Annotated in this window: 95 protein-coding genes (1 of these 95 running past the window's edge); 48 read left to right on the top strand and 47 right to left on the bottom strand. The window is 49.7% G+C overall.

Going from position 1 to position 115,343, the window contains the following annotated elements:
- From lpxK to ACO6UY_RS01565, 4 genes are all read right to left on the bottom strand, one after another.
- Nucleotides 1–203, bottom strand: partial view of a tetraacyldisaccharide 4'-kinase gene (lpxK, locus tag ACO6UY_RS01580; RefSeq protein WP_422465652.1) — the 5' portion only. It extends 856 nt beyond the left edge of the window; 203 of the gene's 1,059 nt are visible here — the first part of the coding sequence; its start codon is at nucleotides 201–203; its stop codon lies beyond the left edge, outside the window.
- The gene (locus tag ACO6UY_RS01575) at nucleotides 200–628 is read right to left on the bottom strand and encodes an ExbD/TolR family protein (RefSeq protein ID WP_422448817.1); all 429 of its coding nucleotides are present in this window, start codon (nucleotides 626–628) and stop codon (nucleotides 200–202) included. The genes lpxK and ACO6UY_RS01575 overlap by 4 nt, the downstream gene beginning before the upstream one ends.
- Entirely contained in the window at nucleotides 625–1,272 is a 648-nt protein-coding gene (locus tag ACO6UY_RS01570; protein WP_422448819.1) for a MotA/TolQ/ExbB proton channel family protein, read from the bottom strand. Before ACO6UY_RS01570 ends, ACO6UY_RS01575 begins: the two co-directional genes overlap by 4 nt.
- 134 nt (nucleotides 1,273–1,406) lie before the next feature.
- Entirely contained in the window at nucleotides 1,407–3,701 is a 2,295-nt protein-coding gene (locus tag ACO6UY_RS01565; RefSeq protein ID WP_422488860.1) for a DNA internalization-related competence protein ComEC/Rec2, read from the bottom strand.
- 317 nt (nucleotides 3,702–4,018) lie between these two features.
- Here ACO6UY_RS01565 and ACO6UY_RS01560 point away from each other — a divergent pair, with 317 nt between their 5' ends.
- The 3 genes from ACO6UY_RS01560 to ACO6UY_RS01550 all read left to right on the top strand — a co-directional run bounded on the left by ACO6UY_RS01560 (nucleotide 4,019) and on the right by ACO6UY_RS01550 (nucleotide 6,846).
- Nucleotides 4,019–4,552 (top strand): DUF2062 domain-containing protein, encoded by a 534-nt coding sequence (locus ACO6UY_RS01560; RefSeq protein WP_209200847.1) that lies wholly within the window; start codon nucleotides 4,019–4,021, stop codon nucleotides 4,550–4,552.
- Between the two features lie 34 nt (nucleotides 4,553–4,586).
- Nucleotides 4,587–4,892 carry a hypothetical protein gene (locus ACO6UY_RS01555; RefSeq protein ID WP_101745623.1) on the top strand — a complete coding sequence of 102 codons (306 nt, stop codon included), beginning with the start codon at nucleotides 4,587–4,589 and terminating at the stop codon, nucleotides 4,890–4,892.
- 346 nt (nucleotides 4,893–5,238) lie between these two features.
- Nucleotides 5,239–6,846 carry a hypothetical protein gene (locus ACO6UY_RS01550; protein ID WP_422459891.1) on the top strand — a complete coding sequence of 536 codons (1,608 nt, stop codon included), beginning with the start codon at nucleotides 5,239–5,241 and terminating at the stop codon, nucleotides 6,844–6,846.
- Between the two features lie 21 nt (nucleotides 6,847–6,867).
- Here the strand turns inward: ACO6UY_RS01550 and ACO6UY_RS01545 are convergent, their stop codons facing one another.
- Nucleotides 6,868–11,715, bottom strand: coding sequence for an NAD-glutamate dehydrogenase (locus ACO6UY_RS01545; protein WP_422488859.1), 4,848 nt, complete (start codon nucleotides 11,713–11,715; stop codon nucleotides 6,868–6,870).
- A gap of 244 nt (nucleotides 11,716–11,959) precedes the next feature.
- Here ACO6UY_RS01545 and ACO6UY_RS01540 point away from each other — a divergent pair, with 244 nt between their 5' ends.
- From ACO6UY_RS01540 to ACO6UY_RS01505, 8 genes are all read left to right on the top strand, one after another.
- On the top strand, nucleotides 11,960–12,925 hold the full coding sequence (locus ACO6UY_RS01540) for an AAA family ATPase (protein ID WP_422488858.1): 966 nt from the start codon (nucleotides 11,960–11,962) through the stop codon (nucleotides 12,923–12,925).
- 37 nt (nucleotides 12,926–12,962) lie between these two features.
- Complete coding sequence (locus tag ACO6UY_RS01535) at nucleotides 12,963–13,901, top strand: DUF58 domain-containing protein (RefSeq protein WP_422488857.1); 939 nt, start codon at nucleotides 12,963–12,965, stop codon at nucleotides 13,899–13,901.
- Between the two features lie 58 nt (nucleotides 13,902–13,959).
- Entirely contained in the window at nucleotides 13,960–14,457 is a 498-nt protein-coding gene (locus ACO6UY_RS01530) for a DUF4381 domain-containing protein (protein WP_422488856.1), read from the top strand.
- The gene (locus ACO6UY_RS01525) at nucleotides 14,450–15,487 is read left to right on the top strand and encodes a vWA domain-containing protein (protein WP_422488855.1); all 1,038 of its coding nucleotides are present in this window, start codon (nucleotides 14,450–14,452) and stop codon (nucleotides 15,485–15,487) included. Before ACO6UY_RS01530 ends, ACO6UY_RS01525 begins: the two co-directional genes overlap by 8 nt.
- Nucleotides 15,480–17,414 (top strand): VWA domain-containing protein, encoded by a 1,935-nt coding sequence (locus tag ACO6UY_RS01520; protein WP_422488854.1) that lies wholly within the window; start codon nucleotides 15,480–15,482, stop codon nucleotides 17,412–17,414. The genes ACO6UY_RS01525 and ACO6UY_RS01520 overlap by 8 nt, the downstream gene beginning before the upstream one ends.
- Nucleotides 17,408–19,201 carry a BatD family protein gene (locus tag ACO6UY_RS01515; protein WP_422448839.1) on the top strand — a complete coding sequence of 598 codons (1,794 nt, stop codon included), beginning with the start codon at nucleotides 17,408–17,410 and terminating at the stop codon, nucleotides 19,199–19,201. The genes ACO6UY_RS01520 and ACO6UY_RS01515 overlap by 7 nt, the downstream gene beginning before the upstream one ends.
- 562 nt (nucleotides 19,202–19,763) lie before the next feature.
- Nucleotides 19,764–22,826 carry a hypothetical protein gene (locus ACO6UY_RS01510; RefSeq protein WP_422488853.1) on the top strand — a complete coding sequence of 1,021 codons (3,063 nt, stop codon included), beginning with the start codon at nucleotides 19,764–19,766 and terminating at the stop codon, nucleotides 22,824–22,826.
- Nucleotides 22,827–23,275: 449 nt separating this feature from the next.
- Nucleotides 23,276–23,908 carry a hypothetical protein gene (locus ACO6UY_RS01505; protein ID WP_422448843.1) on the top strand — a complete coding sequence of 211 codons (633 nt, stop codon included), beginning with the start codon at nucleotides 23,276–23,278 and terminating at the stop codon, nucleotides 23,906–23,908.
- Nucleotides 23,909–23,970: 62 nt separating this feature from the next.
- Here the strand turns inward: ACO6UY_RS01505 and ACO6UY_RS01500 are convergent, their stop codons facing one another.
- From ACO6UY_RS01500 to ACO6UY_RS01490, 3 genes are all read right to left on the bottom strand, one after another.
- A complete protein-coding gene (locus ACO6UY_RS01500) occupies nucleotides 23,971–24,321 on the bottom strand; it encodes a hypothetical protein (protein WP_422448845.1) in 351 nt (116 codons plus the stop codon).
- A 13-nt stretch (nucleotides 24,322–24,334) separates the two neighbouring features.
- Entirely contained in the window at nucleotides 24,335–24,991 is a 657-nt protein-coding gene (locus ACO6UY_RS01495) for a hypothetical protein (protein WP_422448847.1), read from the bottom strand.
- 118 nt (nucleotides 24,992–25,109) lie between these two features.
- Complete coding sequence (locus ACO6UY_RS01490; RefSeq protein ID WP_422448849.1) at nucleotides 25,110–25,904, bottom strand: lytic transglycosylase domain-containing protein; 795 nt, start codon at nucleotides 25,902–25,904, stop codon at nucleotides 25,110–25,112.
- Nucleotides 25,905–25,941: 37 nt separating this feature from the next.
- Between ACO6UY_RS01490 and ACO6UY_RS01485 the strand changes: the two genes are divergently transcribed.
- From ACO6UY_RS01485 to ACO6UY_RS01475, 3 genes are all read left to right on the top strand, one after another.
- Nucleotides 25,942–26,064, top strand: a complete 123-nt coding sequence (locus tag ACO6UY_RS01485; RefSeq protein WP_422448851.1) for a hypothetical protein — start codon at nucleotides 25,942–25,944, stop codon at nucleotides 26,062–26,064.
- Between the two features lie 544 nt (nucleotides 26,065–26,608).
- Nucleotides 26,609–27,355 (top strand): FKBP-type peptidyl-prolyl cis-trans isomerase, encoded by a 747-nt coding sequence (gene fkpA / locus ACO6UY_RS01480; protein ID WP_422488851.1) that lies wholly within the window; start codon nucleotides 26,609–26,611, stop codon nucleotides 27,353–27,355.
- Nucleotides 27,356–27,427: 72 nt separating this feature from the next.
- The gene (locus ACO6UY_RS01475) at nucleotides 27,428–27,601 is read left to right on the top strand and encodes a hypothetical protein (protein WP_209203657.1); all 174 of its coding nucleotides are present in this window, start codon (nucleotides 27,428–27,430) and stop codon (nucleotides 27,599–27,601) included.
- On the opposite strand, the gene ACO6UY_RS01470 is transcribed toward ACO6UY_RS01475, so the two are convergent.
- The gene (locus ACO6UY_RS01470) at nucleotides 27,602–28,945 is read right to left on the bottom strand and encodes a sodium-dependent transporter (RefSeq protein WP_422448855.1); all 1,344 of its coding nucleotides are present in this window, start codon (nucleotides 28,943–28,945) and stop codon (nucleotides 27,602–27,604) included.
- 202 nt (nucleotides 28,946–29,147) lie between these two features.
- Here ACO6UY_RS01470 and udp point away from each other — a divergent pair, with 202 nt between their 5' ends.
- On the top strand, nucleotides 29,148–29,921 hold the full coding sequence (gene udp, locus ACO6UY_RS01465) for a uridine phosphorylase (protein ID WP_422448857.1): 774 nt from the start codon (nucleotides 29,148–29,150) through the stop codon (nucleotides 29,919–29,921).
- Between the two features lie 19 nt (nucleotides 29,922–29,940).
- The gene (locus ACO6UY_RS01460) at nucleotides 29,941–31,005 is read left to right on the top strand and encodes a hypothetical protein (protein WP_422488850.1); all 1,065 of its coding nucleotides are present in this window, start codon (nucleotides 29,941–29,943) and stop codon (nucleotides 31,003–31,005) included.
- On the opposite strand, the gene ACO6UY_RS01455 is transcribed toward ACO6UY_RS01460, so the two are convergent.
- The 4 genes from ACO6UY_RS01455 to ACO6UY_RS01440 form a co-directional block, all read right to left on the bottom strand.
- Nucleotides 30,940–31,536, bottom strand: coding sequence for a PqiC family protein (locus ACO6UY_RS01455; RefSeq protein ID WP_422488848.1), 597 nt, complete (start codon nucleotides 31,534–31,536; stop codon nucleotides 30,940–30,942). The genes ACO6UY_RS01460 and ACO6UY_RS01455 overlap by 66 nt on opposite strands.
- A 29-nt stretch (nucleotides 31,537–31,565) precedes the next feature.
- Nucleotides 31,566–32,516 carry an MlaD family protein gene (locus ACO6UY_RS01450; RefSeq protein ID WP_422459914.1) on the bottom strand — a complete coding sequence of 317 codons (951 nt, stop codon included), beginning with the start codon at nucleotides 32,514–32,516 and terminating at the stop codon, nucleotides 31,566–31,568.
- Between the two features lie 66 nt (nucleotides 32,517–32,582).
- A complete protein-coding gene (locus ACO6UY_RS01445) occupies nucleotides 32,583–33,353 on the bottom strand; it encodes an ABC transporter ATP-binding protein (RefSeq protein WP_422448865.1) in 771 nt (256 codons plus the stop codon).
- A 2-nt stretch (nucleotides 33,354–33,355) separates the two neighbouring features.
- Entirely contained in the window at nucleotides 33,356–34,474 is a 1,119-nt protein-coding gene (locus ACO6UY_RS01440) for an ABC transporter permease (RefSeq protein WP_422448867.1), read from the bottom strand.
- 500 nt (nucleotides 34,475–34,974) lie between these two features.
- On the opposite strand from ACO6UY_RS01440, the gene ACO6UY_RS01435 reads away from it, so the two are divergent.
- Entirely contained in the window at nucleotides 34,975–36,105 is a 1,131-nt protein-coding gene (locus tag ACO6UY_RS01435; RefSeq protein ID WP_422488846.1) for a hypothetical protein, read from the top strand.
- A gap of 264 nt (nucleotides 36,106–36,369) precedes the next feature.
- Here ACO6UY_RS01435 and argR read toward each other — a convergent pair whose 3' ends face one another.
- Nucleotides 36,370–36,840, bottom strand: a complete 471-nt coding sequence (argR, locus tag ACO6UY_RS01430) for a transcriptional regulator ArgR (protein ID WP_422448871.1) — start codon at nucleotides 36,838–36,840, stop codon at nucleotides 36,370–36,372.
- Between the two features lie 285 nt (nucleotides 36,841–37,125).
- On the opposite strand from argR, the gene ACO6UY_RS01425 reads away from it, so the two are divergent.
- The 5 genes from ACO6UY_RS01425 (at nucleotide 37,126) to ACO6UY_RS01405 (ending at nucleotide 41,648) form a co-directional block, all read left to right on the top strand.
- Nucleotides 37,126–37,875, top strand: coding sequence for an ATP-binding cassette domain-containing protein (locus tag ACO6UY_RS01425; RefSeq protein ID WP_422459920.1), 750 nt, complete (start codon nucleotides 37,126–37,128; stop codon nucleotides 37,873–37,875).
- Nucleotides 37,876–37,934: 59 nt separating this feature from the next.
- Nucleotides 37,935–38,711 carry a transporter substrate-binding domain-containing protein gene (locus ACO6UY_RS01420; protein ID WP_422448875.1) on the top strand — a complete coding sequence of 259 codons (777 nt, stop codon included), beginning with the start codon at nucleotides 37,935–37,937 and terminating at the stop codon, nucleotides 38,709–38,711.
- Nucleotides 38,712–38,713: 2 nt separating this feature from the next.
- Entirely contained in the window at nucleotides 38,714–39,433 is a 720-nt protein-coding gene (artQ, locus tag ACO6UY_RS01415) for an arginine ABC transporter permease ArtQ (protein WP_422459922.1), read from the top strand.
- Between the two features lie 2 nt (nucleotides 39,434–39,435).
- Nucleotides 39,436–40,098, top strand: coding sequence for an arginine ABC transporter permease ArtM (gene artM, locus ACO6UY_RS01410; protein WP_422488845.1), 663 nt, complete (start codon nucleotides 39,436–39,438; stop codon nucleotides 40,096–40,098).
- Nucleotides 40,099–40,484: 386 nt separating this feature from the next.
- Nucleotides 40,485–41,648 carry a hypothetical protein gene (locus ACO6UY_RS01405; RefSeq protein ID WP_422488844.1) on the top strand — a complete coding sequence of 388 codons (1,164 nt, stop codon included), beginning with the start codon at nucleotides 40,485–40,487 and terminating at the stop codon, nucleotides 41,646–41,648.
- Nucleotides 41,649–41,670: 22 nt separating this feature from the next.
- Here ACO6UY_RS01405 and ACO6UY_RS01400 read toward each other — a convergent pair whose 3' ends face one another.
- Nucleotides 41,671–43,179, bottom strand: coding sequence for an NTP/NDP exchange transporter (locus ACO6UY_RS01400; protein WP_422448883.1), 1,509 nt, complete (start codon nucleotides 43,177–43,179; stop codon nucleotides 41,671–41,673).
- 448 nt (nucleotides 43,180–43,627) lie between these two features.
- On the opposite strand from ACO6UY_RS01400, the gene ACO6UY_RS01395 reads away from it, so the two are divergent.
- Together ACO6UY_RS01395 and ACO6UY_RS01390 are read left to right on the top strand one after the other, a co-directional pair.
- On the top strand, nucleotides 43,628–46,765 hold the full coding sequence (locus ACO6UY_RS01395) for a hypothetical protein (RefSeq protein ID WP_422488842.1): 3,138 nt from the start codon (nucleotides 43,628–43,630) through the stop codon (nucleotides 46,763–46,765).
- A 141-nt stretch (nucleotides 46,766–46,906) separates the two neighbouring features.
- On the top strand, nucleotides 46,907–47,800 hold the full coding sequence (locus ACO6UY_RS01390) for a D-hexose-6-phosphate mutarotase (RefSeq protein WP_422488841.1): 894 nt from the start codon (nucleotides 46,907–46,909) through the stop codon (nucleotides 47,798–47,800).
- Between the two features lie 92 nt (nucleotides 47,801–47,892).
- Here the strand turns inward: ACO6UY_RS01390 and ACO6UY_RS01385 are convergent, their stop codons facing one another.
- Nucleotides 47,893–49,053 carry a hypothetical protein gene (locus tag ACO6UY_RS01385; RefSeq protein WP_422488840.1) on the bottom strand — a complete coding sequence of 387 codons (1,161 nt, stop codon included), beginning with the start codon at nucleotides 49,051–49,053 and terminating at the stop codon, nucleotides 47,893–47,895.
- Between the two features lie 172 nt (nucleotides 49,054–49,225).
- Between ACO6UY_RS01385 and ACO6UY_RS01380 the strand changes: the two genes are divergently transcribed.
- Nucleotides 49,226–49,843, top strand: a complete 618-nt coding sequence (locus ACO6UY_RS01380) for a GNAT family N-acetyltransferase (RefSeq protein ID WP_422488839.1) — start codon at nucleotides 49,226–49,228, stop codon at nucleotides 49,841–49,843.
- Nucleotides 49,844–49,985: 142 nt separating this feature from the next.
- On the opposite strand, the gene ACO6UY_RS01375 is transcribed toward ACO6UY_RS01380, so the two are convergent.
- On the bottom strand, nucleotides 49,986–50,591 hold the full coding sequence (locus ACO6UY_RS01375; RefSeq protein WP_422459936.1) for a TetR/AcrR family transcriptional regulator: 606 nt from the start codon (nucleotides 50,589–50,591) through the stop codon (nucleotides 49,986–49,988).
- Nucleotides 50,592–50,896: 305 nt separating this feature from the next.
- On the opposite strand from ACO6UY_RS01375, the gene ACO6UY_RS01370 reads away from it, so the two are divergent.
- Complete coding sequence (locus tag ACO6UY_RS01370; protein ID WP_422488838.1) at nucleotides 50,897–52,915, top strand: FAD-dependent oxidoreductase; 2,019 nt, start codon at nucleotides 50,897–50,899, stop codon at nucleotides 52,913–52,915.
- A 424-nt stretch (nucleotides 52,916–53,339) separates the two neighbouring features.
- Nucleotides 53,340–53,834 (top strand): hypothetical protein, encoded by a 495-nt coding sequence (locus ACO6UY_RS01365; protein ID WP_422459940.1) that lies wholly within the window; start codon nucleotides 53,340–53,342, stop codon nucleotides 53,832–53,834.
- Nucleotides 53,835–54,098: 264 nt separating this feature from the next.
- Here the strand turns inward: ACO6UY_RS01365 and ACO6UY_RS01360 are convergent, their stop codons facing one another.
- The 11 genes from ACO6UY_RS01360 to ACO6UY_RS01310 all read right to left on the bottom strand — a co-directional run bounded on the left by ACO6UY_RS01360 (nucleotide 54,099) and on the right by ACO6UY_RS01310 (nucleotide 65,418).
- Nucleotides 54,099–55,286, bottom strand: coding sequence for a transposase (locus tag ACO6UY_RS01360; protein ID WP_422459942.1), 1,188 nt, complete (start codon nucleotides 55,284–55,286; stop codon nucleotides 54,099–54,101).
- Between the two features lie 307 nt (nucleotides 55,287–55,593).
- Nucleotides 55,594–55,920 carry a hypothetical protein gene (locus ACO6UY_RS01355; protein ID WP_422459944.1) on the bottom strand — a complete coding sequence of 109 codons (327 nt, stop codon included), beginning with the start codon at nucleotides 55,918–55,920 and terminating at the stop codon, nucleotides 55,594–55,596.
- Between the two features lie 97 nt (nucleotides 55,921–56,017).
- Nucleotides 56,018–56,413 carry a basic helix-loop-helix domain-containing protein gene (locus tag ACO6UY_RS01350; protein ID WP_422488836.1) on the bottom strand — a complete coding sequence of 132 codons (396 nt, stop codon included), beginning with the start codon at nucleotides 56,411–56,413 and terminating at the stop codon, nucleotides 56,018–56,020.
- Nucleotides 56,403–60,836 (bottom strand): LamG-like jellyroll fold domain-containing protein, encoded by a 4,434-nt coding sequence (locus ACO6UY_RS01345; RefSeq protein WP_422488835.1) that lies wholly within the window; start codon nucleotides 60,834–60,836, stop codon nucleotides 56,403–56,405. Before ACO6UY_RS01345 ends, ACO6UY_RS01350 begins: the two co-directional genes overlap by 11 nt.
- 246 nt (nucleotides 60,837–61,082) lie before the next feature.
- On the bottom strand, nucleotides 61,083–62,477 hold the full coding sequence (sthA, locus tag ACO6UY_RS01340; RefSeq protein ID WP_422448911.1) for a Si-specific NAD(P)(+) transhydrogenase: 1,395 nt from the start codon (nucleotides 62,475–62,477) through the stop codon (nucleotides 61,083–61,085).
- Nucleotides 62,478–62,617: 140 nt separating this feature from the next.
- Nucleotides 62,618–62,851, bottom strand: a complete 234-nt coding sequence (gene nqrM, locus ACO6UY_RS01335; RefSeq protein ID WP_422459950.1) for a (Na+)-NQR maturation NqrM — start codon at nucleotides 62,849–62,851, stop codon at nucleotides 62,618–62,620.
- A gap of 86 nt (nucleotides 62,852–62,937) precedes the next feature.
- Complete coding sequence (locus ACO6UY_RS01330) at nucleotides 62,938–64,059, bottom strand: FAD:protein FMN transferase (RefSeq protein ID WP_422459952.1); 1,122 nt, start codon at nucleotides 64,057–64,059, stop codon at nucleotides 62,938–62,940.
- Between the two features lie 268 nt (nucleotides 64,060–64,327).
- Nucleotides 64,328–64,537 (bottom strand): BrnA antitoxin family protein, encoded by a 210-nt coding sequence (locus ACO6UY_RS01325; RefSeq protein WP_209201584.1) that lies wholly within the window; start codon nucleotides 64,535–64,537, stop codon nucleotides 64,328–64,330.
- Nucleotides 64,534–64,827, bottom strand: a complete 294-nt coding sequence (locus ACO6UY_RS01320) for a BrnT family toxin (RefSeq protein WP_422448917.1) — start codon at nucleotides 64,825–64,827, stop codon at nucleotides 64,534–64,536. Before ACO6UY_RS01320 ends, ACO6UY_RS01325 begins: the two co-directional genes overlap by 4 nt.
- A gap of 44 nt (nucleotides 64,828–64,871) precedes the next feature.
- Nucleotides 64,872–65,159 (bottom strand): hypothetical protein, encoded by a 288-nt coding sequence (locus ACO6UY_RS01315; RefSeq protein WP_422459953.1) that lies wholly within the window; start codon nucleotides 65,157–65,159, stop codon nucleotides 64,872–64,874.
- On the bottom strand, nucleotides 65,152–65,418 hold the full coding sequence (locus ACO6UY_RS01310; RefSeq protein ID WP_209202371.1) for a type II toxin-antitoxin system ParD family antitoxin: 267 nt from the start codon (nucleotides 65,416–65,418) through the stop codon (nucleotides 65,152–65,154). Before ACO6UY_RS01310 ends, ACO6UY_RS01315 begins: the two co-directional genes overlap by 8 nt.
- A 346-nt stretch (nucleotides 65,419–65,764) precedes the next feature.
- Here ACO6UY_RS01310 and ACO6UY_RS01305 point away from each other — a divergent pair, with 346 nt between their 5' ends.
- The 4 genes from ACO6UY_RS01305 to ACO6UY_RS01290 all read left to right on the top strand — a co-directional run bounded on the left by ACO6UY_RS01305 (nucleotide 65,765) and on the right by ACO6UY_RS01290 (nucleotide 73,089).
- Complete coding sequence (locus tag ACO6UY_RS01305) at nucleotides 65,765–67,138, top strand: L-serine ammonia-lyase (protein WP_422448921.1); 1,374 nt, start codon at nucleotides 65,765–65,767, stop codon at nucleotides 67,136–67,138.
- A 123-nt stretch (nucleotides 67,139–67,261) separates the two neighbouring features.
- Nucleotides 67,262–70,198 carry an aminomethyl-transferring glycine dehydrogenase gene (gcvP, locus tag ACO6UY_RS01300; RefSeq protein ID WP_422488833.1) on the top strand — a complete coding sequence of 979 codons (2,937 nt, stop codon included), beginning with the start codon at nucleotides 67,262–67,264 and terminating at the stop codon, nucleotides 70,196–70,198.
- Between the two features lie 13 nt (nucleotides 70,199–70,211).
- The gene (gene gcvT / locus ACO6UY_RS01295; protein WP_422459959.1) at nucleotides 70,212–71,342 is read left to right on the top strand and encodes a glycine cleavage system aminomethyltransferase GcvT; all 1,131 of its coding nucleotides are present in this window, start codon (nucleotides 70,212–70,214) and stop codon (nucleotides 71,340–71,342) included.
- Nucleotides 71,343–71,718: 376 nt separating this feature from the next.
- The gene (locus tag ACO6UY_RS01290; protein ID WP_422448927.1) at nucleotides 71,719–73,089 is read left to right on the top strand and encodes a YjiH family protein; all 1,371 of its coding nucleotides are present in this window, start codon (nucleotides 71,719–71,721) and stop codon (nucleotides 73,087–73,089) included.
- A gap of 79 nt (nucleotides 73,090–73,168) precedes the next feature.
- On the opposite strand, the gene ACO6UY_RS01285 is transcribed toward ACO6UY_RS01290, so the two are convergent.
- From ACO6UY_RS01285 to ACO6UY_RS01275, 3 genes are all read right to left on the bottom strand, one after another.
- Nucleotides 73,169–73,708 (bottom strand): hydrolase, encoded by a 540-nt coding sequence (locus ACO6UY_RS01285; RefSeq protein WP_422448929.1) that lies wholly within the window; start codon nucleotides 73,706–73,708, stop codon nucleotides 73,169–73,171.
- Nucleotides 73,709–73,919: 211 nt separating this feature from the next.
- Nucleotides 73,920–75,218 carry an anaerobic C4-dicarboxylate transporter gene (locus ACO6UY_RS01280; RefSeq protein ID WP_422448931.1) on the bottom strand — a complete coding sequence of 433 codons (1,299 nt, stop codon included), beginning with the start codon at nucleotides 75,216–75,218 and terminating at the stop codon, nucleotides 73,920–73,922.
- Between the two features lie 131 nt (nucleotides 75,219–75,349).
- Entirely contained in the window at nucleotides 75,350–76,891 is a 1,542-nt protein-coding gene (locus ACO6UY_RS01275; protein WP_422488831.1) for a hypothetical protein, read from the bottom strand.
- A gap of 353 nt (nucleotides 76,892–77,244) precedes the next feature.
- On the opposite strand from ACO6UY_RS01275, the gene ACO6UY_RS01270 reads away from it, so the two are divergent.
- Nucleotides 77,245–77,709: an RDD family protein gene (locus ACO6UY_RS01270; RefSeq protein ID WP_422448935.1), complete on the top strand. Its 465-nt coding sequence runs from the start codon at nucleotides 77,245–77,247 to the stop codon at nucleotides 77,707–77,709.
- A gap of 267 nt (nucleotides 77,710–77,976) precedes the next feature.
- On the top strand, nucleotides 77,977–78,159 hold the full coding sequence (locus ACO6UY_RS01265; protein ID WP_422448937.1) for a hypothetical protein: 183 nt from the start codon (nucleotides 77,977–77,979) through the stop codon (nucleotides 78,157–78,159).
- A gap of 147 nt (nucleotides 78,160–78,306) precedes the next feature.
- Here ACO6UY_RS01265 and lptG read toward each other — a convergent pair whose 3' ends face one another.
- Nucleotides 78,307–79,365, bottom strand: a complete 1,059-nt coding sequence (lptG, locus tag ACO6UY_RS01260) for an LPS export ABC transporter permease LptG (RefSeq protein ID WP_422448939.1) — start codon at nucleotides 79,363–79,365, stop codon at nucleotides 78,307–78,309.
- On the bottom strand, nucleotides 79,358–80,470 hold the full coding sequence (gene lptF, locus ACO6UY_RS01255; protein WP_422448941.1) for an LPS export ABC transporter permease LptF: 1,113 nt from the start codon (nucleotides 80,468–80,470) through the stop codon (nucleotides 79,358–79,360). Before lptF ends, lptG begins: the two co-directional genes overlap by 8 nt.
- Nucleotides 80,471–80,715: 245 nt before the next feature.
- Between lptF and ACO6UY_RS01250 the strand changes: the two genes are divergently transcribed.
- The 4 genes from ACO6UY_RS01250 to rapA all read left to right on the top strand — a co-directional run bounded on the left by ACO6UY_RS01250 (nucleotide 80,716) and on the right by rapA (nucleotide 86,908).
- Nucleotides 80,716–82,209, top strand: coding sequence for a leucyl aminopeptidase (locus ACO6UY_RS01250; RefSeq protein WP_422448943.1), 1,494 nt, complete (start codon nucleotides 80,716–80,718; stop codon nucleotides 82,207–82,209).
- 75 nt (nucleotides 82,210–82,284) lie between these two features.
- Nucleotides 82,285–82,746, top strand: coding sequence for a DNA polymerase III subunit chi (locus ACO6UY_RS01245; RefSeq protein WP_422448945.1), 462 nt, complete (start codon nucleotides 82,285–82,287; stop codon nucleotides 82,744–82,746).
- A 119-nt stretch (nucleotides 82,747–82,865) separates the two neighbouring features.
- Nucleotides 82,866–83,630 carry an outer membrane protein gene (locus ACO6UY_RS01240; protein ID WP_422448947.1) on the top strand — a complete coding sequence of 255 codons (765 nt, stop codon included), beginning with the start codon at nucleotides 82,866–82,868 and terminating at the stop codon, nucleotides 83,628–83,630.
- A gap of 401 nt (nucleotides 83,631–84,031) precedes the next feature.
- The gene (gene rapA, locus ACO6UY_RS01235; protein ID WP_422448949.1) at nucleotides 84,032–86,908 is read left to right on the top strand and encodes an RNA polymerase-associated protein RapA; all 2,877 of its coding nucleotides are present in this window, start codon (nucleotides 84,032–84,034) and stop codon (nucleotides 86,906–86,908) included.
- 137 nt (nucleotides 86,909–87,045) lie between these two features.
- Here rapA and ACO6UY_RS01230 read toward each other — a convergent pair whose 3' ends face one another.
- The 3 genes from ACO6UY_RS01230 to ACO6UY_RS01220 all read right to left on the bottom strand — a co-directional run bounded on the left by ACO6UY_RS01230 (nucleotide 87,046) and on the right by ACO6UY_RS01220 (nucleotide 91,845).
- The gene (locus ACO6UY_RS01230; RefSeq protein ID WP_422488829.1) at nucleotides 87,046–88,020 is read right to left on the bottom strand and encodes a hypothetical protein; all 975 of its coding nucleotides are present in this window, start codon (nucleotides 88,018–88,020) and stop codon (nucleotides 87,046–87,048) included.
- 467 nt (nucleotides 88,021–88,487) lie between these two features.
- The gene (locus ACO6UY_RS01225) at nucleotides 88,488–89,453 is read right to left on the bottom strand and encodes a hypothetical protein (RefSeq protein ID WP_422448953.1); all 966 of its coding nucleotides are present in this window, start codon (nucleotides 89,451–89,453) and stop codon (nucleotides 88,488–88,490) included.
- A 442-nt stretch (nucleotides 89,454–89,895) separates the two neighbouring features.
- Nucleotides 89,896–91,845, bottom strand: a complete 1,950-nt coding sequence (locus ACO6UY_RS01220) for a BCCT family transporter (protein WP_422488828.1) — start codon at nucleotides 91,843–91,845, stop codon at nucleotides 89,896–89,898.
- 406 nt (nucleotides 91,846–92,251) lie between these two features.
- Between ACO6UY_RS01220 and ACO6UY_RS01215 the strand changes: the two genes are divergently transcribed.
- The gene (locus ACO6UY_RS01215; protein ID WP_422459981.1) at nucleotides 92,252–92,941 is read left to right on the top strand and encodes a hypothetical protein; all 690 of its coding nucleotides are present in this window, start codon (nucleotides 92,252–92,254) and stop codon (nucleotides 92,939–92,941) included.
- Between the two features lie 193 nt (nucleotides 92,942–93,134).
- Here ACO6UY_RS01215 and lpxL read toward each other — a convergent pair whose 3' ends face one another.
- Nucleotides 93,135–94,088, bottom strand: coding sequence for an LpxL/LpxP family Kdo(2)-lipid IV(A) lauroyl/palmitoleoyl acyltransferase (lpxL, locus tag ACO6UY_RS01210; protein WP_422448959.1), 954 nt, complete (start codon nucleotides 94,086–94,088; stop codon nucleotides 93,135–93,137).
- Nucleotides 94,089–94,218: 130 nt separating this feature from the next.
- On the opposite strand from lpxL, the gene minC reads away from it, so the two are divergent.
- Genes minC through minE form a run of 3 tightly spaced genes read left to right on the top strand, consistent with a single transcriptional unit; the run spans nucleotide 94,219 to nucleotide 96,131 of the window.
- Nucleotides 94,219–95,019 (top strand): septum site-determining protein MinC, encoded by an 801-nt coding sequence (gene minC / locus ACO6UY_RS01205; RefSeq protein ID WP_422448961.1) that lies wholly within the window; start codon nucleotides 94,219–94,221, stop codon nucleotides 95,017–95,019.
- Nucleotides 95,020–95,067: 48 nt separating this feature from the next.
- Nucleotides 95,068–95,883, top strand: a complete 816-nt coding sequence (gene minD, locus ACO6UY_RS01200; protein WP_422448963.1) for a septum site-determining protein MinD — start codon at nucleotides 95,068–95,070, stop codon at nucleotides 95,881–95,883.
- Nucleotides 95,880–96,131: a cell division topological specificity factor MinE gene (gene minE / locus ACO6UY_RS01195; protein WP_209202447.1), complete on the top strand. Its 252-nt coding sequence runs from the start codon at nucleotides 95,880–95,882 to the stop codon at nucleotides 96,129–96,131. Before minD ends, minE begins: the two co-directional genes overlap by 4 nt.
- 241 nt (nucleotides 96,132–96,372) lie before the next feature.
- Here the strand turns inward: minE and ACO6UY_RS01190 are convergent, their stop codons facing one another.
- Nucleotides 96,373–97,002, bottom strand: a complete 630-nt coding sequence (locus ACO6UY_RS01190) for an RING finger domain-containing protein (protein ID WP_422459983.1) — start codon at nucleotides 97,000–97,002, stop codon at nucleotides 96,373–96,375.
- An 87-nt stretch (nucleotides 97,003–97,089) separates the two neighbouring features.
- Here ACO6UY_RS01190 and ACO6UY_RS01185 point away from each other — a divergent pair, with 87 nt between their 5' ends.
- The 3 genes from ACO6UY_RS01185 to ACO6UY_RS01175 all read left to right on the top strand — a co-directional run bounded on the left by ACO6UY_RS01185 (nucleotide 97,090) and on the right by ACO6UY_RS01175 (nucleotide 101,256).
- Complete coding sequence (locus ACO6UY_RS01185; RefSeq protein ID WP_422459985.1) at nucleotides 97,090–98,388, top strand: M18 family aminopeptidase; 1,299 nt, start codon at nucleotides 97,090–97,092, stop codon at nucleotides 98,386–98,388.
- 173 nt (nucleotides 98,389–98,561) lie between these two features.
- Nucleotides 98,562–98,738 (top strand): hypothetical protein, encoded by a 177-nt coding sequence (locus ACO6UY_RS01180; protein ID WP_422448969.1) that lies wholly within the window; start codon nucleotides 98,562–98,564, stop codon nucleotides 98,736–98,738.
- Between the two features lie 394 nt (nucleotides 98,739–99,132).
- Complete coding sequence (locus ACO6UY_RS01175) at nucleotides 99,133–101,256, top strand: carboxy terminal-processing peptidase (RefSeq protein WP_422448971.1); 2,124 nt, start codon at nucleotides 99,133–99,135, stop codon at nucleotides 101,254–101,256.
- A gap of 84 nt (nucleotides 101,257–101,340) precedes the next feature.
- On the opposite strand, the gene ACO6UY_RS01170 is transcribed toward ACO6UY_RS01175, so the two are convergent.
- The 4 genes from ACO6UY_RS01170 to ACO6UY_RS01155 form a co-directional block, all read right to left on the bottom strand.
- A complete protein-coding gene (locus tag ACO6UY_RS01170) occupies nucleotides 101,341–102,549 on the bottom strand; it encodes a quaternary amine ABC transporter ATP-binding protein (protein WP_422448973.1) in 1,209 nt (402 codons plus the stop codon).
- Nucleotides 102,542–103,441: an ABC transporter permease gene (locus ACO6UY_RS01165; protein WP_422459987.1), complete on the bottom strand. Its 900-nt coding sequence runs from the start codon at nucleotides 103,439–103,441 to the stop codon at nucleotides 102,542–102,544. Before ACO6UY_RS01165 ends, ACO6UY_RS01170 begins: the two co-directional genes overlap by 8 nt.
- 135 nt (nucleotides 103,442–103,576) lie before the next feature.
- Entirely contained in the window at nucleotides 103,577–104,587 is a 1,011-nt protein-coding gene (locus tag ACO6UY_RS01160) for an ABC transporter substrate-binding protein (RefSeq protein WP_422459989.1), read from the bottom strand.
- 263 nt (nucleotides 104,588–104,850) lie between these two features.
- Entirely contained in the window at nucleotides 104,851–105,330 is a 480-nt protein-coding gene (locus ACO6UY_RS01155; RefSeq protein WP_422448977.1) for a MarR family winged helix-turn-helix transcriptional regulator, read from the bottom strand.
- A gap of 245 nt (nucleotides 105,331–105,575) precedes the next feature.
- Between ACO6UY_RS01155 and ACO6UY_RS01150 the strand changes: the two genes are divergently transcribed.
- Entirely contained in the window at nucleotides 105,576–107,552 is a 1,977-nt protein-coding gene (locus ACO6UY_RS01150; RefSeq protein ID WP_422448979.1) for a BCCT family transporter, read from the top strand.
- Between the two features lie 53 nt (nucleotides 107,553–107,605).
- Here the strand turns inward: ACO6UY_RS01150 and ACO6UY_RS01145 are convergent, their stop codons facing one another.
- From ACO6UY_RS01145 to yghU, 3 genes are all read right to left on the bottom strand, one after another.
- Nucleotides 107,606–108,256, bottom strand: a complete 651-nt coding sequence (locus ACO6UY_RS01145) for a hypothetical protein (RefSeq protein WP_422488826.1) — start codon at nucleotides 108,254–108,256, stop codon at nucleotides 107,606–107,608.
- Between the two features lie 338 nt (nucleotides 108,257–108,594).
- Nucleotides 108,595–110,268 carry a hypothetical protein gene (locus tag ACO6UY_RS01140; RefSeq protein ID WP_422488825.1) on the bottom strand — a complete coding sequence of 558 codons (1,674 nt, stop codon included), beginning with the start codon at nucleotides 110,266–110,268 and terminating at the stop codon, nucleotides 108,595–108,597.
- A 244-nt stretch (nucleotides 110,269–110,512) separates the two neighbouring features.
- Nucleotides 110,513–111,385: a glutathione-dependent disulfide-bond oxidoreductase gene (gene yghU / locus ACO6UY_RS01135; protein ID WP_422448985.1), complete on the bottom strand. Its 873-nt coding sequence runs from the start codon at nucleotides 111,383–111,385 to the stop codon at nucleotides 110,513–110,515.
- A gap of 228 nt (nucleotides 111,386–111,613) precedes the next feature.
- Here yghU and ACO6UY_RS01130 point away from each other — a divergent pair, with 228 nt between their 5' ends.
- Nucleotides 111,614–111,817, top strand: a complete 204-nt coding sequence (locus ACO6UY_RS01130; RefSeq protein WP_422448987.1) for a hypothetical protein — start codon at nucleotides 111,614–111,616, stop codon at nucleotides 111,815–111,817.
- 61 nt (nucleotides 111,818–111,878) lie between these two features.
- Nucleotides 111,879–112,433: a hypothetical protein gene (locus ACO6UY_RS01125; protein WP_422448989.1), complete on the top strand. Its 555-nt coding sequence runs from the start codon at nucleotides 111,879–111,881 to the stop codon at nucleotides 112,431–112,433.
- Nucleotide 112,434: 1 nt separating this feature from the next.
- Here ACO6UY_RS01125 and ACO6UY_RS01120 read toward each other — a convergent pair whose 3' ends face one another.
- Together ACO6UY_RS01120 and ACO6UY_RS01115 are read right to left on the bottom strand one after the other, a co-directional pair.
- Nucleotides 112,435–113,712 carry a Y-family DNA polymerase gene (locus tag ACO6UY_RS01120; protein WP_422448991.1) on the bottom strand — a complete coding sequence of 426 codons (1,278 nt, stop codon included), beginning with the start codon at nucleotides 113,710–113,712 and terminating at the stop codon, nucleotides 112,435–112,437.
- Nucleotides 113,709–114,131, bottom strand: coding sequence for a LexA family protein (locus tag ACO6UY_RS01115; RefSeq protein WP_101746738.1), 423 nt, complete (start codon nucleotides 114,129–114,131; stop codon nucleotides 113,709–113,711). Before ACO6UY_RS01115 ends, ACO6UY_RS01120 begins: the two co-directional genes overlap by 4 nt.
- 401 nt (nucleotides 114,132–114,532) lie before the next feature.
- On the opposite strand from ACO6UY_RS01115, the gene ACO6UY_RS01110 reads away from it, so the two are divergent.
- Nucleotides 114,533–115,343 (top strand): hypothetical protein (locus ACO6UY_RS01110; RefSeq protein ID WP_422459993.1); only part of this gene is annotated, 811 nt, incomplete at its 3' end.

The following is a 115,343-nucleotide window of genomic DNA, read 5'->3' as shown; positions in this document are numbered from 1 at the left end:
CCGGTTCCCCCTACCGAAATATTACCCACCACAATGACCGGCACAGGCGAAGACCATCGCGCTGCCTGCAGTAAACGTTGCTTTCTTCTCGCAGCCAGAAAGGAAAATAACCAGCTAAGTGGCTTGAGACAGCGGGTCCAGCCACCGGCAGGAGCATACCAGGAGTCTGTGACCGACTGGCTGAAACGGGGCCAGAGCTTCACTGATCAGACTCGGTATCTTTTCGGGTGGTCATGCTCAGGTTGGTAAAACCCAGCTGCCCGGCAGCATCCATTGCCGTAACAACCGCCTGATAAGGCGTATTGGCGTCAGCGGTAATAATCAGGGGTATCTTGCTGTCTCCCTGGCTTACTTTACCCAGTGCCCGCTTGAGTGTATCCAGCTGACCATTGACCAGTCCCTGACCATCAACGGCAAAATCTCCGGACTTGCTGATGATGATCTCAATCTGCTTTGGCTGCTGCTGCAACACCTCGCCGGAGGATTCCGGCAAGTCAATGACCAGATGCGTCTCCTTGGTGAAGGTGGTTGAGACCATAAAGAAAATCAGCAGCAGGAATACCACATCAATCAGGGGCGTCAGGTTGATCGACACCTCTTCCTGATTTATCTGTCGTCGGAAGTTCATTTTTTCCTGGCCTCACTGCCCGGAGCGGATGAAGAGCCCTTGCGATCACCCTGCAGCACTTCCACCAGCTTGATGGCATCCTGCTCCATGGCAACCACCAGCTCATCAATGCGCCGGGTAAAATAGCGATGGAAAATCAGGGCCGGGATAGCTACGGTAAGACCGGCTGCTGTGGTAATGAGAGCCTTGGAAATCCCGCCAGCAAGAACACCGGCATTACCGGTGCCTTCAACCATCAGCACAGTAAAGACATCAATCATACCGATCACGGTTCCCAGCAAACCCAGCAGCGGAGTAATCGCGGCAATGGTCCCCAGGGTATTGAGATAACGTTCAAGGTCATGGATCACCTTGCCCGCCTGCTCTTCAATACTTTCCTTCATGATTTCCCGGCCGCTGCGGGCATTGGTCAGACCAGCGGCCAGAATCTCTCCCAGGGGCGACCCGGCTTTCAGCTGGTCAAGCTTGCGATTGTCCAATCCATTACTTTTGATCCACCTCCATACTTGAGACAGGGTATTTTTCGGTGCAATGCGTGAGGGTCTCAACGTCCAGAGCCGCTCGAAGATGATTGCCATGGCAATGACTGAAGACAACAGGATAGGCACCATCAGCCAACCACCGGATTTCACCAGTTCGAACACAATAATCTTCCCTTATAATGACAAATTCATGATATCTGGCCCGGTTAATGTCAGGCATATCAGTTCCCGGCCAGTATGACTGTATCACAGAGATTAGCGCCATTTAAGCAGTAACTGATCGCTTTGGCAGAGCGTCAGCGCCACCAATAGCGGGTGTGTGTTTTGCGGTAGGCTGAAACGGTCATATCACCGCTACCGAGCGTAAAGGAAAGTGAGCCGTCCGCAGCGGTATTAAAAATTTTCGCCCCCGAGCTTTGCGCACGGGCTAATGTTTCAGCGGCCGGATGACCGAAGCGATTGGCAAAGCCGGAGGAAAAAATAACCGCCCCGGGCTGAACCGCAGAGAGAAAGTCAGAACTACTGGAAAACCGGCTACCATGGTGAGCGGCCACCAGCACACTGGATTCGAGCTCAGCGCCCTGCTCAATTAACCGTTTCTCAACCCGTCCACTAATGTCTCCGGGCAGTAAAAGACTGTCTGACCCTGCTGTCACTTTCAGGACACAGGATGCATCATTGCTGCGCCGATATTCACCACCGGCCAGCACCTGAAAATAAACCCCATCCCACTCCCAATGATCTCCGGATTGGCATTTCACCCACTCTTGCTCAAAACCGGGCAGCCTGGTACCACTGATAACCGGTACATTCGGGTATCTGGACAACAGTGATGGCAAACCACCTGAATGATCCTGATCACCATGAGAAATGATAATGCGATCAATTTGGGTCACGCCGGATTTGGACAGCGCCGGAAGAATCACGCTTTCTGCCGCTGACAATTTTTCCGAGAACCGGTCACCAGTGTCGTATACCAGAAGGTGCTGACGTGTTCTGATAAACACAGACAACCCTTGCCCTACATCCAAAACAGTGACCTCAGCCTGACCTGCCGGTATCTCAGGTGTTTTCGGGAACAACGAAGGCATCAGCATCACCGGGGCAAGCCAGCGCAAACGCAGAGTTGCCGGAGCAATCAGCAGCAACATGCCGACCACAGCGAACAACAGGTCAAGCCAGGTCAGAGACTGCTGTGGTGGAATAAGCACTATCAAACCGGACACCCACTGCAGTACCCATTGAAACCCTGTCACCAGATAATCCAGCCCGGCCATAATGAAACCGGCAGCCTCAGGCAACACAAACTGCACAATTGCGCTGAACAGCAGCAAGGGAACGACGGCAATGCCAATTAATGGAATGGCGAGAAGATTCACCAGCGGAGACAGTGGTGATACCGGCTGACCATTAAACAGCAGCAAAGGCGTCAACAGGGCAAACACCAGCCATTGCGGCTTAAACAGGGTTACCGGCCAGCCAGTCCTCTCCTTTCTGCCAACCATACCGAACAGCAGTGCACCTGCGGCAATAAACGAGTACCAGAATCCATTGCTGGTTATGGCCAGAGGGTCAATGGCCAGCACTGCCGCCAAAGCCAACAACCAAAGTGTGGCGGGAGAGGCTCTGATACCCAGCAAGGGTGCCAGTAATGCAGCAAATGTCATCACCAGGGCCCGCTGCACCGGCACACTGAACCCGGCCAACAGGGCATAGAACAACGCAAACAGCATGCCTGTCAGCGCCTTGACCACGGGTAAGGGTACACTCCGAAGTGGAATTCCCCCCAATCGCCCAACAATGGTGGCAAGGGAAAAGCCCAACCAGGCCATAAGACCGATATGCAGGCCGGAAATCACCATCAAATGGGTGGTTCCCGTCTCATTCAGCATCTGCCATTGCTGAGTATTGATTGCGGTTTTATCACCCAGCAGCAGTGCCGAGAAGATTCCTCTGTTGTTATCCGATACCGTGGAGTACAACCACTCTCTTAAAAGCGCCCTTACCTGATGAAGGCGATATATCCCGCTAACACTATTGTCGAGCAGTGATCCGGACTTCACATACCCCGTGGCCTGTATCCCCTGACGCAGCGCCCAGGCTTCATAATCGAACGCACCCGGGCTTGAAAAACCATGGGGCTGTCGCAACCTGACCGTTAACTGCCAAGTCTCTCCAGCCTGCAAATCCGGCGGTTCATACCAGCTGAGCCTGACCTTTTTGGCATACAGAACAGCCCCTGCATGACTGACTGCGAAATCAAAGCGCGCTGCCATGCCGTTTATCACCGGCAGACTGGCAATCTTTCCTTCGATATTGATATCCCGCCCATGTATATAGCCATCAAGGCGAGTGACAGCGTAATGCGATGCATACCATGAGCTGACAAGAGTACCCGCCAGCAGAGGCAGCAGCCACCAGCGGACCCGGGAAGCTCCGGCTGACGATAATCCCCACAGAAACAGAATGAACAGCGGCAGGCTGATCGACAGCAGTACTGACATGCCAAATGTCAATGAAACAAAACCACTGGCAAGTACGAAGATAAGTAATCCCCTTGCCGGTTTTATGGTCGTGTGCGTGTTATCCACGTAGTCTTGCCTACCATTTCAGTGCATAATCCAAGGCTTTACCTCATTCAAGGCACTGTTCTGCCCTGCCTTGAATGACCGCAATTGTGCTGTGGCATAATCAACCATTCTTTATTTGAAAAGTGGCATGCTATGGCCGATGAAAATCAGCAAGCATAGATGAATTTCAGTCTGGAAAAGCCAATCCCGAATCGATTGAAGGCAACTGGCAAGACTTCCATACTGGAAAACTGGCAACCTCTGCAAACCATGAACTAAAGTCATAGCTCAGAGCATAATGAGTTGATGTCATGATAGCGGTAAGATAGTGAAAGGATATGGCGAAAAAACTGATTAAAAGGTATTTGCCGGAACCAAAAACCATCAAGGAACATCGCCACCTGCGGTTTCTGGGTTCTGCATTATATGATGCAAACCTGTGGCAACTGAATCGCCGCTCCGCTGCTGCCGCATTTTTTGTCGGCATATTTGTTGCGTTTATTCCCATGCCTTTCCAAATGATTCTGGCGGCATGTCTGGCCATTGTTTTCCGATGCAATCTGCCTCTTTCTGTGGCACTGGTCTGGATAACCAACCCATTGACCATGCCTGCCATATTCTATTTTACATACAAAATTGGCTGTTTTATCCTTCAGACACCGGTAAGTGAAGCTTCCTTTGAACTCACCGTACAAGGTCTGGGTGCCGGACTTGCCCGTGTGTGGAAGCCTCTTTATCTGGGATCGCTGGTATCAGGCGTTGTGCTCGGCTTTATCAGTTACCTGCTGATTCGGGCGGCCTGGCGCTGGAATGTTGTCATCCACTGGCGCCAGAGAAACAAACGTCGCTCCCGACCCGATCCTTTCAACTAACCGCTATTCAAAAGTCTCTAGAGATAACAGCCCCATGCAAAGAAGTTTTCAAAAACGCCAGCCAAAACTGGAAGGTCGTGGTCTGCTTGAAGCTATCAGCACCGATGGCCCTCACAGCGACTGGCTGGGGATGCCGGATTACTATATCCATACCCTGACGGTTGCTGGTGAGGATTACAAATACCTGTCGGCCGACAAGCAACTGGATGTCAACGTTGGTGATACGGTGGTCTTCAGATATCAGGAAGTCGGCAAGACTGAAAACAAGGAAAAGCGCATTGATAAGCGCTCCCTTGGTCTCTACATTGACCCAAGCCAATACCTTCAGGAAACGCCCTGAAGCCTGCCTGCCGCGCCGTCTGACCGGGTAAACCCTGCGTCCGGACGGCTGGTAACTGCCAGCAAAATCACTCTGAATTTGAATATCACCTCTGGCACATCAAGCCCTTGGCTTCCAGACTAAAAACCACTTTTGAATGGTTGACTGAAACCAATTTAAGCAACACGCGGAACTATATGACTCAAAAAGCAGACTAAGTGTTTATTGACGGTGTTTTATGAGTACCTGACAGCAGCAAATCTCTGACAATATACAATTTCGAAATATCAATTTGAAAAAATAAAAATTCATAACATTTAAATCAATCTGTGGTTGACCAGATTTCCGGTAAAAGTGACCATTAACCATGTTATTTAACAGAAAACACACAGGCAGCCATAAGCAAAAGCATACAGGCCCTCGTTATATTAAGCTGATTGCCGGGCTCGCCATTACCATTGCCGTTTTAGCCACAAAAATGGCCTACTGTGACATTGAGCATCCGCAAAACAAAAGCCTGAGATATTCCGTCGCCAGGCATGCAGTCCCCATATTAACCGAAACACTGTTTTCAATTGAGAGGCTTCATGAACAATCACCGATGCTGTCATGGGTGTTTAAAAGCAGTCTGCTACAGGCATTTCAGGCAGCATCTCGAATCAACAATTTGTATATCATCTCTTACCGGGATATCAAGGCACTTAACGATTATGCCAAAACCACTAAACACGGTTATTACGAGTTATCCTTCAAAGGCAAAAGAATTTATTTCATCGCTAATGCAGATATCGCCAATCAGATCATCGCTCTTGAAGGACAAGAGCACAACGTTCATACCCACAGAAGACTGTTGAGTGCACAAAACTGGTTTCTGCTGGAAAACAATCCTGTAGCTGCAAGGGATATGCATCACCATAGCTATGGAAGCAAGCAGGCAGCACTCTTTCAGCAGGCGTTTGAAAGGCTGCAACAGCTGCCCGATACTTCTGTGTTATTAACAAACCAGCAAACCTCGGACTTCGTATATGGCGAGAAAGCTGCCGATCTGATCAGCAATCTGCTAACCCAGATATATTTTCAAATACTGTTTTCCAATGTCTCTCCACAATACCCCGTTAACAGAAACATTCAGCAGCAGGTTAATCAACATTATTACCCGATAAAGCGGCTTTACGACCAGCTTGAAGTGCATACCGGAAAATACGATTTAAAAGCCAATCATTTCATTCATGGCAACAGCTCATTTGTAAAAGATCACCCGTACACCAATATTCAAACATTAGAACAGTTTTACAAAGTGCTCTGTTATTTATATGACGAGCCCCTGATGCCGAGCATTCACTCTGGCAACCACCAGTCCACCAGAGAAACTGTGGCAACAAGAACAGTCGAGCTATTAAGAAAAAATAATGCAGCCGTGCTACCCGTATTTGCCCCCTCCCTGACTCTGGACCTTGAAGAGGTGTCACCAGAGGAAGCCATCAACATTATTTTCAATTTATTATCCTGGATTGATAATTCATTGAACATCAGCAATACAGCGACAAATTTTGTTATTCACATCGCTGAACATCATCAAAACCAGCACCTTATTGATATGCATCAGCTATTTGCTGATGAAGTCCACAACCTGCGCGCCCTGGCAACGCTGTTTCCCAGAAAAGTGAACCGCCCCTTCCGGGTAACAACCAGATCAGAAACAGAAAGCCACCAGATACATTTTCAACCGGATGATATGATACTGATAACCAACGCCATCAAAGGGCACGCCTTTGGCTATGAGCCCAGAAAATGCCCATCAAAGCCCTACAGTGTTTATATTCTTCCTGAGTTTCTCCAGTATTTTTTTGCGAATTATCACGCCCGATATGCTGCCCGCTCAAAACTGATTCCAAACAGTACAAGCTGGTTCTGGAATAAACTGGATGTTGCTCCATTAGTTCTGGAACCAGCGTTTAATGTAACTGAGCAGTAATTTATCAGGCTGTCTCAGTTACTATCCATGCAAACTAACCTGAGCCAGATCCATTAACTCACGATTGGCAACGGCAAACATGGCCAGGTCGGCCTGTGGCGCACTGCGTATTTCGGCCAGCATGCTCTGCCAGCGGGCTACCAGGGCATGGTTATCCATAATCCATTTATCGATGGTTTGCTCAATGGGTACGCCATCCTGCGCCATGGTGATGAGCCCTTCGGATAATTTACGCTGTTGCCAGCTCAACTCGTCCCTGGCGCTGTCCCGTGCCAGAGACTGCCAGTGATTAGTCACCTCCAGTTGCGACAGGGCATTACCATACCAGGTCAGCTCCAGGCGAGAACCTATGGTAAAGAAAGTCCTGATGGCCACCTCCAGGGGAACACCGGTTTCGTCGGCTACCCTGATCACGGGCAACACACTCAATAGATAACGCTGCCCGGCAACCACCAGAGCCAGCGCCTGTGGAACGCCTTGTGCAACCATACTGTCAACGGCCTTGTCCAACTCTGCCTTTTCTTCTTCACCGAGGGATTCGGTAAAACAGGAGAGGAATTTCTCCACCCTGGGCCCATAATGTTCAACACACTCGGTCGGTATCAGGTCCTGACGCTTCAGGCGGATAAACCATCGGGTAGTCCGCCTCGCCAGCTTGATCAATGCGCCCATCATCCGGTACTGCAATGCACTGGAAACTTTATGGTCCAATTGCTCAATCATCATCCAGTAACGGGAAACATTAAACACATCACGACTGGCACTGAAGGCACGGGCGATCTCGGCCGATGACGCACCCGTGGTCATTTGCAGCCGATAAACAAAGGTAATCCCCATCATATCAATCAGATGATTGGCAATCTGGGTAGAGATAATCTCCTTGCGCAGACGATGTTTTCTGATCTCCTCCGGAAAGCGGTCCACCAGAATCCGGGGAAAGGCACTGTATAATTCCCGGGTAAGATATCGATCATCAATCACTGTCGAGTTCAGTAACGCTTCTTTCAGGTCAGCTTTACTGTATGAAATCAACAGGGACAATTCCGGCCGGGTTAACCCCTGCCCATTAGCGGCCCGTTCGGCCATCGCTTCATTATCTGGCAAAAACTCAATGGTTCTGTCCAGCTTACCCTGCTCCTCAAGGTGCTGCATAAAACGACGATACTCGCCCATTCTTGAGGCAACGTCCGATTCAACCACAGAAATCGCCTGGGTCTGACGGTAGTTATTGGTCAATACCAGGGCGGCCACTTCATCGGTCATGCTTTCCAGCAGCTGGTTTCGCTGTTTAATGGTCATATCGCCATTGGCGACCATATCATTCAGCAGAATCTTGATATTGACCTCGTGATCAGAACAGTCAACGCCACCGGAATTATCGATAAAGTCGGTATTCAAGCCACCGCCCTGCAGCGCATATTCCATACGCCCCAGTTGACTCAGCCCAAGATTCCCCCCTTCCCCGACCACACTGGCCTGAACTTCACAACCATTAATTCTCAGTGGATCATTGGCCTTATCCCCCACGTCGCTGTGGGTTTCGTTCATTGACTTGATGTAGGTACCGATACCGCCATTCCATAACAGATCAACCGGGGCCCGTAACATACAGCGAATCAACTCATTGGGTGGCAGATGACTGGCGGTAATACCAAAGCGTTCCTTCATTTCAGGACTGATGGCGATTGACTTTGCCTGGCGGGAAAAAACGCCCCCGCCCTTAGAAATAAGACTGGTGTCGTAGTCTGCCCAGCTGGAACGAGGCAAATCAAACAGACGACGGCGCTCGGCAAAACTCTGATAAACATCCGGATTGGGATCAACAAAAATATGCAGATGATTGAATGCACCAATTAAAGCAATGGTTTCGGAGCACAACATACCATTGCCAAAAACATCTCCGCCCATATCGCCAATACCAATGGTAGAGATCACATCCTGCTGGACATGTATCCCTTTTTCCCGGAAGTGTCTCTGCACCGAAACCCAGGCACCTCTGGCGGTAATCCCCATCTTCTTGTGGTCATAACCCACACTGCCCCCGGAAGCAAAGGCATCCCCCAGCCAGAAGTTGTAATCCTGTGCAATGCCGTTGGCGATATCGGAAAACGTTGCCGTGCCTTTATCCGCGGCCACCACCAGATAACTGTCACTGTCGTCATACATCACCACGCCATCCGGATGAACCACGTCACCTTCCACCAGGTTATCGGTGATATCCAACAGTCCTCTGATAAAGGTTTTATAACAGCGAATCCCCTCTGCCATTATCGCTTCCCGGCTGCCATCAACCGGTAACTGTTTGGGCACAAAACCGCCTTTGGCACCAACGGGGACAATAAGCGCATTTTTCACCTGCTGGGCCTTGACCAGTCCAAGAATTTCCGTTCTGAAATCTTCCACCCGGTCAGACCAGCGCAAACCGCCTCGGGCCACTTTGCCCCCTCTCAGGTGAACACCTTCGACAATGGGCGAGTAGACAAAAATTTCATACAGTGGCACCGGTTTGGGAATGTCCGGTATCTCCCTTGCCGCCATTTTCAGGGAGATATACCACTTGGCACTGCCTTCGTCATCCTGCTGATAAAAGTTGGTTCGCTGTGTTGCCTTGATCACATCCTGATAACACCGGATAAGCTTGTCTTCACTCAACACTTCCACCTGATCAAGCCCATGGAGAATTTGCTGCTGAATATGCTGCTGGCGAGCAAGCCGCTGGGTTATGGACAGCTTCAGCATGGGGTTGAAGCGAACCTCAAACAACGCCACCAACAACCGGGCAATCTCAATGTTATTGCACAACGTTTCGGCAATATAAGTCTGACTGAAACCGACACGAATCTGCTTCATATAACGGGCATAAGCCCGCAGCATGGCAACCTGCCGCCAACTCAGGCCAGCAGATAATACCAGCCGGTTGAACCGGTCATTTTCCGCCTCCCCGAACCAGATTTTTTCAAACGCTTCCCGGAAGGTAGGACCCACTTTTTGCAGATCAATGGTAATTCGTGAATCGAAACTTAACTGAAAGTCATGGATCCAGATGGTGTCACCGGAAGCGGTGTTAATCAGATAGGGATACTCACCGAGCACACGCAGACCCAGGTTTTCAATAATTGGAATCTGGTCAGCTAACGGCAGAGGCTCGATAAAATGGTACAGCTTCAGGTGAACCAGCCCGGCAGCATCGTCCAGTGACTGGTAAAACCCCATGGCCAGCGGCCGGTCATTGTCCATTTTTTCAAAATGGCGAATATCCGTCACCGCAGACTGGGGCTTGAACGCTTCCTGATAGGCGGCACTGAACCCATCGGAGAACCTTGCCAGCAGTTTATTCCCCCGCACCTCCCCAAAAGTTTCCAGCACCTCTGTCCGGAGGTCATCATTCCAGGATGATCCCGCGAGCATAATCTCCCGGGTAATCACATCCAGATTGTAATCAATCCGCCCTTTCAACTTGAACACGAAATGAACCCTGGCCAGGATCGACTCAGAAAAATAGGTGGTAAACTCGCTGTCTTCTGCCTCCAGTCGGTGACAGAGAATGTTTTCCACCCGCCGACGGAAGCGGGTACTGTAGATATCCCTTGGCACATAGACCAGCGCTGAACAGAATGGCCCGTAGGGATCCTGGCGGATAAAGACTTTTATCTGTTTCCGCTCCTGCATTCGCAGGATTGACATGGCGGTCTGAAAAAGTTCGTCCTGACTGGTCTGAAACAGTTCATCCCTGGGGAAAATCTCCAGTATCTGCACCAGGTCTTTGCCATGATGGCTTTTGGGGTCCAGACCAGAGCGTTGCAGGATTGCCGACACCTTATTACGGATATAGGGAATGGCGTAGGGCGTCTTGCGATACACCGGAGAGGTGTAGAGACCAACAATACGCGCCTCACCCACAATGCGCCCCTGCTCATCAAAGCGTCGCACAGTAATAAAGTCAGGATAGGCTGGCCGGTGAACACTGGAACGGACAGAAGCTTTGGAGAACGAGAGCCGTTCGGTCAGCTCAAACAGATCATGTTCAATAAAGGGTTCCAGTGACAGCTGACCGGGCTGACCTTCATTGACAGGTTTCAACAACCCAAACAGTGACTCCGACGGTCTTCTCAGACGACGACTGCCTTCATGTTCTGTGACAATCAGTTCTTCGTAACCCAGGAAGGTGAAATTATCATCCAGCAGCCATTCCAGAAAGGCCTGAACCTCATCGTCTTTTTTCAGCAAGCCTCCCGGCATAGCCCCCGGCTCTCCGGCCATAGCCGCCAGCCTTTTCACCCGTCCGGTCATTTCACCGAAGTCATCGACAACACGACTGACATCTCTCAGCACCGCATTTAATTGGCTTTCCAGCTGGTCCAGTTGACTCTGGTCTTCACAACGGTCGATTTCGAGATAAACAAAGGCCTCCTGGCAAACAAATTCACCCTCACCCCGTTCATCCCCAAACTGCAGGGTCATGTCTGCGGCACGCCGGGAATAGAAGACGCCATTGCGCAATAAATGAATGGTCGAGCCATAATCGTTCAGCTTCATCCTGAGCGAGTCCACCACAAAAGGCATATCCCGATGGAGGATTCGGATGACGGTATGGGTTGAGTGCCAGCCGTGCATGTTATATTCCGGATTGATCACCTCAATGCGCGGCTGGCCCGGATTATGGTATTGAATAAACTTCCAGAATGAGTGAGTAGCGCCCAGCAGTTCCTGCCAGTTGCCGGATACCAGATCCTCATGGGTATCCAGTGAGTAATACCGGTAGACAAACTCATGAAAGCTATCCAGCTGCTCTACCGGAATATGGGCAGCCAGATCACTGATCAGTTTATCCAGAGTTTCTTCACGCTCCTGACTATTTAACTGCCCCATCCCTGGCCTCTCCATTTTGAATAGATATCTGTTTTAAAATCCATGTACTAGACCATCGGCCCTGGCAAACCTATATTGAAGGGCACTGTCGAAAATAAGGTCTTTAGTTAGTTAACCGTAAAGCATTCGACAAGACAAAGGGGTGGGGCTTATCAATAGCGCAAATGACTTGTAGAATTTCCAGACTGAAAAGTGGTGCCATGCACTCTTTTTAAAGACGCAGACAGATTGCCAGGTTGAAAAAATGTCATCAAGCCACTGTTTTACCCAATTCAGTCAGCTGAAAAACTACCTTTCCAGCACCATCATTGGCCAGGAGCATCTGGTTAACCGCCTGTTAATCACCCTGCTGGCTGACGGACACCTGCTGGTTGAAGGTGCGCCCGGCCTGGCCAAGACCAGGGCGGTTAAAGCACTGTCCGATGGCCTGGATGCCGACTTCCACAGAATCCAGTTTACCCCTGACCTGCTGCCTGCCGATGTCACCGGCACCGACATCTATCTGCCGGAAGATGGCAGCTTCCGGTTTCAGCCCGGCCCGATTTTTCACAACCTGATTCTGGCGGACGAGATCAACCGCGCACCGGCCAAAGTTCAGTCTTCATTATTGGAAGCCATGGCCGAGCGGCAGGTCAGTGTTGGCCAGAAAACCTACCCATTGCCTGAGGTCTTTATGGTGATGGCCACCCAGAACCCCATTGAGCAGGAAGGCACTTACCCATTGCCGGAAGCCCAGCTGGATCGCTTTATCATGCATGTCCGGGTGGGCTATCCCGATGTGGCAGCAGAGCGGGCGATTCTGAAACTGGCCGAAGCCATGCAGACACCGGTTGAGCGCCCCCAATCCCCGCTTACCCAGGAAGAAATTCTGCAGGCCCGCCAGGCAGTGCTGACCGTGCACATGGAACCATCGGTTGAGGAATACATTGTCCAGTTAATTAATGCCAGCCGCCACCCGGAACGTTACAGCGATCAACTCTCAGGATGGCTGGATTACGGTGCCAGCCCCAGGGGTACCATTGCTCTTGATCGCTGCGCCCGCGCTTATGCCTGGCTGGATGGCCGTGATTATGTCACCCCTGATGATGTCCAGTCGATCGCCCACGACGTGCTGCGCCATCGCCTGCTGCTGACTTTTGAAGCTGAAGCCGAAGGTAAAGATGCAGACCAGATCATCAACCAGCTATTAGACGTAGTTCCCATCGCCTGAACTGATTCACACCTGCATTTAAAGGGCTATTCAAGCCATGAGTGGAGCCTACTGTACATTACAGAGCCTGGTTAATCTGCGGTTGTCGGCCAGGGACCTGCCTTTGTTTCGCCAGGGACGCAGCCTGCGACAGATGCTGGGTAACTCCCGCTCCCCGTTCAAGGGCCGTGGTATCGACTTTGAAGAAGTCAGGGCCTATCAGTTCGGGGATGATATCCGTTCCATCGACTGGCGGGTCACGGCCCGGAGAATGAAGCCGCACACCAAAGTCTTTCAGGAAGAGCGGGAGCGGCCGGTGATGATTTTGCTCGACCAGAGCCATGCCATGTTCTTTGGCAGTCAATTGAACTTCAAATCCGTCACTGCGGCGGAAATCTCCGCCCTGATTGCCTGGGCCACCCTTAACCATGGTGACCGGATTGGCGGTGTTATTTTCAATGAACATGAGCTGAATGAAACACGACCAAAGCGTTCCAGAAAAACGCTGATGCACTGGCTTAATCAGATGGAACGGATGAACCGAAAACTCCGCCTTGCCTCCATAGCCAGTATGGATGCAGAACATGGGCTGGCCAGAACCCTCAGGCATACCCGGCGAGTGGCACACCCCGGCACCCAGATATTTCTGATCAGCGATTTCAGTCATGTTAATAAAGAGTCCGAACAGCATCTGGCTCAGCTGGCCCGGCACAATGAACTGATGGCGATTAAAGTGAACGACCCTCTGGAACAGCATCTGCCAGCTCCGGATCAATACCGGATAACCGATGGCATGCACAACCTGTCAGTGAACACCGGCCACCCTCAGCTGCGCCAGCAGTTCCATCAGCAGTATCTGGTGCACCATGAACAGCTGAAGCAGATGCTGGCACGGTATCGTATCCCGCTGCTGGAGATTAATTGCGCCACACCCTCCGCGCAGCAGTTGTTGGGGCTGTATGGTGTCAGGACGAACAACAGGGAGCTGGCTCAGTGAAGAGATATTTGGTGGTTAACGCCTGTTTTGAGCTTACGGCACCTCAGGGGACTTAGTTATGGACCTGCAAAATCCTCTGGACCAACTCCGGCCGAACCATCTCCCGGACCCTGTTGGATTATGGCCACCCGCCATTGGCTGGTGGCTTCTGGCGTTGATTGGTATTGCCCTGATGGTTCTGGTCACCGTCTATGGCTGGCGTCGCTGGCAGAAAAACCGTTATCGCTCAGAGGCACTGCTGCAAGCCAGGAAAATTCACGCTGACTATCAGGTTCATCAGTCGCTGCACAGACTGGCCAATGAATCCAATGAACTGTTAAAACGGGTAGCCCTGCACGCGTTTCCTGCAAACAAGGTTGCCGGGCTGAGCGGGGCTTCCTGGTGCCAGTTTCTGGCGGATACCGGCGACATGCCCGACTTCCTCAACCACAGCGCCTTCAATAACCACCGCTATAACCCGCAGACACCGCTAACGCCAACCCACGGCACTCCTGACGAGATGCCAGCAAACGTGTATAAACTCACCCGGCAATGGATAAAGAAACACCATGCTTGAGCTTGAATGGCCCTGGATACTGATTGCCCTGCCCTTACCTCTGCTGGTTTATCGATGGGTCAAACCAGCCAGCAGTAATAATGATGCCGCGCTGTATACCCCTTTTTATGGCAAGCTGTCGTCCATAGTGGGAGAGCAACGGGCAGAACAGGAAACGCCTTCTGGCAAACGAACCATTCTACCCGGTGTGATCTGGCTACTGCTGCTTGTTGCTGCCAGCAAACCGGTCTGGCTGGGAGACCCCGTTGAGATACAAGACAGTGGTCGTGACCTGGTGATGGCCGTTGACCTCTCAGGCAGCATGGAGATCAAGGATATGGTGCTCAATGGCCGTCAGGTTGATCGGCTGAGCGCCACCAAAGCGGTGATGAATGACTTTATCCAGCGCCGCCGTGGCGACCGGCTTGGGCTTATCCTGTTTGGTACCCAGGCCTATCTGCAAACTCCGCTGACCTTTGACCGGGAAACGGTCAGAACACTGATGAATGAGTCGGCTATCGGGATGGCGGGCAACAAGACAGCGATCGGAGATGCCCTGGGTCTTACCGTTAAACATCTTCGTAAGCGCCCTGAAGACAGTCGGGTGCTTATCTTACTGACCGATGGTGCCAACACCGCCGGAGAAATCTCGCCGCTGCAGGCTGCCCAGATTGCCAGAGAAGAAGGCATCAAAATCTACGCCATTGGCCTCGGGGCTGAAGAGATGGTGGAGCGCAGTTTCTTTGGCTCCCGCCGGGTTAATCCATCGGCGGACCTGGATGAGCAAACCTTACAGGAAATGGCAGAACTGACAGGCGGTCAGTATTTCCGGGCCCGCAACATTGAGGAACTGAATAAGATTTATGCGCTGCTGGATCAGCTTGAACCTGTCGTTCAGGAAGAAGAGGTGTTTCGCCCCAGCAAGAATCTGTTTTTCTGGCCACTGGGGCTGGCGCTGCTGCTAAGCCTGATCCCGGCAATGATAAAGATCAATTTCCCCAGCGCTTTTAACCACTGGAAAGCTGACAAAGGGAAGGCTCACCATGATTGAATTTTTCTCTTTGTTTATGGATCAATTCCATTTTCTCAGACCACTCTGGCTGCTGATGCTACTGCCCTGCATCACCCTGGTATTCGTGCTCTGGCGACAACATCGGGATCGGGGCAGCTGGTCTAAAGTCATTGCCGCTGCTCTCCTGCCCTGGTTATTGGAAGGAGAGCAGCAGAAACCGGCTCGCTGGCCGCTGATGCTGGTATGGACTGGCTGGGTAATCGCCTCTCTGGCCCTTGCCGGGCCTGCCTGGCAGAAGGAGCCGGTACCCGTCAGTAAACATCAACAGCCCTGGGTGGTTGCCGTTGATCTCTCCTATCACATGTACGCGGCGGATCTTTCCCCCAACCGCCTGACCCGGGTGCGTTTCAAGCTGCAGGATTTGTTCAACCAGCGCAGTGAAGGGCTCTCTGCCCTGGTCGCCTACGCTGGCTCTGCCCATACCGTAGCGCCACTGACAGACGATAGTCGTACATTAAACAACCTGACCAAAGCCCTTGGCCCTGACATTATGCCCGTACAGGGTAACGACCCTGTAGCAGCAGTGCGCCTGGCAAAACAGCTCCTGACTCAGGGCAGCAGTGAGTCCGGCGATATTTTGCTAGTTACCGGCTCCATGACCGCAACACAGGCGGAGCAGATTTCCAGTCTGCTGCAGAACAGCGGTATCCGTTTATCCATTCTTGGTACCGGAACGGAACAGGGGGCACCGATTCCATTGCCTGATGGCGGTTATCTGAAAAATCAACAGGGAGCCATTGTCGTCCCTCAGCTGGAGCAATCCCGTCTGCAGTCACTGACCCGGGCCAATGGCGGTGGATACCAGACCATGACCGTTGCAGCTTCAGACCTGCAAGCCCTACTGCCAACCGATAACATCAATCCACTATTCAGCGGACAGATATCAACTGAGCGTGAGTTTGATCAGTGGTATGACGCCGGTTACTGGCTGGTATGGCTGCTATTACCGGCTGCCCTGCTGGGCTTTCGCCGTGGATGGTTAGTACTGATCATGGTCTCTCTGCTGCCGGTCCCTCAGGATGCCATGGCATTGAGCTGGAATGACCTTTGGCAGACACGGGATCAGCAGGGGCAAAAAGCGCTTCAGGAGGGGAATACGGAGCTGGCAGCCAGCCTGTTCAATGATCAGGCCTGGAAAGCGGAAGCCTTGTTCCGGAATCAGCAGTTTGAGGAATCTGCATCAACCCTGAACTCTCCTGATGATCAGACGATTGAGCCCAAATCGGCTTACAACCGGGGCAATGCACTGGCCAGGGCAGGCAAACTTCAGGAAGCCATTGACGCTTATGACCAGGCATTATCCCAACAACACGATATGGAGGTTGCCAGGTTCAATCGCCATCTGGTTGAACAGTTATTGCAGCAGCAGTCCGATCAATCGCAGCAAAATCAGGGAAACGACAGTCAGCAAAATAGCACCCGACAAGAAAGTGGCCAGGGTGAAAATAGCCAACAGCAGTCCCGGAGCGATAATAACCAATCCAGAAACAACAACCGGGATGATGCTGCTGAAAATGACCAGGCCGGTGAAAACACCAGTGCGCAGGAATCTTCATCGCAACAGCGCCCGCAGAACAACCCGCCAGTTGATCAGAACCAGCAGCAAGATCAACAACACGCCCAATCTGAACCGTCTGAAGATAAGGACAGTACCAGTCCATCGCAACAGACCGATCAGGCCGAAAAAAATAAAGTTAATGATAAAGCTCCGGACACAACGGCCAGTGCTTCGGATGAAGGAGTAGATGAACAGCCACTTTCAGCCGAACAGCAGGCTATTGAAAGCTGGTTGAGAACCATTCCGGATGACCCGGGTGGTTTATTACGCAGAAAGTTTCTGCATCAGCAACAGTCTCAACAACTATTTCAACAACAGCAAAACAGAACGAAGGAGGCATCATGGTAAATCGAAAGTCATTTTATTTGATGTTGACCGCATTGATCAGTCTTTCGGTTTCCATGATGGCCAATGCCGCATTTACCGCCAGTGTTAACAGAACATCACTGGCCAGCCATGAAACCCTGGAACTCACCCTGCGCACGGATGAAAGTTCCAGTGACGCTCCGGACCTGAAACCCCTGGAGTGGAGTTTTGACATACTGGGCACCCGGCAACAGAACAAGACCAGCATCATTAACGGCAAAAGGGAGTTTACCCGCGACTGGGTGGTTACCTTGGCTCCGAAACAGCAGGGAACGCTGGTGATTCCACCCATCCAACTGGGTGACCGGCAATCTGAAGCGGTTACCATCACCGTCCGCGATAACCGACCCGATGACCCGACAACGGATACCGGCCCAATCCTGATGAACGCCGAGGTCAGCAGTGACAGTATTTATGTCCAGCAGGAGCTGATCTTCACCCTGACCATTCTCTCCAGAGTCCAGCTGTATGATGATAACCGGCTGAGCGCCCTGGATATCAGCGATGCGCTGATTCAGCAGCTGGGGGAAACACGGAAACTGGATACCATTATTGAGGGTATTCGCTACCGGGGATTTGAGTTGAAGTACTCGATTCATCCCCAATCGGTGGGCGAAATAATCATACCATCACTGACCTTTACCGGTGTGGCGGCCGAGCCCCGGGATCCATTTGGCAGTTTCTTTTCCAGTGGTGGCAAACCCGTACTTGCCCGCTCCAGGGAGATACAAATTGAAGTAAAACCCAGACCTGAAAACTACCCTGCGGGTGACACCTGGTTACCCGCGCGAAAGGTAACGATTCAGGAGCAATGGAGTCAGCCACTGGACAGTTTGCAGGTGGGGGATGCCATTACCCGAACCATTACCGTCAATGCCGACGGTCTCAGTGCCGCACAACTGCCACCTATTCTGATGACTCAGCCAAAGGGAGTGAACAGCTACCCGGATAAATCCGGGACAGCAGACCGGGAAACAGCCAATGGCGTTCAAGGGCAGCGCACAGATTCCATAGCCATGATTCCTACCCGCCCCGGAAAAATCACATTGCCCGCGATTGAATACACCTGGTTTGATACAGCAAGTGGCGAGACTAAAACCTCCAGACTGCCTGCAACAGAGATAGAGGTATCCGCCGATCCAAACGCTAATGCCTTAACCGTGACCTCCCCGACCACATTGCCAACAGACAAGCCTGCTGAATGTCCGGATCCTGCGAGAGTCAGCGATACAACACCGCTGGAGCCTGCCAGCATCTGGCAGACACCTGTCTTCTGGCAGTGGTTAACCGCTTTTTTTGCACTGTTATGGCTGGTGACCCTGGGGCTCTGGCGGTTCAAATCCGGTGCCGCAACAAAGTCAGATCAACCCATCACTAACATGGGTGGTCGTCATCAATCCGGGAAACACGCCTCTGAAGCAGAAGCATTCCGGCAACTGGAAGCTGCCTGCCTGCAGAACGATGTTCGGTTGACGTTGAGTGAACTGAAAAACTGGTGTCGCATATATCTTAACAACAACCTTAACAACAACCTTAACAACGAGAACCGGACTTCATTGACCGACTGTCTCAACCAGCTTGGCTCAGAGGAACTGAGCGATATCTGCAACCAACTGACCGCCAGTCTTTATCAAACTCAGGCAGGAGGGGCTGCCACAGCTGCTCAAGAAGAGCAGTTGACAGCATTGCTGGCAGTGTGCAAAAAGCTCAAAGGTACAAAGTCTGGTCGGAAAAAAGATCAGCAGCTCGGTGAGCTGTATCCCGAATAGATCCGCTTAACTTGCTGGGAGCATCCTCTCAGCAAATTCATTTTATGTCATTTTGCCCCTGGCCCAATACGTTCTGCCTAACCGTCTAACAATAAATTGCAATCAGGTATATTTAACAAAAGCCGTCACTCCCGCCTGACCAACTGAAACTGAAACTGAAACTGAAACTGATCGCATTTAAAATGGAAAATTTTTCTATAATACAGTTTAAAAAAATCAGGATAAATTAATTAAGAGAACTTTTAGAATGCCATTGCCTCCTATGAACATTGATGAACGGGTACATTATCCAGAGCCAGAAGTTTCAGGATTGCCTGTCACTCCTCATGTCAAAAGCGGCTATGTACAAAACCCGGCTCCATTAAATTGCGAAGCATTGATGCCCTGTTGTCCTAATTCATATCCTTTTCAAACTACAGATATTTCTTCAAGGGGCATCCTTCCCGTTTCAACAGTTCCAGTTCAATTTCTGGCAACAACCCAAATGACCGGTCAGCCGGTTGCTGCCGTATATTGTGGAAATCAACCTGTCATTCCATTTCCGCAACAACAACCAATCAGTATGAACACACTGCCATTGGCAATAGAGCCAGACACTTACGATGCAACATTCCGTCCATTTCCCGGGCAGGATTTTGTGGCAGTAACTTCTGATCAAGTGTCAGGCTGGCCACCTTCTTGCCCGGTTGAGAGCCTTACGCATGATAAAGCGCTTCGCCAGGGATTTGAGAGCAAGACTGCTCAGCCTGAGGCAACCATGGTGAAAGCGGATAGACAAATAGCAATAACGACAAAGGTTAATCTGGATCCGGAAGCAAACGAGTTCGTGCCAAAAACACTGCAATGTTCTAAGGAACAGGTATCCCGGAGGGATGACAGACAACCGGCAAACGCTTTTGCCAGCAACAATGAAAAAGCATGCCCATCCCAACAGCTGCAGGCAGAGGATGAAGTACCAGTGGGAGCTATACCACTCCCGCAGGTTACAGGTACGAAATCTAATGAGGCCGGTGCTGAGTTAACGCCTTCATCAGCCCCGGATTACGCGAATAGTCCCGGGACATATTTTTCAGTCCAACAAGTCCTGCAACTCAGGCACCCCGGGGCTGCCAGAAAAACACCCTGGGCACTCAGGCTGCTTTACCTCGAATGCTTCGATTTTCATCAGAAAATGCGCACCGATAATAGCTTTGATAAACAGGGGAACAGGATAAAGCTTTCCAGGAGCGAGTTAAAAAAACAGCACAAGACACTACAAAACCAGCTGAGGGAAAATAACAGCACGGTAAAACTACCTCCGTTACATAAAATAAAAAAACTGCCATCGACTGATATACTTTTGGTCAGACCAACAACCCATGCAAATATTCACCCACTGAGCAGTCAATTAAACCATACTGCTGCTTCATTAGACCCGGATAAGTTTACTCAGAGGGAAAAAGTAAGAAACAGTCTGGCCGCGCATTTGGCATTTTATAAGTGTTCTGGCAAAGAGATGAACCAGCTGAAAGAAATGGCCAAAACCGAAGAGGTAAGAGGATACGTGGAAAAAATAGAAACAGATGATCTATGGAATCTGGATTTTACCAGCATGTACTACTACCCCTATTTTGACCAAAAGGTTTTTACACTCAAAGCCCCATTCATCAGGTCGGCAGAGACGATTTACTGCCATCCACGTTTGTCCAGTCAACCATTGTTACAATATGGAAAAAAACTTTTTGCTATCAGTGAAACACAGCAAGCCATTAATGAAAGCCATGATAAACAATCAGCGGACATTATCAATACCATCACGTCATTAGCAAAAACCCTGAGTATCAAGCTGAACCAGCAGGCGGATAACAATACACCTGCCAAGGTGCCAGAAACTTTTTCCAGGCAGTGCATTCAGTGGCATATACAATTTACCTCTGATCTTGTTTACAAAATGATTAAATTGGGTGAGGAAAATACACAGGAAATTGGAGATGCTACTGCCTACTCAATGGATGCTCTTCTTGTGAGTATTAACACACTGTCTGACTATTCTTCAATATTTACCGAAGAGTTCATAATGCTTACTGAATCACTGTGCCTCTTGCTGCAAAGTCGCCCGCTTCAGCATTTACTGGTGCAACAGGTAGCACAAGTACCCGGCAACGTTAAAAGCGCTTGGCTTAAATCTATAGAACAACTGGAAAGTACGACCCTGATGATTCTGGTAAAATCATTGCAGCACCCGGGGCTGTTAAACACCACCATGTGCCTCCTTAAAACGCTATCTGACCATGAAATATTTCGAACGGGACAAGCTGGCAATAACAAAATATCCATGATTCGATTAGCCAGAGTAGCAACAGAGATTACTAATAGTTTATTAACAACACTGACTAATAATTTCCTGGATGACCTTTCGACACATAATCAATTTATACAACAACTGAACAGTTGCTGCTCGATACTCAATCAAGTGCATCAAAAAGTCATTCAGAAATCCAACCTTGTTCACACTGAGTCACAAAATCTGGAAGCTTGTATAAAGACTCTCCATGAAGCGTGTAAAATTCGACTCACTGAAATTGACAGGGTACGTCAGGATTATCTTAATGAATTTGAGAGTGAGAAAAAAAGCAATCATGACATATTACGAGAAAATATGAAAAAAAGGGAGCGGGCAAAACAGAAACAGGAAATAAGAAACAAAAGAAAACAGCAGCTTCAACAGGAGATTACCAGAGTAAAATCTGAGCCACAGGAGAAAGAACAACCGGAATCAGATCATGCAAAGCTGGTTAATAGCATGAGTAAGCGACTGCAACTGTTTAATAAAAATCTTGAGTACGGTGAAAACTATGTTAACGAACTGACGACAGTCGATTCTGTATTTCCTGAAATACAGCAATCCCCCGTATTGGCTGTCTGGGTTTATGGTGATCTTGCCTACAACCTATGCAATAAGTGTACGGATAAATTTAACCGGGCCACACTTTTTGTCGAGAAGTTCGACAAAATGAGAGCCTTCTGTGATGATGCTCTTAAGGAAGCTGCTCAACATCCATGGCAGTATGACGCCCAGTGGCTATATGATAGAAATCCAAATCAGCCAATCAGCATCAGCAGCATCAATTTCCTTACGCGGTTATCTGATCCAGAGCAGATTCAGGTCCTGATCAAACGTGCATTCACCAGCGCTTCCCTGTATCAGTCAGCCCTTGATCGAGGCAGAGATGCCGCCCATCAACTGACTCAGGATATGATGGTCGGCCTGGCAAGTGAGGAAAATGATCTGCAAATGTATCACCTGCAGCAAAGGGTAGCGTTTATCATTGAAGAAATGAACGATGTAAAGCAGTACCTGAAAGACCTGCAACCGGTGCCTGACATATCTCATCTTTTAGCTACAAGAAAGCAGCTTTTTAAAACACTTAAAACAAAAGAGGTTACCAGTGTGCCAGACGTCGGTAAAGCAGATCAGGGCAAAGAAGCAAAGGACGCCGTTTATAAAGCACTGCTGGAGAAATCAAAAAGGGAGTGGAAAGTTGACAGCTCAGTTTGTGATATGCGCAATTCTGCCGAACAGCAGCTTGAGCAAGTCATTAAAGGTTTTACAGAACTTAAAACACAGCTGGGAGTCGTACAATAGTCTTTTTCAACTAACCAATATCCGGATTAATAGCCTTAGCCAATCTTTATAATTGGCTGACGTAAATATCAAATGGGCTGTATCAGAGTTGAACTTTCATAATGAAGGAGTGGTCTCAGGGTGTAATTCAATAGTTCAGTAATGTAATGTACAGGTTTAGCCCGGACTCAACTGTCTTTTATGGATCTCCTTGTTTACAGGAGTTGCAAAAAAATCCCTTGCTATTACTGGCGGAGGTTTCAAGCTCACAACTCAGCGGGTTCGGTTATCCTGTACAGATACTTAGGCAGTCCCATTCTGGATATTTAAAACAACAATTACCGAATCAGGATACACCCGGTTCTTCACGTGCTCTGAGTATTTTTTCAACGTTCCATTTACCTCCCTCTGTACATTCAACAGTTACTTTTTCCCAGCCACCACTACGCTCCATTGCGGCAGTCAGTCCGTTGATCAGGTACACTCAACAGCAGGCTCCTGCCAACACTGTTGAGTTTAAAGCAACTGAATCTTCCGGTTACGGCGAACTTCTGCCCCCCACTCCTGATCTGCCCCAGGCACTTAAGACACTGAAAGAGGTGAGTGAGTCCGATAAACGCAACGCGACCAGAGCCAGATATGCTGCATCCGAAAAAGGCAGGAAGGCCATAGCCAGGGCCAAAGCTAAATATCAGGCATCCAATAAAGGCAAAGAGATCATGGCCAGGGCCAGGGCTAAATACATGGCATCCGATAAAGGCAAAGAGACCATAGCCAAATACACCGCATCTGATAAACGCAAGACGTCAAGGGCCAAATATGCTGCATCCGAAAAAGGCAGGAAGGCCATAGCCAGGGCCAGGGCTAAATACATGGCATCCGATAAATGCAAAGAGGCCAGCGCCAGAAGGTGGGCCAAATTCGCTGCATCTGATAAAGGTAAGGCAGACCAGCCCATAAGGTATACAAGGACAACAACCTATCGATTGGCTATAAAACAAGGCTTGAGTGAAGAGTTGGCGAGGGAAAAAGCAGAGCTGGCAGCTGAGGCAAAAAAAGCAGAATTAACATCAGTCCCCCCCACTTTTCAGTCAACAGACTGAAGGAGCATTACCAATCCGGAAGCAAAGTGCATCTGATGTAACGCCCTGTTCGTTATGTGAGTTTATTTACTCAACCAAATCTGTGAGATGGTTGGATTGGAATGCAGGCATGTTTCCCTAACCTTCAATTGCACATCAGAATTGGTGGCAAATGCTGAAAGCACCATAGATCGGACGATATTGTTTGAAATCACCTCAGCCTGTGAATCATAATCATTGTATAAATCCACTTTTACCAAATCGCTTCGGCAACCATACGGACCAATAGTACGGTCAACTTTGAAGTAAAAAGTTCTGCTTCCCTGGGCATGGGCACCAACACTGATTATCTTCAATCCGGTTTCCGTACCGGCCACAACAGTCGTTGATATAATTGATAACAATAGTCCAAGTATGCTAATGAATATGCGCATTTTTTTCCCCTTTTCAGTCAACCTTCCGGCCGCTATTCAGTACCTGTGTAGTTGTCCCCATGATTTTACGTCCGAGTAAAATAGAAGGTCTGTATGGATGCAGTACCGCAGACAAGCCTGAAGGGTTATAGTCATCATCCGCAGGTTTCTGGTGACCTGTGCCTCCGGCATCGCCACAACTGTGATAACAGCAGGGGGTATGTATCCATACGTGGCTGTTGCCATCTCCTGCCACGATTGCCACGATTGCCAGGACAGTTACCGCAGCGACAGCTACACCGGAGAAGATCAATTCAGATCCATGTCTTGGCAGCTCATAGTACAGGCGTGAAATACAGTTGAAAGTCTCTCGGGCGGGTTTGATGGTATATTCCAGCAGGCTTTTGTGTGGTTTTCCACGGATCGCATCTGTGGCCATTTTCCCAATACCATAGACAGCACCTCCGGTGGCAGCGAGCCCGGTAACAGCCACAGCGGTAACGTAATAGGCAGCAAAAACACCGCCATTTACCACCGTTGAGGCAATGCGAAATGGCATGACACAAGCCTTTGCAGCAGCTTTGCCGATACTTGACCATACGGAACGACGACCGCTTCCCTCCATGGCAGGAGCATGAAATTGGGTCTGACTGACATTAGTCGAAACTGGAGCAACACCTGGATAGCTCATAAAACCACCTCCCTGTTGATATAAAAATTAAGGTAATGCTTTATCAGACCCGGAATTTACCAGGGTATTCAGTTTGATTGACTAACAAGATGGTTAGGAATAGTGTCATTCAGCCTGATTAAAGTGCCTGAAAGTAAATGTAAAGCACCATAAGCACCAGTTGGCGACAAAAGAGACAACCAGCGCTGGGAATAACACACTCTGGAGAGTGATAGCCCGATTTGACTCTGGAAAAACCATCACCCTCGACAACAGAAAGGGCTGGTAACCTGATGCCATGCTTACCCGGCAGAAGAACCACATGGCTGAGGGCCAGAAACTTGGCCACATGTTTTCGGGTTTCAGCTGGCAAATCAAGGCTCCAGAAACCCGCATCTGAATATTCTCCCGACGCTTCAGCCTGAGCAATGCTTTGTTTCACCCGGTAAAGGCCTGCGTTATAAGCAGCAATGGTTAACATCCAGTCACTGGTTCTTTTATAGAGGTACTCAATATAGGTCAATGCGGCATCAGTGGCTTTTTCCAGGTCAGTTCTTTCATCACACTTTTTCGATACCTTAAGTCCGTAAGCCCTGGCTGTTCGGGGCATCAACTGCCACAGCCCCATCGCCCTTGCCGATGAACGTGCTTTGAGGTCAAGCTCGCTTTCAATCAGCGGTAGCAGGGCCAGCTCTGCCGGCAGACCTTTTTCCTGAATCTTCCTGTTCAAATAAAATTGATACACCAGGATTCGTTCGGACAGACGGTTAAAATAATATTGGGGAAATGCTTTCAGCTGCTCTTTGACCTTCGCATTGTGATAGTAGGCCATTAACCGAAAACCATGGCGTAACGACTGCCAGCCATCTTTTGGGTCATGAATGCAGACCGGCCGGTAGGGCTTATCCATTTGACGCTTTTCCGTCTCTGCCATGTCCCCCTGTCCATGGCATGGCACAGGAGAAAAGCCCATGAAGACAACAACAGCTGCCAACGCCAGAAAATACCAGCCCGTCCGACAACCCGCCAAAAGTGGCCCGTCTTTTACTGCACTTTTATTGCACAAGGGTGTCTCAGGCTGCTTTCCGGACTGAATAAAAACGGTAGTGCTAACAGCAGACTCCAAGCGACGGCTCCAAAGCAAACAATGGCGACGAAAAACTCTATAAATTGAAACTAGAGATTTAAACTGGGACAAAAAGACAAAGATCATAAAAATATAGCGTATTTTACACCGGAAATTCGAGGCATGCTGTTAAAGACCGACTGACAGAATCCCCCCAGACAACCTTTTATCCCCGGTAAATAGTTGGTCAAATGGAATTGAATCGTGATTCGTGGAATTGATATCTTCACGCTCCTGTAATAATTGATGGCTCTTTCTATCAACGCCTCAATTGATAGCTTAAGCAGACCAGCATAACGTCGCCCCATTAAATTCAGAGAGAATTGATTTTGTATAAACCGGTAATGATATACCGTAAGGTAATAATGTGATTTTTTTGAAAAATTATTGTTATTTGGTTCAACTGACTTAAAGGCTGTGCCATTATTAATAGGTTTTTTTACTTTAATCCTGATACAGGCAAGATCGTCCTGGCCAATACGGTATTTCTGGCCAAAACAACGGAAACTGATATGAAGAAGGTTATTAAAATATCTGCTCTGGCAACTGCTGTACTCTTGGCAGCAGGCTGTCAGGAAAAGACCATCCAGGCTCCTGAAGTTGAGTTAAACACGGATGATCAGAAAGCCGCCTATGCCATTGGTGCCTCTGTTGGTAACTTTGCCAGTCAGACACTGAAGCAGCAGGATGAGCTTGGTGTTGTGCTTGACCGTGCGCTGGTTCAGCAGGGCTTGCTGGACGCCCTTGCCGATCAGGTCAAAATGAACGAGGAGGAGATGGGTGCAGCACTTAGGGCTCATGAGCAGAAGATGAACACCGTCGTTCAGGAGAACGCTACCAAAAAGCGTGAGGAGACCCGTAAAACCGGTGCCAAATACCTGGAAGATAACGCCGTGAAAGAAGGAGTTTCCGTGACTGAGTCCGGTCTGCAATATGAAGTTATCAAGCAGGGAGACGGCCCAAAACCAACCGCAGCGGATACTGTTACCGTTCATTATACCGGTACGCTGACTGACGGCACTGTTTTCGACAGCAGCAAGCAGAGAGGCCAGCCAGCGACTTTCCCCCTGGCAAACGTGATCAAGGGCTGGACTGAGGGTGTTGCCCTGATGTCTGTTGGCTCTGAATATCGCCTGACGATTCCCGCTGAGCTGGCTTACGGCGACCAGGAAGTTGGTTCCATTCCAGCAGGCTCCGTGCTGGTATTTGAGGTTGAGCTGATCAGCATTGAAGGCAAAGAAGAAGCCGCCAGCGAATAAACCACGAAATAAATCCTCAGGCTGGGTACAATAACGGGCAGTACGACGACTGCCCGTTATTTTTGGTGAAATATGAACCTGATCTCTATTTTAGTACTTTTGTTCATCACCCTGTTTGTTGTGGTTAAGCTGACGGAGCGCCATGGCAAACCGCTGACTAATGAACAGCAGGGCAAGCTTGCCAAAATCGCCATGGTATTAATTTTTGTTATGTTAGTGGCAGCTCTGATCAAATCTCTGATGTGATCAAAATTGAAACAGCTCACCGATGATGACCATCAACAGCAATGCAGGGCTGACCCAGCGGATCAGGAGCTGCCAGGTTTTCAGGGATTTACCCTGCATTCCCAACTGTTCAATCAGCACTTTTCTTTCCATGATATAACCGCAAAAATAAAGTACCAGAAGCCCAACGGCTGGCAGCATAACCTGGGTAGCAAAGGCGGTATAAAGGTCAAACAACGTTTTACCATCAACAGCAACCTGCTTCCAGACACTGAAAGAGAGCCCGGGTATTAACCCGACCAGAAATATCATAACACCGGCTATGGTGGCTCCTGTTGCGCGGAAGCCTGAACACAGGCGACTCATCATCACCACCAGCGGCTCCGCCAGATTGACTGCCGATGTCCAAACCGCCATGACCAGAAGAAGAAAGAATAAGGGTAAAACCAGCGAGCCAAAGGGCATTTGAGCCAGGGCAACCGGCAGGGTGATAAACATCAGCCCGGGACCTTCCGCCACCGACAGCCCTTCACTGAATACCACGGCAAAGGTGGCAATACCGACCATTACCGCCACCAGCACATCAAGCAAGGCGACCACCAATACCGCCTTAACCACCGACTGCCTCTCCGGCATATAAGCCCCATAGGCCATCAGACAACAGGCACCAATGGCCAGGGTGAAAAAGGCATGGCCCATTGCCTCCAGCACCACACCGCCGCTGACCGCCTCAAACCGGAAAGCAAACAGGTAATCAAGGGCTGGCGCAAAACCACTGAACTGACTGGCATATATCAGTAGAACCACCAGAATCAGGTACATCAGGGGCATCAGCCAGTTATTCAGCTGTTCAATGCCTTTGGAAACGGCTCGACCACTGATGGCCACGGTCATAACAATAAACAGACCGTGGTATAAAACCACCTGCCAGGGTGATTCCAGCAGCTGTTGAAAATGTATCGAAGTCGCTTGAATGCTGTTGGCTGGAAGCCCCCCCGAGAGCGACTGGAAGAAAAAGTGCAGCACCCAGCCGGACACCACACTGTAGAATGAGAGAATCATTGTGGCCGCCAGCGTTCCCATCCAGGCCAGCTTACTCCAGTGCCTGGTATGGCCAGCACTCACCGCCAGCTGCCGCAGACTGCTGGCAGGTGAAGCCCGCCCTGCCCGGCCAACCACAATCTCGGCAACCATGACTGGCAACCCCAGCAACCCCACAAAAATAATATAAAGAAGGAAAAACAGGCTTCCTCCGTTTTCACCGGCTACATAAGGGAAACGCCAGATATTTCCCAAACCGATGGCAGCCCCGGCAATAGCGAAAATAAACGCGCGATTGGAAGTGATTCTGTTTTCAGGTGGCATGGACTGTCCATTTTCTACTGGTATGTACTGACCAACAGGTCATTATCAGCATAGACGCAAACGCATACTTATATCATCGGACGGGCTCGATTTCAGTGGATCAAATATTGATCCAGATCGATAAACACTCCCCATGGATGCGTCTATGATGGATGCTAAGAGGTAAAGTTCAATGATCCAGGGGACGTTCCCAGAGGCATATATGAGCAGTAGCGAAGTTTTTCATCTCGGCCTGAGCCAGAAGGTTCTGAATGGTGCCACACTGGCCATTGTCCCTGGCGATCCGGAGCGGGTCGAACGTATTGCTGAACTGATGGATAACCCGATCAAGCTGGCCAGCCTCCGGGAGTTCACCTCATGGCGAGGGGAGCTGGAGGGTCAGTCTGTCGTGGTTTGTTCAACCGGTATCGGTGGACCCTCCACATCTATTGCCGTAGAAGAGCTGGCACAACTGGGCATCCGGACTTTTCTGAGAGTTGGCACCACAGGTGCCATCCAGCCCCATATCAATGTGGGTGATGTCATTATCACCACCGGTTCCGTCCGCCTGGACGGTGCCAGCCGACATTTTGCCCCCATCAGCTATCCTGCCGTTGCTGACTTTCAGTGTACCCGGGCACTGGTAGATACCGCTGAACAAGGCGGGCTTAACTTCTGGACAGGTATTACCGCCTCCAGCGACACCTTCTACCCCGGTCAGGAACGTTATGACACCTTCACCCAGCGGGTCAGAAAAGAGCTACAGGGCTCTATGGCAGAGTGGCAGTCGATGGGGGTGCTTAACTATGAAATGGAGTCCGCAACCCTTCTGACCATGTGTTCTGCCATGGGGCTTAAGGCCGGGTGCGTTGCCGGGGTCATTGTTAACCGTACCTGCAATGAAACGCCAGATACTGAAAAGCTGGCCAGTGTTGAGCCCAACGCGATTAACACCGTGATCGGAGCAGCCAGGAGGCTTCTGGGCAGCATTGGCTGAATATTAAACCAGGCCCCGGATGGGCATGGAAATAAGATTGGGAATGATACAACGTTCCGGTGAGACTCCTTTGATACAATCGTTACTAACACCTTTATCCAACGGTCCTGTGGATCGATCCGGAGATGCGCCTCCGACAGATCAACCACAGGCCAGCTGGAAGCGCTGGGCAGTGTGTATATTCCCAGCGGCTTCTACCATTGTGTCTGCAGCATTTACCTTGAGTGCGATCTCTTCAGGATGCTTCGTCGCAGCAGCAGTTTTTGGAGTGCTTACCGTCATGTCTACGGACTGTGCTATCAATGCCTGCTCACCAAACAATACCCTTTCTACCAATCCTTCTAAATTTTCCCGTGACATCGATAGACTGAGTGACATACTCAGCAGTTTATCTGAAAGCACCTCCAACATTGTGTACAACCAGGGGTACGAAGTTGTCGATGTCCCCGGCGATGGCAATTGTTTTTTCCATGCTGCCCTTGTGTCATGCGCGCAACGCCCCGGCCGGGATGCTCACAGCTTACGTCAACAGGTGTATGAAGAAGCAAAAGAATGGCTACAGGATTACGAAAACAATCATTCACGTTTCAATGAAGACGAAAGCTGGCGGGATTCTGATTCTGTGCCGGAAGAAGACCTTTACTTCTATTTAACGAATGATTTCGAGCACGATGGCATGACCGGTATGGACGCCATCAAATGTGATGGCAAATGGATGTATACAGTCATCGTCCCCCTGGTTGCCAGAGTGTTGCAAAAGCCAGTCATTACAGTAAATAACAAGGGCACCATTATGAGCGCTGTTGATGCTTATGGTTTCTACTTCCCCGTAACTGACGATCAGTTGAAAAACTTTGATTTAAATGGGATTGGCGACTTTGTATTACTTGAGAACACTGACAATAATCACTTCAGAGGCTGCCGAAAGCGCAACATCATGCCTGAAGATCAACACAGGAAGGTGTCCGAAGATACCATCCCCGAACCACCTGCCGGGGAGATTGCCTCACGTGCGCCCTTAGTTGCCAAGCCCGGGAAAACCCTGAAGCATATCGTTGGCAACCCCCCCCCAGACCTGGCTTAATGTCTGAACGAGAGCTTGTGTAGAAACATCACTCGCCAGCGGCAGGGTATAGACTCTCTCCTGCCGGGCAATGACCTGCTGATCCTGCCCTTCCAGGGACCAGGCCACGTTCATCTGTAACTGCCGGTTCACCAGCGCTATAGACTGAACATCAACAAATGCGACCACTTCCGGGCGTTTATTGCGGACCCAGGGGCCGGAGCTTATCCAAGTGCCAGAGTGAACCTGTTGACGCAGATTCTGCACCATAGCCTGTGTCAGCAGCTCTGGCAAGGGCTCCCCCCAGTGATCATTCGCAGAGGACTGTAAACGAACACCACCATCGCTCCAGGTAATTGTTTTCTTATCCAGCCAACCGGCAACACTCACCGGAAAAACCCCCAGTGTAGCGGTGTCCGGCAGCACAGTCTGCTCTTGTGAAACCGTTGCCGCCACCAGCGTATAATCATGATAGTTGGGGTTCCTGGCGGAACAGCCCGAGAGCAATATGATCAGGAAAAAAGCCTTTGCAGCAGCAGCGTTCTGACCCATAACAAGGTTCAATATACGAAGGTAACGGCTCACCGTACGTCTCCTGACTGTCTACCAAAGATAATCGAATCGGGTTGGCGTTGCAGCAAGTCCGCCAGATCGTCCACCGCCCTGGAAGCACGACTGATGTCTTTTGAACTCTGCGTCAGCTGGTACATCAATGGTGAGTCAGGTGCCAGTGTCTCTTCCGCTGCGGACATGGTCTGCTGGAGTTGCAGCATGGTTTCATTCAACTGCTGCGTGGCGGCAGGCAGATGGGTTTTCAGCAATGCGGTCACTTCCCCGGAATCCTGTGACATGGCAGCAAATTCTTTGCGAATGCCCGCCATGCTTGAGGTCATCTCATCGGACATCGCTGCCATACTGACAAATGCCTTATCAACATCATCAATCAGTTTGTTCAGGCGATCATCTCCGGTCAGCCGGGACAGATTATCAAGAACTTCCGTTAAACTGCTGGCCATTTCCGCAATATTAATGCTCTCAAACCGCTCAATAAACTCTTCCAGGTTATTGGGCACCGTGGGAATCTGTGGATACTCGGTGGCCACAGGCTGCATTTCCGGCACAGAGTCAAAAAAATCCACCTCGATATACAGCATCCCGGTCAATACACTCTGCAGCCCAACCTGGGCACTGAGCCCCTGCTGCAGCAACTGTCCCAGCACATTTTGGTCACTGCTATCATGCTCACTGATGGCATCCGGGTACATATCAATGGTGACCACATTCAAGACCTTCTGATGATTGTGATACAACTTGGTCTTGATGGTGACCACTTCACCAATTTTCACACCGCGAAGAGTCACGGGAGCACCAACATTCAGGCCTTTGATCGAGCTGTCAAACAGGATCTGATAACGCTGGACAGCCTTCCTCGAAAAACCATCCGCATTAAGAAACAACACCAGGGCAAACGTCATGGTGATGATCAGGATGACAAAAAGGCCAACGGATACTGACAAGGATTTTCTATTCATAGGCTTCTCTCGGAAAAGCGAGCCTCACTGATTGATTCGTAGAGTCGCTTTTAAATTCCCCCATCCTTAACACTCACCTCTGGACAGAAACGCTCTGACCAGATCGTGTTTACTGTGGTTAAGCATATAGTCGGGAGACCCGGTATCCAGCTGGGTTTTGCTGTTGGCATCGAGGTAGACCCCATTACTGCCAATGGCAAAAATACTGGCCAGCTCATGGGTGACAATAACGACCGTGGCACCGGTGGAATCTCTTAATTGCAGAATCAGGTCATCCAGTCGTCTGGCACTGAGAGGGTCCAGTCCAGCCGAGGGTTCATCAAAAAACAGGATATCCGGGTCCAGGGCAATGGCCCTGGCCAGCCCTGCACGCTTACACATACCACCACTGATCCGGGATGGGTAAAAGTCTTCAAAACCGGCCAAACCCACCAGTGCCAGTTTATAACGCACCATATCCTGAATATCTTTACTAGACAGTGTCGTATACTGTGCCAGTGGCAGGGCAACATTCTCAGCCAGTGTCTTATCACTGAACAACGCGCCCCCCTGATAGGTAACGCCCCAGCGTTTACGCATCGCCAACTGTTGCTCCGGGGATGCGGCAAAGTAACTCTGCCCGCCAAACAGGATATCGCCCTCTGTCGGCTGGTAGAGCCCAATCATATGTTTCAGGAGCGTGCTTTTACCGCAGCCACTGCCCCCCATAATGACAAACACATCACCTTTGCTGATTTGAAAATGCAGGTTGGACTGAATCAGGTTGCTACCATACTTCATGGTCAAGCCACGGGCTTCAATCACCACCTCCTGACCTTCCTGCTGCAGTTGCCCCATGCTCAAATTCCCAGGTGATAAAAAAGGATATTCAGTCCAGCATCGGCCACCACCAGATAAATAATGGCGGTCACTACCGCGTTGGTCGTCGCCTGCCCTACCGCAGCGGAGGAACGACCACAAGCCAGGCCGGCACGACACCCGGCCATGGCAATCATCAGGGCAAACAGAAAGCTCTTGGCAACGCCGGTCATGATATCACCAAAAGAAATAGCATCCTGGAGCTGGTAAAGGAACATCAACCAGCTAATATCCATACTGGTAGCCACCAGCCCACCCCCGAGCATGCCCAGAATATTACTGTACAGACAGAGCAGAGGAATGGTCAGAATCAGGGCCAGGGTTCTGGGTAACACCAGATAATCCATGGGTTTTATGCCCAGAGTTGTCAATGCATCAATCTCTTCATTAACCTGCATGGTGCCCAGCTGGGCGGCATAGGCGGCACCGGTTCGACCGGACATAATCACCGCCGTCATCAATGCTCCCATCTCACGCACCATGCCAACCCCCACCAGATTGGCGACATACACCTCGGCACCAAACTGTCGGAGCTGGACCATACCCAGATAAGCAAGAATCATCCCGATCAGAACACTTTGCAGCGTGATAATCGGCAAGGCAGAAGGCCCGGATTGATGGCAAAAGCTGATAATATCGGACCAGCGGGCGGATCCTTTCCGGGACAACCAGCGGCACAGGGACAGTGCCAGTTCGCCAATAAACGCCAACAGCTCCATCGCCTCATCACCCAGGCGGGCAACCCGGTCGACCAGCCGATGCAACAGGGATGGGTTTCTATCCGGCAAGGCCTTATTGGGCGGTACGGTATTGGCAAGCCTGAACAGATCTTTTACGTCCTCAGGCAGGCCACTGAGATCAAGCTGGCAATGGGAAGGCTCCAGCATGCGCTGGCAGGCCAATAGCCAGGCCAGCAGTCTGGAGTCCCACGAGAAGTCATCACCGGTAATAAAGGCAACGGTTTTTAATTGATCATAATCCGGTAAAGCAGAAAGCTGATCCAGGGCTGGCAAAACACCACTAACCGTCCAGCTGCCCTGAAGAGTGATCACAACCTTTGGGTCAGACACTTTATCAAAGGTCAGTGTCGCCTGGTTCATGCTGGTTAATGCCTTGAAAAAATGGTCAATAATAACAGAAAAACACCACCAGCAGGCAAGCGTGAGAAATACTTACCAGGCATCAAAACGGCTAAAGCGGGAACTATTTACCAGATTTGCTTTCTTAATAAGGGATTGTCCCGAAATAGTTTCCAGATTTCTGAGTTTCAAAGTTACGTTCGTCCTGATTGCTGTGCTTGTCGAAACTATTTTGGGACAGGCTCCAGGGAGGCTATTCTCGGTCAGCCTCCCAGCTCCTACATTCTTGAAGTAACCTCAACCAGGTAATGTTCGCCATTATGAACCAGACATTGAGGGTGATTCACCCATGTGGGTCACAATATCTACAACCCCTGATCCCTACCACACGCTTGTTATGGTTGGGACGTGAGACGGGGAGTATCGATTCACTGGAAACAAAACTATGTCCCGTTACCACCCTGCCACTGCCTCCCCCCACCTCTTCAGTGTGGACCCCTACCTCTTCAGAGGTAAAAAAAATGGGCACGGCAGCCTTTCATAACCCGTTTGCCGTTCCAGACTACAGTCCCAGACCTGAAGAAAACCCTATATGCGAAGGGTTACTGCAAATAGTGGAAGGCAGAAGGTATATTGATCCATCAGATACCGATAAACCACCTGCTCCGAGCACTTTAAAGGGAGAGCCCATCTTTGCAAACACCACGCTCTCTGATGGGAAGGGAACTGGCAGGCAAAACGGCACACTGACGCAAACCGCTTCCTTGTGCAAAAAGGAAAAATCGAAATCAGGTATCATCGTTGCTGGTAAGACGACTGTTGATCAGGCAACTTCAGCCAAAGCACTACCTGAGATACCTTCTGTTAACCACTATGCCATTATAAACACGCTCAGAGCATGGAACGGAAAAGTAATAACCGCTAACTTTGGATATATCAATAAAGAACTTAGCGCAGGTTTTGCCAGCTTTTCCCCCGGGGGAAGTAGACTGCGCATTCAGGTACACTTCAAAAAGGATTTATCAAACAGCGGATTACCGCTGCACACACTGCAAAAAAAGTACGCTATATCAGGTAATTTGTTATTTGATGACGAGGCGATGGTAAAGAAAGTTATCTCAATGCCTGCCCGATGCTTTTTGAAAGAAGCGCAGCAGCATACCCCACCCAACCCCATTCACCTTGCTAAAAACAGCATAAAAATTTTTAAAAAAGATTCAGCGACACAACATTTACTACATATTCCCATCTTAACGAAAGGTCAGCAGAAAGTTTACAATACAATTACGTCGCTTTTTAACAAACTGCTCGATACCGATATTGTCAGCCTGAAAGGTACACCCAGAGCGAAATCCACACTTCAGGGGCAGGCATGCTGTCACCTCAAATCCGGCCAATTACTGTTTATCAGCTTTAAAATCCCTGCTACTGAAATAGACCAGAGAGTAGATCCATCGGTTTACCTGGAACAGGGTAAAATTCGTGGCAGATTGAGATACGACCCAAAATGGTTATTCTCGAAAATATCAAGTAATTCAACATTACTTCACTCATCACATCCCGGCATCCTGCCAGGTGAAAACAAGATTTTTTTTCCTGCCAACACCATTACATTGTATTTTGAAGATCCCTCCCGCTCGTCAACGTCTTAACCCGGATATTTTATCAACGTGCACCAGTCTGAACCACTCATCGGATCACTGGTAAAGCATTGCTACCAACTGCTCCGGACACAAAGAGTGTTCCTGCAAAAACAGGAACACTCAGTTAACCCGGATATTTCATAAACTGCCCCGAATATCGCGAAGGACTTTGTCGCTCTAAGGGATTTTGTGAAGGAGCGCCGTACCGGGGGTACGGTCGACTGAGCAAAACTCCCTTAGAGCGGCAAAGGACAAGCGAGATCGGGAGCACGTTTATGAAATATCCGGGTTAAACATCCCGGCAATACTCAGCGTAATCTCTTTAATCTCCTGCACACTGGCAGGTACCACAAGAATGGTGTCATCCCCCGCCACACACCCCATAATCCCACCTTTTACGCCAATAGAGTCCAGGAGCCTGGCGATCATCTGGGCGGCACCCGGGCTGGTTTTGATCACAATCATGGACTCATTATGGCTAACGTCTTCTACCAGATCTTTTACCGCAATACTGGAATCCATCTTGCCCAGCTCAGGAGGCAGGCAGTAAACCAGCTCATTCAATGCATTGCGCGCCCGGACCGCACCAAAACGGCTGAGCATGCGCGATACCTTGGACTGACTGATATTGTCAAACCCCTGCTCCTGCAGAAGAGTCACCATCTGGCCCTGGGAGCCGCAGCGCTCTTCTTTAAGCAACTGACGGAAAGAGCGAACCAGGGCATCCTGTTTTTGGCTAGTCATAGTCGTCAAATAACCTTCCAGAAAAAATGCTGTTTTCAGGGTTATCCGTTATCGGAAAATTCTGAGTAATGCAGCATTTTTAATCAATCATATATCCAAAAACCAGCACAACCTTCGATTTTCCACTTGCTGGATGTGTTCGAAGGGTGAGCGTTATAAATTGGCGTCAATTATAGACCCTTACCTTTGCAATATGCATTTTTATTCATTTTTTTGTTGATTTTACCCAATCAGTACAGGACAATTCAGCCATAAATTTCAACCGGCAATAAGAAGATTCAGGCAATGGGCATCGCAGTACAGAGCCTTAGCAAATCCTTTGGTGTCCATCAGGTTCTGAGGGACATCAGCTTCAGCATCAGTAAAGGTGAAACAACGGTATTACTGGGTTCCAGCGGAGCAGGAAAAAGTACGCTATTACGCATGCTGAACCTTCTTGAGAGTCCGGATCAGGGCACTCTCAACATAGCCGATATGGAATTCAGTTTTCCACAAAAAAAACACCAGAAACCATCATCCTCGACTACATCAGCAAAAGCCTGCCAGCTGCGACGCAAAGTCGGCATGGTTTTCCAGCAGTATCATCTGTGGCCCCATATGACGGTTCTGGAGAACCTGGTGGAAGCTCCTGTTCAACAGGGTATGCCCAAAGCAGGGGCCAGAGACAAGGCCATGGGACTGCTGCAACGGATGGGGCTGGCGGATAAAGCCAATGCCTGGCCCGCTTCCCTGTCCGGTGGCCAGCAGCAGCGGGTAGCCATTGCCCGGGCGCTGATGCTCTCTCCGGAAGTATTATTGTTTGATGAACCCACCGCTGCCCTGGACCCGGCCATTACCAATCAGGTGGTGGCCATTATCAACGAGCTGCAGGCGTCTGGCATTACCATGGTGGTGGTCACCCACGAAGTGGACTTTGCCCGGAAAATCGCCAGCCGCGTAGTCTATCTGGAAAACGGAGAAATTGTCGAGGAAGGGACTGCTGAACGATTCACTGCCCCACAAACCCGTGCATTTAAACGTTACCTGCAACATTAATTCAATCGCAACCAACAACCCACTGCTTGCAAGAACCAGCTGTCATTAAGGAAAGCCCGATGAAAAAAATAATTGCCACTGTCGCCCTGGCCAGTACTGCCTTCGCCTCCCTGTCTTTTTCCGGGATAAGCCAGGCGCAGGACACCATTCGTTTTGGTATGGAGGCGACCTATCCTCCTTTCGAGTTCTTTAATGAACAGAATGAGCTGACGGGTTTTGACGTTGAACTGGCCAATGCCATCTGCGCCGAACTGGATGCCACCTGCGAGTTCAACAACCAGCCGTTTGACAGTTTGATCCCCGGCCTGAAATTCCGTCGCTTTGATGCCATCATTTCCGGCATGGATATCACCCCGAAACGACTGGAACAGGTCGCCTTTACCCAGCCCTATTATGAAAACTCAGCCATCTTTGTGGCTGGCATCAACAGTGATGTTAAAGAAGCCAAAGATCTGAAGGGTAAAACCGTCGGAGTACAAAATGGTAGTACCCACCAGGCCTATCTGATCGACAAACTGGAAAAACAGGGCGTGAAAACCCGCCCATACGACAGCTACCAGAACGCCTTGCTGGATATGACCAATGGTCGGGTTGATGCCGTGTTTGCCGATACGGCGGTTGCCCGTGAGTGGCTGGTTCAGCAGGGCAAAGATCAATACCAGAGCGTGGGTGAAGAAGTGAAGGATGCCAATTACTTTGGCATCGGCATGGGCATCGCGGCCCGTCAAGGTGACCCCCTGGTGGAAAAACTGAACACGGCGCTCACTCAGGTAAAAGAGAGCGGTGTTTACCAGCAGCTGCATGCCAAGTATTTCAACTCTGCACAGGTGAGATAACTGTGGGCCTGACCACTCTCTTCGCCAAAGCAACCGTGATGACCCTGGGCCTTGCCCTGTCATCACTGGTTCTGGGCCTGTTAATGGCCGTCGCTTTTTCCCTGGCCGAACTCAGCCGCTGCAAACCCCTTGCCCTCGCCACCAGCACCCTGGTTGCCATATTGCGTGGGCTACCGGAAATCCTGGTGGTGTTTTTCGTCTACTTTGGCTCAACCCATGCCCTGTTCCTGCTAACGGATGAGTTTATTGAAGTCAGCCCGTTTGTTGCCGGTACCCTTGCCCTGTCGTTAATTTATTCGGCCTACGCCTCACAAACCCTGCGCGGCGCTTTTATGGCGGTCCCCAAAGGACAGACCGAAGCAGCGGTAGCACTGGGGATCAGCCGCAGCCATTGCTTTTTCCGCATTATCCTGCCGCAAACCTGGCGTCACGCCCTGCCCGGTCTGGGTAACCAGTGGCTGGTACTGCTGAAAGATACGGCGCTGGTTGCCCTGATTGGTGTCAACGATTTACTGCTCCAGGCCAGGATGACTGCCGCCAGTACCTATGAACCATTTACCTGGTATGGTGTTGCCGCCCTTATTTACCTGGCAATTACCCTGGTCAGCCAGCATATACTGGAACGCATGAAATCCCGATTTAATAGACACCTGACGTCCAGTAACGGCGTGACAGAAATGCCCGTTGACAAACCAGTCAACCCCGGTGAGGCCACCGCATGAATATGGACTATTTACCCGAGCTGCTGAAAGGTCTTGGCACCACACTGGAACTGACCCTGGTCAGCCTGTTTACCGGGCTGGTGCTGGCCATCCTGTTCACCCTGGTGCTTGCCCTGAAAGTGAGGCCGCTGACCTGGCTGGTCAAACTGCAGATTCTGCTGTTTACCGGCACGCCATTGCTGATCCAGATATTTCTGATTTATTACGGTCCGGCTCAGTTTGACGCCATCAGAAACAGCGTTCTCTGGCCCTGGTTAAGCCAACCCTGGTTCTGCGCCATGTTGGCCCTGGCACTGAACTCAGCCGCCTATTCTACCTTGTTATTCAAGGGAGCCATTGATGCCGTGCCAAACAGTGACCGGGAAGCCTGTATGGCGCTGGGCATGACCAACAGACAGGCACTGCTGCGGGTCATCCTGCCCCATGCCGTGCGCCGGGCACTGCCCGCCTATGGCAACGAGGTCATTCTGGTTATGAAAGGTTCGTCCCTGGCCAGTACCATTACCCTGATGGACTTAATGGGCTATGCGGCCAGACTGAACGCACAAACTTACGACACATTAACGGTGTTCACCATGGCTGGCCTGATCTATCTGGCCATGACGGGCGTTTTGACAGTGCTGATCCGGTTTATGGAACACAAAGTTCTGGCGTTTAGCCGCTGATTCTTTGTGTAAAACGCCAATTCCGACAACCCCTGTTTGATTTTTTTGCAGATCCCGGCCTGCTGGCTACACTTGTCGGTGGTCATCCAGGCCATGTTTACTTAGGAGGCTGTCCGAGAATAGACTGCCCTACTGCGGCTAAGCGTTATTACCCATACACCACGTTCACCCTGAGCGGAGTCGAAGGGTGCTTGGCACGATCTATCAGAGTCCGGAGTTTCCGCCCTTCGACAAGCTCAGGACGAACGGTATGGGTAACAGCGCTTAGCTGCACTAGGTAATACACGGTTGGCATCCACAGGTAAAACATTACGACAACGTCGCACAGCCTGGCTGATAACGTTCATTTATAAAACAGTCAGGCACACCGGATACATAATTGAGCAATGATCAAATTATTGAGCTGTCTGGTACCGTTTATCGTTATCATCAGCCATGAGCTGTCCGCCGATGGCAATCAAACTGACATTGAAAGTCATATTGAAAACCAGATTGACAGCATCGACACCTTTTACGGAACAATATCGTTTAAGGCCATGGCAAATGATCAATCCCGGCTACTCTCTTCCCTTCTGGCGCACCCGGCAGTCAACAGGCTGAAACATATCAACCAGTATGGCCCCATACAGATGGTGGACTCACAGGGCAGTAACAATGAACCCTACTCCCGTTACGACCATTCTCTGGGTGTCTTCTATTTACTCAACCGTTTCGGAGCCCCCTTCCCGGAACAGGTCAGCGGTCTGCTCCATGACTTGCCCCACAGCACCTTCAGCCATGTGTCTGACTACCTGTTTTCTGACAGCTCAGCAGGCAACCCGGACTATCACGATTCACAGTTCACCAACTTTGTGGACAGACACAGCATTACCCCGATCCTGAACAGACATCACCTGTCGTCTGAAACCGTCCACCCCAAAAAAAATCCCTCGTTTACCCGACTGGAACGGCCACTACCAGACCTTGCTGCTGATCGGCTTGATTATATAGTGCAGGGCGCTGCCAGACGAAAAAAGCTCACCAGACAACAGGTCGATGCTATCCTGGCAGACCTGTTCTTTGACCCGTTATCGCAACACTGGTATTCCAAAAGCCTGGAATCCGCGCGGCTGACCGCCGATGCCAGTATTGAACTGAACCGGCATATTTTTGTTACCGCCTGGGGACGGGTTCTCTATCTCTGGACAGCCGATGCCCTGAAACAGCTGGTCAGGGCAGGAGAACTCGGGGCCGATGATCTGTTTTTTACCATGGGTGACGATCAGGTCTGGCAGAAAATACACCAAAGCACCTTGCCCGGTGTACGCACATTAGCCGGGCAAATGCTGACCGCCTGGCATAAGGTGCATGAGGTCACCCATCCCGGGGCAAACACCATAACGTTTGAGAATGTCCGTTGTCGCATTGTTGACCCAAGAGTAGCAACCATCAGTTCCGGCAATGCCGTAACCAGCTGGCTGCGTGTTTCCGATATCGAACCATCATTCAGGGACCGTTACCTTACCGAACTCAAGCGCTGCCAGCTTTTTTATGCTGAGGTCGAGCCATAATCAAAAAAAAGCAGCATGATGCTTATTCCATATGCTTCTGCTCAGTGATTTCCGTGAACCGCCTGCCCAGCGACCGGGCAGATGCAATCCAGATTGCGAAGAAACAGAGAACAATCACCGCAACATAGGGCGCAATGGCAGACAGTGACCCCAGCACCACCATCAATATCTGCTGTATCAATGAACCCGTGGATTTCCCGGTGGGATTGCCAATAATATCCACTGCCGCCTTGCCCTTTACCTTCTGTTCCGGCGTCAGGGGGATATAACTCATCTCCTTGGTGGGGTCGAACAGGGCGTATTTGGTCGATTTACTCAGAATATTCTGAATTGCCCCCAAAATCACCGTCAGCATTAACGGGGCAATCCCCAGGGAGAGTATCAGGCTTTCAGGCAACCAGTCCCGGAACAGGACAAAACAGAAAAACAGGGACCCGGTGACCAATAATATGACCGGCGTGCACAGCGCCGCGAATGTCCAGCCGAAATACCGGATCACATTATTGGTGAGAAACAGCATCATAAAGATCGTCACCAACCCGGTGCAGGTTGAAAACAGCCCCATAAACTGGTTGTAATTATTCGGGTCCGGAAACTGCATACGAAGCTGATTTTTCCAGGTAACCTCCACCATGTTGATGCACACCCCGTAGCTGATCACCAGCAGGGCAATGCACAGGAGATATCTGGAATGAATAATCATTTTCAGGCTGTCGCGCAGGGACAGGCTCAGTTTTTCATTAGCTGGCTCATGGGCACCCAGCTGATGGTATAAGCTGGGATCACTCAGGACATAACGGTTTATCCACCAGTAAATCAAAATAATCAACGCCCCGCCCAGCGTCAGAACCGCGGTCATCAGATTAAGGGAATACCCCCAGCAATCCACACCTTCCGGCAGGTTCTCCCTGACTCCGGAGGCAATATAGACAAAATAACCTGCCGTGGGCAGCGCCAGATTGCCCATCATGCCAAACAGGGCATAAAACCGTTTTGACTCGGCAATGGTATTGATATGGTTGGCAAATCCCCAGAACAGCATCGACAGGCAGACACTGCCCCACAACTCCGACATGACATAAAACAGAGAGAAGGTCCAATTACGCATCACCGCAATCAGCCCCTTGAACCCCGGTGGTAAAACACTTTGCAGATAGTCCGATGTATCATGAAAGTGCAGGGTATCGCGGTTGGGATAGAGCCAGAGCGCAAAGAAAACAAAGAACAGGATAAATGTGGTAATCACCAGGTAAAAAAGTGTATTCCTTCTCACCAGGTTACTCATGCGCGAATAAATCAGGGTAAACCCGATAGCAAAAGGGACATTAACCCAGAGTTTCAGAAATGGGATAATCTCGGCACCGGAACCGGCACCGGTGACCACCAGGGTATCTTTGGTGTCCCTGAGAATCGTATAATTAAAAAGAATAAGGTAGAACATCAAAATCATGGGGATAAGCTTTTTCAGCTCATGACTGTGAACCGGCCAGAACCGTTTCCGCCATTTGCTGAACTCAGGATCAGAACTCATTCAGAAACCTCCGAAACAGATAACCTCGCCCCTTTAATACGGCCTAAAATAAGCCGAATAACAAACACGGAAGTCCACTATCAGCCTGAAAACCTGTTCACGAGCCAGATGCAGCCCATTACCGGCGGGAGGTTGTCAAAGAGAATTGACTCCCTGACCTCTCTGTTCAACCCTGAAACAACAATAGAAAAATAATGGTTATTTCATTCAATTACCAGTTTCAAAAAAAGAACGAAATAAAAAACTTTATAAGTTGTTACATTCGGACAAACAAATCAACAAAACCCTAAATTCAGGAGAAAAAACTCCCATTGAATCATCGTTCGCTCTTATAAAAAAATCTCTTATAAAAAAAATCAAAACATAAATAACAAATATTTATCACCACCAGGCGCATTACAGCCTATTTTGAGTGGTTAGATATTTATCACTCCGGTTTCTTATCTCAATGAAAACAGGTTATTGCTACTACCGTATTCTTCTTATGTTTTTATGCCTGTTAATGGCAAGTTTGCTGCCATATTCCGGTACCAGCGTCTTTGCAGCGGTTCATCAGGCTGAAACTGACCGGCAGAAGCAAGCGGAGCAAAGCAAAAACGGGGAGATCAGTCGTCTGGTGAACACTCTGAAAACGGCGGTTGCCTGGGGCCTGGTGCCATTAAGTTCAGAAATTGCCCTGAACATCAGTAAAAATTATTTAAAACAGCATAATTACACCTTTCTCCAAACCTTACTGAAAATCCACGGCAGTAATATCCGGCGTTCAACCAGCCAGCATTTGACCGACAATCTCAGCGCCCGGCTGGAGAGCCTCAGTTACAAAACGCTGTCGGACGAACATCTGAAAAAGCAGACCGATGATCTGCAAACCGATCTCCTGTTCCGTTCTCTGTTTACCTTTTCCATTCTCAGCATGAATGCCCAGAAAGCGAGAAAAACCTATTTCCGTCTGCAGGACATTCTGGACAACATCGCCTCCACCGCCAGACTCGCTTTGACTGATGGCGATTATGACCGGGCCAGTGCCATGATTGCCCTCGCCGTACAGACCATGGTTTACATTCATCCCGAAGCCAGGGCCAGTGACGGAGCTGACAGCATCAGGACCCATTTCAATTACCATATTGACTGGTCCGATATTCCGGAGTTTCGCAACGACATCCAGCGCCATCTACAGACCATGGATCCACTGGTCCGACGCTCAACATTGATTAACCTGCGTTACTGCGATCTCCTGAACCAGTGGCAGATCAGTTATCAAGACTGCAGCGACTTTGAAAACGGTGCCATAGAGGAACTGGAGGGCATGGCCATCATGTCCGAAAAGGGAACCAGGCCCGGGGTCATCCAGTCCGTCCTCAAGGGGGTTCCTGAGCACTACATCAGAAACGCCATTTTCATTATGGGGGTCTCTGTGCCGGCGGTACTTCTCCATTTCCTGGACAAAAAGAAGACACCGGTGGTCTACACCGTGGTGGACCATTTTGCCAGGGTAACCGGGATGGCAACCACCAAAGCAAACATTGAACGGTTCTCCTCCAATTCCCGCCGCAGCCTGGAAAACTGGGGGGCCATTGATACCGGCAAAGGCAGTTCGACATCGCCCACCGGGGAATTCGCCAACCATTACTTCAACACCCTGCAAAAAAATGCCACTGCCATTCTGGCCGAACAGCCCAACTTTGCCCGTTCCAATGCCCAGCGCGCCCTGGAGGCCCTGGTGGTCAACCTGGCAGAAGCTTTCAACCTGCAGAGGGTCGATGACGACCAGGCCAGTGCCGGTTTGCTGGCCGCTGCGCTGGTTCAGCATTATCGGGAAAACGTTGAAGTTACCAATGATGACAGCCTGATCCGTTCAACCCTGCTGGCCTTTCGGCCACTGTATCATCAAGAACTGATCCCTGAAGTCGTGAGGGCCCTGGAAATACTGGAACCTGAATACAAAACAAGTTCAAAGGTGAGGCGTTGGTATCAGCAGCAACTGACCACCTGGTTCAGGCTTTCCTCCCCGGATGGTTCAGCACAGGATCTGCCGGAATTCCCCGATATACCATGGATCAGCCAGATTCCCCAACTGCCTTCCGGGAAACCACGGCCACGGGCCCCGAGCAAATCCTGGTATCAGAGCTACCTTCCGGACAAGGAAACCATATCCACGATCACCATCCAGGGTACTGCCCTGGGCTATTCAATACTGGTGGCCATCCTTGAACCCCTGACTGTCAAGCGGCTAGTGGCTGGCAATCCTCCCTACTGGAATCTGGCGTCTTACTACCTGTTGACCTCCATGTTCGAATTTGGCCTGCGTTCCCTGGGCGAACCGGCCATTGTGCACCTGCAAACGGTGATCAAAAACGGGATTGGCAGCACCACGGGCATTCTGTCGTCAGAGGATAAACAGATCCAGGACGAGCTGGCCAACAAAGTCAATGCCCTTAACCGCAAGCTCAGCATTGAAGCCCAGACCAGCCGCTCATACCGTGCCACACTGGAAGGCCTGCTCACCCGTTACTGGAGCCTGTCCAGTCATCTGCTGGCTCACCCGGAACATTATCCACAGTCCCGGGCGGCGGCCACACTGGCCCTGGCTGCTTATACCCAGCGTTATTTTCACGCCGAATTTACGGAAGACAACCTGGTGATGAAAACCCTGGCAGTAGCACGACTGAACCCAGCCTTTGAGATACTCAGGGAGCAGGGTGACATTGAACACTTTACCCGGCAGGTTTTCGCTGCCCTGAAAGCCCTGGATCCGGCATTTGCCAAACAGGACATCAGCAATATCTACCTGAAAATGCTGCAAGGCTGGGGCCTTAAACATGACATACAGATGACAGCCAAATCACAAGATGTGCTGGACACGTGGGCATCTTATGGTGATTACCTGCTGGCAGCCGTGGGATTCTCAACCCAGGCCATGGTGAAAGCACTGGTCCATGACGAAAAAACGGTGGATGTGATCAGCCAGTCGATGGCGCATTTTTTTGTCAATATTTTTGAATATGGTACTACTGACTCATTAAGAAAGAAGATTTACGCCTGGTCCCGGCTGAAGATGCTCAATGTCGTCTCCTTCTACCCGGAGGAAGAGATGGTTGGTGTCAATTTTGCCAACCAGGAAATGACCGACTCTTTTCGCCGCCAGAAATTCTATTTTGGCAAACCGGAACTGGATATGCGGACGCAACTGATCCAGATCATTACCTCTATCGCCAACAGCTATTATCAGGCAATCATAGCAATCGATACTGACCGCCAGAGTGATAATGTGATCGATCAGGAAACACTGGATAATGTGGAAAACCTGGTGACCCTTACCGTTCTCCGGCTGGTTCTGTTTGCGCCGGACCTGGCAGCCGATGACCTGTATATCCTGCAATCGATCAGCATACTTTCCCTGCCCATCAGGGATGAGCTGCTTGCCATGCGTGAGCCAATCATTGCCAAAATAAAAACAGCCCTTGATTCACTGAAGGTTGATGATAAAAGCGTGATAGAAGACTGTAAGAATAAAGCTATATTGATTATCGATAACTGGCTTCAGCCGCCTCTGCAGAGTACCTTCCCGGACATTGCATCTGAATAACACCTTGTTTAGCTGCAAAGCCCCTGCGGTAACCTGTTTTTTTGTTTGAGCCCCGGCTTTTCCTGACAAGGCACAACGAAAAAACGTAAGTTGTTACCACTTTCCATAATCGGCACTGTTACTAAAAAAATGGTTCACCCAATGTTCACCAGCGACCTGTCTACCGAATCAACTCTCAGCCCCAACATTACCAGGCATAGCCTGAATGGCCTGACCATTCTGAAAATTCAGAGCCGTGAATGTGAGGCGGCAATATCCCTCCACGGGGGCCATCTGCTTCAGTACAAACCGACCGGGCATCAGGACGTTATCTGGCTCAGCAAGAAAGCAATTTTCTCACAAGGCAAAGCGATACGTGGTGGCGTTCCTGTCTGCTGGCCCTGGTTTGGCCCGGTCAGTGCGCCTTCGCACGGGTTTGCCCGAATCAGCCCCTGGCAGTTGCTGGATCACGGGGAAAATGAACAGGCTGTTACCATTCGCCTGAAACTCTGTACCTCCGAACAGACCCGAGAGATCTGGCCCCATGATTTCAGTGCCGTTCTCACCTTTACCCTGGGAGCAACCCTGCGTATAGACCTGGAAATGATCAACACCGGTGAGCGCCCCTGGCAATGGAGTGGTGCTTTGCACAGCTACTTCAATATTGCCGCAACCACTGAAACCTGGATTACCGGTGTCGGCACTTCCTACCTTGATAGCCTGCAAAATGATCTGCCCTGCGAAACCTCAGAAGCCCTGATCATCAATCAACCCATTGACCGGATTTATACCGCCCCGGAAGCCACCATCGCCATCCATGACCGGGGTAATCAACGCATTATCCATGTTGTTAATGCCGGTCATAACTCCGCCGTTATCTGGAACCCATGGAAAGAAACCAGCAGAAATATGGGTGATATGAACGACGATGGTTATGAAACAATGGTTTGCGTTGAGGCAACCCGCTATGCGAAGGACCAGGCATCGGGTGCATTGTTAATGCCCGGTGAAAAAAATATATTGAGCACTGAAATCAGTGTTACTTCTGATAAGTAACCATCCGAAAAGTGAAACCTTATTCAGAGTATTTCCCGGATTGAGCGCTATGTGGTATCCGGCATTAAAGTATCGTGGGAACCGGTAGGCGATCAGGAGTCAGGGCAACGACCCACTGATAATAATTCTGCTTTTTTTGCATCAGCTGCTGACTCTCCTTTTTTCCTCGCTTCTTTTTCACTAAAGCCTGTGTTTAGCGCTACTCTATAGGCGTTTGACTTGGCATTTGAAATGGCCCTGGTCACCTTGCCTTTAACAGTTGCGGTGTATTTGGCATCGTTTTTGGCTCTGTTCGCCTTGCCTTTATCGGATGCGAAGTATTTGGCTCTGGCCGCCTTGCCTTTATCGGATGCGAAGTATTTGGCTTTGGCCGCCTTGCCTTTATCGGATGCGAAGTATTTGGCTCTGGTCACCTGGCCTTTATCGGATGCGAAGTATTTGGCTCTGGCCGCCTTGCCTTTATCGGATGCGAAGTATTTGGCTCTGGTCGCCTTGCCTTTATCGGATGCGAAGTATTTGGCTCTGGTCGCCTTGCCTTTATCGAATGCGAAGTATTTGGCTCTGGTCGCCTGGCCTTTCCCGCGCTCACAGTACGCCTTCTGGACAGCCCTTCCTTTCTCAGTCTCACGGTAAGTCTTCTTGGCAGACCTTCTTTTCCCTGGCGCAAAGGAAGCCTTCTTTTCATCGGTCTGCTGGTGAGCTACTGAGAGGGTGAGGGGCTGAGGTTCAACAGAACCGGACGATTCAGGCGCGTTAAACTCAGTGGTTTTCGTTGTAATTTGCTCATGCGTGTCTTTAATTAAAGGATCAATCATAGCAACTGGACGTGATGACGGCTGAGAAAAACTCAACAATGGATTTATCGGGGGTAATTTCTGCGCTATTGGCTGAACGTTTGTCAAGGTTAAATCTGTGAATGCAAAGTCATCATCAGCAGTTTCACGGGAAAAATCACATGATAAAATTTGGTCAATGTCTTCCAGAGACAGTTGAGGTAACACTGACTCATTTTCAGGGGATGGTAATTGAGAAATTGAGAAATCATCAAGCGGACGCCGAGAAGATGGCATGCCCTGATTCATCATACCCTGTCTTAAATATGCATAATGTAGTGAATGACGTGTCTGAATAGAACAGCCCATCACACCTGGCCATGAACTGGAAGCGCCAGAGGGTACTAAAGATGTTTCTGGAGGATTCTGTAAACAGAAAGAAACAGAAAAACAATTTGAGCCTGCGTTACATCTGTCCATTGGATTATTGAGTTATTGAATTATTGAATCATCGCTTGAGACCACTCCTTGATTACAAAAGTTCCTCCTTGAACCCAAAAGTAGTTAAAGGTCAGTAATTTATGAAAAAGCAGATGACCAACTACCAAAATAAGCTCTCATTACAAAATAAACTTCTACAGGAGTTGAATATATGAACCCCATAATTGAGCTTGCATCCTGCACAAAAGCTGTAAGTGACATCGCACTACCATACAACCTTATCTTAGAGGCCAGGTTTAAAGGTTATAAGATAAGCGTTGTACCCAATGTATCCGACATATCATATATCCGAGAATATTTTTACTCCAAAAATCTAAAAGTCTCACCTATTAAAGGTGCGAAGAAAGCATTAAAAAAAATAGATACAGCTAAAAACTCCAACAAAAGAGTTATTGAACTTATTGATATCAGTGCTGCCACTACAGCTGCTTATCTGTCATTTAAACTTAATCAAGAATCAATATCTATTGAACTTTTATCAGTAAAAAAGTCCTATCAAGGTAATGGACTTGGAAAGTTGTTGATGAAATCCATTATTGAAGTTGCTGCGTCCAGGAAAGTCCCTGGCATAGTCTTGAATAGTGACTACGATGCTATTTCCTTCTATGAGAAATTTGGCTTTAAAAAAGTTAAAACAGGAGAATCTGAACCACTGATGAAATTAGCAACGCCTGTGCGAGATTATTTACGGCAAAAGAGCCTGGAGCACTATGATCTGATCTGCCTGGATAAGCAGTTATTATCGCCAATTCAATATAAAAAGGTTTAACAAAACCGGGTCGGAAAGAAAACCGACACCGGATCCTCTTACACCTCATACTGCGCCAGATCGGGCGCACTATTTTTGATCTCCACTGCCAGAATAACCGTCATAATGCACATTTCCTGGTGCATCATGGAAATGTACTTTTTTATACCGTTGCCGCTGCCAGTATCATCTCTACTGCACTGTCCGACATGGCATCAATGGAGTTTCTATCCAGGTAAATACCATCATTCAATAAGCGGCTCATACCGTGCAACATGCTCCAGCTCACCTGGGCAAGGCGCAGACCATCAATATCTTTTGAAAACTTACCCTTGTCCTGCCAGCTGCGGATCAGATCAACATAGTGCTGAAAGCAGGCAAAAGAGGCCGCTCTCAGACTCTCTGTTGGTTCACCATTTTTCCAGACCGGACGACCGAACATCAGGTCATACTCCTCAGGATACTTCCAGGAAAGATCCAGATAGGCGTGGACAAAAGCCTTTAACCAGCCATTCATGTCCCCTGACTGCTCATGCATCTGTTGTGCAAAGTGTGCCTGCCACTTTTCAAACCCCTGCTCGGCGATGGCACAGAGCAGCGCATTCTTATCTTTAAAATGATGATAAGCGGCGGTTCTGGAGACCCCTACCCGCTCCGCCAGCGCGCGCATGGAAATGCCATCCACCCCCTGCTCCCCGATCATCCGGGTTGCCTCTTCAAGCAGCTCCTGGTGAAGATTGCCGTGGTGGTAGGATTTTCTGCCAGTCATATGTCGTTTAATGCCCGTGCGCTGTCTGGTATAAATGGTGCAGTCCAGAGACAATACAAATTATCTTGACAGTGTCAAATTACCATTTTATCTTGACAGCGTCTAGCCCGGATATTTCATAAACGTGCTCCCGCTCTCGCTTGTCCTTTGTCGCTCTAAGGGAGTTTTGCTCGGTCGACCGTACTCCCCGGTACGGCGCTCCCTCACAAAATCCCTTAGAGCGACAAAGTCCTGCGCGAGATTCGGGGCAGTTTATGAAATACCCGGGCTTGATGAGGCGTCGAATCACAAGAAGGATTATAAAAATGACTACCCCCTACCCACATCTTCTGGCACCGCTGGATCTGGGTTTCACCACACTGAAAAACCGGGTTTTGATGGGCTCCATGCATACTGGCCTGGAAGAACGGCCCAACGGTTTTGAACGACTGGCGGCTTATTTTGCCGAACGCGCAGTCGGCGGTGTAGGACTCATTGTGACCGGCGGTATTGCGCCGAATCAGGAGAGCGGGGGTATGCCCGGTGCTGCCACCATGGAAACCATGGATGATGTAAAGCACCACCAGTTGGTGACAGACGCCGTGCATAAGGCTGGCGGAAAAATCTGTATGCAGATCCTGCATACCGGCCGTTATGCCTACCACCCAAAATGCATTGCTCCCAGTGCCATTCAGGCACCTATCAATCCTTTCAAACCTAAAGAACTGACCTCCGAAGAGGTGGACGAGCAGATCGAGAGCTTTGTCAACTCTGCGGCCCTGGCAAAAGAAGCAGGCTATGATGGCGTGGAAATCATGGGGTCTGAAGGGTACTTCATCAACCAGTTCATTGCTAATCGTACCAACCAGCGACAGGACGAATGGGGTGGAGAATACCGTCAGCGCATTCGCCTGCCGGTAGCCATGGTGAGACAGACCCGGGAAAGAGTAGGCCCGGACTTCATCATTATTTACCGCCTCTCCATGCTGGATCTGGTTGAAGGCGGCAGTAGCTGGGATGAAATTGTTGAACTGGCCAAAGAGATTGAACAGGCGGGTGCCACCATTCTTAATACCGGCATTGGCTGGCACGAGGCCCGTGTCCCCACCATCGCGACAATGGTGCCAAGAGCGGCCTTTACCTGGGTAACGGCAAAAATTCGTAACGAAATCAGTATTCCGGTCATCACCTCCAACCGGATCAACATGCCGGAAACCGCAGAAGAAGTTCTGGCCCGTGGTGATGCCGACATGGTGTCCATGGCCCGCCCTATGCTGGCAGATGCCGAATGGGTGAACAAGGCGGCGGAAGGCAGAACCGATGAAATCAATACCTGCATTGGCTGCAACCAGGCCTGCCTTGATCATGTCTTTTATATGAAACCCGTCAGCTGTCTGGTAAACCCCAGAGCATGCCATGAAACCGAGCTGAACTATCTGCCAACCAGCAAACCCAAGAAGCTGGCCGTGGTGGGCGCAGGTCCTGCCGGCATGGCATTTGCCGCCACAGCCGCCTATCGTGGTCACAACGTCACACTGTTTGATGCGGCAGACAAAATTGGTGGACAGTTCAATATCGCGAAAACCGTACCTGGCAAGGAAGAGTTTGAAGAGACCCTGCGCTACTTCAAACGACAGATCGAGTTGACCGGCGTCGAGCTGAAGCTCAACCACAGAGTAACGGCAGAAGAGCTGGAAAACAGTGACTTTGACGAAGTCATCGTCGCCACGGGTATCACCCCCAGAAGTCTGGAGCTGGAAGGTATTGATCACGCCAAGGTACTGAGTTATCTGGATGTGTTCAAGGGAGCACCTGTGGGCAACAAGGTCGCCGTTATCGGCGCTGGCGGTATCGGTTTTGATTTGTGCGAACTGATTACCCAGGAAGGCCCATCCAGCAGCCTTGATATTCCCGCCTTTATGAAAGAGTGGGGGGTGGATATGACCCTGGAAAATCGCGGTGGCCTGCTGACCGAAAGTGAGCACCCAAAATCCTCCAGAGAAGTCTTTCTGCTGCAGAGGAAAAAGAGCAAGCCCGGTAAAAACCTCGGCAAGACCACCGGCTGGATTCACCGCTCATCACTGGCTAACCGGGGGGTGCGCATGGTACCAGCCTGTGAGTACCACAAGGTGGATGATCAGGGTCTGCACCTGTCCATTGCCGGGGAGCCTCAGGTGCTGGATGTGGATAGCGTCGTTATCTGCGCAGGCCAGGAGCCCATGCGCGAACTCGCTGATAGCATCAGCGGCAAGACCGTGCATCTGATTGGCGGAGCGGATGTGGCTGCTGAGCTGGATGCCAAGCGGGCAATCAACCAGGGCTGCCGACTGGCTGCTGATATTTGATACTGCCGCTTAACCAGTAAAGGGGGCTCGCCCCCCTTTATCATTCCGGCCTCAAGTAAACCTCGCCAAATAGCCCGAATTGCTATTATTTCTATGTGTGTTTGACATAAATATTGAATGGGTTGTAGTGGGAAGGAACTTTTATGATAAAGGGTGGTCTTAAACTTTAATGCTGTAATTTGATAATTCAATGCATCACTCTAGTAAATTACCACCCTTCCATATTGCGTTTTCCGGACTCAATTCGAATTCACTTCAACAAACGTACCAGCATGACAAAAATGAACAGCAACCCACCTATCAAGGCATGCCTGTCCAAACACTGAAATCTCCTTTTCCTGTTTATGTCAGGCTAGAATCAACGGAATCTTATGATTTTGGTGAAGCTCTGCCCCTTCCCAATGAAGGGGCATGCACTTCTGGAATGGGCAAAACGAGCAAAACCAAATACGCCGCACCCGATAAAGGCAAGGACAGCAAAGACAAATGCATCGCAAAAGCTAAGCATAGGGCGGCCCAGGCCAGATACGCCGCATCCAAAAAAGGCAAGGCAAACAAAGCCAGATACCTTGCATCCGATAATGGCAAGGAGAGCCAGGCCAAATACGCCGCATCCAAAAAAGGCAGGGCGGCCAGGGCCAGATACAATGCATCCGATAATCGCAAGGTGAGCCAGGCCAAATACGAAGCATCCGAAAAGGGCCAGGCGGCCAAGGCCAGAAAACTGGCCAGGTACGCCTTATCCAGGGAAAAAAGGATTTCCCAGTCCATAAAAAATGCAAAATCATACGCCTATCGATCAGCCATAAATAAAGGCTTTAGTGAACAAGTAGCGAGGGAAAAAGAAGAGTCAGCCGCTACGACAAAAAAAGCAGAGTTATCATCAACGTCCTTCATCACTGCTCAGTTATCAGACTGAAGGAATATTTACAATCCCATTCGAACCCTTTTATCCTGAGTGGTTAACAGGCAAAGTAAAAAGTTAGTTTCAGTTAACTAACTGATGACTGGATTGCGAAAGGCTGGGAACTTCTATAAAAAATAGCGGTCTTGAAATATACTCGACTTTAGAGTCTGTATAAAACGATGATTCGGTCAGCTTTCTATAATAAAGCAAGCCGAAACCAGTGAACTGTTTTTCCAAGTTCGTTCTTACTTCCGTTTTTTGTCTGAAAGCCTTTGGTTATGCTGCTTCCGACTTATCCGGTATTAACTGGTCGATCAGATCGGTAAAATTGAACTCATATTTTTGCTCATATCTGTTCCAGCCCTTGCGAATAGAGAACCTCGGAATAATTCCTGAAAGAGCAATTCTCATCATGCCCGCAGTGGTTGTATCCGGGCTTCTCCAGGGTATCCGGGAAATATTCAGACATGCCTGATTTTTACAAACGGTTAACAACTGCAATAATGCATAGCCTGCCATTTTCAAATGCATCCACCGAAGCAGTGTTCGTAATTTCTGCTGCCATAAATGGCAACAACCAAAAGTATGTTTGAGTTGGTGAAACATTGGCTCTACTGGCCATCTCCGGGAGTAGGCACGAAGCACCTCAAGTTCCGGATTGGTCGAGATGAATATTCTGCTTTCGGTCAGACCTTTGTCATTTTCAAAGCGACTCCAGACGACGCGTACTTCATGACCTTGAAGGAATCTGGCGCGACAGATCAGGGTGCGATAACGTATTTTGCGAAATTTGCCGTACATCCATACTGTCGCTTTTTCTTCCGGCAGTGTTTTGACCTGCTCTGCCGTCATCTTGATGCCGTACTTTTTGGGGCGCCCTCGTTTCTTTACGGTGGGTGTTGGCGGCAAAGCATAGAGAGCCCGATTTGAAGGTATCTGACCAACAACTTCTATGTTCATTTCCAGAGCTGGCTTTATCAGTGTCCAGTTCATATACCAGCAATCGGTTAGCAGGCGTAGCACCCGATCCTTCACCTCATTGCGTACCACCCTGAGCATGGCAACGGCAATTTTCAGTTTGCTGGTGTTACCTGAAGCTGGTGCCGGAAATGAGATCACCGGTACGGCGGTAAATACTTCATCTGCAGCCCGTTCAAATATGACGGCCAGGGAGACCCAACACTGCCCCCAGATATACGTCGGCCGGTTACGTTTCTTGCTGTGTTGATGATGTGTACGACAAGCAGGGGCTTTGTCGGAAAACCGTTCGATTACCCAGTCATCGAGTCCCAAAACAACAGGCTCATTTTCCGGAGCTTTGGAGCAGACCAGACGGATCAAGCGGCGCGCCAGGTTCTTCCATTGCCACTTGCCCTGGGATAGCCAGTGGTGGTAGCTGCTCCACACACAATGAAAATCCATTGTTAACAACGCCTGTGTAACAAAGCCTTCGGCTGAAAGCATGCAACCGAACAGCAGTTCGCAGAACGTTGGTACTGCGATTGATGATAGCGCTCCGGCAAGAAAGGTTGTATATAAAGCGAGCTCCCTGAGGATTACTTGATGATCTGAAGTGAGCATGGCAACCATCTCGAATTTCGTCGTTGGGGATGGTTGCTTTTAGCAGATTATGCGCCGGAACTATTGTGCTTATAAAACTCTAAAGTCGAGCATCAATAACAGACACCGGTAGTACTCAGCAGGCTTGCTTATCGGGGAGCGAGCCTGAGGTCAGGGAGCCAACCACAATAAGTCATTAGAGTCCAGACTATCAGTTACCCAACCCACCAGATTTAAAGCCTTTTGCTGTAGTTAACCCACCAAACCTGATCGAAACGACAATTGATCCCCCCCCACCAGACAGAAGAAATGACTGATGGTAACGCTTCAATAATTGAGCACCAAAGGAAACTTCGCGAAGAGCCAGCTTACCAGCTCTATAATTTGCGTCCAAAGCAGCGCAATCAGAAATTACGCTGGGGACCAAAAACTTCACAATGATTCCACTTGCATAGAGCAGAGAAGGAGCCGCTACCAGAGTGATCCCGATACACAGAACGCAAAAAATCGTCAAAGGGAGCGAGACCAGAATAATCATTCTTACCTTAGCAACGCCCTGTGTGATTCTCAACTGCAGATCAAACCTTCAAACCGTTATCCCCTGCTGCGCTTCAACGATAGCTCCATTCAAGCAATCAGAAAGGTCCGGGAGGATTTCTGAGCTGCTGTTCAAGGGCTCTAATGTATACACATGCCTGTCTTAATATCTGTACTTTTGTTAATGACTGTTCAGCCCCTCCGGGAATTTTATTTTTAAGTACTAAGAAGGCGTCGTTAATTTTACTGACACGATGTTTTTCTCTAAGGCTAGCCATTCGCCTATGCTGATCATAGGTCATACGCGGTCTATTTCTTTTGGTGAGATAGTTACATTTCCTTGCAGTTGATGTGGAAGAAACGTCTCGGTGATCAACTTGATGAACATCGAACTGCTTGAACGTTATATCTTTAGCAGGATTTATTCCAATAGCGCCAGATGATTCATCTGATGGAGTCTGATTTGGCTGTATTTTTGTTGTATTAATATCCATCTGATTTATTACCTTCTTCATTTTGAATGAAAAAGTACTCGATATTGAGCTTTTTAGTGCATTTTACTGGCGCTGGCATGGTACCTTCAGAAACCTCAAAGTTATCGAAGTATGCTGTACGTCCATACTCCGTTTTCAGAAATAGGCCAATACGGCTTCTGTCTACTGCGAAGCCATAAGATGTGAGCTTCTGCATGCCATTACCATCCAAAAGATCATAGAAGAATGTGTACCTGTCAACCCCGAAGCCATTACCATTTTCAATCACTTCCATACGCAGTTTGACCTTGCCAGAAGCGTTGGCACTGACGTTAATAAGCGGGCTATTGGTACCGAGGCCTTGAAGGTTAATAAGTCCATCACGGCCACTCCAGTAGTCCAGGCCATAGGAGAATACCGGTTGTGCACCATCTTCATCCGCATAGACAGTAAGGCCTGCAATTTGACGATTTTGTGCGGTGTTCAGTTCGAGCTCTGTTTCCACTGCCCAGGACTCAGAGGCGGGTGCTGTAAAATAAGCAATAGGGCCATTGTTACGTGCCTTCCACATATCCGTGTTGCCCATAGTGGTAATGTCGAGACGATCATTAACCTCATCGATGGTAATAGAAGCCAGTGAGCTATCAGGGATATCCGCAGATAAGCCAGAGTCGGTCAGCGTAGCGCCTGCAAAAGACGTCGAATGAGTAGTAAGCAGCGGCAGCCCCACGGTGTTGCCAATTGAAATGGTAAAGGTCTGTTCAGAAGAGTAACCATGTTCATCGGTTGCACTGACAACAAGGCTGTATGAAGGTTTCAGGTCAAAGTCCAAAGCCGCTATTAAGGTCACAGTTCCATCAGGGGCAACTGCGAAATGACTGAGTCCATCACCGCCCACTGCAGAATAGATGACGGTTGTGTCGCCACGGTTAGCATCCGTTGCAGTGAGCGTCATAACGACAGTGTTGACCGCCGTATCCTCCATTACCAGAAAAGCATTGCTGGTGAATTTCGGAGCCTGCTCAACCTGGTAATTCAAGTCAAAGAATGTTTCCTGACCCCGGTCATCGACAACCTTGAGGTTTATGGTCTGTGCATCAGCATTCGTTACCCCCTCATTAGAGTAGACCTGACCACTACCATGAACGTTCAAACCCGCTGAAAAGGCACCACCCCATGGCCCATAAGTACCAGTGGCCGTATTTTTATGGAAGACGAGGAGTTCACCTCCCTCAGGATCGCTGTAGTATTGGCTGAGATCAACAGGTCCAAAGGGTTTACTTCCCTCAATCGTACCAAGGTCAATGGTTGACTGAGTGATCACCGGAGCCTGGTTGGTATGAGCCACATAGCCAGAAGCCACTTTTCGGAAGCTGGAGGTATCGCCCCGGATACGACTGGCGTCAGCCATAATTGCATCCACACGCCAGAAAACCTGGTCGTTGTCGTTAACTGTCTGTACAACTTCAGTAGGGCTGCCAGTCCAGGCCGCTATCAAGCCACTGTCCGGGTTATCAACATCCGTTTTGTTTGAACTGACAAAGAGTTCGTAGCCTGCCGCATCGTGTACGCTTGTCCAGTCAAATTGAACATCTCCCGCAGCAACAATACCGTTATAAGCCGGAGCAATCGGGACTGGTTTGGTCCGTTGATAATTGGCAGTGACCTGAGCGTCATTCAGGGCATAGTTAAAGCTTTGAATCTCATCGATGAGCCCGTTAAAGCCCTTACCAAAAGTCAGACTGTTAAAGTTATAGGTATAGCCCACGTGGGTGGCGGAATCGACGAGCTGACCATCGAAGAAGAGTTTGTTGATACCACCATATTCATGGACCATGGTTACCTGATGCCAGGTTCCTGTTGCAATGTCTACGGCCCCTTCATTGGTGTATTTGGCATTGATCTCATTCCACTCGATGGCACCGGCCAATTGTGAAGACGGCCAGTGCATTTTAATGCCAGCGCCATGGTTGAAGATATCAATGTTGAGCGACTCTTTACCATAAGAACCGTGGAGCAAATTGACGTTAGCAGTGATCGCATTCGCAGGATTAAACCAAAAAGAGAGTGTCATGCTGTGATGGCGTACAGAAGGTATTACATCATTGCCGATCACCAGGCCATGGGTGTCGATAGATGTGTCGTACGCCTTGCCACTGACGCCACCGGAAACGACAGCGGCCTCATTGACTGCTACTGTAGTGCCACCAGAACCCAGGGTTTGTGACTGGCCTGAAGCAACATGATCGAAGTCAATTAAGCCATCGACGTGCGGTGTTCGTTTAAAGAAATTGAATTTCCGGGTTGTGGTATAACCACCGGTTTCCTTGATATCGATATGAGCGACTGACTGACCTTCATCGAGGTTCACGGCGGCAGTATTCGCTGTAGCAGTGACAGTGATTGTCTCGTCTGCTGCCAATGAAGCAGATGTCCTGTCAAGGCTTAACCACGGACTGTCTGTTTGAATTACCAGTGTCTGATTTACATCTGTGTTGTTGGTAATGTCGTATTCCTGATGTGGTAATTTGCCATTACCATCCCAGTCATAGACGACTTCCTGCGTCGGGCGGGCGATGATCGGGTACGTTGGCTTCATCGCCTGTGGAATCACCTGGATGGACGGATCGCCATTGAGTGTCCAGAGAATATCACTTCCTGTGAGACTCCGATGACCATCACACATTCTATGCCAATGTGCCAGTCCCATGGGCTCACCTTTGGTGAAAATATCGAAGCGGCTATGACGGTAGAACGGTTCACCAACACCATTATTTTTGCCAAGTGACGCCACCGGGCGAGTCCCTCCCATGACACCAATGGAACCATAACGCAACTGGGAGGCACAAAGGTTATTGTCGAAACCAACTTCACACGCTTCACAGGAGCCGATCTCAGATAAGTACGGGCGGACATTGTTACCATGGTTGCGTGAGAGATCGACACTGAGGCCGCCTTGTGTCCAGGTGGGTGTACCATGGCCACCGGTACGGATATAGCCAATATCGTAGTTGGTCAGGAAGTGATCATTCTGCCACTGTTGGAAATCCGTCGGCACATGACCATCGCCAACAACACCTCCGCGAACCCGATACTCAACGCCTGCAAATTCGTAGAGAGCGGCATTGATATTCCAGGTTGTGTCATTGATATCCGGTCTGTAGCGCCAGGTGGTATCGGCCTCGTTTTCGTAGTCGATAAACTTCTGCAAGATCGCATCCACATCACTGTATTTGCCAAACTGACTGCCTTCACCCGCCACCTGGATACGACCAACGAGGACATTCCACTGCCCTGAATGCCCTTTACCCCAATCGCCATTACTGTAAAGAATGCCATCGCCATCGGCATCAATCGTTTCATTCACCAGGTCCACGTAGTAATGATCAGTAGCCGCTACCCCATAGGTATACTCGTACCAATCTGTGACTTCACCCGCATCGACTTTGGCCTGGCGTTCAAAGCGTGAGATACCGCCTTTGGCAATGGCCATCGGCACATCGCCCCGGTAAATATCGGGATCACCGACCATAAGGACATACAGAATATCCTTGCTCTGATAGTTATTACGCAACCAGGTACGTATGTTATCCGCCGCATAGGCACCATGACCGCCACCGTGATCTTTTTCAGTGACAACATGTACAGTAAAGCCGATGGCTTCTTTATGGGCGATAAAGTCATTTAACTTTGTCAGATTTTTTCTAAGTTTCTCGGTGGTTACAATTGCATAGCCTTTACGGTTAAGACGGACATCATCCACATCTTTCATTGGCGATGGCGTGTCGAAGTTACCATTGCCGGTATACCATTGGGCTCCGAGCATTAAAGGGGGCCTCTTCGTCTCCCACGTCTGGCCAAGGGGATTCCACCACCGCTGGATGTTAACTGGAGTCAAGACGATACGATAGACTTCCATCAAGCTGTCATTGTAGTCGTCTAATCCTTTTAAAAATGCTGTGTGCTCTCCTTCGCCAGGCGTAGCTGTACCTAATTTGATACTGGTTAGATCACCACTTGTCTGGGCCAGAGTAAATTGAAGCGCTTCCGGGCCGATTTGTAACTGAACGCTCTTACCTGCAGAGCTGGCAGGGACATTTCTGAGCAAAAGGTTCACATCGTAAGAAATGTTCTCCAGACCTTTGATTGTCCATTCTGCTTGAGAACCAGCGGAACTTCCGCTGAACAATAAGTACTTTGCGCTTGCTTCCCAGGTGATACCTGCCCCCAGTTTGGCGTCCCAGCCGCGCAGGGTGACCACACCTGCGGCGTTAGGCTGAGGGTTGCCTTTGGGAATATCTGCAAAAGTGAGCTGTAGGGATAGTAGAGATATCAATAGAACCAGCCACACCTGTCGTTGAGCCATTGTTTCTCGCAGGCTGGTAGCGAGGTCCCGGTAAATGTTGAAAGCCGGGGTCACGAAAGCTGGGGGCAAGTCTTTCATGGTTCACAACTCTGGTCGTTTACGGTGATAAGAGAAAAAGGCGGCAAAAAGAGAAGGCGGGAAGCAGTGGCAGGTCTTTGCATAAAAGCAAAATTCAAGTCCTGCCTCAGAAACGTTCTTAGTATAACAAACAGAATCACCCTCTGTTTGGATGGTCAGGCTAAAAAGAGTGTTCCGGAATTTCAGCAGCGCCCGGAAGCAGCCGTACTCCGGGCACTGCTGAGATGAGAAGCCAATTAAGCAGGATCAAAACAATCGGTTCAGCCCATCCAGGGCAGCAACACGGTAGGCTTCCGCCATGGTCGGATAGTTAAATGTGGTATTCAGGAAATAACGGAGTGAATTGGCCTTGCCCTCTTGCCGCATCACCGCCTGACCGATATGGATAATCTCCGAAGCCTGGTCACCAAAACAGTGAATGCCCAACACTTCCAGGGTATCCCGGTGGAAAAGAATCTTCAGCATGCCGACCACCTCGCCAGTGATTTGAGCCCTGGCCAGCCTGGAGAAAAACGCCTTGCCCACTTCATAGGGAATGGCATCTGCCGTCAGTTCTTCTTCGGTGCAACCCACAGAGCTGATTTCCGGGATGGTGTAGATCCCCGTAGGCACTTCATTGACAAAGTGCCAGTCCTCACTGTTACAAAGGTGTGCCGCCGCCGAGCGTCCCTGGTCATAAGCGGCACTGGCCAGACTGGGCCAGCCAATGACGTCACCCGCCGCATAAATATGGGGTAATGAGGTCTGATAGCTTTCATTAACACTTAACTGCCCACGGCCATCGGGCTTAAGGCCGATCATTTCCAGCCCCATTGCCTGGGTATTGCCTGTCCGGCCATTGGCCCAGAGTAACATGTCGGCCTTGAGTTTCTTGCCCGACTTGAGGTGCAGCACCACGCAATCATCCATGGTCTCAAGTTTCTGGAACTCTTCATTATGACGGATAATGACGTTCATTTTGCGCAGCTGATAGCTCAGGGCATCGGAAATCTCTTTATCAAGAAACGACAGCAGCCGCTCACGGGTATCAATCAAATCCACCAGCACACCCAGACCAGAGAATATCGAGGCATATTCAGAGCCGATTACACCGGCACCGTAGATAATCATGCGTCGGGGCGTAGAAGACAGCTCCAGAATGGAATCACTATCAAAAACCCTTGGATGGTGAAAGTCGACACCGGGTGGGTGGTAGGGACGGGACCCGGTGGCAATCAGAAAGTTGGACCCGAACAGACGCTCCGTATTCCCGCTGGGCTCAGTCACCTCCAGAGTGTGCTCATCAATAAAGACACCACGGCCAAAGTAGAGATCAATGCGATTCCGGGCATAGTACATGGTCCGGGACTGTACCTGCTTCTGGATCACCGATTCCGCCCTTTTCAATACTTTGGGAAAACTGAACCAGCGGGGGTCACCAATCTCACGAAACATGGAGTTGGTATTGAAATCCATGATCTGTTTGACAGAGTGGCGCAGAGCCTTGGATGGAATCGTACCCAGGTGAGTACAGCTGCCACCGACAAAGTTAAACTGCTCAACAACAGCGACCTTTTTACCAAGCTTGACGGCATTCATGGCCGCCCCCTCACCCGCAGGCCCCGACCCAAGGATGACCAAATCGTATTTACTGACACCCATTTATTCGATTCCCCCGGTTCCAAAACATTATCTGTTTATTCTTTTTTACAGCTTATACTTTGAGTGCCCAAAAAGCTTTACACCAGGAGGCTGTCACTGGTGCCTACAACCAACAAAAAAACAAACGTAACCAGAAACGATTACGCCTTTTCACTCTTATTTGCAGCCGTCGCGTCATAAAACAGGTCATCATTCACCTCGGAAAGAGGATCTGTTTTGTCGCCGCCGCCACAAATGACACAGCTGTCCTTCAGGCCAAGATTACTAAGGCCACCACAGGAGCCTTTAATCGGCTTATTGGCAAAAATCACACCCACTGCCATAGCCGCAATGAGTACCAGAAAAGTACAAAATGTAATCAGCATAATGGTCATGACTGATTCCTCCATTATTTACCATGAAATGGTCAGGTGATACACGGAACCTGTTTATTGAAGCGCTATTTCCCGCTCAAGGTTGTTCATGGCTGTTGAACCAGGTAAGGCTTAAAGGCGTCACTGGTTACCGTTGCAAATCCTTCATCGGTATAATAGGCAAAACGTGCCGCAATACCCAGCCTGTTCGCCAGTTCCAGTCCTTTCTCATCCCCCAGCACCATAAACATGGTGGCCAGGGCATCGGCCCGGGCCGAGGTATCGGCAATGACAGCCACTTCCGCTACCCGCTTGGCTTCAGGCCAGCCGGTAACGGGATTAATGGTATGCGAGTAACGCTTGCCATCGACTTCAAAAAAATTCAGATAATCACCAGAGGTTGCCAGCGCCTTGTCCAGAGGCTCAACCAATGCTGATACGCCGTTTTTTCCCATTTCAGGACCGATCACCGCCAATCGCCAGGGGTTGCCATTCGGCTTGACACCCTGAACCAGCACTTCGCCACCAACCTCTACCATAAAGTCCTCAATACCCTGAGCCCTGAGAGCCGCTGCCGCCTGATCAACACCATAGCCCTTGGCGATGGAACTCAGATCAACAAACAACGCCTTTTCACGGGTCAGGGTTGAGCCTTCAGGATCCGCTTTCAGACTCTGATAACCAACGTTGGCCAGGGCTTCCTGAATAGCGGTTGCCTCGGGAATATGGCCCGGATACTGGTCCTCTATCCATTTGACAAATTCCGGAGCATTGGCCAGCGAGCGGGAGTCACTATCCTCGTGACTGTCGTTGACGGCAACCCATTGTGTCGGGCCAAAGCCCCACAGGTTCACCAGGGGGCCTACGGTAATATCGTAGGCTCCATCCGACAGATCAGAAATCGCCCTGGCTTGCTGAACCAGCTGAACAATATCACCGGACAGTTTAAACGGCTCCCCTACCGGGGCCCGGTTAAACTGCATCAGCTCAGAGTCAGGCTTATAGGTTGACATCCGTTGATCCACATCAGCCAGGGCATCCTGAACTACAGCGGACACATCCTTTACCGGATGACTGAACAGAGTCGCTACATAACTGACGTTATAGGTCGTTCCCATAACCTGCCCCTGAAAGCTATTCAACCTGGGCCGCGTACTCAACACCAGAAATACCGCCACCAGCACAATGATGGCAGGTATCAATGATCGCTTCAGAGATCGGGAAAGCAAGTGGAGCTCCTGATAGATAGTGGTTCAATAGGGCGTGGGTCAATCTCAGGTAGCTCTCTTAACACAGTACGGGCAAGGATAACTACCTTATGTCGGTGCGCTGGAAAAGATGCTCTGAGAAAGCTCCCGGCTGAAAGTCTGGCCGGATTCTAGCACCTGCCCGTGGGATAATCATCAGGGATTAAACGGAACGATTCGGGCAGTTACTTAGGAGGCTGACCGAGAATAGACTGCAAGATTCAAGACCCGAGACTGGTTTCTGCTGAAGCTACCGCCAGGACATCGACAGTTTCCGCTGATTGGCAGCACAATCTTTAAGGTAGAGATTAATCAGACTCTGATAGGGTATCCCCATTTCGTCAGAGAGAGCTTTAAAATAATCAATCACATCCTCATCAATGCGAATGGTCATCTGCTTTTTCAGCTTCTTGGCGTAAGGGTTTTTTTCGCCCTGACTAAAATCATACTCTTCTCTCATGGCTTCATTCTCGCTGTGTAGATGTCGGTTTCTTTTTTGGTTGCACTCCTCGCGGAAAAAATCCGGATCACCTCATCCATTCGGTAACAGTGACAGACAACTAAAATTTTCAGGCTTGCAGTCATACCAAGAAGGATAAAACGGTCATCCATTCCCGAGTGATCCGGGTCGCCTATGAGCAAGCCATTCTCATCAAAAAAGACAGTTCTGGCTTCATCAAAGCTGATACCGTGCTTTCTGAGATTACTACGGGACTTATCATCATCCCATTCAAAGGTAAGGTGCTTCATTCAACAAAGTGTAACTACAATGTAGTTTATTTCAAGCAGTCAGTTTAGGAAATCGGTGTCTTGAATCTTGAACTTCGTCCCAACATCGCCGCCCCATCAACCACCTGAGAAAGAAGCACTCCTATCCCGCAGGCTGCTTTCTGTAACTCATCAAGCAACTCATTTAAACGTGCTGGTATGTCCATACTGCTGTGCAAAATAGACAGGACGTATAAAACTTCCGATTGCGCACCATCGGAGGATTTTACAAATACAGTTTGTAGGTAAAGAGCCAGATTTCTTCCTGCTGAGCAATGGCTACCGGGTGAAAGCGGTAGAGTTCGCTCACTCATCACCTCCGGAATTGTTCAGTCTCTTTCTGGCTCTTGCCTTGATGTCATCAGCGTTGAGTGATTGAAACTCGTCTTCCGGTGTATTCAAGATGGGCTCCAGATGCCCTTTTAACCATTTGGCCGACTGTTCTTGCTGGCGTTTGTCGTTACGGATCAGGTCCCTCAGATAGTCGCTGGCGCTTGAGTATTCGCCTTGTTTAACCTGCTGGGCAACCCAGTCTCTGAGCTGGTCGGGTAATGAAATATTGAGTGTGGCCATAATTGTCTCCTTTATCATTTTATGACTGAATATTAGCAGATATTGGCAAAATTTGGCATTTTGGCAGGAGAGGGCCTACAAGCAACTTTTTACCATCACCATCAGGTCGCTGTGAAAATTTGTTTCTTATTGAAAACTTGTTTATTGATGTGGGAGGAAGGTATTGTTACGCTTGCCGTCAGGAATTCAGTGATCTGGTCAAAACCCGTTAATAACCCATTGATGCCTGGTTTCAGGCTGCTCTCTGTTAATGGCTCTTTATGACCATCTTCCTTTTGATAAATAACAAAAAAATAGCCCTGAAAGCAGATATCACAAAAATATACCAACAAATGGAGTCATGGCGATGAGCTTAAGTATTCTCGATTTGTTCAAGATTGGTGTAGGCCCTTCCTCATCCCACACGGTGGGTCCAATGGTAGCCGCCAACCGCTTCCTTGACGCCCTGCTCCAACAGGGGCAGCTTGAGAATACCCGTCAGATTCGTATTGAGCTCTACGGTTCCCTGGCCATGACCGGTGCAGGTCATGCCACCGACACGGCCGTGATGCTGGGCCTTATGGGTGAAAAACCGGACCAGCTCGATCCTGACCAGGCTCCGGCATTGATCAACAATGTCCGCAGCACCGGTGAGTTGATACTTGCTAACCAATATCCGATTCCTTTCATTGAAGATCAACACCTTCACTTTTTGCATGGTCACTCGCTTGCCAAGCACCCTAACGGTATGACGCTAAGAGCTTTTGATGCAGCAGGCCTTGAGCTTTTTCATGACAATTATTACTCCGTGGGCGGAGGGTTCGTACTGAATGAAGAGGAAACCGAACAGACAACTTCGGCAACGGACATTCAGGTCCCCTTTCCGTTCAATAACGCTCAGGACCTTCTGGATATCGGAGACAGAACCGGACTCTCCATTGGTGAAATTGTCCTGGAGAATGAACAACATCTGGGAAGATCTGACCAGATCCAACCAGCGTTGCTGAATATCTGGCAGGTAATGGACCGCTGCATCAACCGTGGCTGTGAGCAAACCGGGGTACTTCCCGGCGGCCTGAACGTCAATCGTCGTGCACATCAGCTGCATCAGGAACTGTTGAACCGCCCGGAAGACCAGCAGGATCACCTGGAAGTCATGGACTGGGTCAACCTGTTTGCCATCGCTGTCAATGAAGAGAACGCCGTTGGTGGTCGTGTCGTTACCGCGCCAACCAATGGTGCAGCCGGTGTTATTCCGGCGGTTCTGGCCTATTACGATCGTTTTGTTCCGGGCAGCAGTGAAGCGGGTATTGTGACCTTTCTGGCCACCGCTGCTGCCATTGGCATGCTCTATAAAAAGAACGCCTCAATCTCGGCCGCTGAAGTGGGTTGTCAGGGGGAAATCGGGGTGGCCTGTTCCATGGCGGCAGGCGCTCTGTGCGCCGTCATGGGCGGCAATAACCGCCAGATTGAAAATGCCGCTGAAATAGGCATGGAGCACAACCTGGGCCTGACCTGTGACCCGATAGCCGGTCTGGTACAGGTCCCCTGTATTGAGCGCAATACCATGGGCGCTGTCAAGGCCATCAATGCGGCCCGCCTGGCCCTGAAAGGTGACGGGCAGCACCGGGTATCCCTTGATGACGTCATTGAAACCATGCGTCAGACGGGGCTGGATATGCAGGATAAATACAAAGAGACAGCCACCGGTGGCCTGGCTGTCAATGTCGTGATGTGCTGAAAGCCCAAATTGAAAACAACATTTGTCTTTTATTTCCACTACTGACCTTTGTCTTTAACAACAAATCAGTCAGTTCAAAAAATTTTTATTAAAATAACGTAATAGTGAAAACAGGACGACAACATGGCCGTTGAACACACTTCTACTCTGCCGACACTGGCAGAATTGGAACATAACGATGCCTTTACCCATCGTCACACAGGTTCTGACCAGCAGGAGCAGCAGGCCATGCTGGCAAGTCTCGGGCTCAAATCGCTGGCAGAGCTGATCAATGACACCGTTCCGGGCAGCATCCGGTTAAACCGGGAGTTAGCACTTCCTGCGGGAAAAACAGAGCAGCAGGCCCTTGCCGGGCTCTATGAGCTGGCCCGGCAAAATACAGTGAATAAGTCGTACATTGGCATGGGTTATTACAACACCGAAGTGCCCAATGTCATTCTGCGTAATCTGCTGGAAAACCCCGGCTGGTATACCGCCTATACCCCTTATCAGCCCGAAATCTCTCAGGGCCGGTTGGAAATGCTGCTGAACTTCCAGCAGATGGTTATGGACCTCACGGGTATGGAAGTTGCCAATGCCTCCCTTCTGGATGAAGCAACTGCCGCTGCCGAAGCCATGACCCTCTGCCTGCGCAGCGTGGGACGCAGCAAAGCGGCCTCACAAACATTCTTTGTGGCCGATGACGTGCACCCACAAACCATTGATGTGATGAAAACCCGCGCCGACTGGCTGGGCATCAACGTTATCGTTGGCAACCCCCATACCGAACTGAGCAATCACGATGTATTTGGTGTGCAGCTTCAGTATCCGGGCACCTACGGTAACATCACAGATATTGAGAGCATTGCCGCCATGGCCCGGCAACAGGGTGCCATGGTTTCAGTAGCCACGGATCTGCTGGCCCTGACATTACTGAAATCTCCCGGGGAACTTGGCGCTGATATTGTTCTGGGTAACAGCCAGCGCTTTGGCGTGCCCATGGGCTTTGGCGGCCCCCACGCTGCCTTTTTTGCCACCACCGGTAAGCTGAAACGCTCAATCCCCGGCCGGGTTATCGGGGTATCCAAAGACAGCCGTGGCAATACCGCCCTGCGTATGGCAATGCAGACCCGTGAGCAACATATTCGCCGGGAAAAAGCCACTTCCAACATCTGTACTGCCCAGGCTCTGTTGGCCAACATGGCGGCCGCTTATGGGGTCTACCACGGTCCGGAAGGGTTAAAAACCATTGCAGAACGCGTACACCGCCTGACCCGAATCCTTCATCATGGACTCACTGAAATGGGTTTCCAGTGCAACCAAACCTTCTTTGATACCCTAACCTTCAAGGTTGGCAGTGAGCAGGAAACCATTATCCAGCGGGCGCTGAAATATGGTTGCAACCTGCGCCGAATTGGTTCTGACCGCCTGGGTGTCAGCCTTGATGAAACCACCCGCTCTGAAGACATTATTGAACTGTTCAATATCTTTATGGGTGACGGCAAAGAGCTGAATATTGCCTCTATTGACCGCCAGATCTCGGCCAATAACAGTCAGCTGCCTCATACCCGGAGCACCATCGGACTCTCACCGGAACTGCGACGTTCAGACAGCATCCTGAGTCACCCGGTATTCAACAGCCATCACTCAGAAACCGATATGATGCGTTATCTGAAGCGGCTGGAAAACAAGGATTACTCACTGGTTCATGGCATGATTCCACTGGGTTCATGCACCATGAAACTCAATGCTGCAGCAGAAATGCTGCCGGTTTCCTGGCCGGAATTTTCCAGTATTCACCCTTTCACGCCCAAAGATCAGGTTCCGGGTTACCTGACCATGATCCGGCAACTGGAACAGGCTCTGGTGGAGATTACCGGTTATGACGCCATCTCCATGCAGCCAAACTCCGGAGCCCAGGGGGAATATACTGGCCTGCTGGCTATCCGTAATTATCAACGGGCAAACCGGCAGGAGCACCGCGATGTATGCCTGATCCCCTCTTCCGCTCACGGCACCAATCCCGCTTCAGCGGCGATGCTCGGGATGAAAATTGTGATTGTCGCCTGTGATGACAGCGGTAACGTGGATGTCAATGACCTGAGAGCCAAAGCTGAAGAGTACAGTGAACGCCTCTGTGCTCTGATGGTCACCTACCCTTCCACCCACGGGGTCTACGAAGAAGAGATTCGCACCATCTGCCAGATCATTCATGATCATGGCGGCCAGGTCTATATGGATGGTGCCAATATGAACGCCATGGTCGGTGTCTCCCGCCCGGGTGATATCGGCTCCGATGTCTCCCATCTCAATCTGCACAAGACCTTTGCCATTCCCCACGGTGGTGGCGGTCCGGGTATGGGCCCCATTGGTGTCAAGAGCCATCTGGCACCTTACCTGCCCAACCATTCGATAAGCCCGGTCGAAGGCCATAATGAAGGCATTGGCGCCGTATCTGCTGCGCCTTACGGCAGCTCGTCCATACTGCCCATCAGCTGGATGTACATCACCATGCTGGGCAGCCAGGGTCTACGGGAGTCAACAGAGCTGGCCATCCTGCATGCCAACTACATGGCAAAACGGCTGGGTGATCATTACCCGATTCTCTATCAGGGCAGAAACAACCACGTTGCCCACGAATGCATCCTTGATATTCGCCCGATCAAAGAAGCCTGCGGTATTACCGAGGAAGATATTGCCAAACGCCTGATGGATTATGGTTTCCACGCTCCGACCATGTCTTTCCCCGTGGCCGGAACCCTGATGATCGAGCCAACCGAGTCCGAATCCAGGGAAGAAATAGACCGCTTTATTGATGCGATGATCTCAATCAAGCAGGAAATTGATCAGGTCGCCAACGGCACATGGCCAAAGGACAACAACCCTCTGGTCAACGCCCCCCATACCATGGCAGACCTGGCGGAAGATGAATGGCAACGCCCATACAGCAGGAAGGTCGCGGCATTTCCGTCAGCTGCCGGTCATAAGTCGAAATACTGGCCTGCGGCGAATCGCATCGACAACGTTTATGGCGACCGCAATTTTATCTGTTCATGCCCCGGCATTGATAATTATCAATAAATGGAGATGAGGTATGTCTGAAGCGTCTTCTGAAAGTCTGAAGAAAACCCCGTTATATGCTCTTCATCTGGACCGGGGAGCAAAAATGGTGCCTTTTGCCGGTTATGAAATGCCGGTACAGTACCCATCCGGGGTTAAGAACGAGCATATCCATACACGCAGTAAGGCCGGGCTTTTTGATGTCTCCCACATGGGGCAGCTGAAACTGTCCGGTGAAGGGGCTGACCATTTCCTGGAATCCCTGGTACCGGTTGATATTGCAGGCCTTGCCATTGACCGACAGCGTTACGCCCTGTTTACCGATGAGGCCGGGGGTATCCTTGATGATCTGATGGTCACCCGTTACCACGACTGCCTCTACCTGGTGGTTAATGCGGCGTGCAAGGCGCAGGATATTCAGCATATCCGGTCCAGACTGCCGGAAGGTATCAAGCTGGACGTTCTCGATGACCGGGCACTTGTTGCTCTTCAGGGGCCCATGGCCGCAGAGGCTATGGCAAAGGTTGTTCCTGAGGTGGCTGAACTGGTCTTTATGGACTCCCGCCAGCTATCCATCGATGGGGCACCCTGTTTTATCAGCCGTTCCGGGTATACCGGGGAAGATGGCTTTGAGATTTCCATCCCGGAAAAAGACGCTGAACGCATCACCCGGCTACTGCTCGACCATCCGGAGGTTGAATTAATTGGCCTGGGTGCCAGAGACTCCCTCCGGCTGGAATCGGGCCTCTGTCTTTACGGCCATGATATGGATGTCAATACCACCCCTATTGAAGCGAGCCTGATGTGGGCCATCAGTAAAAATCGTCGTCATGATGGTGAGCGGGCAGGCGGCTTCCCCGGAGCCGAAAAAATTCTGCAGCAGATTGAGAACCGACAGGTGGCCACCAAACGCATTGGTTTGGTTGGCAGTAGTCGAGCCCCGGTTCGTGAAGGGGCAGAACTGGTTGATGATCTTGGTCAGCCTATTGGTCGGGTAACCTCCGGCACCTTTGGCCCAACAGTTGGGGCACCGGTTGCGATGGCTCTGATCAACGCTGATTATGCGGCATTGGGAACTGGAGTGTATGCACTGGTCAGAGGTAAAAAGTTGCCAATGACCGTCAGTAAAATGCCATTTATCGAACAGCGTTATTACCGGGGCTGATTGATATCTCATAATGACTGCCGACTTACAGTTGGCAGCTTTGTTGATTCATTATCCCTTCTGGTTCCCATATCAATATCACCATCCTCATTTCTATCGTTAGCCAATGCAATGAGTATCACTAATCCTTGATATTCAATAAAAAATCAAGGAGATAGGTCTTTTCCGGGGTAGAAAGTTAATATTTATTAGGAAATAATGCATAATCAACCTAAACAGAGTGCAATCAACAGCTGGCAACCTACTGGCTGCGATATGCACTGATTCATTTAGACCATGACCACACTCCTGACTCATTTATTTGCTGGGCAGGAAATTTGAGGTTTTTGGATCATACTTTCGTGCATGGCTGAGTTTGAGGAGCCCAGGGCTTGTTATGAAGCAGTTTACAGCCGTAAAAAAGAGAGAGACCAGCCTGCGTCACTGGTTAACGTTTTTAATTCCATCACTGATTGGTCTGTTGCTATTTGTCACTCCGGTCAGTATTAATGATGAATTTACCATCCCTGTTGCCCTGCTGGCCGGCGGGTTAAAAGCGCTGCTCAAAGACCAGCTGACCACCATCATTACTATTATTGTCAGCTTTACCGGATGCATCACCATCATTACCAAGCTGTTTCAGCCAAAAGCAATAATGACGCGCCCATTTCTTAACTCTCTGTTTGATATTACCCCACTCTGGTGCCTGGTAAGGGTTGCTGGCATGGTCTTTGTCCTTTCCAGCTTTTTCGAGTTTGGTCCGCAAGCCATCTGGTCAGGAGCCACTGGTGGCATGGTTTTAAATGACCTGATGCCGACCCTGTTTTCGGTCTTTATCTTTGCCGGACTTTTGCTGCCACTGTTAATGAACTTTGGCTTGCTGGAACTGCTGGGCACACTGATGACACGCATAATGCGGCCGGTATTCAATCTGCCCGGCCGTTCAGCTATTGACTGTATTGCCTCATGGCTGGGGGATGGCAGCGTTGGTATCCTGATGACCAGTAAGCAATATGAAACCTCCTATTATACTCAGCGTGAAGCTGCGGTGATCGGTACCACTTTCTCTGTTGTTTCAATTACCTTCTCACTGGTGGTGATTGCCCAGGTGGGTCTGGAACACATGTTTACCCGCTTCTACCTGACCGTCTGCTTTGCCGGGCTGGTTGCCGCTTTTATCGTCCCCAAGCTGCCCCCCCTGTCCAGAAAAAAAGACGTGTTCATCTGCGGAAAAACCCGCAGTGATGATGATGAAATTATTCCTCAGGGTACCAGTGCTTTTGCCTGGGGTCTGGAGCAGGCACTGGAGAAAGCCGCAAAAATCACCCATCCCATGAAGATCATTCAGGATGGTTGCAAGAACGCCATCGATATGGTGTTTGGGGTACTGCCAGTGGTGATGGGTATCGGTACCATTGCACTGATCATTGCCGAATACACCCCGGTCTTCCAGTACCTGGGCATGCCTTTTCTGCCGTTGCTGGAGTGGTTACAGATTCCTGAAGCCCAGGCGGCCTCAACCACCATGATGGTGGGCTTCACCGATATGTTCGTGCCCTCTATCCTGGCGGCATCCATTGACAATGATATGACCCGGTTTGTAATTGCGGCATTATCCCTGACTCAGCTGATTTACCTGTCTGAGGTGGGTGCTTTGCTCCTGGGAAGCAAGATTCCGGTCACCTTGTTTGAGCTATTTATTATTTTTATTCTAAGGACGCTGGTCACACTGCCCGTTATTGCCGCGATTGCCCACCTTATCTTCTGATACCGAAAAGTGAGCCTCAGATTGCTGAGGAGCCTGTCGGACGCTTAAGTCCGACAGGCTCCTGAGGCTCAGGTCCAAATCATTTAATCAGCCTGGCGACATCACGAAACTGTGGTGCGTCGGCAGATTTCATCAGTTCAAACAGCGCCATTTCAACGGTTGTCAGATCAGCCCCCTGGGCTGACATTTTATCCAGAGCCACCTCTTTGCTCTGTAATGTTCTTGATGAAACCCCATCAACCAGCACTTCTACCTCATAGCCTCCGGCAAGAAGATCCATCGCCGTCTGATAGACGCAGATATGGGTCTCTATGCCGGTCAACAACACCTGTCTGCCACCTGTCTGTTCAAGTGCTGACATAAAAGCAGGCTCACCACAGGCACTGAAGGATGTTTTTCTCACCGGGCTGAAGTCCGATAACTCATCAGCCAGTTCAGGAATTGTGCCTCCCAGCTTTTCCGGAACCTGCTCCAGCCAGAGAATCGGAATATCAAGCAATCTGGCCCCTTTAACCATGGTCACAATATTATCAAAGAGTGACTCATGTTCATGCATCAGGGTGGCCAGCTTGCCCTGAACATCCACAACCACGAGCACCGTCGTATCAAGATTTAACATACCTGTTTCTCCTGCCCCTTAGATCAATATTATTTTCGAAATCCCTTGGTCCTAGCACATGGTTTCAATGAGGTTGACGTGTACAATCTCCGTTCACCCTGAGCGGAGTCGAAGGGTGCTTGGCACGATCTATCAGAGTCCGGAGTTTCCGCCCTTCGACAGGCTCAGGACGAGCGGAGTGCGGAGGCGTCAAACTCATTGAAAACATGCATTAGATAATAACCGGAGCCAGCAGAAAACCAAAAATCACACAAAGCAGGATGCAGATCACTCCGGGTACAAAGAAAGGATGATTAAACACCATCTTGCCGATCCGGGTAGAACCTGTTTCATCCATCTCGACGGCTGCAAGCAAGGTAGGGTAGGTTGGCAAAACAAACAGGGCACTGACCGCAGCAAATGACGCGATAGCGGTCACCGGGTCAACAATCATCAGGGCTGCAGGCATCAGAGCCCGGGTCGTTGCGGCCTGGGAATACAGTAACATGGACGCCAGAAACAGTGCCAGGGCAAGCAGCCAGGGATAGTGATCAAGAATATCCCCGGCGGTCTCCTGAACATTCTCAAGGTGGGCACCAACAAATGTATTCCCCAGCCAGGCAACGCCCAGAACACAGATACACGCACTCATACCCGACTTGAAAGTCTGGGCATTCAGAATGTGATTGGTATCTATATGGGTAACCAGGGTAATCAGGCACGCTGCACTGAGCATAAAGGCAAAAATGGCGCTGTCTCTGGGCAGTACGGGATTGTCAATAACACCCACCTTATCGCTGACCAGCGTCGCATATACCACCACCGCCAGGATGCTCAGGCCAAAAATCAGCACGGACATCCTTGCCCCGGGCTTTATTCGATTATCCACAACCTCTGCAGGTTGAATCAGCCCTTCAGAGAGCTTGTGCAGATACACTTCATCTTTGTGCAGTTCACAGCCAAGGTAATTACACACCAGCGACGTCAACATCACGGCAACAAATGTGGTAGGAATGCAAATCAGGAGCAGATCCAGATAATCAACACCAAAGGGTTCCAGCATACCGCTGAATACCACCACAGCGGCGGAGACCGGAGAGGCGGTAATGGCGACCTGAGAGGCAATCACCGAAATACTCAGAGGTCGGGATGGGCGAATCCCATTCTCACGGGCAACAGCAGCAATAACCGGCAATGTTGAATAGGCCGTATGGCCTGTGCCAGCCAGCAACGTCATAAAGTAAGTGATAGCCGGTGCCAGGAACGTCACGTACTGCGGCCGCCTTCTAAGCAATTTATCCGCAATATATACCAGATAATCAAGCCCGCCAGCGACCTGCATGGCTGCCACAGCACCAATGACAGACATGATGATAAGGATCACATCCACCGGGATGGTGCCAGGATTCATCCCAAGCCCCAGGGTAAGCACCACAACCCCGACAGCACCGGCAAAACCAATACCAATGCTGCCCAACCGGGCTCCCAGGAAAATAAATGCCAGAACAATGATCAACTGCAACCAGGTCATGCCAAATCCCCTGAGAAATTAATCTTAAGTCAATGGATAGATAATTTAAGATAGCCTGAAAACGGCAAAAGACGTTTCAACACCGGTCAGGTGATGCTCAGAATCAGAACCGAAACAACCATCAGGAGGCATTACAACTCGTCCGGGGGAGGGAACTTGATACTGTGCATAGTATCTTCAATGTCAGACTCCCACATTGAGGGAACCACCCAGGACGTCAGAAAAACAGTGGCCATCAGGCCGGCTGTGAGCGGGAAGTAATTATTAATACCAAACTGCCCCATCAGCAGATAAGAAACGGAAGGGGTACCAATAAATGCCAGCCCGGGCACGAACCAGGAAAACAACCTGCGCGTGGTGAAGGTAATGACCTCACTTTTAGAGCGAACGGATGCCTCCGCTGCCAGACATAGGTTTTCGGTGTAAACCCGGAATGTGGTAACATTCGGAACCTGTTTGACCACCTTTTTACGCACCGTTCTGGTTCTCTCCCTGGGAGTCATTCTGTCACCCCGTGCGCCCCATACATAAGTGTCAGAATGCTGATAATAAATTTCGGTTTCATCTTCCTCTTCAACAACCTCAATATCTTTGCTGCCACCTTCGTGTAACATCACTTCACAATAATTCCAGGCGATGGGAACAGGCCCCATGGAAAAATACCCTTTCCTGTCTACCCTGATAATCTGACCACTTCTGAATGCACTTCGCTTTGATATGGTTTTATTCCAGTGATGCAGAAACGTTCGGTCAGACTCCTCATACCGACCTGTTCGTTTGAAAAAATCCGTCTCTTCAAATTCGACAACTTGATAGACGTCAGTTACCAGTTCCTTTGTTGCATAATAGAAATTGTACAGGGACGAAAACAGTGAATTTTCTTCATCCCATATCTCCAGCCTCGGCATAAAAGGTTTTACAACATCAATAACAATCAGTTCATTTTTGTGTTCCTCTGACATTTTGGTTCCCACTTCTGCCGTCTCTGCCCCGAGACGTTCCACCAGAACGGGATGATTATGATATTTATTGTCGGTAATGCCCGGACTGCGTACCTCAGAGCCCAGTTTAAAATCAGCAACAACATTCTTTACAACCCAGCCATAAGGCACGCCTGCAATAGCATAAGGCCAGTTTGTAGTCCCGGTATCTTCATTCAAAATATTATCAAAGGTACCGAGCATGACACTGTCCATATACCTCATATAGTGTTTACCACGGCGCACCGGATCTAACACGTGATGGTTGAAAACATCCTGATACTCCGAAGCAAAGTTGATAAAAGGACGGATCAGGAGGTCCATCATCAGGTCATTAAACAGGTAGTTACTATTATCAATGATCGACATGTATAGAGAGGTTGCATTCTTATTTCTGGATCGAATCAGATCCTGGTAATATTCACTGTCTGCATATTGTTTCTCCGGTTCGTTGCCTGCTTCATTTTCTTCAGCATCATCATCCAGATCTTCCTCAATCACATCGTCTTCATCATCCAGATCTCCCTCATTTAAATCGTCTTCATCATCCAGATCTCCCTCAATTAAATCGTCTTCATCATCCAGATCTTCCTCAATTAAATCTTCATCATCCAGATACATTGATGATTCTGAGATATTTTCAGTATGCTCATCTACGCCGGCCGTTGTATTAATGGCCAGTAAACTGAACATAAGAACAATTAAAAATGAGAAATCATGAACAACTCGATTCTGCCTCATCATACTCCCCGGAAAGCATTTTATTCTTTTCAGGTATGTCACCATTCAATAATGAAAGACAATTTCATCCCTTAAAAAAAGATAAATAATGTAATCAAATCGTAATAATTCGATTCACAAAAATCTTCAGCCCTTATGGGACAACAAACACGTAAATTTGTTCCATTAAAAAGTCCAAAGGCCGAAAAATACTGAGACACCTGTGCTGGGTGCAAACATTGAGTGGACGACAGCAGTAGTTATGTGCGTGAAAAAAATTTGCTGATAGAATGTCCCGACACGTTTAATAACAAGGCAAGAGGTCGATGGAAGCCACTAATCTTACCCCGGCTCCAGTGTGGAGAAGAGCTGCGGCCATGTTGTACGATTCTCTGTTAATCCTGGCACTGCTGTTTATGGCCGGTTTTATTAATCTGTTCATCCAGATACAGATTTTCGGTGATGAGCAACTGAAAACCATGACTGAAGAGGGCTACCAGCTTGGAGGCCCCTTTTTCTACGCCGCCCTGCTGGTCATCATTTACGGCTTCTTTGGCTTTTTCTGGACCCGGTCAGGACAAACCCTTGGTATGCAGGCCTGGAGAATAAAAGTGGTCAGCAGCGACAATCATTTGATCAGCCCATGGCAAAGCGTGATCCGTTTTCTGATTGCCATTCCGGCATTGTCGCTTGCGGGTATCGGGCTTCTCTGGGCACTGATCGACCATCAGCGGCGAAGCTGGCAGGATCTGGCATCGTCATCCAAAGTCATTCTTCTGAAAAACCGGTAAAGAAAATCTGACCACAGTCATCTAATGTCTCAGTGCAGCTTCATAAATAAGCGGCACTGGTTACACTACCAGCATTAATATTTACAGACGACTGTTCACTTCTGCCTGCCGCTCGATACATATACCGAAACATTTATTGGTATTTTTACCTATCCAGCATTAAAATGAAACCATCGTCATTCACCGGCGTCGGTGTACCAACAAAACTATCGATGGCTTTTCATAGCAGATAGGCTTTCAGCAGGCAGTAAAAAGGGAGACTCCAGTATGAACACTTGGCCATTTGAACAGGTTGTATCTCAACTGGCGGACGTCTTTCGTCGTTTATCAGGCAATCCGGAATCTTTCCACCACTCAGATCAACTGGAAGAGTGCAGGCTCTACTGCCCGATCACACGAACCCCACAAAAGCCTGTAAGAAGAACTCCCGGGCACCCTTTCCAGCGATAATCTCCATCCCCATCGTTCCCACGCTCTGCGTGGGAATGCATAAAGAAGCCTAAAGGATACGAACAATCTCCGTTCACCCTGAGCGGAGTCGAAGGGTGATTGGCACAGTCCTTTATTCAGGGCATGGAGCCTACGCCCTTTAGCCCTTTATGCAGCCCGCCTTAACATCACCGCACCCGCCAGCAGGCAGATGATGACTGGAATCATTACCGATAATACCGGCGGAAACCCGAATACCAGGCTGGATGGTCCCATCAGGTTCTGAACAATCATAAAGACAATGCCGGTGATCACCCCGGAGAAGATCCGCAATCCCATACTGACGGAACGCAAAGGACCAAAGACAAAAGAGATGCCGACAATAACCAGGGAGAGTATGGATAACGGCTGAAGCAGCTTTGTCCACAGTGCCAGATCATACTCTCCGGCATCCAGCCCCTGTGCTTTCAAGTACTTCGTATAAGTGAGCAGGCCGGATATGGGCAATGCTTCAGGTTTGACCACCACCACTTTCAACAGTGTTGTTGTCAAGCTGGTATCCCAGGGTTCAACCAGACTCTGCTCAGTAATAAACTGCTCATTCTTACGGCGTATGGTGGTGACATCCTCCAGCAGCCAATGATCACCCTGATAGATTCCCCGTTTGGCAAAAGCGCTTTCCTGAAGCTTCATCTCATCATCAAAAACATAACGACTCACGCCGTATAGCACGCCGTTTGGCTCGACCGCATTGAAGTACATAAATTCACGGCCTTCACGATGCCAGAAGCCTTCTCCGGTGTATGTGCCATCAGCGGAGCGGGCTATCGCCTTTCTGGTCTCGCCAACCTGCTCGGCCATGGGAGCAAGATATTCGCCAAGCATCAATCCGGTAATAATCATGACCAGGGTGGGCTTCATGACTGCCCCCAGAATACGCCACAGCGAAATACCAGCGGCCCTCATAACCACCAGCTCACTGCTGGACGCCATGGAGCCCAGCCCCATAAGGCAGCCAACCAGTGCCGACACGGGAATCAGCTCGTACAGTTTTTTGGGTATCATCAACAGGGTATATATCAAAGCGTCCAGCGACTGATAGTTGCCCCTGACATCATCCAGCTGCCCCAGAAAAGCAAACAACGCTTCCAGAAATACCAGAATCAGCAGGACAATCACCGTTGCCCCCAGAACATTTCTGGATATGTAACGATCCAGCTTACGCATTTCCAGCCCTCCGGCGCGCCAGCCAGAGTTTACCCGGCTCAACAAGGTACAACAGCAAAGCAATCAGCAAGAAAAGAATATGAATCGGCCACAGACCAATATCCGGCGACAGTCGCCCATCCTCAATCGCGCCACGGCCACTCATTAATAAAGCCAGATACAGCAGATACAGCAATATTCCGGGCAACAGCTTCACATAACGCCCCTGTCTGGGATTAACCCGGGCCAGGGGCAATGCCATCAGCACCACGATGGGTATTAACAGTGGCAAAGAGATGCGCCACTGCAGCTCAGCACGATGGCCCGGGGTGTCGGACGCCAAAAGTGTCGCCGTTGGCAGAGCCTGCTCCTTGCTGATCTCTTTTCCGGAGCGGCGCTCTTCCATACGAAGGCCGTAATGTTCAAAGGCAATTTCCCGCAAAGGCAATGCGCCGGGCGTCAGGTCATAGCGGTAACCATCATCCAATATCAGATAGCGCTGCCCACCCTCTGCTGCATTGACTTCAAGGTTTGCCGTTTGCGCCAGCAGCAAGGTCATCGAACCTGTGTTCTTGCTATCCCCGTTACGGTTGGCGATAAAAACCCTGTTCATCTGCTGGCGGTCGTCGGTTAACGTCTCTGCATAAGTCACGCGCTGCCAGCCAAACTTCTGGAAACGTCCGGAAACCAGGGTATCAAACTCGGTCAGAGCGTCCTGCTCGACAAAAATGCTTTCAACTTTCTGTATTCCCCGGGGGGCAACTACCAGGCTTAACAGCGCAACCACCAGCATAACCCCGACCGCAGGCACCATGGTTATGCCTAAAAGTTGATGATGGCTGAGACCACAGGCGCTGAGCACCGTCATTTCGTTATCAACATACAGCCTGCCATAGGCGAGAATAATGCCCAGGAAAAGCCCCAGGGGCAGTATCATGACCAGAAACTCCGGGATCCGGTAAGCCATGATGGCAAAGAGAAAATCCGCTTTCAGTGTCCCGGTGGCCGCCTGTGCCAGATAGTTCACAAAGCGCCCACTCATGATAATGAGCAATACGACAGACGTCACTGCTAACATAACCTGCAGCATCTGTCTGGACAGGTAACGAAATATGATTAAAGGCATGCCTTGGTGAAATTCATCAAATCAAAACGAACAATTATACGTCAGTCGCCTTAAAAAACCGGTATAATCCCGGCCCGTCTGACAGAATCGTAGAATAAACATACAATTAACCCAATGACTTCTACGTTCTGATAGCCGTCTGGATAATGCCTGAATATCCCATATCCGGACTAAAGCGTCTGGTTGAATTGGCTTAACCGTATTATTATCCATGAAATCGGATAACTTGTCCCCTTGGAGAGACCATGGAATTTGTTGTTAAGAGTGGTGCTGCAGAAAAACAGAAAACTGCCTGCCTTATTTTGGGCGTCCACAAGAAAACGCTTCCCCCCTCTGCGACAGCCTTAGACTCGTTAACCGAGGGGTATCTTGCCGACATACTCAAACGTGGTGATCTGGATTTCAAGCCCGGCCACTCACTGATGCTTCTGCACAGCCGACATGCGCCGGTTGAGCGTCTGCTGCTGCTGGCCATGGGTGAAAATGATAAGCCATTAACAGAAGCCGGGTTTAACAAACTGACGGTCAACCTGGCCAGCCAATTGAAATCGCTGAATGCCAGGGAAGCAAGCATTGCCATCGAAGATATCAACGTCGAGGGCAAGTCACTGCACTGGATCACCCGTCAGTTGGTTGAAGCGATTGAATATGCATTTTATCAGTTCAGCCAGTTTAAAAACGACACCGGCAAAGGCGCTCTTTCGAAGATCAGTCTGAAGAAGGTGACACTGCTGGCGGACCGTAAGAATGCCGAAGAAGTGAAAGCCGGTCTGGCCCAGGGGCAGGCCATTGGTAATGGTCGGAATGTGGCCCGAACCCTGGGCAACCTGCCAGGCAATATCTGCCATCCAACCTACCTTGCCGATGAAGCCAAAGCATTGGCGAAACAGCATGCCAAACTGACCACCAAGGTGCTCAATGAAAAACAGATGTCTGACCTTGGCATGAGCTCCCTGCTCTCCGTCAGTGCCGGTTCCGAACAGGAAGCCCGGCTGATCTGCATGGAGTACAAAAATGGCAAACGCGGTGCCAAGCCTCTTGTTCTGCTGGGTAAAGGGATCACCTTTGATACCGGTGGTATCTCCCTGAAACCCGGTGCCGCCATGGATGAAATGAAGTTTGATATGTGCGGTGCCGCCAGTGTATTCGGCGTCATGAATGCCATTATTGAGCTGGATCTGCCCATTAATGTTATTGGCATGGTGGCTGCGGCAGAAAACATGCCCAGCGGCAAGGCCACCCGCCCGGGGGATATCGTAACGTCCATGTCCGGCAAGACCATTGAAATTCTCAATACCGATGCCGAAGGTCGTCTGGTGCTTTGTGATGCCCTCACCTACGCAGAACGTTACAAGCCGGAAGCGGTGATCGATATTGCCACCCTGACGGGTGCCTGCGTCGTTGCCCTGGGCCATCACACCACCGGCCTGCTCAGTAATAATGAACCGCTGGCTGAAGAGCTGATCAGTGCTTCCAAAGAAGCCATGGATCGGGCATGGCAGCTGCCAATGGGTGAAGAATATGCTCGCCAGCTGGACAGCAACTTTGCCGATATGGCCAATATTGGTGGTCCTGCTGCGGGTACCATTACCGCAGCCTGCTTCCTGGCTAAATTTGCCGAAGCCTACCCCTGGGCGCACCTGGATATCGCCGGAACCGCCTGGCAATCAGGCAAGGAAAAAGGGGCTACCGGTCGTCCAGTGCCCATGCTGGTACAATACCTGCTGAATAAAATCTGATTGTTGCCAGTACTGATGACAGGCCCTGATCGATCAGGGCCTTTTTGTTTGCTCAGATTAGTTTATGATTTCCCCATGACCAGAGTGACTTTCTACCTTTTAGACAGCAATCTTGACAATAACGGGCAAAACGAACAGCAGTTTGCCTGCCGCCTTATCGACAAAGCATGGCGTGGAGGCCTGCCCATGCATATCCATACGGCGGATGAAAGCAGCTGCCAGTCCATGGATCAACTGCTCTGGTCATGGCGGGAGGATAGCTTTCTTCCCCATGGGATTATTTCACCCATCCAGGGCAATACCCCGGAAAGTGTACTTTTGGCCAGAGAGTCTCCCATCACCCTGGGGTTTGACCACCCTGCCGTAGCATCAAAGCGGTTGCTGATTAATCTCAGCCCTGAAGTTCCTCCATTCTTCAAAGACTTTGCCCGCGTTTGTGAAGTCGTGGTTCAGAACCCGGACCAGAAAGCGGTTTCCAGGGCGAAGTTCCGGGCCTATCGTCAGGCGGGTATAGAGCCAGAAGTACACAATATGTAGGCCCTGTCACCCCTTGCCAGCAGATACCGTTCACCCATAGTTTGTCTATCCTTTTTAATAAGAAAGCAGACACACATCGCTTTCAAATAAAAATTCTCTAACCATTGAACGGTAAAATAATGATGAAAACATTGAACGCAATGCTGGTCAGTCTGGCGCTGGCTGTACCGGCCACCAGTCAGGCTATGGATATTTATGCTTTTGCCCGGGGTGGGGCGGCTTATACGGCGATTAAAGATACTGAGGCTGTCAATCCTTTCATTGCAGTTGCGGCTGCTAATGCACCTTCTACTAACCCTGATGCATCCCAAGGCAGCATGGGGATAGCCAATCTGAATAACGATCACAGCGTTGCAGTTGGAGCATTTGGTGCCGGGTTTGTAGTTAACCCCAGTTTCCGTCTGGAGCTTGAAGGGTCTTTTCAGAAGGAATCTGATTATCAGATAGACGTAGCGCTCGGTTGGCAAGTAAACACTGGTCCATTCAATACAACACTTCTTGGCACTGCATATAACAAAATCAATATTGAATCTGATGTCTACATGCTGAAAGCCTATTACGACATCCCCCTCAACAAGCATGTAGTTCCCTATCTTATGGCCGGTGCAGGCTATGCAAAGAACAAGACATCCGGTGTACAGACCTTTTCAGACAACGCCAACTGGAATGAAAAATGGGATGACCACAGAAACAATGAAATGGCCTGGACAGTAGGTGCAGGAATTTCCTATATATTCAGTAAACACCTTGCCCTGGATCTTGGGATAGAACATCGCAACCTCGGAGACTGGGAACTGAAAAACCTGCCGACTACCGGTGACGAGTCTCTCAAGGGCAAGCTGGAATCCACCACACTGCTGATGGGCCTGCGTTACCACTTCTAACTATCCCTCACTAATATTTCTGCACAGGCCGCAGTAAGCTCCTGTGCAATACCCCCTCCAAAACACCTTCTTAAGACAAGCCAGGCCAATAAAAGCCAAACTCCCGTCTATAATCATCGTGGCATGCTGAATTTCGGTCATCCCCGTAGTGCAATTTAAGAGGATTGCGCTAATATAGCGCGCTTTTTGGCACATCGGTCATAATCTTCAGGCAAAACACTGCGGGGAAGCGTATGATTGAGATGGCCCGAGTAGCCTGAGAACCTGCTGTTCGATACAGAGGCTCTCTCACCGTAAACCATTTTCAAAATACAGTCCGCCGGTCCATCTCCGGCCTACGCACCGCCCGGGCGGTAACGTATAATGGCGGTCTGTCAGTCAGGCAAGGTTAGTAGTCAAATATGACGAGTTTCGTTTCTGGGCAACGCTGGATTAGTGATACTGAGACCGAACAGGGGCTGGGCACGGTGCTCACCTTTGACAGTCGCATGGTCACCCTGCTGTTTCCTGCCACCGGGGAAACCCGGCTTTACTCCATAAACAACTGCCCTCTGACCCGCGTTGAGTTCAACCCCGGAGATCGTGTCGAAAGCCACGAGGGCTGGATTATGCTGGTCACCGAGGTGATTGAGAAAGATGGCCTGCTGACCTACTGCGGAACCCTCCCTGACGGAGAAACACGACAGCTGCCAGAAGCCGAGCTGGGCAACCATATTCGCTTCAACAAGCCACAGGACCGGATGCTGGCGGGTCAGATTGACCAGAACAGCAACTTTACCCTGCGTTACAAGACACTCCAGTATAACTACGGTCTGCGCAAGTCCCCGATGCGCGGCCTGATTGGCCCACGCACCAGCCTGATTCCCCACCAGCTGCATATTGCCCGGGAGGTTTCCCAGCGCCATGCGCCACGGGTTATGCTGGCCGACGAAGTGGGCATGGGTAAAACCATTGAAGCCGGCCTGATACTGCACCAGCAACTGATTACCGGCCGTGCCAGCCGGGTGCTGATTCTCTTGCCGGAAAGCCTGGTACACCAGTGGCTGGTGGAGATGCTGCGCCGTTTCAACCTGCGTTTCAGTGTTTTTGACGAAGAGCGCTGCCGTCAGTCTCCGGATGAAAACCCGTTCAATACCGAGCAGCTGATTATCAGCAGCATCGGCTTTCTATGTCATGATGACGAACGCCGCAAACAGGCACTGGAAGCGGACTTCGACCTGTTGATTGTGGATGAAGCCCATCACCTTATCTGGTCTGAAGAAGAGACCAATGCGGAATACCGCTGTGTTGAAGCGCTGTCCCTGCAGATTCCGGGACTCCTGCTGCTGACCGCGACGCCGGAGCAGATGGGTGCCAAAAGCCACTTTGCCCATCTGCGTCTGCTGGACCCGGACCGCTTCCATGATCTTGCCGCCTTTGCCGCCGAAGAAAGCCGTTATGAGCCGGTGGCAGAGGCGGTTCAGGAACTTCTGAACAATAACAATCAGACGCTCCCTGCCAAGGCAAGGGACCATCTGATCAGTTTCCTTGGAGAAGACAGCAAGTCGCTGATTGATATCCTTGACCAGGGTGATGAAGAGGCTCGAAACACTGCCCGAACCCAGCTGCTGCGCCGCCTGCTGGATCGTCATGGTACCGGCCGCGTGATGTTTCGTAATACCCGGGCAGCCGTTGGCGGATTCTCTGGTCGAGCGGCCCAGGGCTACCCCCAGGTGCTGCCGGAGCTGTACGAAATCGCCCTGGAAGAAGAGTCCAACTACCGCCATAACCTTTATCCGGAGCTGGCTTATCAGGCTCAGATCCGTGTCGATGATATGGATCCCTGGTGGAAAGTCGACCCCCGGGTAGACTGGCTGATGAACCTGCTGAAACTGCTGAAGAAAGAGAAAGTACTGGTTATCTGTGCCAATGCCAATACGGCACTGGACCTGGAAAATGCCCTGCGCATACTGTCCGGCATTCCGGCAGCGGTTTTCCACGAAAACATGAGCATTATTGAGCGGGATCGTGCTGCGGCCTTCTTTTCCGAAGGAGAGCATGGTGCCCAGGTACTGGTGTGTTCAGAAATTGGCAGTGAAGGACGTAACTTCCAGTTTGCCCACCATCTGGTGCTGTTTGATCTGCCCGAACATCCCGACCTGCTGGAACAGCGTATTGGCCGACTGGATCGTATTGGCCAGACTGAAGCCATCAAGATTCACGTGCCCTATCTGTCTGGCACCGGTCAGGAGGCACTGTTCCACTGGTACCAGCTGGGATTGAACGCTTTTGCCGATACCTGCCCTGCCGGTAGTATGGTGCAGATGCAACTGGGTGAAGCGCTGTTGCCTTATCTGCAACCGGGCAGCCAGGCCTCCACAGAAGCCATGGATACCCTGCTGAACCAGGCAGCCCAATTGAACCGGCAACAGATGGAGCACCTTCATAAAGGCAGAGACCGATTGCTGGAGCTGAACTCCCGGGGCCTGATCTCCAATGAAGATATGATCAACGACATCGAAGAGCAGGAACAGCCAAGACAGCTCAAGCGGTTTATGGAGAAGTTGTTCGAAGGCTTTGGTGTTGAGGCGGAAGACTATTCCAAACACTGTCTGGTGATTCGCCCGGGCAGCCACATGATCACCACCTTCCCCGGCCTGCCGGATGATGGCATGACCGTCACCTTTGACCGGGACATGGCACTGTCCAGAGAAGACATGCACTTCCTGACCTGGGAGCATCCCATCGTTGCCGAAGGCATGGACATGGTGCTGACCAGCGAGCTGGGGAATACCTCTGTGGCTTTGCTCAAAAACAAAGCCCTGAAGCCCGGCACCATGCTGCTGGAAGCGATTTACGTGGTAGAAACCAGCGCCGACCGAACTCTGCAGCTGGACCGCTACCTGCCAGCCACACCGATCCGCTGTCTGATCGACCCGGGGTTCAATGACCTGTCCGAAAAAGTGGCGTTTGATACCCTGAACGCCCAGCTTCAGCCTTTGAAACGGGGTGTTGCCAAAAAACTGGTGAATGCCCAGCGGGCACCCTTTCTGGCCATGCTGGATAAAGCCGAAGGGTATGCCAAAGATCGGGTACAGCCCATCGTTAATCAGGCTTGCCAGAACTTGCTGACCGATGTCACTGAAGAGATCAAACGACTGGCGGCGCTTAAAGTCGTTAACCCGAACGTCCGTGGTGAAGAGATTGAATATCTGAAAAACCGTGCAGCCCTGGGGCATCAGGCACTGCAGAAAGCAGTTCTTCGACTGGATGCTCTGCGAATTATGATTGCTGGTTGAGTCTATTCTCGGATAGGTCACTGCCCGCTACCTGCAAAAGCCATTACGGCTTTTGCAGGTAGCGGGCAGCGCTTATTGAAATAATGATGTTATTAAATAACAGCTCCTGGCCCTGACTTTTTACACCAGCCACTGAATTAATAACTCGACGTTTTTTCTGAATAGCTTTTGATAGTTTCATTAAGTTCTGGTGAAATTTCAATGAAAGCGGGCTCTGGAGTAAATTGATAATACTCAAAAAACATCTGCATGGTTTTCTGGAAAACCAACAGGTTCCTACTACCAATAAACTGCTCAAGAATCGATCCAGTCAAGTAGGAGCGAGCATTATCTCGATACATACCTTGTTTAATAAAACTTAGTGTTTTGTCAATTTTGAAATAATATTTATTTTCATTAGTCTGCATTAGCACTTCCATTTTTCTCAAAAGATCAATGGCCTTGCCCTTATCACTGTTATTGTAATCAGGGCTTCCTGGCTCAGCAAGTAACGGATCAAAAACTCCCTCACAAAGGAATTTAATTGATTCATACCATGACTCAAGATTACTTTTTGTTTCAAGTGCAGCAGCTGCACAGGTAGAGTATGTACCGCCACCCCAGTTTTTTAGGTTACATAGCGGACTAGACTGATCAAGAATATATTTTCCAAAATTAACCATAGGTTCTGAGAATCTTTTCATTTCACGCTTTTTCAACATTGGGGAGATTTCGGTATCTTCTTCAAGATTTATTAAACGAGTTAGTTCTACATTAAAATTATCTACCAGGCTATTCAAGTGCTCAGGCAATTCAAAGCACCTGTATTTATCCAACAGCTTCCCCAATGGATGTATCGATACAGCCCCGGTATCAGAGGAATCTTCGGCAAGGGCTACCCCTCGATCACGCATGGATTTTTCAAATTCCACTATTTCACCAGGAAAATTGCTTTCTACAAACCGCAACATTTCTTGAATGGTTTTGCCGCGTCTGCCCTCAGGCAACAACTTGATATGTTTTTGAAAGGTTTCAGAAACGGCATCAGTTAATAATCCTGAGCCGTCAGGCGCTGGTTCATTTGTGAAGGTATATAAGGCATTATCGTTTCCGCCAGTAGTTGAAAGATGCATGTTAATGTTCTCATACTTTTATCAGTTAAAAGGTATTCAGGATTGAACATAAGATGGTGTCAATGCCGGATTTTTCTCTCAGGAAAAGCCTGCCAATAACATCCCTAATTTTTCTACCCTGCCTGCTTTGAACAAGTGGCAGTGCCTGATTTGGTCATACTCATTCCAAACGGAGATTAGTAATGATTTCATTACGATCTTTTTGACCAATAGCCTTGCAATAAGTTCCAACTCTTTACGGCACAAAAAACATCGTTTTTTTTTCACCAAAGACTTACCCAAACAGGGCATACTGATCACATCAGACCAAAGACTGCCGGGGAATCTGCTTTTTCTGTGGAGCCAGCACTTCATGGGTCTGACGTACTGCAATTACAGCTTTTGTCGCCAGATCCTCAGCTATTCAAAGCCGGCCAGTGCAGAACCTTCCAGGGTCCACGAATCCACTTCCTTCACCAGTCACTGAATTAATAATCGAACCCAGTCGGCTTCTTCATTTCTGCATATATTTTGATAGATTTACAGAGCTCATCTGTAATTTCACTAAGAGGCCCTTCGAATGGTATAAAATGATAATAATCAAATAACCGCTGCAGGGTTTTCTGGAATAGCATCAGGTTACCACTACCAATGAAATCCGAGAGAATTAAATTACTCAAGCGGGAACAAATATTCTCCCGTGGTGCTTTTTTAGTTAAATATCTTAATATACCATCAATCTTGAAATAATCATTTTTCCCAACATTTTGCTTTAGTCTTTGTATATCATGCAGAGTGGAAAGTGCTTTATCCTTCTCTCTGGAATTGTGATCGGGTCCCTTTGGATTATTAAATAACGGATCAAGCAGTCCATGAGTAAGAATTTTTACCGAGTTATGCCATGCAACAAGATTCCGCTGCATTTCCACTACGACTTTACTATCCGCATGGCCTGCTTCACAATTTTGGTTCGTCCTTTTGTGAATATCCTTGCCAAAATCTTCCAATTTTTTTGAAAACCTTCTCGAACCATTTTCTCTCAAGTATGAAGAAATTTCACTATCTTCTGAATACCTTATGAAATGTTTTAATTGAGTGTTAAATGCTTCCACCATACTATTCAAATCAGTAATTAATTCAGGGCAGTTATGATCAGCAACTAATTTTTCCAACGGAATTATCGATACAGCCCCGGTCTCAGAGGAGTTTTCAGCAAGGGTTATCCTTCGTTTATCCAAGGTTTCTTGAAATTTCGGCAGTTCATTAGGGAACTGATCATGTATAAACATCAACGTTTCTTGAATAGTTTTGCTGCGTATTTCCTCAGGCAACGACGTGATATGGGTTTTAAAGGATTGAAAAACGGCAGCAGTTATTAATGCTGAGCTGCCAGACGGCGGCTGGGCAGTGTGGGTAGATGAGGCAAACTTATAGTCGGTAGTTGCAGGAAACATGTTAGTGTTCTCATACTTTTATGAGTTAAAAGATATTAAGGAATGACCATAAGATACAGTCAATGCCGGACTTTCTCTCAGGAAAAGCCTGTCAATAACGTCCTTAATTTTTCCACCCTGCCTGCTTTGAACAAGTGGCAGTGCCTGTTTTAGTCAGACTCATTCCAAACGTAGATCAGTAATTATTTCATTACGATCTTTTTGACCAGCAGCCTTGGGATAAGTTCCAACTTTTCATACGATCAGTCAAAATACCTATGTGACTCAACCAATTCCCTCGTGATCAGGTTGCGAATTCCCTCTACAAACTTTACAAGGACTTTCTTGCCAGATGTATACCACCATACTGTCGTTAGTCCGTGTTTGTTTCCAGTATGGATGTTCAAATCACATGGCCCAACCCTTTTACCAACAGGCTGGGCAGTGGTTAAACTTTAAAAAATCAAGCTCTGCCCATGCGCATCAGAATTTCTTCTTTAGCCTGCAGACGCTCCAGCGCTTTCTGCTCTTCCTCTTTCTGACGCATCAGCTCATTAAACTCCATGCGCGCCTGCTGGGCCAACTCAGAAGCAGCCTGCCGCTTCTCATTGGCCTCAATGGCAACCCGGGTTAATCGCTCAACTTCCTCCAGCAATGGGGCAGGTGCATCCCCCAGATCAGACCCCGTTGCACCACGAGCCATAGCCTCCCGGCGAATCTGTTTTTTCAGTGCAGCCAGCGCTTCATGGGCCTGACGCTCTGCAATTACGGCGTCTGTCGCCTGATCTTTCAGCTGTTCAAAGCGGGCCAGTGCAGAACCTTCCAGGCTCCATGGGTCCACTTCCGGCAGTTCTTCAATATTGATGGTGGGTTCTTCGTAGCCTTCCTGGCGGGAGATATCCAGCATGGTGGCTTTCACTGCAGAAATCATCAACATCACCGCAATCACCAGCAGCGGCAGACCACCGACAATTGCTGCCGTCTGCAAGGTGGCCAGACCACCCATAAACATCAGCACAGAAGGCATCAGTGACAAAGTGAAAGCCCAGAACAGGCGGTTCCAGCGCATGGGGTCTTCAGTCACATTAGTCTGGACAACTGACGCGAGAATAAAGGAGATGGAGTCAAAGGTAGTCGCAGTAAAGATAATACAGAGCAATGTGAACAATACGATAACCACGTAACTGAACGGAAGCTGTTCAAGCACACTGAATATAGCGGTTGTTGGGCCTTCAGTATTGAGAATACCCACAACATCCAGTTGACCGGAAAGCTGGAGGGACAGACCAAAGTTACCCAGTACGATAAAGTACACCGCACACCCCAGGGAGCCACAGAAAATCGCACCGCCGACCATCTGTTTAATGGTTCGCCCTTTGGAAATACGGGCTACGAACAGTCCCATACTGGGTGCATATACCAACCACCAGGCCCAGTAGAAGATGGTCCAGTCCTGAGGGAAGTGGGTATCTTCAAAGGTGCCATAACCACCGAAAGGTTCTGCCCAGGTGGCCATGACGAAGAAGTTGGACAGCATCCGCCCAATGGAGTCCAGACCCGTCTCCACCATAAACAGCGTAGGCCCCACCACCAGGACAAAAGCCAGCAGACCCAGTGCTCCCCAGAAGTTGATATTGCTCAACAGCTTGATACCACCATCCATTCCCTTGTACGAGGAATAGGCAAACAGTGCCGTACACAACAGCAACACACCAATCTGGGTGCCATTTGTAGCTGGAATACCGGTCAGGTAGGTAATGCCCTCATTGATCAAAGGTGCCGCCAGACCCAGCGTGGTGGCAGCACCACCGAGCAGGCCAAAAATAAACAGCACGTCAATCACCTTGCCCAGAGGCCCTTTACTGCGGGCTTCTCCCAGTACCGGCATCAGGGCAGCTGATACCTTCAGAACCGGGTTTTTGCGCACATGAAAAAAGTAGGCAATGGGAATGGCCGGAATCATATAAATGCACCAGGCAACAGGCCCCCAGTGGAAGATACCGTAAGTGGCCGCCCAGCGAACCGCCTCTTCACTGCCCGAGGCCAGCTGAAAAGGCGGTGACTGATAATAGTAGGCCCACTCAATACAACCCCAGTAGAGAATACTGGCACCGATGCCACCACAGAACAACATGGCCGCCCAGGAGGTGGTCGAATACTCCGGTTTCTCATCGGCATCACCCAGCTTGATCTGGCCAATATCGGAAAATACCACGTAGGCCATAAACACCACGGCAGCCAGCCCCAGGCCCAGATAAAGCACCCCCATTGTGTCCGTCATAAAGGTTTTTGCGATGGCAATCCAGTGAGCGCCCTCATCCGGAAACAGTGCCAGCGGTATAACCACCAAGATCAACAAAATAACCGCACCAAAAAAGGTCGGCTTATCAACAAGCTTAAAATGCTCTTCCATAATCTTTGGTCTTCAATAATGAACAGCCGTTGCAGCTGTGAAAACAATAGTTATCAACTTTAAACAAAAAGGGACGTTAATTTTTTTTGGCTACATGTTCATGGTAAACATCCTGCCTGATATGCCATTCAAACCGGTCATTTATGCACCGGAGTTTGCGAAGAGATAATAAGCATAAAGACCTACAAAATCTACGGAAATATCCATTATTGAGCATATTGGATAGTTTCTGACACTCGCCTCCTGCCGGGGAAAGAATCGGTCTATCCCAACAAGAGTACAACTATTCAACCTGGTAGCCTGCCTTACCGACAGTGATCTGGAATTATGTAATTATTTTATTATGTTCAGGGAACCCTCCTGTTTTTATTTTGTCCTACCAGATAAACAAGTAACGGTATGACTTATGATTCCTCCCTCTTCTTCTCTAACATCTTCGTTCATTGCCGGTGCTGGCCAGTCGCCAACAGAGCCGAACCAGCCGGAATCTATCTCTGGTGATTCTGTTGAGCTAAAGTTGTCCTCTGATGATGATTTTTATCTTTTATATGTTGGTTCTTACACTTCTCCGGGAACTTTAAAGCGAGAGACAATTGAACAATTAAACAAAGATCATCCGGGAATATTCAATGGCCTTGAAAATCCAGATGATTTATTTAATGCTGATCCCGTTAAATACCAGCCATTGGCAAAGTTAATTTATGATACTGATTACAGGGATCTTGAAACCATTTTGGACCCTGATATTGGCGAGCCTTGTTGGTCCGCCCAGAAAATGCTTTATGGTGAATACCAAGGTGATTTTTACAAGTTTGAGGGAGACTATGAAGGAACACAATGGGTTAGGGTTCATAGTGATAAGTATCAGCTTATGAAAAAAAATAAACAATTTGTTGCTCAACTGAGGGAATTTTTGTTTGATCAAAGTATGAGCAATGATGATAAAGTTGTGAACTTACAGATGCTTTTTCCTCCAGTCGACCAAAGTGGGGAAGATATAAGTGCTGATCAACTACGTGAGAATATGGATTTACTTTTTCGCAACACTTTCAAGCAAGCTCAACAGCGAGCCATTAATTCTGGCTTTAAGCCATAAGTTGTGACAAAAAGAAATGGCCATTGAACGACGGTTTCTATAGGTATTTTCAGACATCAGGGAAGTGCTGATGGCTTTATTCAATATAAGAGCAGCGTCCATCCAGCTGCCGCCCTCTGCAAGAACGCGGGAAACACTATTTCTGACTAAGGATATTTCCGGACACTCAATCAGTGAGCATTCAGACAGGCAGTCAGCCCCGATAGAAGTCCGCCTCCCCCTCAGGGCGATTTTTAAACCGCCGATGAAGCCACATATACTGCTCAGGATGCTTACGAATTTGCTGCTCGACAAACTGGTTAACCTGCAGCGCATCCTGAAAGTCGTCACCGGAAGGAATCCCTTCCAGGGCACAATGCAATTGAACCCGGTAGCCTTTGGCACCAGCCAGCCGGGTCACCGTCATGGGAATCACTTTCGCCCTGCCCGCTTTGGCAAGGCGTGAGGTACTGGTAATGGTCGCTGCGGGAATACCGAAGAAAGGCACATAGAGTCCATTTTTGATGCCATAGTCCTGGTCAGGAGAGTACCAGACGGTTCTGCCCGACTTTAATGAACGCAGCATGCCACGAACATCCTTCCTTCTCAGCAACTGGCTGCCAGGATCAAAACGGTGCCTTAAACGACGCTGAACGTATTCAAAGACCGGGTTCCCATGCTCTCGATAGGTGGCATCCACACTGTGGCGCTGGGTAATCAGGCGACCTGCCAGTTCTATGGTGGTGAAATGCATAACCATCAGGAGGGTGCCATCATCAGACTTCAGGTTTTCCAGCCCCTGATAAGAAACGATGTTGTCCAACCTGCCGGCAGGCCACCACCAGGCGATGGTAACCTCCATAACACCAATGCCGACTGACTCAAAGTTTTTCTTCAGCAGTACCTCTCTTTCAGCCTGGCTCAACTCAGGAAAACACTTCTCCAGATTCACCCGGGCAACATGAACACGGTCACCCGCTACATGGTAAATGATACGTCCAAGCCATCGTCCCAGTTGGAGAAGCCAGCGATAAGGCAATAGCGAAGGAATAACGGTAAGCCCGATCACCAGCCAGGTAAGCCAGTACTTCGGGTGCAGATAGGCCCGGCGAAAGACGTCGTCTGCACGGGCATCAGCCTGCTTGTTAACATCAGGGTTTTGCGACATATAGGTTAATTCAATACTTGTATCTGAACGTTGAGTTCTCTACGCTACATTCTGTTGTATAAAAAGCTGACCATTTAATCTGCTGACTCTCGTCATACAAAGTCGTTATACACAACCAGAGTTGTACTTTATGACCCTTCAACTGCAAACCGGTACTGCAGCTTTCAAGATGACCGGTGGTATTTATACACTGACTACTCTTGAATTGCATTCTACCAATCCTGCGGATATCACCAATCAGCTGGAGAACATGACGCGCAAGGCACCCAAGTTTTTCCAGCAGACACCTGTCATCATCGCCTTCGACCAACTCAGCCCGGAACAACCACCGATTGATCTTTACCAATTGCGCCATAGCCTGCAACAGTTTGGCCTGATCCTGATTGCTGTTCGCGGCGGCCAGGAAAGCCATAAACAGGACGCCATGATGGCAGGCATTCCCTGGCTCCCGTCACCAAGGCAACGGAACCGGTCAGAAGAAAATTCTGCTGCTCATGTGGAAAGCCATGTTGAAACCAATGTGGTCATCATGCAGAAACCCCACACCGCCAGTCCCGCTGCAGCAGAGAGTGCCAACCAGACGCAAACATCACCAGTCATTCATAAGACCACGCTTATAGAACATCCGATCCGCTCTGGTCAGCAGGTCTATGCCGAGGGCGACCTGGTCATTACCAGCCCGGTGAGTTCCGGTGCAGAACTTCTGGCCGCCGGTAATATACACGTCTATGGTCCATTACGCGGCCGGGCCCTGGCAGGTGTCAATGGTAATACTGACGCCCGTATTTTCTGCCTGCAGTTTGAAGCCGAACTCATTTCCATCAACGGTCAGTATAAAATGCCCTCAGCAGCCAGTAACAGTGATCCCCTCTGGGGCGGCAGTGTTATTGTATCCCTCGAGGCACAAAGCTTGCACATAAAGAAACTTTAAGAAATACTGGACAATAGTTCAGTTCTTGATTTATGACAGGATTTCACCTTGGCTCGTATTATTGTTGTGACTTCTGGAAAAGGTGGCGTTGGAAAAACCACCACCAGTGCTTCCATTGCAACAGGATTGGCTCTTAAAGGTCACCGAACCGTTGTCATTGACTTTGACGTAGGCCTTAGAAACCTGGATCTCCTGATGGGCTGCGAGCGTCGTGTCGTGTACGACTTTGTCAACGTAATTAACGGCGAGGCCGAGCTGCATCAGGCGCTGATCAGAGACAAGCGCACAGAAAACCTGTCCATTCTGCCAGCATCCCAAACCCGGGACAAAGAAGCCCTTACCCATGCAGGGGTTGAAAAAGTCCTGAACCAGCTGGCAAAAGACTTTGAATACATCATCTGTGACTCTCCGGCAGGCATCGAACACGGTGCCCTGATGGCCCTCTACTTTGCCGATGAAGCCATTATTACCACAAACCCTGAAGTGTCGTCCGTCCGGGACTCTGACCGTATCCTGGGTATTTTGCAAAGCAAGTCCCGTCGTGCAGTCGAAAACCTTGAACCCGTCAAAGAGCATCTATTGCTAACCCGCTACAATCCTGAGCGGGTGACACGGGGAGAAATGCTCAATATTCAGGATGTCGAGGAAATTCTGGCGATACCGCTGATTGGCGTAATTCCCGAGTCCACCTCAGTCTTGAAAGCCTCCAACCAGGGGGTACCCGTCGTATGCAATACCGACAGTGATGCCGGTCAGGCATACAACGATGTGGTAGCGCGCTTCCTTGGGGAAGACATACCACACCGTTTTCTCGAACCCGTCAAAAAAGGGTTCTTACAGCGCATGTTCGGAGGAATAGGATGAGTCTTATGCAGCTATTCCGCTCACGCAAAGAAGATAACAGCGCCGCGATTGCCAAGGAAAGGCTGCAGATCATAGTAGCCCATGAACGAAGCAGTCGAAGTGGGCGTGATTTTCTGCCAGCCATGGAGCGGGATATTCTTCAGGTTATTCAAAAATACATAGAGGTCCAGCAGGAGTGTATTGACATCAAGCTGGACTCTCAGGATGGTTGTTCTATTCTTGAGGTCAATGTACAGCTGCCGAACTAGGAGGCTGACCGAGAATAGCGCCCGTCTAGGCGACCCCGTGGCGAGGATGGCAGAGAATTGAGGATAAAAAGTCGGAAATTTTTAATGAATAGTGGTTCTATTTGCTAAAAATTTCCGACTTTTTAGGCCAATTTGCTGCCACCGCAGTAGGGCAGTTTATTCCTGGACAACCTCTTGATCCCTCGTAAAATGAAGTCAAACATATTTTTTTGTGAGATCACTACCTATCGCTTCAACCCGGTCAAAAGCCCAAAAGCAATTTCCGGCCCAGCCAACCGGCATTAATGAGCGAACAGAAGGTAACGCCCACAGCCGCTATTTCCTGCAAAGTATGACAGTGAAAGTTTTGAGTGCCGAGCCTACCGAAATATACAGATATTACATTACTGACTTTCGAGACACACCTTTCGGCGAGGGCCACAAAAAGATTAACAGCTACAACACCGGCATTATAGTAAGCCAGCTGCTCAAGGTCGGTGGCAAGAAAGAAACCAGAATACATAAACGCGAACACAAACCCCCTTCGTTCGCGTAGGGTTTTGTTGAATTCATCCTTCAACGCATTGATAAAACTGACGTCAGGTTTCGGTAGAACAAAATTTTGCCTGCATAAAGGGCAACTTGAGTCCCTTTCTCGCCATTTGATAATGCATGAACGGCCGAAGGCGTGCCCACACTTCAGGGTAGATAATGCATGGTCAGGCTCTTGGGAAAAATCCTCAAGGCAAATGAGGCAATGGTTTTCAGCCGATGTTTGAGGGAACATGCTTATTTCATTGATTTGGGTAAATTCATTCGTATTATTCTTTTTAGACAGAGCAATCAACAACAAGCTCATACAGCCACTTACTTTAGTGGGCTCATGCAGCATTATCCAACCCTGAAACAGGTCAGTTTCAACAATGAAATAAAACCTATCTTTGTAGTAAGATCACCGCTTACATTGCAAGGTAGCGCCATGAGCAAAGAACACTTTAATCAGGAGCTTATCCAGTTCCTCAATGCTTCTCCGACCCCTTATCATGCAGTAGCCACCATGGTGGCCAAACTACAGGAAGCAGGCTTCCAGCCATTGAGCGAGTCCGAATCCTGGTCTCTCAAAGAGGGCGGAAAATATTACGTAACCCGTAACGGATCATCCATCATTGCCTTTACCATGGGCAAACCTGAGCTGGGTGCCAGAATGGTAGGAGCGCATACCGACTCGCCCTGCCTGAAAGTAAAACCTCAGCCAGAGTTAAATAAGCACAGCTATTTTCAGCTGGGTGTTGAGGTTTATGGTGGTGTCCTGTTAAATCCATGGTTTGACCGTGACCTTTCCCTCGCCGGCCGTGTCCAATACCTCAACGATCAGCAACAACTTTGCCAGCAACTGATCAATTTTGAACGTGCAGTCGCCATTATCCCCAGCCTGGCTATTCACCTGGACCGCGAGGTCAATAGTGGCCGTGCCGTCAATCCACAAACCGATATCCCACCGATCCTTTTTCAACTGGCCGATGGCGAAACCGTCGATTTCCGTGAACTGCTGAAACAAGAGCTGATACGTCAAGGGCACAGCGACTGTCAGCAAGTGATGGAATACGACCTCTCTTTCTATGACACCCAAAGTGCTGCCGTTATTGGCCTGAACGGTGACTTTATCGCCAGTGCCCGCCTGGATAATCTGCTCAGCTGCTATGTGGGTCTGGAGTCTCTGCTCAATCATCAGCCATCAGACACCACAGCCCTGTTGGTATGCAATGACCATGAAGAGGTGGGCAGTGTCTCAACCACCGGAGCCCAGGGGCCTTTCCTGAAGAGCGTACTGGAAAGAATGTATGGCACCGGTGAGGCACTGACCCGGGCCATGAACCGCTCCATGCTGATTTCAACGGATAATGCCCACGGCATCCACCCCAACTATGCCAGCAAGCATGACGAGCATCACGCACCGAAACTGAATCATGGGGCAGTCATCAAAGTCAACGCCAACCAGCGTTATGCCACCAATGATGAAACCTCGGCCCTTTACCGCACCCTTTGCCAGGCCAGCGGCAGCAAAGTTCAGCACTTTGTTACCCGTACCGATATGGCCTGTGGCAGTACCATTGGCCCACTGACTGCCGGTGTGCTGGGCGTACGCACACTGGATCTCGGGCTGCCAACCTTCGGCATGCACTCAATCAGAGAGCTGGCCGGGAGTGAGGATGCCTTTGAACTCAGCAAAACCCTGGCCCATTTTATGACCCTGGCCAAACTGCCATTCACTGAATAATTAATCATCAGCTGGCTCTTGAACGAGAGCCAGCAAACTCTCCGGACATCCCGTTTTATTGACAAAACACAACGCGAAGCCCCGTCATACGTACAATTTCAGACTCCAATTATCCGGCCGATATTGCTAACCTCGATCATGTCATCAGACCAGCCAACATTGCAGGCAACCCCATGAAACCCGAAGCCAACAACCGGCCAACACTGCGCTCAACCTCAAATTCCAGTAACGCCTTTTCACTTCATCGCAGTAAGATTAATTCGGTCAAGCCGTTGCTAAAGGCTTCTGCAACACTGCCTGCGGCAAAGTCATTTGATGAGACTGGCGGCTATATCAAAGGTTATAACTAATACCAATTCCACCTTCTAAATATGAACTGCGCAGCCATTTTGAACAGCTGGATCTTCGTTGGAATTCCTCGCAATAGCCCTGCTATTACTCGTCATTCCGCCTTGCCCAGCTGTCCAAAATGACTTGCTCGATCTCATATTTAGAAGGCGGAATTGGTATTACTCACACTTTTTACCGGCCAGGTAATGGCCTGATTTACCTGAGCTGTTCAGAATATGAAAGTTCAACGGCTGTCATCCGCCATGTGACTGTATTATGCTGTATTCATCCTTACAGGATATTCAAGAGTTCAAGATCCTGAGCGATGACTTGAGTAATGGAAAGAGTCTTATCCGTTAGGTTAGCCAGGAAGGCACACTTCAACAGACAGAATGACACGGAGCTAACGCCTCTATGATATCGAAACTGCAGCCAGCCAAAAGAATGAGGCTGTTCTTTTCAGCGCTGCTTTTCACAGCACTTCTCTCAGGCAATCTCGCTCAGGCCGTCGATAAGGACATCAGCCAGCCAGTACCCACCCTGACACCCAACCTGCAACAGGCCATTGCCAGCGTTCATGTGGTACAGCTGCTTTCAAGAAGCCACTACCGGAAAATCCCCCTTGACCAGAGCAATATGGAAAAGGTGTTTGATCGCTATCTTGATCGACTGGACCCGAACCGCAGCTTCTTCCTGCTGGCAGATATCCAGGAATTTCAGCCCTATCGGAAAAAACTGGGAGACTCTCTGAAAAGCGGTGACCTCAATCCCGCCTTCGCCATCTTCAACCGCTACCGTGAGCGGGCGGAAGAACGCGCACGCTTCATGCTCAAACAGCTAGAACTGGGCATTAACAACCTGAACCTCAGGAAAAATGAAGAGCTGGTGATTGAGCGCAAGGATGAACCCTGGCTTACCAGCAAGCAAGCCCAGCAACGGCTTTGGATCAAGCAGTTTAAAGACAGCGTATTAAGCCAGAAGCTGAACAATAAAACCGACGAAGAGATTATCAATCAGTTGCGCAGAAGAAACACCAACCTGCTGCGCAGGCTGCACCAGAGCAAAAGCGAAGATGCCTTTCAGACCTACATCAACGCCTTCGCTGGTATTTACGACCCTCATACCCAGTACTTCTCCCCCCAGACGGCGGAGAACTTTGATATCAACATGAGCCTCTCTCTTGAAGGGATCGGTGCCGTACTCTCTGCTGAGGATGAATACACCAGAGTAGTCAGTGTTGTCCCCGGCGGCCCTGCCGAGAAAGCCGGGCAGCTGAAACCCGGTGATAAGATCGTCAGCGTTGGCCAGGGCAAGAAAGGCAACCTGGAAGATGTGGTGGGCATGCGTCTGGATGATGTGGTCAAATTAATTCGCGGTGCCAAACACACCCTGGTTCGCCTGGAGATTATTCCCGGCAGCAGCAATGACAGCAGCACCCGGGTTTATGAGATTGTCCGGGACCGGGTCAAACTGGAAGAGCAGGATGCCGCCAGTAAAATCATTGAAGTGCCCATGAATGGCAAGACCAGCCGTATCGGGGTGATCGAGTTACCCACCTTTTATATCGACTTCAAGGCTGCCCAGGCCGGTGACCCTGACTATAAAAGCACCACCCGTGACGTCCGCAGGCTCCTGGAAAAATTAAAGAAAGAGAAAGTGGATGGCCTGATTATCGATCTTCGCGGTAATGGGGGCGGTTCACTGCAAGAAGCCAATGAGCTGACCGGTCTATTTATTGATAAAGGGCCTACCGTTGTCGTCCGCAATAACCGGGGTCGCGCTGAGCGACAGGAAGACCCGGACTCAGAGCAGCTCTACGATGGCCCCATGGTGGTGATGATTGACCGCCTCAGCGCTTCCGCTTCTGAAATCTTTGCCGGGGCCATGCAGGATTACGGCCGGGCGCTGATCGTTGGCAGCCAGAGTTACGGCAAAGGTACCGTGCAAAGCATCCAGCCACTGAACCACGGGCAACTGAAACTGACGCTGGCCAAGTTCTACCGGATTTCCGGCCAGAGCACCCAGAATCGTGGCGTTATTCCCGATATCATCTTCCCTTCCCTCTATGATGGCCGGGATATTGGTGAGGACACGCTGCCGGATGCACTGCCGTGGGACAATATCTCACCGGTATCCTACAGACCTTACGCCAACTTAAGTCCTTATCTGCCGGAGCTGCAGAAAAAGCATGAATTCCGCACCCGTAAAAATGCGGATTTTGTTTACCTCCATGAGATGAAGGACTACTTCGAACATTATGAAAATCAGAAAAAGGTTTCCCTGAACCAGGAAAGACGACAACTGGAGCTGCAAACCATGCGCAGCCAGCGACTGGCCATTGAAAATCGCCTGCGGAAATCCAGAGGTCTGGCATTGCTGAACAATCTGGATGAGCTGGAGGAGATCAACAACCAGGAACAGGAACAGAAGAAAAAAGATAAAGAGCCTGATGCCTTCCTGAAGGAAGCGGGTGTCATCCTGACCGATATGGTGAAAGCCAGCAACAATAAGCGGCTCTTTACCCGTCGTTCTGGCTAACACCTGCTTTAACTGATGGTAAAAAGCCCGCTATTTGCGGGCTTTTTATTAAGCACAGTGCTCAACCTTAGCAGGCTGGCTGCGCTAATGACCTGTGGAAACATCCCCCAGAACTTCAGCAAGACTGGACCGGGAAAGCTGCCCCTGCAACTGCCCATCGTCATCAACAACGGGGAGGGGAAAGTCGGTGTCCAGGGTATCGGGAATAACGGACTCCAGTATTGAGTCTGCCTGAATAGTCGGCACCGTCTCAATCAATATCGAGGTGACCTTCTTGTGACTCCCCTTCTGCACGGCCTGCTCAAGGGTCTGCTGAAGAATCACACCCTGATAGCCTTCATCATTAACGTAATAGCCAAAGTCTTCAGAGGTCTTTTTCATCTGACTCAAGGCCTCATCAATGGTTTCTGCAGTAATTCGACAGGCCGGAGGTTTCATCACCGTTTCTACGGTCAATGCCCGGGCACGGTTAACATCCTTAACAAACGCTTCCACATAATCTGTGGCCGGATTCAACAGAATATCTTCCGGAGCCCCCTGCTGAACCAGCTCACCATCTTTCAGAATGGCAATGCGATCACCCAGCCTCAGCGCTTCATCCAGGTCATGGGTAATAAAAACAATGGTTTTCTGGAGCTTACTCTGCAACCCGATCAACTGATCCTGCATCTCACTGCGAATCAGTGGATCCAGGGCAGAGAAAGCTTCGTCCATCAATAGAATTTCCGCATCGGTGCACAGCGCCCTGGCCAGACCAACCCTCTGTTGCTGCCCTCCCGACAGCTGGGAGGGGTATTGCTGCTCGTAGCCAGCCAGCCCCACGGTATCCAGCCATTGTTCCGCTTTCTTCAGTCGCTCGGCTTTGCCAACACCCTGAACCGACAGACCATAGGCAACATTATCTATGACCGTCCGGTGAGGCATCAGACCAAAACGCTGAAAGACCATGGACATCTTCTGACGTCGAAAGCTTTCCAGTTCTTTGGCAGAAAACCGGGTAATATCGGTGCCATCCACCAGGATCTCCCCCTCAGTGGGATCGATCAAACGGTTAAAATGGCGAATCAAGGTGGACTTACCGGATCCGGAAAGCCCCATAATCACAAAAATCTCACCTGCCTTGACGTCCAGGTTGATATCCCTGAGCCCAAGCGTATGCCCGGTATCAGCCAGAATCTGATCTTTGGATTCCCCCTGATGAACCCGGGGCATAACCTTGTCAGGCTGTTTCCCGAATAATTTGTACAGGCCACGAATCTGGATCAGAGGCTTTGTCTTGTCACTGTTATGCATGCTCAGCGCCTCCCAGATGTTTCTGGGTTCTGCGGGCATAAGCCTGAGAAACCCGGTCAAAGATGATCGCCAGCGCAACAATGGCAAGACCATTGAGCAGCCCCAGGGTGAAATACTGATTGGTAATGGATTTCAGTACCGGCTGCCCCAGGCCCTTGACGCCAATCATGGAAGCGATCACCACCATGGCCAGCGCCATCATAATGGTCTGGTTAATACCGGCCATGATGGTTGGCATTGCCAGTGGCAGCTGCACCCCCCACAACCGTTGCCACGGGCTGGCACCATAAGCGGTAGCGGCTTCCAATACCTCTTTATCCACCAGACGAATCCCCAGATTGGTCAATCGAATAACCGGTGGAATGGCATAAATAACCACCGCGATCACGCCGGGAATCTTGCCAATCCCCAGCAACATCACCACCGGAATCAAATAAACAAATGCCGGCATGGTCTGCATGATATCCAGCATCGGCGTTACCAGCTTCTGCACCCGGTCGGAACGGGCCATGGCGATACCGATTGGAATGCCCAGCACCAGGGAGAGCAAGGTGCATACCGTGATAACACTCAGGGTTCTCATGGTATTTTCCCACATACCAAAATAACCGATGGTCAGCAGGGAACAGACAACACCGAGGCACAGCTTCCAGGAACGGCTGGCGGCGTAGGCCAAACCGGTGATTACCGCCAGTATCAGTAACCAGGGAGAGCTGATCAGCAGGTTTTCAAACCAGACAAGAAAAGAGAGCAACGGATCAAAAAACGACTCAATCAAATCGCCATGTTCCCGGGAAAACTCCCGGTAGGCACCATCCAGAGTCTTTCGCAAAGCGATCAGGTCACTGCGTTCCATATCCGGAAACTCAGTAACCCAGGATTCCTTAGCCATACACTTCAGCCTTTATTATGGGTGATTGGCACAGTATTCAGAGTATGGAGTTTACGCCTTTCGACTCCGCTCAAGACGAACGGAGTCTGGAGGTCAATAAATAAACCCATCAATTGCATTGAACCAGTGATGACCTTAGAGAGCCGCAAGCTCTTGCTTTACTTTTGCCACCACATCAGCAGGCAGCCACTGGGACCAGACGGACTCATAGTTGGTCAGGAAATGCTCCATGGCGATTTCACCATCCGCCTGATTTTCTTCCATCCAGGCCAACAGCTCATTCATCTGCTGATTGGTAAACGAGCGCCCTGCCAGGTACTCATAAGCTGCCGGTGCTTTAACGGCGAAACGTTCGGTGGTAATGGTATTGACCGGCGATGGCGGATACATAGTGACTTTCGGAGACTCACAATCTTCTTTGGTGGTACAGTTGATGTATTCATCTACATCAACACCGGAACCGAAATCCACCTTGACCATTTCATACTTGCCCAGTACTGCCGAGGGTGCCCAGTAATAGCCAAACCAGGCCTCTTCCCGCTCATAGGCTTTGGCAATAGCGCCGGACATACCGGCACCGGAACCCGGGTCAACCAGGTCAAACCCATGCTCTTCCAGCTCCAGCGCCCTGAACAAGTTGCCAGAATTAATCTGGCAGTTCCAGCCCGCCGGGCAACCGTAAAAAGCGGACAGGCTGGAATCTTCCGGATGCTTGAAGATTGCTGCTTTCCCTTTAATACCCTTGATGGTTTTCAGCTCAGGGTCTTTTTCTACCATGTATTTCGGTACCCAGAACCCTTCCTCACCGCCTTCTGACAGCGAGTTGCCAGCATAGCGAAGGCGCTTTTCCTCGACACCTTTATCGAAAGCCTGCCTCATGGAGTTACTCCACATTTCCGGCGCGATATCCGGCTCTCCTTTTTCAACCATGGAGGTACCTGTCGCCATGGTGTCGCCAGGCACCAGCTCCACATTACAGCCAAAGACATTCTCAAGGATAAATTGATCAACGTGAGCTATCAGCGTTGCCGAGTTCCAGTTCATATCGGCGACTGTGACATCACCGCATTCATCAGCGGACACAGAGGCAGCAAAAGGGAGGGAAACAGCCAGTAAGGCAGCGGCAGACAATTTTCTTTTTAGCATGTGCAATCCTGTTTTTATTAATCCGTTTCTGATACCGGGCAGTGCCTTCCTGGCTCTATGGTGTAGAAAGGGATTAAAAATTTCTGCTCCTGCGGTTTTCCGTACACCGATTAACAGCAGAAATTTTTAAGCCCATTTTCCAGCGCCGAACATTTAACCGTACTTTCCCGTATATCAACTGGGGCACTAACTTACACTTCTAATGATTAGATTTCAAATTACTTTCACCAACACCCCAGAGAAAAAGACCAAAAATCAAACAGCTAAGGTTCTGTCCCGGCGATATCCAGAAGCGGCGCGGCATCGATGGACTCGGCATCCATCATGGCTGCAACCCGCTGCAAAGACGACAAGACCTGTGTTTTCTCCCAGGCCTCCAGCGCCTCAAAACGCTCAATAAACTGTTCATGCAGTAGCGCCGGTGCTGTTGCCAATACAGAGCGTCCGAGCTCGGTCAACCGTGCGTTAACAATTCGTTTATCGCTGACACTTCGGACTCGCTCCAGATACTGCCGCTCTTCCAGCCGATTCAAAATGGTGGTTACTGTCGCCTGGCTCAGGGAAACATCCTGGGAAATCCGCTTGACCGTCACATCACCGAGATCGCTGATTGCCTTCAAGACCATGATCTGGGGCGTGGTCAGGCCACAGGCTTTGATCATACGTTTTGAGTGCAGATCCGTTGCACGTATTATGCGTCTTAGAGAAATAAGTACGTCAGTCCAGTAACACGGTTCAGTCATACAATTTACTCATCGAAGAGGTTTAGAAAACAGGCGTATTTATTTGCCACAAAATAAACCGCAAAACAAACAAAATTTGATCTCAAATAGTTTGAACTGTAATATATTTCACCTAGACTCCTAATTAAAGTTGTATACAGGATCCTCTTCATGTTTATCCCCTCAGAGCGTTGACAGGCTTCTTGCACATAGCTCCAAACCCAAACGATCAAATTGATTTTGACTATTCAGCAAGAGCCAGCAACATGTCCCAACCGGAAATCTCTATGCCTTCCAGGCAAACCATCAACCCTCCCGTATTTTTTGGCTCAGCCATGTTAATACTTTTACTGGTGGGCTATACGGTCTTTTTCCCTGAAGATGCCAATAGCCGCTTTACGCATCTACAGTCCAGCATCATGACCAACGCCAGCTGGTTTTATGTCATGGCCGTGGCCCTGATCCTTCTGTGCGTCGCCTTTCTGGGGCTATCCCGATATGGTGATATAAAGCTGGGCCCTGATCATGCCGAACCCTCATTCAGCTTTGGCTCCTGGTTCGCCATGCTCTTTTCTGCGGGCATGGGCATCGGCCTGATGTTTTTCGGTGTCGCCGAGCCGGTTATGCACTTCCTTTCTCCACCGCTGGGTGAGCCTGGTACGGTGGAAGCCGCCAGAGAAGCCATGAAGCTCACCTTTTTTCACTGGGGGCTTCATGCCTGGGCGATTTATGCCATCGTGGCGCTGATTCTTGCTTTTTTCGGTTACCGGCATAACTTGCCACTCACTCTCCGCTCCGCCCTTTACCCCATCATCGGTGACCGTATTTACGGCATTCCCGGCCATATCATTGATGTGTTTGCCATACTCGGCACCATTTTTGGTGTTGCAACTGCGCTGGGTTATGGGGTTTTGCAGGTTAACTCGGGGCTGAACTACCTTTTCGGTATCGACATCAGCACACAGACACAGGTGATTCTGATTGTGGTCATCACGGCACTGGCCACCGTTTCTGTGGCGACAGGCCTTGATAAAGGCATCCGACGCCTCTCAGAAGCCAACCTGCTACTGGCACTGATGCTGTTAGTGATGGTGTTACTGCTCGGACCCACCGTCCTGTTGTTGCAGATGTTCGTGCAAAATACCGGTGGTTATCTGTCTGACATCGTCGGTAAAACCTTCAATCTCTACGCCTATCAGCCCACCGAGTGGCTTGGCGGCTGGACCTTATTCTACTGGGCCTGGTGGCTCTCCTGGTCACCGTTTGTCGGTATGTTTATTGCCCGTATTTCCAGGGGCAGAACCATCCGTGAGTTTGTTACTGGCGTTTTGTTCGTACCAACAGGCCTGACCCTGATCTGGATGACCGCTTTTGGCAATACCGCCATTGATATGATCATGAACCGGGGCATGACCGGTTTGGGTCAGGCCGTAGAAACCGATGTACCCATTGCGCTGTTCAGGTTTCTGGAATATTTCCCGTTCTCAAATGTACTCTCGATGGTAGCCATTGCCATGGTCGTGATCTTTTTTGTCACCTCCTCCGACTCCAGTGCCATGGTTGTCGACATGCTCGCCTCCGGGGGCAACAGTAAAACGCCGCTCTGGCAGCGGGTGTTCTGGTCCAGCCTGATTGGCATTGTAGCCATGGTACTGTTATTGGCCGGTGGCCTGGAGGCCCTGCAAACGGTGACCATCGCCTCAGCACTGCCTTTTTCCATCGTACTGTTGGTGTCAGCTTATGGCTTACTGAAAGCGCTGGCTGTTGATGCAACCAAGAAAGCCAGCCTGGAAAGAACCACACTCACCCCCAAAGTGGGTCATAAACCGATTCCCTGGCAGAACCGGCTGGCGACGATGGTCAGCTTTCCCCGACGGGCCCATGTCAATCGCTTTATTCAGGATGTTGCTCTCCCGGCTATGGAGTCCGTCGCATCAGAACTGAGCAAACAGGGGGTAGAAAGCACGATTCAACTGGATACCGAAAAACAGATACCCAGCCTGGTGGTACTCCACGGCGATGAAGTGGACTTCTTTTACAAAGTGACGCCCCGCTCTTACCTTCAGCCCAGTTTTATGCTGGACGAAGAAGATGAAGAAGAACGCAAATACTTCCGGGCCGAAGTTTTCCTGAGAGAAGGCGGCCAGGGTTACGACATTATGGGCTGGACCAGTGATCAGGTGATTGGTGATATTATCGATCAGTATGAAAAGCACATGCATTTCCTGCACATGGTTCGATAGACTGAACACACCCTCGTTTCCCCGCCCTGTGTGGAAACGAGGTGAACAGTTCGCTATCTAATGTATGGGTAGACAAAGTCAAACTGCTGCCCTGTCAGATTAATGGTCGCTTTTGAATTGTATGTGGTATCGTAACGCTCCATCCAACCATCAGCAGTAATGTGGTAATTGTTCTTGCTGCCATCCCTGCTCAGATGCCCGGACAGATTTCCGTTTAAGGTCTTCCCATACACATTAATCCCTTTAAAGAAAAAGCTGAAATTGACCCCACTGCAAACATTTACCAGATCGGCATGACTGCTATAGGGGATCACTACATACTGCTCTTCACGACCACCCGTTGGCTTAAGCCTGAAACGCATCACCATTATGCCCGCGTGGCTGATATGCAGATAAAGTACCAGTTCAGAGAGCCAGAGTTTTTCAGTTTTGGCAATTCTGTAAGCATCAAAACGATAGGTTCCGGCTGGTATTTGACAGGCAGTAAAGGAGGATAAGTCAGGGGACATCGGCGGCGTATAGGCAGGTGCGGGCTCTGTTCTATAACCATGGTATAAGTAATCCTGCGGGGGTGGGTATAACGGCCCTTCAGGCTGAGGATGGGCCGACACCTCAGGGTAAGGTGGAGGGGTAAACCGTTCGAGGCCGATTGGTTTACCCAGGACAATCGATGGTAATAAAAGGATAAATGGATACAGTTTCATAACACCACAACCATAACATTATTCTTCCGGGCTAGAAGAATAGGTCATTTACCCGTATTTACAGGATGACTGTGAAATTAAACATCAGATTCAGATACCCGGAATAAGTAGCTGGCCATATGGAATCATATATTTCTGGCTACTTGGGCAGGTGCTATGCGAGGCACAACGGAGGGAGCATAGCCGTAGCTATGTGACCGGAGTTGTAACGAAGCACGACTGCATGGATGCAGGAGCTAGAGCAACGCAGGAGCAGTTGCCGAGAGTACCTGAACAAGGAGTCAGAAATATATGATTTCATATGGTTAGCTACTTACATCCGGGCAGTCACTGCGGGCCTACTGAAATGGATTCATTACAGTATCGAGCAGTTCCCACATACCGTTGCGTTTCTGAATTTCGCTGATTGCTCTGCCTTGAATCATCAGTTGTAACAACTCTTGTATATCGTTATGACCGTGATCTTTTGCCCATTTCAGTTTGCTATTCAGTGCCCTGCGGACTTTGTCCGTCGGCTTTGTCCCCGCGCTCAAAATCGTGCCATATAAACATTCTGCGTCATCGTAACGGTCAGTCACTATTGCCCGCTCCAGAGCTTCATTCAGTTTATCCAGAACTCCATCCGTTAGCGTTGCCCCCAGGGCCACAATGACGCCTGTTAAGCACTCAGCGCCATCGTAATGATCGTCAGCTATGGCCCGCTCCACAGATTCATTCAGTTTGCTTACGTCATCGTCCGTCAGCTCTACCCCGGTACCCTTTATGGTGGATACTAACCGTTCTGCCCGCCCGTAGTTCTGGAAAGCTGCTGCCCCTGCCCATACCAGATGACTCCTCAGTTTTTCCTGGTCATCCTCCGTCAGCTTTGTCTTGGTGCTGACAATGATGGATAGTAACAGCTCTTCCTTATCGTAAAGACGGTTATCTACTGCCATTATCAGACGGTTACTCAGTGCTATCCGGACATCCTCCGTCAGCTCTGTCCCAGTGCTTACAAAGACGGACTTTAACAGCCCTGCCTTATCGTAAAGACGGTGATCTACTGCAACTATCAGACCTTTACCCAGTGCTATCCGGACATCCTCCGTCAGCTCTGCCCCAGTGCTTACAAAGACCGATTTCAACAGCTCTGCCTTATCGTAAAGACGGTGATCTACTGCCAGTATCAGACCTTGACCCAGTGCTATCCGGACATCCTCCGTCAGCTCTGCCCCAGTGCTTACAAAGACCGATTTTAACAGCTCTGCCTTATCGTAAAGACGGTGATCTACTGCCAGTATCAGACATTTACCCAGTGCTATCCGGTCATCCTCCGTCAGCTTTGTCCCAGTGCTTACAATGATGGATAGTATCAGTTTTGCCTGATCGTAAAGACGGTGATCTACTGCCTGTACCAGACCGTTACTCAGTGCTGTCCGGGCATCCTCTGTCAACTCTGCCCCAGTGCTTTCAGCGATGAATTGTATCCGTTCTAAAAAATCATACCATCCGTACTTCAATGACAATATCACGCCTTCATTCAGTGTTCTCTGCCCTTCGCTGGTCAGCGTTGGCCCTGTATCCTGAGTAATAATGAGTTGTCGTTGCAGTTCCTGAAAAGGCAGGGTATTGGTCGGTCTTTCCTGATTTGCCACCTCCTTTGCTTCGACGACAAGACCCCATAATTTTACTAACTCAGACAGGCCGCCTTTGAATAATGGACTGACTTTCCTTTCTTCTATTTGATGATGGTTGACACGCACCGGCTTCAGGCAGTCTGTGTTGATGGGATTCGCACAAAAGGCTGTAGCCATCACATCCCGGCAAAATGCTTTACCCAGTGCATCAGCAGGTTGTAGCTGGTCAGCTGGCAACACCAGATCACAAGTCAGATTATCAATGGAAATATCGAGCTGTGGCGCAGTTTTTAGAGAATCTGCTTTTAGAGAATGTGCCGGTTGTTTTTCCTGAGTTACGTCTGGCTGCCTGTTTCGATAATTGCTGGCTAAATCAACTAAGACTGGGAAATTCATTATATAGATCCTTTTGATAATTCTTATTAGATAACAGTTAATGAATTTTGTTCCATTTTTCTACAGATAATCATTTAGCCTATTACGCCTTCGTTTGAAGTTACTGACTGATCTCGGTCAAAGTGGAATTAAAAGTGGAGTTAAAGACAGGATAGAAACGTTATTTCTTATGCTTCACACCGTTACAACGGAACGGTGAAAATTTCACCCTTCCGTTATTTTGTGGTTCTGGAATATTGCCAATTTATTCTGAAGCTTCCAGTTTATCCTGGGTCCTGAGTTCAAAATCAGAAGCATCATGCCGGTTTCTCAGCTGCCCGGACAGTTCACCCCAGGTGCGGTTGACCATTTTCCCACGTTGAACGGCCTCTCGCTGCCCAATATGTCTGGACCATCGAACAACATGTTGATAGTCATCCACCTGAAGAAACTCGGCAGCATCGTAGATTTTGCCATCCACCAGGGCCCCGTACCATGGCCAGATTGCCATATCCGCAATGGTATAATCATCGCCACAGATATAGGTATTGTTTGCCAGATGCTGGTTTAACATATCCAGCTGACGCTTGACCTCCATGGCAAAGCGATCAATAGGGTACTGGTATTTTTCCGGCGCATAAGCATAGAAATGGCCAAAGCCGCCCCCCAGGTATGGACCACTGCCCACCTGCCAGAACAGCCATGAGAGACACTGTGCCCGCCTGGCGGGTTCCGCTGGTAGAAACGCATTAAATTTTTCGGCCAGATAAAGGAGGATGGCTCCTGACTCAAATACCGGTATCTCCACACCGTCGCTTCGATCCACCAGGGCAGGAATCTTCGAGTTAGGGTTTATGCCAACAAAGCCCGAACCAAACTGATCACCTGCCATAATGTCAATCAGAAAAGCGTCATACCCGGCCTCTTTAATCCCCAGCGCCAGCAACTCTTCAAACAGTATGGTGACTTTCACACCATTCGGGGTTGCCAGTGAATAAAGTTGGAATGGATGCTTGCCAACCGGTAACGGTTTGTCAAAACGGGCACCGGCGGTTGGCCGGTTAATGCCACCAAACTGGCCACCATTCTCATTTTCCCAAGTCCATACCCTGGGAGGAACATACGATGCATCTGCCATGGGCAACTCCTTATTCGTTCTTAAGCCCGAAGCTGCCCAGCATAAGATAATTCCCGAAGAAAGGTAAGCGTATTCCCGTATTAAACACAGACATGAAAAGTAACGTGAATCGTTTTCAGGCCTTGATGCAAACAATCTGGATAAAAAGCACAGAGTCATCTATCTATGTCATACATCAAATTCACTGCTTAGTTCTTTCGTTCAAAAAATAACCGGAGTGTTCAAACAATGATAAAAACTGTTGTTGTATCCGTCCTGCTCCTGGCCTGCTTTCTGGTTATGGCCGACCTTGTTCCCTTTTTACTGAAAAACACAGACTCACCTGCTGATAATGAGCAGCCACAGAAAAAACAGGAACACATTATCAAATCAATCGTTTTATTAGTTGGTATTGCGATTATGATCACACTGATCCTGCACTTCTGGCACTGACTCAATCAAATCTGACTGGAGAGTAAAAGTGATGCTGACACAGTGAACACTGACTACATTTATGGGCATGGCTGCTTCCCTGAGTAATTGCAGGGCATTACTGAATACCATTCATTTCGGTGAGTGTACTTTGCATACCATGATTAACCGTTTAAAGCGTATATTTTCCCGACTGGCGTTTCTCTGTGCTGGCCAGAAACCCTCCTTTGAAGGCCCGGGGCTCTCCGGCATTATTGCGGATTGGGTTGAGCCGTTGCTCAGTGAATACAGCGACAGTAATAATGAGATCGAAAACATTATTGATCTGACGTCTAACTGCTGGAATATCGGTGCCTGTCCAAAAGATAACCGGGCTGAGTTATGGGGTCTTCTTATCCAGCCAATCGTTGAAGAACACTTTTATGAACACCGGCATGATCTTCAGGGCAAACTCAGGAAACTGATCAAAGTGAGGGAGAAACTGTATGCTCACGATCCACGCTTCATCCTGGATTTTCGGTTTAAATATCGCCGCTCCCAATTGAGGCTGGATATTTTCAGCACCCGGGACCTGAGCCCGTCCCAGTTTATGGCCGGGCTTGATGCATTAATCCATCAAAGTGAACTCAATGCCTGACTCACGTCTGAACCTTCATGATCTCCGGCCACTGCGTCGTATAAGAAGGACTCAGCACCTGCTGGTTCATATGCCATGGCTGCGCCCGGAAGCCCACTGATGCAGGCCGGAGTGTCTGGCTCCCAAAGCGCTGGTTAATGGCATCCAGCACGGTCATCATCCGGGTATTTTCCGGAATTGCTGCTGCCGTCAGCAAGTCTCCCTGAAAACTTGCACCGGAACAAAGATCCACCAGGGCAAAGCCCGCCTTTTTATACTCGTAACCTTCCTGAAACAGCACGTCCAAAGCCGGATTTAACTGTTGCAGCCAAACCGAGCTATCACTGGTGGGCGATGGAACCATCAGCTTCAGACTCCGTCCGGTTTGCGGGAGATTGGCCTTAAAGGGATCGGTCCTGATAAAAATAATGGCTTCACGGGAATACTGCTGTTGTTTTCTGAGTTTCTCGCAGGCGCGACAGATAAAACTGGCCAGTGCGGCATGAAGTGCCTGCCTGGTAGTGACCCGCTGGCCGAAGCTCCGGGAGCACATAATCTGATGTTTATTGGCTGAACTCCCCTCTTCCCAGGGAATGCAGTACTCCCCCTGAAGTTCACAGACCGTCCGTTCCAACACCACAGAAAACTGTTTCCTGACCCATCGACGATTGGCGTTTGCCAGTTGTGCAGCAGTATGAATACCTGCCGCCTCCAGCCGCTTTCCTATGCGTCGGCCTACTCCCCATACCTCACCAACCGGGGTGATTGCCATTAACCGCTGCTGGCGTATCGGGCTGGTTAAATCCACAACACCACCGGTTGCCGGAAATTTCTTGGCCGCATAGTTAGCGAGTTTGGCCAGTGTTTTGGTGGTTGAGATGCCCACACCAATCGGCAGCCCCGTCCACTGGAATACCCGCCGTTTCATATCCAACCCTATGGCATGCAGATTTGCCAGCGGAAAACCGGAGAGTTCAACAAAGGCTTCATCGATCGAATACACTTCCAGCTTCGGGCTGAACTGTTCCAGCACCGACATAAAGCGGGAAGACATATCGCCATACAGCGCATAGTTGGAGCTTTTCAGTATGATTTCACCACGGGCCACCTGATCCCTGACCTTGAACGCCGGTGTCCCCATGGCAACGCCCAGGGCTTTCAGTTGCGCTGTTCTGGCAACGATACAGCCATCATTATTGCTGAGCACTCCCAGGGCTTTACCCAGCAGGGATGGATTAAAGACCTGCTCGCAGGAACAGTAAAAAGCATTGGCATCACAGAGGGCAATAACGTCCTTCATCGCAGGTGGTGAATGACTTCAGTGACCACACCCCAGACATTGAGCCCTTCTTCAGAGTCCAGTTTAATCGCAGGGTAGTCGGGGTTTTCCGAGTGCAATTCCGGTTTGCCATGGCAATAGACCAGGCGTTTTACAATCAGCTCACCGTCCAGCAAGGCCAGTATCACATCACCGTCTCCCGGAGTGAGGGAGCGATCAATAATCAGAATGTCACCATCAAAGATGCCAGCGCCTTCCATGGATCGCCCCTGGGCCCGGGCAAAAAAAGTCGCTGCCGGATGACGGATCAACAGCTGGTCCAGGGAGAGCGTATCTTGCAGGTAGTCAGCTGCCGGGCTGGTGAAGCCACAGGCAGCCGGGCTCTGGTAAAAGGGCAATGTCTCTGGCAAAGGTCGTGGAAGGATCTGGATCGGCTTCATGCCATTCAATCTCATCAACTGTTTATTTATACAGTATAAGCATTTAGCGGTTAAAAGAAAACGGATGCACTTTGGAGGCAGGAGAGCTGTTCCGCAAGCCGACTCTGATCGACTTGCAATGGAGCATCTTTGCTTCTCCACCTGACACACCATCAATGGAACCTGACAATCATTTTGAGGTCAAACAGCGACATTAATAATCTAGTGCAGAAAAGCGTTAATACCCGTACACCCCGTTCATCCTGAGCTTGTCGAAGGATGGTGCCACCGTACTTCGACAAGCTCAGCACGAACGGTATGGGTATCAACGCTAAATTGCACTAGGAGGTACTCTGAAAGCAACCACATCCACCCACTCCCGCTCAAAGCCTGACCGCCGGGATGACACCGGTTCAAGCGGGATGCCTGACCGCCCCAGAAGCACATTTAACGGTAAAAAAGTCTCAAACCATCAGTCCTGCAGAGGCACAAGCCGCCCCCTGCATGATGTCAAAACTCTTGAAGACGCCTTTTGGGAAAGTAAACCGTTACCAGAACGTAAGACCACCTCGGCTGAGGTGCTTAAAGCATATAGCCGTGATGTAACCTCGCTCAGAAGTGGCTTCTTCCTGCAAAAGCTCTGCTTACAGAACGTTCCACACGGCAATAGAAAAGTCACCCCGGATCAGGTCATTCAGGAATTCAAACGGGAGCCGGGTCAGAATAGCAAGTGCCAATTAGCGATAGCTCGTTTCAAAGCGGAATGCTGCCTGAAAGGCCTGCTCCTGAATGGTCAGCGGGTCACAGCGGATGCGGTGGTTAAGGACTTCCCGGATACTCCGGAAGGAAAACTGGGAATAGCACGCTTTATGGAACAATGTTGCCTGAGTGGCCTGGGCCTGCAAGGCCAGCAGGTCACACCGAATGCGGTGGTCAGGGCTTTCCCGGATAATCCGGAAGGCAAACTGGGAGTAGCACGCTTTCAGGAACAATGCTGCCTGAGCGGCTTGCCATTGAATGGCCAGCAGGTCTCACCGGATACGGTGGCCAACGCTTTTCCGGATAGTCCGGTAGGAAAGCTGGGCATAGTACGCTTTAAAGAAGAATGTTGCCTGGAAGGCATGCCGTTGAATGGCCAGCAAGTCTCACCGGATACGGTGGCCAACGCTTTTCCGGATAGTCCGGTAGGAAAGCTGGGCATAGTACGCTTTAAAGAAGAATGTTGCCTGGAAG

The organism is Endozoicomonas sp. ALE010 (assembly GCF_049310165.1).
Taxonomy (GTDB): domain Bacteria; phylum Pseudomonadota; class Gammaproteobacteria; order Pseudomonadales; family Endozoicomonadaceae; genus Endozoicomonas.
Note: the sequence above shows the minus strand (reverse complement) of the source record. Positions and strands in the feature narration are given on the sequence as shown.

Bases quoted from the DNA above. Each gene is read 5' to 3' on its own strand.
- ACO6UY_RS01575 (WP_422448817.1), bottom strand. From the start codon at position 628: ATGAACTTCCGACGACAGATAAATCAGGAAGAGGTGTCGATCAACCTG.
- ACO6UY_RS01560 (WP_209200847.1), top strand. From the start codon at position 4,019: ATGGCGAAAAAACTGATTAAAAGGTATTTGCCGGAACCAAAAACCATC.
- ACO6UY_RS01555 (WP_101745623.1), top strand. From the start codon at position 4,587: ATGCAAAGAAGTTTTCAAAAACGCCAGCCAAAACTGGAAGGTCGTGGT.
- ACO6UY_RS01550 (WP_422459891.1), top strand. From the start codon at position 5,239: ATGTTATTTAACAGAAAACACACAGGCAGCCATAAGCAAAAGCATACA.
- ACO6UY_RS01545 (WP_422488859.1), bottom strand. From the start codon at position 11,715: ATGGGGCAGTTAAATAGTCAGGAGCGTGAAGAAACTCTGGATAAACTG.
- ACO6UY_RS01540 (WP_422488858.1), top strand. From the start codon at position 11,960: ATGTCATCAAGCCACTGTTTTACCCAATTCAGTCAGCTGAAAAACTAC.
- ACO6UY_RS01535 (WP_422488857.1), top strand. From the start codon at position 12,963: ATGAGTGGAGCCTACTGTACATTACAGAGCCTGGTTAATCTGCGGTTG.
- ACO6UY_RS01530 (WP_422488856.1), top strand. From the start codon at position 13,960: ATGGACCTGCAAAATCCTCTGGACCAACTCCGGCCGAACCATCTCCCG.
- ACO6UY_RS01525 (WP_422488855.1), top strand. From the start codon at position 14,450: ATGCTTGAGCTTGAATGGCCCTGGATACTGATTGCCCTGCCCTTACCT.
- ACO6UY_RS01520 (WP_422488854.1), top strand. From the start codon at position 15,480: ATGATTGAATTTTTCTCTTTGTTTATGGATCAATTCCATTTTCTCAGA.
- ACO6UY_RS01515 (WP_422448839.1), top strand. From the start codon at position 17,408: ATGGTAAATCGAAAGTCATTTTATTTGATGTTGACCGCATTGATCAGT.
- ACO6UY_RS01510 (WP_422488853.1), top strand. From the start codon at position 19,764: ATGAACACACTGCCATTGGCAATAGAGCCAGACACTTACGATGCAACA.
- ACO6UY_RS01500 (WP_422448845.1), bottom strand. From the start codon at position 24,321: ATGCGCATATTCATTAGCATACTTGGACTATTGTTATCAATTATATCA.
- ACO6UY_RS01495 (WP_422448847.1), bottom strand. From the start codon at position 24,991: ATGAGCTATCCAGGTGTTGCTCCAGTTTCGACTAATGTCAGTCAGACC.
- ACO6UY_RS01490 (WP_422448849.1), bottom strand. From the start codon at position 25,904: ATGGCAGAGACGGAAAAGCGTCAAATGGATAAGCCCTACCGGCCGGTC.
- ACO6UY_RS01485 (WP_422448851.1), top strand. From the start codon at position 25,942: ATGAAGACAACAACAGCTGCCAACGCCAGAAAATACCAGCCCGTCCGA.
- fkpA (WP_422488851.1), top strand. From the start codon at position 26,609: ATGAAGAAGGTTATTAAAATATCTGCTCTGGCAACTGCTGTACTCTTG.
- ACO6UY_RS01475 (WP_209203657.1), top strand. From the start codon at position 27,428: ATGAACCTGATCTCTATTTTAGTACTTTTGTTCATCACCCTGTTTGTT.
- ACO6UY_RS01470 (WP_422448855.1), bottom strand. From the start codon at position 28,945: ATGCCACCTGAAAACAGAATCACTTCCAATCGCGCGTTTATTTTCGCT.
- udp (WP_422448857.1), top strand. From the start codon at position 29,148: ATGAGCAGTAGCGAAGTTTTTCATCTCGGCCTGAGCCAGAAGGTTCTG.
- ACO6UY_RS01460 (WP_422488850.1), top strand. From the start codon at position 29,941: ATGGGCATGGAAATAAGATTGGGAATGATACAACGTTCCGGTGAGACT.
- ACO6UY_RS01455 (WP_422488848.1), bottom strand. From the start codon at position 31,536: ATGGGTCAGAACGCTGCTGCTGCAAAGGCTTTTTTCCTGATCATATTG.
- ACO6UY_RS01450 (WP_422459914.1), bottom strand. From the start codon at position 32,516: ATGAATAGAAAATCCTTGTCAGTATCCGTTGGCCTTTTTGTCATCCTG.
- ACO6UY_RS01445 (WP_422448865.1), bottom strand. From the start codon at position 33,353: ATGGGGCAACTGCAGCAGGAAGGTCAGGAGGTGGTGATTGAAGCCCGT.
- ACO6UY_RS01440 (WP_422448867.1), bottom strand. From the start codon at position 34,474: ATGAACCAGGCGACACTGACCTTTGATAAAGTGTCTGACCCAAAGGTT.
- ACO6UY_RS01435 (WP_422488846.1), top strand. From the start codon at position 34,975: ATGGGCACGGCAGCCTTTCATAACCCGTTTGCCGTTCCAGACTACAGT.
- argR (WP_422448871.1), bottom strand. From the start codon at position 36,840: ATGACTAGCCAAAAACAGGATGCCCTGGTTCGCTCTTTCCGTCAGTTG.
- ACO6UY_RS01425 (WP_422459920.1), top strand. From the start codon at position 37,126: ATGGGCATCGCAGTACAGAGCCTTAGCAAATCCTTTGGTGTCCATCAG.
- ACO6UY_RS01420 (WP_422448875.1), top strand. From the start codon at position 37,935: ATGAAAAAAATAATTGCCACTGTCGCCCTGGCCAGTACTGCCTTCGCC.
- artM (WP_422488845.1), top strand. From the start codon at position 39,436: ATGGACTATTTACCCGAGCTGCTGAAAGGTCTTGGCACCACACTGGAA.
- ACO6UY_RS01405 (WP_422488844.1), top strand. From the start codon at position 40,485: ATGATCAAATTATTGAGCTGTCTGGTACCGTTTATCGTTATCATCAGC.
- ACO6UY_RS01400 (WP_422448883.1), bottom strand. From the start codon at position 43,179: ATGAGTTCTGATCCTGAGTTCAGCAAATGGCGGAAACGGTTCTGGCCG.
- ACO6UY_RS01395 (WP_422488842.1), top strand. From the start codon at position 43,628: ATGAAAACAGGTTATTGCTACTACCGTATTCTTCTTATGTTTTTATGC.
- ACO6UY_RS01390 (WP_422488841.1), top strand. From the start codon at position 46,907: ATGTTCACCAGCGACCTGTCTACCGAATCAACTCTCAGCCCCAACATT.
- ACO6UY_RS01385 (WP_422488840.1), bottom strand. From the start codon at position 49,053: ATGGACAGATGTAACGCAGGCTCAAATTGTTTTTCTGTTTCTTTCTGT.
- ACO6UY_RS01380 (WP_422488839.1), top strand. From the start codon at position 49,226: ATGAACCCCATAATTGAGCTTGCATCCTGCACAAAAGCTGTAAGTGAC.
- ACO6UY_RS01375 (WP_422459936.1), bottom strand. From the start codon at position 50,591: ATGACTGGCAGAAAATCCTACCACCACGGCAATCTTCACCAGGAGCTG.
- ACO6UY_RS01370 (WP_422488838.1), top strand. From the start codon at position 50,897: ATGACTACCCCCTACCCACATCTTCTGGCACCGCTGGATCTGGGTTTC.
- ACO6UY_RS01365 (WP_422459940.1), top strand. From the start codon at position 53,340: ATGGGCAAAACGAGCAAAACCAAATACGCCGCACCCGATAAAGGCAAG.
- ACO6UY_RS01360 (WP_422459942.1), bottom strand. From the start codon at position 55,286: ATGCTTTCAGCCGAAGGCTTTGTTACACAGGCGTTGTTAACAATGGAT.
- ACO6UY_RS01355 (WP_422459944.1), bottom strand. From the start codon at position 55,920: ATGATTATTCTGGTCTCGCTCCCTTTGACGATTTTTTGCGTTCTGTGT.
- ACO6UY_RS01350 (WP_422488836.1), bottom strand. From the start codon at position 56,413: ATGGATATTAATACAACAAAAATACAGCCAAATCAGACTCCATCAGAT.
- ACO6UY_RS01345 (WP_422488835.1), bottom strand. From the start codon at position 60,836: ATGAAAGACTTGCCCCCAGCTTTCGTGACCCCGGCTTTCAACATTTAC.
- sthA (WP_422448911.1), bottom strand. From the start codon at position 62,477: ATGGGTGTCAGTAAATACGATTTGGTCATCCTTGGGTCGGGGCCTGCG.
- nqrM (WP_422459950.1), bottom strand. From the start codon at position 62,851: ATGACCATTATGCTGATTACATTTTGTACTTTTCTGGTACTCATTGCG.
- ACO6UY_RS01325 (WP_209201584.1), bottom strand. From the start codon at position 64,537: ATGAGAGAAGAGTATGATTTTAGTCAGGGCGAAAAAAACCCTTACGCC.
- ACO6UY_RS01320 (WP_422448917.1), bottom strand. From the start codon at position 64,827: ATGAAGCACCTTACCTTTGAATGGGATGATGATAAGTCCCGTAGTAAT.
- ACO6UY_RS01315 (WP_422459953.1), bottom strand. From the start codon at position 65,159: ATGAGTGAGCGAACTCTACCGCTTTCACCCGGTAGCCATTGCTCAGCA.
- ACO6UY_RS01310 (WP_209202371.1), bottom strand. From the start codon at position 65,418: ATGGCCACACTCAATATTTCATTACCCGACCAGCTCAGAGACTGGGTT.
- ACO6UY_RS01305 (WP_422448921.1), top strand. From the start codon at position 65,765: ATGAGCTTAAGTATTCTCGATTTGTTCAAGATTGGTGTAGGCCCTTCC.
- gcvP (WP_422488833.1), top strand. From the start codon at position 67,262: ATGGCCGTTGAACACACTTCTACTCTGCCGACACTGGCAGAATTGGAA.
- gcvT (WP_422459959.1), top strand. From the start codon at position 70,212: ATGTCTGAAGCGTCTTCTGAAAGTCTGAAGAAAACCCCGTTATATGCT.
- ACO6UY_RS01290 (WP_422448927.1), top strand. From the start codon at position 71,719: ATGAAGCAGTTTACAGCCGTAAAAAAGAGAGAGACCAGCCTGCGTCAC.
- ACO6UY_RS01285 (WP_422448929.1), bottom strand. From the start codon at position 73,708: ATGTTAAATCTTGATACGACGGTGCTCGTGGTTGTGGATGTTCAGGGC.
- ACO6UY_RS01280 (WP_422448931.1), bottom strand. From the start codon at position 75,218: ATGACCTGGTTGCAGTTGATCATTGTTCTGGCATTTATTTTCCTGGGA.
- ACO6UY_RS01275 (WP_422488831.1), bottom strand. From the start codon at position 76,891: ATGTTCAGTTTACTGGCCATTAATACAACGGCCGGCGTAGATGAGCAT.
- ACO6UY_RS01270 (WP_422448935.1), top strand. From the start codon at position 77,245: ATGGAAGCCACTAATCTTACCCCGGCTCCAGTGTGGAGAAGAGCTGCG.
- ACO6UY_RS01265 (WP_422448937.1), top strand. From the start codon at position 77,977: ATGAACACTTGGCCATTTGAACAGGTTGTATCTCAACTGGCGGACGTC.
- lptG (WP_422448939.1), bottom strand. From the start codon at position 79,365: ATGCGTAAGCTGGATCGTTACATATCCAGAAATGTTCTGGGGGCAACG.
- lptF (WP_422448941.1), bottom strand. From the start codon at position 80,470: ATGCCTTTAATCATATTTCGTTACCTGTCCAGACAGATGCTGCAGGTT.
- ACO6UY_RS01250 (WP_422448943.1), top strand. From the start codon at position 80,716: ATGGAATTTGTTGTTAAGAGTGGTGCTGCAGAAAAACAGAAAACTGCC.
- ACO6UY_RS01245 (WP_422448945.1), top strand. From the start codon at position 82,285: ATGACCAGAGTGACTTTCTACCTTTTAGACAGCAATCTTGACAATAAC.
- ACO6UY_RS01240 (WP_422448947.1), top strand. From the start codon at position 82,866: ATGATGAAAACATTGAACGCAATGCTGGTCAGTCTGGCGCTGGCTGTA.
- rapA (WP_422448949.1), top strand. From the start codon at position 84,032: ATGACGAGTTTCGTTTCTGGGCAACGCTGGATTAGTGATACTGAGACC.
- ACO6UY_RS01230 (WP_422488829.1), bottom strand. From the start codon at position 88,020: ATGCATCTTTCAACTACTGGCGGAAACGATAATGCCTTATATACCTTC.
- ACO6UY_RS01225 (WP_422448953.1), bottom strand. From the start codon at position 89,453: ATGTTTCCTGCAACTACCGACTATAAGTTTGCCTCATCTACCCACACT.
- ACO6UY_RS01220 (WP_422488828.1), bottom strand. From the start codon at position 91,845: ATGGAAGAGCATTTTAAGCTTGTTGATAAGCCGACCTTTTTTGGTGCG.
- ACO6UY_RS01215 (WP_422459981.1), top strand. From the start codon at position 92,252: ATGATTCCTCCCTCTTCTTCTCTAACATCTTCGTTCATTGCCGGTGCT.
- lpxL (WP_422448959.1), bottom strand. From the start codon at position 94,088: ATGTCGCAAAACCCTGATGTTAACAAGCAGGCTGATGCCCGTGCAGAC.
- minC (WP_422448961.1), top strand. From the start codon at position 94,219: ATGACCCTTCAACTGCAAACCGGTACTGCAGCTTTCAAGATGACCGGT.
- minE (WP_209202447.1), top strand. From the start codon at position 95,880: ATGAGTCTTATGCAGCTATTCCGCTCACGCAAAGAAGATAACAGCGCC.
- ACO6UY_RS01190 (WP_422459983.1), bottom strand. From the start codon at position 97,002: ATGCTGCATGAGCCCACTAAAGTAAGTGGCTGTATGAGCTTGTTGTTG.
- ACO6UY_RS01185 (WP_422459985.1), top strand. From the start codon at position 97,090: ATGAGCAAAGAACACTTTAATCAGGAGCTTATCCAGTTCCTCAATGCT.
- ACO6UY_RS01180 (WP_422448969.1), top strand. From the start codon at position 98,562: ATGAAACCCGAAGCCAACAACCGGCCAACACTGCGCTCAACCTCAAAT.
- ACO6UY_RS01175 (WP_422448971.1), top strand. From the start codon at position 99,133: ATGATATCGAAACTGCAGCCAGCCAAAAGAATGAGGCTGTTCTTTTCA.
- ACO6UY_RS01170 (WP_422448973.1), bottom strand. From the start codon at position 102,549: ATGCATAACAGTGACAAGACAAAGCCTCTGATCCAGATTCGTGGCCTG.
- ACO6UY_RS01165 (WP_422459987.1), bottom strand. From the start codon at position 103,441: ATGGCTAAGGAATCCTGGGTTACTGAGTTTCCGGATATGGAACGCAGT.
- ACO6UY_RS01160 (WP_422459989.1), bottom strand. From the start codon at position 104,587: ATGCTAAAAAGAAAATTGTCTGCCGCTGCCTTACTGGCTGTTTCCCTC.
- ACO6UY_RS01155 (WP_422448977.1), bottom strand. From the start codon at position 105,330: ATGACTGAACCGTGTTACTGGACTGACGTACTTATTTCTCTAAGACGC.
- ACO6UY_RS01150 (WP_422448979.1), top strand. From the start codon at position 105,576: ATGTCCCAACCGGAAATCTCTATGCCTTCCAGGCAAACCATCAACCCT.
- ACO6UY_RS01145 (WP_422488826.1), bottom strand. From the start codon at position 108,256: ATGAAACTGTATCCATTTATCCTTTTATTACCATCGATTGTCCTGGGT.
- ACO6UY_RS01140 (WP_422488825.1), bottom strand. From the start codon at position 110,268: ATGAATTTCCCAGTCTTAGTTGATTTAGCCAGCAATTATCGAAACAGG.
- yghU (WP_422448985.1), bottom strand. From the start codon at position 111,385: ATGGCAGATGCATCGTATGTTCCTCCCAGGGTATGGACTTGGGAAAAT.
- ACO6UY_RS01130 (WP_422448987.1), top strand. From the start codon at position 111,614: ATGATAAAAACTGTTGTTGTATCCGTCCTGCTCCTGGCCTGCTTTCTG.
- ACO6UY_RS01125 (WP_422448989.1), top strand. From the start codon at position 111,879: ATGGGCATGGCTGCTTCCCTGAGTAATTGCAGGGCATTACTGAATACC.
- ACO6UY_RS01120 (WP_422448991.1), bottom strand. From the start codon at position 113,712: ATGAAGGACGTTATTGCCCTCTGTGATGCCAATGCTTTTTACTGTTCC.
- ACO6UY_RS01115 (WP_101746738.1), bottom strand. From the start codon at position 114,131: ATGAAGCCGATCCAGATCCTTCCACGACCTTTGCCAGAGACATTGCCC.